The organism is Verrucomicrobiia bacterium, from assembly GCA_036268055.1.
GTDB lineage: Bacteria > Verrucomicrobiota > Verrucomicrobiia > Limisphaerales > Pedosphaeraceae > DATAUW01.
Map to the genome: position 1 here is coordinate 57,672 of DATAUW010000009.1, position 115,343 is coordinate 173,014.

At 54.2% G+C, this 115,343-nt stretch carries 76 protein-coding genes (2 of these 76 cut by a window edge); 24 read left to right on the forward strand and 52 right to left on the reverse strand.

All coding sequences use genetic code 11. The annotated features are described in order from the left end of the window. The 4 genes from VH413_03495 to VH413_03510 all read right to left on the reverse strand — a co-directional run. On the reverse strand, positions 1–10 hold the 5' end (the start) of the coding sequence (locus VH413_03495; GenBank protein HEX3797740.1) for an NHL repeat-containing protein. The gene continues 4,562 nt to the left of window position 1, outside the view; the window shows 10 of its 4,572 coding nt (coding positions 1–10); its start codon is at positions 8–10; the stop codon falls past the left edge of the window. Positions 11–224: 214 nt separating this feature from the next. Continuing rightward, entirely contained in the window at positions 225–2,039 is a 1,815-nt protein-coding gene (locus VH413_03500) for an alpha-L-fucosidase (GenBank protein ID HEX3797741.1), read from the reverse strand. Positions 2,040–2,203: 164 nt separating this feature from the next. Further along, entirely contained in the window at positions 2,204–4,789 is a 2,586-nt protein-coding gene (locus VH413_03505; GenBank protein ID HEX3797742.1) for a DUF5127 domain-containing protein, read from the reverse strand. Positions 4,790–5,022: 233 nt separating this feature from the next. After that, entirely contained in the window at positions 5,023–5,328 is a 306-nt protein-coding gene (locus tag VH413_03510) for a hypothetical protein (GenBank protein HEX3797743.1), read from the reverse strand. Here VH413_03510 and VH413_03515 point away from each other — a divergent pair. After that, a complete protein-coding gene (locus VH413_03515; protein ID HEX3797744.1) occupies positions 5,305–13,353 on the forward strand; it encodes a lamin tail domain-containing protein in 8,049 nt (2,682 codons plus the stop codon). The genes VH413_03510 and VH413_03515 overlap by 24 nt on opposite strands. Here VH413_03515 and VH413_03520 read toward each other — a convergent pair. Then, positions 13,350–14,462: a glycoside hydrolase family 43 protein gene (locus VH413_03520; GenBank protein HEX3797745.1), complete on the reverse strand. Its 1,113-nt coding sequence runs from the start codon at positions 14,460–14,462 to the stop codon at positions 13,350–13,352. The genes VH413_03515 and VH413_03520 overlap by 4 nt on opposite strands. A gap of 418 nt (positions 14,463–14,880) precedes the next feature. On the opposite strand from VH413_03520, the gene VH413_03525 reads away from it, so the two are divergent. Both VH413_03525 and VH413_03530 read left to right on the forward strand, forming a co-directional pair. Beyond that, a complete protein-coding gene (locus VH413_03525; GenBank protein ID HEX3797746.1) occupies positions 14,881–16,065 on the forward strand; it encodes a hypothetical protein in 1,185 nt (394 codons plus the stop codon). Between the two features lie 75 nt (positions 16,066–16,140). Further along, positions 16,141–18,441 (forward strand): glycoside hydrolase family 2 TIM barrel-domain containing protein, encoded by a 2,301-nt coding sequence (locus VH413_03530; protein HEX3797747.1) that lies wholly within the window; start codon positions 16,141–16,143, stop codon positions 18,439–18,441. 71 nt (positions 18,442–18,512) lie between these two features. Here the strand turns inward: VH413_03530 and VH413_03535 are convergent, their stop codons facing one another. After that, positions 18,513–19,658: an aldose epimerase family protein gene (locus VH413_03535; GenBank protein HEX3797748.1), complete on the reverse strand. Its 1,146-nt coding sequence runs from the start codon at positions 19,656–19,658 to the stop codon at positions 18,513–18,515. Between the two features lie 367 nt (positions 19,659–20,025). Here VH413_03535 and VH413_03540 point away from each other — a divergent pair, with 367 nt between their 5' ends. Then, positions 20,026–21,135: a 1,4-beta-xylanase gene (locus tag VH413_03540; GenBank protein ID HEX3797749.1), complete on the forward strand. Its 1,110-nt coding sequence runs from the start codon at positions 20,026–20,028 to the stop codon at positions 21,133–21,135. Positions 21,136–21,173: 38 nt separating this feature from the next. Here VH413_03540 and VH413_03545 read toward each other — a convergent pair whose 3' ends face one another. The 10 genes from VH413_03545 to VH413_03590 all read right to left on the reverse strand — a co-directional run bounded on the left by VH413_03545 (position 21,174) and on the right by VH413_03590 (position 34,943). Then, positions 21,174–21,818: a response regulator transcription factor gene (locus VH413_03545; protein HEX3797750.1), complete on the reverse strand. Its 645-nt coding sequence runs from the start codon at positions 21,816–21,818 to the stop codon at positions 21,174–21,176. Beyond that, positions 21,815–24,904 carry a two-component regulator propeller domain-containing protein gene (locus tag VH413_03550; protein HEX3797751.1) on the reverse strand — a complete coding sequence of 1,030 codons (3,090 nt, stop codon included), beginning with the start codon at positions 24,902–24,904 and terminating at the stop codon, positions 21,815–21,817. The genes VH413_03545 and VH413_03550 overlap by 4 nt, the downstream gene beginning before the upstream one ends. A 58-nt stretch (positions 24,905–24,962) precedes the next feature. Next, positions 24,963–26,345, reverse strand: coding sequence for a DNA-binding transcriptional regulator (locus VH413_03555; protein HEX3797752.1), 1,383 nt, complete (start codon positions 26,343–26,345; stop codon positions 24,963–24,965). Between the two features lie 184 nt (positions 26,346–26,529). After that, positions 26,530–28,809 carry a glycoside hydrolase family 3 C-terminal domain-containing protein gene (locus tag VH413_03560; GenBank protein ID HEX3797753.1) on the reverse strand — a complete coding sequence of 760 codons (2,280 nt, stop codon included), beginning with the start codon at positions 28,807–28,809 and terminating at the stop codon, positions 26,530–26,532. Positions 28,810–28,884: 75 nt separating this feature from the next. Continuing rightward, complete coding sequence (locus VH413_03565; protein ID HEX3797754.1) at positions 28,885–29,352, reverse strand: DUF1641 domain-containing protein; 468 nt, start codon at positions 29,350–29,352, stop codon at positions 28,885–28,887. Between the two features lie 2 nt (positions 29,353–29,354). Then, positions 29,355–32,309 carry a formate dehydrogenase subunit alpha gene (fdhF, locus tag VH413_03570; GenBank protein HEX3797755.1) on the reverse strand — a complete coding sequence of 985 codons (2,955 nt, stop codon included), beginning with the start codon at positions 32,307–32,309 and terminating at the stop codon, positions 29,355–29,357. 118 nt (positions 32,310–32,427) lie between these two features. Further along, positions 32,428–33,408 (reverse strand): right-handed parallel beta-helix repeat-containing protein, encoded by a 981-nt coding sequence (locus VH413_03575; protein HEX3797756.1) that lies wholly within the window; start codon positions 33,406–33,408, stop codon positions 32,428–32,430. Positions 33,409–33,729: 321 nt separating this feature from the next. Then, a complete protein-coding gene (locus tag VH413_03580) occupies positions 33,730–33,996 on the reverse strand; it encodes a hypothetical protein (protein ID HEX3797757.1) in 267 nt (88 codons plus the stop codon). Between the two features lie 244 nt (positions 33,997–34,240). Continuing rightward, entirely contained in the window at positions 34,241–34,759 is a 519-nt protein-coding gene (locus VH413_03585; protein ID HEX3797758.1) for a ferritin-like domain-containing protein, read from the reverse strand. A gap of 28 nt (positions 34,760–34,787) precedes the next feature. Beyond that, the gene (locus VH413_03590; GenBank protein HEX3797759.1) at positions 34,788–34,943 is read right to left on the reverse strand and encodes a DUF3309 family protein; all 156 of its coding nucleotides are present in this window, start codon (positions 34,941–34,943) and stop codon (positions 34,788–34,790) included. 466 nt (positions 34,944–35,409) lie between these two features. On the opposite strand from VH413_03590, the gene VH413_03595 reads away from it, so the two are divergent. Continuing rightward, positions 35,410–36,987 (forward strand): glycoside hydrolase family 16 protein, encoded by a 1,578-nt coding sequence (locus VH413_03595; GenBank protein ID HEX3797760.1) that lies wholly within the window; start codon positions 35,410–35,412, stop codon positions 36,985–36,987. 116 nt (positions 36,988–37,103) lie between these two features. Here the strand turns inward: VH413_03595 and VH413_03600 are convergent, their stop codons facing one another. The 4 genes from VH413_03600 to VH413_03615 form a co-directional block, all read right to left on the reverse strand. Next, the gene (locus tag VH413_03600) at positions 37,104–37,778 is read right to left on the reverse strand and encodes a response regulator transcription factor (GenBank protein HEX3797761.1); all 675 of its coding nucleotides are present in this window, start codon (positions 37,776–37,778) and stop codon (positions 37,104–37,106) included. A gap of 30 nt (positions 37,779–37,808) precedes the next feature. Further along, positions 37,809–40,274 carry a PAS domain-containing sensor histidine kinase gene (locus VH413_03605; protein ID HEX3797762.1) on the reverse strand — a complete coding sequence of 822 codons (2,466 nt, stop codon included), beginning with the start codon at positions 40,272–40,274 and terminating at the stop codon, positions 37,809–37,811. 247 nt (positions 40,275–40,521) lie between these two features. Continuing rightward, positions 40,522–41,367 carry a type II secretion system protein gene (locus tag VH413_03610; GenBank protein HEX3797763.1) on the reverse strand — a complete coding sequence of 282 codons (846 nt, stop codon included), beginning with the start codon at positions 41,365–41,367 and terminating at the stop codon, positions 40,522–40,524. Between the two features lie 243 nt (positions 41,368–41,610). After that, positions 41,611–43,230, reverse strand: coding sequence for an immunoglobulin domain-containing protein (locus VH413_03615; protein HEX3797764.1), 1,620 nt, complete (start codon positions 43,228–43,230; stop codon positions 41,611–41,613). Positions 43,231–43,548: 318 nt separating this feature from the next. On the opposite strand from VH413_03615, the gene VH413_03620 reads away from it, so the two are divergent. Then, positions 43,549–44,856: a glycoside hydrolase family 2 TIM barrel-domain containing protein gene (locus VH413_03620; GenBank protein ID HEX3797765.1), complete on the forward strand. Its 1,308-nt coding sequence runs from the start codon at positions 43,549–43,551 to the stop codon at positions 44,854–44,856. A gap of 24 nt (positions 44,857–44,880) precedes the next feature. Here VH413_03620 and VH413_03625 read toward each other — a convergent pair whose 3' ends face one another. Together VH413_03625 and VH413_03630 are read right to left on the reverse strand one after the other, a co-directional pair. After that, positions 44,881–46,392, reverse strand: a complete 1,512-nt coding sequence (locus VH413_03625; GenBank protein HEX3797766.1) for a TIGR03435 family protein — start codon at positions 46,390–46,392, stop codon at positions 44,881–44,883. A gap of 84 nt (positions 46,393–46,476) precedes the next feature. Then, positions 46,477–47,580, reverse strand: a complete 1,104-nt coding sequence (locus VH413_03630) for a glycoside hydrolase family 5 protein (GenBank protein ID HEX3797767.1) — start codon at positions 47,578–47,580, stop codon at positions 46,477–46,479. Between the two features lie 577 nt (positions 47,581–48,157). Here VH413_03630 and VH413_03635 point away from each other — a divergent pair. Then, positions 48,158–51,394: a cellulase family glycosylhydrolase gene (locus VH413_03635; GenBank protein ID HEX3797768.1), complete on the forward strand. Its 3,237-nt coding sequence runs from the start codon at positions 48,158–48,160 to the stop codon at positions 51,392–51,394. Here the strand turns inward: VH413_03635 and VH413_03640 are convergent, their stop codons facing one another. From VH413_03640 to VH413_03650, 3 genes are all read right to left on the reverse strand, one after another. After that, positions 51,395–53,731 carry a tetratricopeptide repeat protein gene (locus tag VH413_03640; GenBank protein HEX3797769.1) on the reverse strand — a complete coding sequence of 779 codons (2,337 nt, stop codon included), beginning with the start codon at positions 53,729–53,731 and terminating at the stop codon, positions 51,395–51,397. 94 nt (positions 53,732–53,825) lie between these two features. Beyond that, positions 53,826–54,458, reverse strand: a complete 633-nt coding sequence (locus tag VH413_03645; GenBank protein HEX3797770.1) for a response regulator transcription factor — start codon at positions 54,456–54,458, stop codon at positions 53,826–53,828. Between the two features lie 63 nt (positions 54,459–54,521). Further along, positions 54,522–56,813 (reverse strand): histidine kinase, encoded by a 2,292-nt coding sequence (locus tag VH413_03650; protein ID HEX3797771.1) that lies wholly within the window; start codon positions 56,811–56,813, stop codon positions 54,522–54,524. Between the two features lie 239 nt (positions 56,814–57,052). Between VH413_03650 and VH413_03655 the strand changes: the two genes are divergently transcribed. Together VH413_03655 and VH413_03660 are read left to right on the forward strand one after the other, a co-directional pair. After that, entirely contained in the window at positions 57,053–61,519 is a 4,467-nt protein-coding gene (locus tag VH413_03655) for a hypothetical protein (GenBank protein HEX3797772.1), read from the forward strand. 51 nt (positions 61,520–61,570) lie between these two features. After that, complete coding sequence (locus VH413_03660; protein ID HEX3797773.1) at positions 61,571–62,569, forward strand: prepilin-type N-terminal cleavage/methylation domain-containing protein; 999 nt, start codon at positions 61,571–61,573, stop codon at positions 62,567–62,569. Between the two features lie 127 nt (positions 62,570–62,696). Here VH413_03660 and VH413_03665 read toward each other — a convergent pair whose 3' ends face one another. Beyond that, positions 62,697–64,784, reverse strand: a complete 2,088-nt coding sequence (locus tag VH413_03665; GenBank protein ID HEX3797774.1) for a hypothetical protein — start codon at positions 64,782–64,784, stop codon at positions 62,697–62,699. 457 nt (positions 64,785–65,241) lie between these two features. Between VH413_03665 and VH413_03670 the strand changes: the two genes are divergently transcribed. From VH413_03670 to VH413_03685, 4 genes are all read left to right on the forward strand, one after another. Continuing rightward, positions 65,242–66,321 (forward strand): SPFH and helix-turn-helix domain-containing protein, encoded by a 1,080-nt coding sequence (locus VH413_03670; GenBank protein ID HEX3797775.1) that lies wholly within the window; start codon positions 65,242–65,244, stop codon positions 66,319–66,321. 55 nt (positions 66,322–66,376) lie between these two features. After that, positions 66,377–66,535 carry a hypothetical protein gene (locus tag VH413_03675; GenBank protein ID HEX3797776.1) on the forward strand — a complete coding sequence of 53 codons (159 nt, stop codon included), beginning with the start codon at positions 66,377–66,379 and terminating at the stop codon, positions 66,533–66,535. 285 nt (positions 66,536–66,820) lie between these two features. Next, positions 66,821–67,381 carry a DUF3592 domain-containing protein gene (locus VH413_03680; protein HEX3797777.1) on the forward strand — a complete coding sequence of 187 codons (561 nt, stop codon included), beginning with the start codon at positions 66,821–66,823 and terminating at the stop codon, positions 67,379–67,381. Further along, entirely contained in the window at positions 67,374–68,483 is a 1,110-nt protein-coding gene (locus tag VH413_03685) for a zinc ribbon domain-containing protein (GenBank protein ID HEX3797778.1), read from the forward strand. Before VH413_03680 ends, VH413_03685 begins: the two co-directional genes overlap by 8 nt. Before the next feature lie 3 nt (positions 68,484–68,486). Here the strand turns inward: VH413_03685 and VH413_03690 are convergent, their stop codons facing one another. Both VH413_03690 and VH413_03695 read right to left on the reverse strand, forming a co-directional pair. Then, positions 68,487–69,908, reverse strand: coding sequence for a hypothetical protein (locus VH413_03690; protein HEX3797779.1), 1,422 nt, complete (start codon positions 69,906–69,908; stop codon positions 68,487–68,489). Positions 69,909–69,918: 10 nt separating this feature from the next. Next, positions 69,919–71,178, reverse strand: a complete 1,260-nt coding sequence (locus tag VH413_03695; GenBank protein ID HEX3797780.1) for an alginate lyase family protein — start codon at positions 71,176–71,178, stop codon at positions 69,919–69,921. A 160-nt stretch (positions 71,179–71,338) separates the two neighbouring features. Here VH413_03695 and VH413_03700 point away from each other — a divergent pair, with 160 nt between their 5' ends. Continuing rightward, a complete protein-coding gene (locus VH413_03700) occupies positions 71,339–72,073 on the forward strand; it encodes a ThuA domain-containing protein (GenBank protein HEX3797781.1) in 735 nt (244 codons plus the stop codon). 10 nt (positions 72,074–72,083) lie between these two features. On the opposite strand, the gene VH413_03705 is transcribed toward VH413_03700, so the two are convergent. After that, a complete protein-coding gene (locus VH413_03705) occupies positions 72,084–72,998 on the reverse strand; it encodes a TIM barrel protein (protein HEX3797782.1) in 915 nt (304 codons plus the stop codon). Next, on the reverse strand, positions 72,982–73,995 hold the full coding sequence (locus tag VH413_03710) for a hydroxyacid dehydrogenase (GenBank protein HEX3797783.1): 1,014 nt from the start codon (positions 73,993–73,995) through the stop codon (positions 72,982–72,984). The genes VH413_03705 and VH413_03710 overlap by 17 nt, the downstream gene beginning before the upstream one ends. 220 nt (positions 73,996–74,215) lie before the next feature. On the opposite strand from VH413_03710, the gene VH413_03715 reads away from it, so the two are divergent. After that, positions 74,216–75,250 carry a LacI family DNA-binding transcriptional regulator gene (locus VH413_03715; protein HEX3797784.1) on the forward strand — a complete coding sequence of 345 codons (1,035 nt, stop codon included), beginning with the start codon at positions 74,216–74,218 and terminating at the stop codon, positions 75,248–75,250. Between the two features lie 43 nt (positions 75,251–75,293). Then, a complete protein-coding gene (locus tag VH413_03720) occupies positions 75,294–77,060 on the forward strand; it encodes a transporter (protein HEX3797785.1) in 1,767 nt (588 codons plus the stop codon). Positions 77,061–77,120: 60 nt separating this feature from the next. Here the strand turns inward: VH413_03720 and VH413_03725 are convergent, their stop codons facing one another. After that, on the reverse strand, positions 77,121–78,560 hold the full coding sequence (locus VH413_03725; GenBank protein HEX3797786.1) for an alpha-L-fucosidase: 1,440 nt from the start codon (positions 78,558–78,560) through the stop codon (positions 77,121–77,123). On the opposite strand from VH413_03725, the gene VH413_03730 reads away from it, so the two are divergent. From VH413_03730 to VH413_03740, 3 genes are read left to right on the forward strand one after another with little or no spacing between them, the layout of a single operon-like run. After that, positions 78,559–78,732 (forward strand): hypothetical protein, encoded by a 174-nt coding sequence (locus tag VH413_03730; GenBank protein ID HEX3797787.1) that lies wholly within the window; start codon positions 78,559–78,561, stop codon positions 78,730–78,732. The genes VH413_03725 and VH413_03730 overlap by 2 nt on opposite strands. Next, the gene (locus VH413_03735) at positions 78,729–80,177 is read left to right on the forward strand and encodes a deoxyribodipyrimidine photo-lyase (protein HEX3797788.1); all 1,449 of its coding nucleotides are present in this window, start codon (positions 78,729–78,731) and stop codon (positions 80,175–80,177) included. Before VH413_03730 ends, VH413_03735 begins: the two co-directional genes overlap by 4 nt. Positions 80,178–80,197: 20 nt before the next feature. After that, positions 80,198–81,466, forward strand: a complete 1,269-nt coding sequence (locus VH413_03740) for a hypothetical protein (GenBank protein HEX3797789.1) — start codon at positions 80,198–80,200, stop codon at positions 81,464–81,466. 6 nt (positions 81,467–81,472) lie between these two features. Here the strand turns inward: VH413_03740 and VH413_03745 are convergent, their stop codons facing one another. Together VH413_03745 and VH413_03750 are read right to left on the reverse strand one after the other, a co-directional pair. Continuing rightward, positions 81,473–82,333, reverse strand: a complete 861-nt coding sequence (locus tag VH413_03745; GenBank protein HEX3797790.1) for an RluA family pseudouridine synthase — start codon at positions 82,331–82,333, stop codon at positions 81,473–81,475. A gap of 3 nt (positions 82,334–82,336) precedes the next feature. Further along, positions 82,337–85,510 (reverse strand): SNF2-related protein, encoded by a 3,174-nt coding sequence (locus VH413_03750; GenBank protein ID HEX3797791.1) that lies wholly within the window; start codon positions 85,508–85,510, stop codon positions 82,337–82,339. A gap of 85 nt (positions 85,511–85,595) precedes the next feature. On the opposite strand from VH413_03750, the gene VH413_03755 reads away from it, so the two are divergent. From VH413_03755 to aroC, 4 genes are all read left to right on the forward strand, one after another. Continuing rightward, positions 85,596–88,160 (forward strand): bifunctional YncE family protein/alkaline phosphatase family protein, encoded by a 2,565-nt coding sequence (locus tag VH413_03755; protein HEX3797792.1) that lies wholly within the window; start codon positions 85,596–85,598, stop codon positions 88,158–88,160. Between the two features lie 277 nt (positions 88,161–88,437). Then, on the forward strand, positions 88,438–91,920 hold the full coding sequence (locus tag VH413_03760; GenBank protein ID HEX3797793.1) for a bifunctional YncE family protein/alkaline phosphatase family protein: 3,483 nt from the start codon (positions 88,438–88,440) through the stop codon (positions 91,918–91,920). A 329-nt stretch (positions 91,921–92,249) separates the two neighbouring features. After that, complete coding sequence (locus VH413_03765; GenBank protein ID HEX3797794.1) at positions 92,250–93,290, forward strand: alkaline phosphatase family protein; 1,041 nt, start codon at positions 92,250–92,252, stop codon at positions 93,288–93,290. Positions 93,291–93,321: 31 nt separating this feature from the next. Continuing rightward, a complete protein-coding gene (gene aroC, locus VH413_03770; GenBank protein ID HEX3797795.1) occupies positions 93,322–94,404 on the forward strand; it encodes a chorismate synthase in 1,083 nt (360 codons plus the stop codon). On the opposite strand, the gene VH413_03775 is transcribed toward aroC, so the two are convergent. From VH413_03775 to VH413_03865, 19 genes are all read right to left on the reverse strand, one after another. After that, positions 94,405–95,514 carry a prepilin peptidase gene (locus VH413_03775; protein HEX3797796.1) on the reverse strand — a complete coding sequence of 370 codons (1,110 nt, stop codon included), beginning with the start codon at positions 95,512–95,514 and terminating at the stop codon, positions 94,405–94,407. Then, a complete protein-coding gene (locus tag VH413_03780; GenBank protein ID HEX3797797.1) occupies positions 95,504–96,436 on the reverse strand; it encodes a shikimate dehydrogenase in 933 nt (310 codons plus the stop codon). The genes VH413_03775 and VH413_03780 overlap by 11 nt, the downstream gene beginning before the upstream one ends. 71 nt (positions 96,437–96,507) lie before the next feature. Then, the gene (locus tag VH413_03785; protein HEX3797798.1) at positions 96,508–98,019 is read right to left on the reverse strand and encodes an NADH-quinone oxidoreductase subunit N; all 1,512 of its coding nucleotides are present in this window, start codon (positions 98,017–98,019) and stop codon (positions 96,508–96,510) included. Next, positions 98,016–99,494 (reverse strand): NADH-quinone oxidoreductase subunit M, encoded by a 1,479-nt coding sequence (locus VH413_03790; protein ID HEX3797799.1) that lies wholly within the window; start codon positions 99,492–99,494, stop codon positions 98,016–98,018. The genes VH413_03785 and VH413_03790 overlap by 4 nt, the downstream gene beginning before the upstream one ends. A gap of 25 nt (positions 99,495–99,519) precedes the next feature. Then, on the reverse strand, positions 99,520–101,079 hold the full coding sequence (locus tag VH413_03795) for an NADH-quinone oxidoreductase subunit M (protein HEX3797800.1): 1,560 nt from the start codon (positions 101,077–101,079) through the stop codon (positions 99,520–99,522). Between the two features lie 7 nt (positions 101,080–101,086). Beyond that, positions 101,087–103,129, reverse strand: a complete 2,043-nt coding sequence (gene nuoL, locus VH413_03800; GenBank protein HEX3797801.1) for an NADH-quinone oxidoreductase subunit L — start codon at positions 103,127–103,129, stop codon at positions 101,087–101,089. 9 nt (positions 103,130–103,138) lie between these two features. Further along, a complete protein-coding gene (nuoK, locus tag VH413_03805; protein ID HEX3797802.1) occupies positions 103,139–103,450 on the reverse strand; it encodes an NADH-quinone oxidoreductase subunit NuoK in 312 nt (103 codons plus the stop codon). Between the two features lie 2 nt (positions 103,451–103,452). Further along, positions 103,453–103,986: an NADH-quinone oxidoreductase subunit J gene (locus VH413_03810; GenBank protein HEX3797803.1), complete on the reverse strand. Its 534-nt coding sequence runs from the start codon at positions 103,984–103,986 to the stop codon at positions 103,453–103,455. 3 nt (positions 103,987–103,989) lie between these two features. After that, complete coding sequence (nuoH, locus tag VH413_03815) at positions 103,990–105,219, reverse strand: NADH-quinone oxidoreductase subunit NuoH (GenBank protein HEX3797804.1); 1,230 nt, start codon at positions 105,217–105,219, stop codon at positions 103,990–103,992. Between the two features lie 28 nt (positions 105,220–105,247). Further along, positions 105,248–105,865 carry a 4Fe-4S dicluster domain-containing protein gene (locus VH413_03820; protein ID HEX3797805.1) on the reverse strand — a complete coding sequence of 206 codons (618 nt, stop codon included), beginning with the start codon at positions 105,863–105,865 and terminating at the stop codon, positions 105,248–105,250. A 2-nt stretch (positions 105,866–105,867) separates the two neighbouring features. Further along, positions 105,868–106,944, reverse strand: coding sequence for an NADH-quinone oxidoreductase subunit D (locus tag VH413_03825; GenBank protein ID HEX3797806.1), 1,077 nt, complete (start codon positions 106,942–106,944; stop codon positions 105,868–105,870). A gap of 100 nt (positions 106,945–107,044) precedes the next feature. After that, positions 107,045–107,368 (reverse strand): type II toxin-antitoxin system RelE/ParE family toxin, encoded by a 324-nt coding sequence (locus VH413_03830; GenBank protein ID HEX3797807.1) that lies wholly within the window; start codon positions 107,366–107,368, stop codon positions 107,045–107,047. Continuing rightward, entirely contained in the window at positions 107,347–107,538 is a 192-nt protein-coding gene (locus tag VH413_03835) for a hypothetical protein (GenBank protein HEX3797808.1), read from the reverse strand. The genes VH413_03830 and VH413_03835 overlap by 22 nt, the downstream gene beginning before the upstream one ends. A 54-nt stretch (positions 107,539–107,592) precedes the next feature. Further along, positions 107,593–108,228 carry an NADH-quinone oxidoreductase subunit C gene (locus VH413_03840; protein HEX3797809.1) on the reverse strand — a complete coding sequence of 212 codons (636 nt, stop codon included), beginning with the start codon at positions 108,226–108,228 and terminating at the stop codon, positions 107,593–107,595. 9 nt (positions 108,229–108,237) lie between these two features. Continuing rightward, a complete protein-coding gene (locus VH413_03845; protein HEX3797810.1) occupies positions 108,238–108,852 on the reverse strand; it encodes an NADH-quinone oxidoreductase subunit B in 615 nt (204 codons plus the stop codon). Positions 108,853–108,854: 2 nt separating this feature from the next. Then, complete coding sequence (locus tag VH413_03850; protein HEX3797811.1) at positions 108,855–109,232, reverse strand: NADH-quinone oxidoreductase subunit A; 378 nt, start codon at positions 109,230–109,232, stop codon at positions 108,855–108,857. A 124-nt stretch (positions 109,233–109,356) separates the two neighbouring features. Further along, the gene (locus tag VH413_03855; protein HEX3797812.1) at positions 109,357–109,620 is read right to left on the reverse strand and encodes a hypothetical protein; all 264 of its coding nucleotides are present in this window, start codon (positions 109,618–109,620) and stop codon (positions 109,357–109,359) included. Positions 109,621–109,743: 123 nt separating this feature from the next. Beyond that, positions 109,744–113,112 carry a DEAD/DEAH box helicase gene (locus VH413_03860; GenBank protein HEX3797813.1) on the reverse strand — a complete coding sequence of 1,123 codons (3,369 nt, stop codon included), beginning with the start codon at positions 113,110–113,112 and terminating at the stop codon, positions 109,744–109,746. A gap of 25 nt (positions 113,113–113,137) precedes the next feature. Beyond that, a complete protein-coding gene (locus VH413_03865; protein ID HEX3797814.1) occupies positions 113,138–114,187 on the reverse strand; it encodes a J domain-containing protein in 1,050 nt (349 codons plus the stop codon). A 417-nt stretch (positions 114,188–114,604) separates the two neighbouring features. Here VH413_03865 and VH413_03870 point away from each other — a divergent pair, with 417 nt between their 5' ends. Then, on the forward strand, positions 114,605–115,343 hold the 5' end (the start) of the coding sequence (locus VH413_03870; protein HEX3797815.1) for a DUF4038 domain-containing protein. Its footprint extends 911 nt past the window's final position; the window shows 739 of its 1,650 coding nt (coding positions 1–739); it begins with the start codon at positions 114,605–114,607; its stop codon lies beyond the right edge, outside the window.

The window sequence follows — 115,343 nt, forward strand, 5'->3', positions numbered from 1 at the left end:
GCGACTTCATAAAGTTACCAAACACTCTAGCTTAATTTCATTTTTTTCAAAACTTTTAAGGTCGCTAAAGTGAAGTTTAAATGCGTCTCACTATTAATGGGAAACGTATTGGCGCAGGTCATGGCCATAAACGGCCAAAGGCTTTCGGAACAGAAAACATTTACGCTTTCGCTCAGAATTTTTGCCCAAGTTATCGAGCGACTAACAGGCAAACGCCCGCGTTATTATTTGGCCGCGACTGGTGTGAGCGAGACGGATTTGAAATTGGTGGGCGACCAATTTTCCTTCACCGCTTTCACCGTTAGCTTGACGCTGCCCGGCGTGGGAATATCCAAAGTTCCATTCAATTTTGTGGTCTGGAATTTAGCATAATCCCCGGTATTGGGCGCAGTGCCGGAAATTTTTTGGCCGCCGGCCGAAATCTCAAAATTGCTTTCCGCCTGCCCTGCGGTTTGAACGGCTACCTGAAATTTCCCGGGCTGGTTCACTTTAAATGTCCAGCCGGCGAAATCATCCGCGTCCGTCCAGTAACCGATATTATCCTTGCCGTTGCCGCTTTCATATTGCAACCCGCCATGCATCTCCGCGTCCGCCGCGTGAAGCTCGATTGAACCGTCGGCATTTTGTTTCAAGGCCGAGGCTTCGACTTCCGGCGCGCCCTTGATTTTCAAAACGATGGTCGAAGAAATCGAATCCGGCGCGGCGGTGGGAACTGCGATCACGACCCCGTCTTCATCTGCCGAAGTTTTTAATTTCTTTCCGGTTGCGAGCAACCTCGCGGATTGGACGGAATTTTTGAGCCCCGGCACGAGCAGTTTTCCGTCGTTCGGCCACTTCCAAACGTGCAAATAAAGCGTCGTGCTTTTTCCATTAGCGATTTGTGTGCAGCGTCCCCACGGCAATTTTTTGAACGGACTCGCGCTCGTATCATAGATCGCGGCGCCATTCACTTTCATCCATTGGCCGATTTCACGCAGCCGGTCGAGTTCCGGCCCCGGTATGAGGCCCGCACTCGTCGGTCCGACGTTGAGCAGGTAATTTCCGCCTTTGCTCGCGCAATCAATCAGATTGTGCACGAGTGTTTCGGTGGATTTGAAATTCTGGTCGGCTTTGTTGTAACCCCAGTGATCATTCATCGTCATGCACGATTCCCAATAAACTCCCGGGCCAAAACCGGTCGGCGGAATCGTCTGCTCCGGCGTGCCGTAATCGCCGACTTCGCCCGTCTTCGCAAATCCGCCGCCCGGCGTGTTCTCCGGTTTGCCCACGCGGTTGTTGACGATGACTGACGGCTGCACGCTGCGGACGTAATCGTAAATTTCCTGCCCGCGTTTCGCCGTCCACGGCGATTCCCAATTACCGTCAAACCAAAGCAAACCCAGCGGCCCATAGCTGGTGAGTATTTCATGCAACTGGCCCTTCATGTAATCTTCAAACCGATCCATGTCCGGCGGATGCCCCGATTGCGCGGCCACATCGTTCCACGGACGGCGGACTCCCCAATCGGCGCTGTGCCAATCCATGATGGTGTAATAAAGGCAAAAATGAATGCCTTCCTTTTTGCAAGCGGCGGCGAGTTCAGCGAGCGGATCGCGTTTGAACGGCGTGCGGCTGATGCTCCAATCGCTTAATTTTGTCGGATACATCGCGAAGCCGTCATGGTGCTTGCTGGTAATGACAACGTATTTGACGCCCGCATTTTTGGCCGCCCGCGCCCAAGCCAGCGCGTCGAAATTAGTAGGATTAAATTGATCCGCAAATTTTTCATATTGGCTGACCGGCATGTGTGTCTCCTCCAAAAACCATTCGGCATAATTCGTCTTGCCCTTCCATTCGCCGGCGGGAACAGAATAAACACCCCAGTGAATGAACATGCCGAACCGGCCGTCGCTCCACCATTTCAGCCGGGCGGCTTTTTGTGCCGGCGTCTCATTAAGTGAAGCTGAGTCGCTTTCAGCCGCGAGCAGAAAATTTCCCGAAAATAAAATGACAAATAAGAACGCCACAGCGGCGCGAAGAAGGGCTGGCTTAAATTTCATGCCTTCATCCTAAGCAGAATTAAAAATAATAAAACTACAGAATTTTCAGCAGGAAAATTTACTTGAACATTCGAGTTTTCAAGCCGCGCATGCGGCTGCGATAACCTCGAATGTTAAATACCTGGGCCTGCGGCGACAACAAACCGATTGATTTGAGCCGGCGCCTATTCGGGTTCAACGCTCATGACGTTCGCCAAGCCGACGTCAATATCCTGGCCACCCTCGGTTTGATGGCAGTGAACGGCGAGCATCACTTTTGCGCCGGGCTTCAAGAGTTGTTTGGCTTCGTTGGAAATTTCCAGCGGCAGATAACTGCCGTTGAATCCTGATTCAGACGAAGCGAGGACACCGTTAACATAAATTTCCACGTCTTCATCGTGGTAGGTGAGAAATTGCAGATTGTTGAACTTTCCCGAAGGAATTTCCACTTCCCGGCGCAGCCAAATATTTCCCGTGTTCCAAGTCGTGCCAATGACGGCGCCGGGCGTGCCGCGCGTGCCGAAGCCGCCGGGGCCTTGCTTCCAGGATGAATCATCAAAGTCCGGCTTCGTCCAGCCTTCGCCGGGCTTTTCGGTGGTGTAATGCCAAATGGCGGGAGTCTCGCGCGAAGTGGCGATCACTTCCGTGACTTGCGGCGGCTTGGGCAGCGCCGCCCAGTTCGCGGGGTTTCCGTGATCGCGATGGGCCCACTTGTCCCACATCTCACGGTCGGTCAGCATTTTGATAAACAATCCGCCAACGACCGGACGGGCGTGCATGCCCCGGCTGCGGACGCGATCGGTTTGGTAAGAGTCAGCGATGGGATCGCGAGAGGTGGTCTGATTCAAGTAATCATAAATCGGAGAAATCATGGCTTCGAAATCCGCCTTGTCCGTGGCCATGGAAGCGCTCCACAACGACCAATCGGTCTTGGTCAAATGCGTGCGCGAATCCAGTGGCACGCCGAAGGGCTGCAGCTTGCTCTTATAAAAAGCGACTTCCTGCTGCGCGACCATTGGCGGAAAAATATCGAGGCCGAGAATCTTGTCCCAAACCAGATTATATTTTTGGCTCCAGGTATTTGGACGATCAAAGGCGAGCAGATAATGGTCGCCCGCTCCCGCCACTTTCACCCAATGTTCGGCATCCACTTTCGCGAGTTGTTTATACTTGTCGGCATTGGTCGCATCGCCACGCATCCGGCAAAGATCACCGTAAGCGGCCAACCCCAAAATCGCCTTTACGGAAAGATTGGCGTTGTGCGCGAGATGCCCCATGAAATCGTCCGTGCATAATTGGTTTTCGGGATCGAGGCCGTATTGCTCAAGGTAATGCGCCCACTGCGTCAACTGCGGCCACCACGGAGAAACAAAATTCGCATTGCCATCTTCCTGCGCAATCGCGTCGCACAGGATCAATAAATTCCCACTCTCTTCAACCGGCATGCCTTCGCCGCCGTCATCCGTGCCACGCGCGATAGGATAAGTGCCAAGGTCGTGCGGCGCATTCGGAAATTTCCAGTGCGACGATGCGGCGTAACTCAAGATGGGCACGATGGACGCCTTGGCGAGCGTCGGGCTCAACAGAATCAGTTGCGGAGCCATCGGAAAAATAACATCCACGGTCGCGATGTCGCCATTGCTGGTATTTTCCTTCGTGAAAAACAATGGCTGGCCGTTCGCATCAGCCGCAAGTCCGCAGGCGGCGATACACTCGCGGTAAGCCAGCGCGCAAATCTGCGCATATTTTTCGCCGCCAATCTTTCGCGCGTCCGCCATGAGTTGATCGTCAAATTCAATGCAGCGCTTCAAAAGTTTCGCGTAATCGTGCGACGCCTTCTGCAACATGTCCGTGGCCGAGGCGCCGTTGCGACGCCAGTACGGGCGAAGTTTTCTGCCGAAATATTTGATCGAATAGATTTCGTCGTACGCGACCATCACCTGCCGGGTCACTGGTTTCTTGGAAATTTTTCCGAGGTCGAAAACGAAGGCCATTGCCGGTTGATCATCGGTCACGGCGCGCGGCATGCGAGTGTCATCCTGAATGGGCACAGTTCCATTGGTGACGAACTGGCTGATGAGGACCGCGCTTGAGCCGATGGAAGATTTTGATTCTTTGGTGGATGCCGCGGCATAAGCGTAACCCCAGTTAATGCGGTGATCGTCACCGGAAGAACCAAGTATCGGCTGGCTGTGGGTTCCGACGCGCAAAGCCGTTAAATTGCCGGCCTTCTCACGCGCCCAATCCACCGTTTCGCTGGTCCGGTTCACCACGAGTTGCGAACTGGTGCTGTCGTAAATCTGTACCGAGTGAGACTGACCGTCCACGGCGTTGACTTCCCAGGTGAGATAACTCAGCGGCATGGACAAGGCGTTCAGATCATCCGGCAGCGCCGCGGTCATGAACGTGAGAGTCACGTGAACGTGGCTATCGTCAAATTGATAAATGCTGCGGGTGGGCTTTACCTCAACGCTGATTTGGGGCATCGCGGGAGCGTCCGAAGGCTCGCTGCCCATCAGGCGCAAAGTCTTTCCATCCACGCGAATCAAACTAATGAGCGAATGATCGCGATGCGTCCAATGTTTGGTCGCCTGGTCAGTCAGCTTGTCGGACTCGGACCAGATGCTGAGATACGGATCGCTCGTGACCAGCGGAACCGCCGGAGGGCGAAAAGCGCCTTCGGCAGCGGCGGCAGTTTTAACTATCGGGAATAAAAAAATTGAAGCACACGCGGCGGCTGACAAAAGACGTTTCGGAAAAATTCGTTTCATAAAAAGTGATGGCAGAAGTCTAGGGCGCAGTTGATTCGATACAAGGCGGTAACCGGTCAATATTTATAGAATTTACGTCGAGAAAATATTTTTGCGATTCATTTTCGATTTGTAACTGAGTTACTCGGTATCTCGCGTGCAGGGCGGACTTGAAATCGGACGGAACGGCGCCGACGGGTTGCCATTGGCTTTCCGTTGCTCCAAAACCATAAAATAATGACCGGTTATCCTATTCAAAATTCGCCAATTTGCGGGGATAATGTTATATATTGAACAATGTCCTTTTTATCGTCGCAGCCGCTCCTTTGAGTTGCCCGCTCCTTTTTTAAAAATTTCACAGGTTTTAACAAATTAAGTTGTGCCATACCAGTAAGGATAGAATCGTATCGGTAGCAGAAATTATGATGGTGTCTCATTTGAATCTCCGTGATTTGACGGCTCGTTTCCGCCAAATATTTTCGCGCAAGAAGTTGCCCCTCTTTTTCCGATTGCCAGCGCTCTGTCTCCTGTGTTTTTTGTTTGTTCCAATTCAAGGTCATGGGCAAAGTCTCACGAGCGGCCTGGTCAGTCAATGGGTGGGTGACGATTATGTATCAGGCAATAACTGGACGGACCGAATCAAGGGAACGGTCGCGGCGGCGGACGGATCACCGGCGCCCCTCGCGGTGGCGAATGCCTTCGGGACGCATCGCGGAGTTACGCGCAGTTCCGGCACGACTGGCAACGGCGGATTCAGCATTCCGGCGACCAATGCGCCCACTGGACTTTTTAATTATACCATCGCGGTGACCTTTGAAGCGTCGGCAGCGGGGCCAACCACCAGCAGCGCGTATTACAATTCGCAAATTATTTTCGGTTACGACATCAGTGGCACGGGACAACCGGATTGGGGAATTTCCTGGGGCGGCAGCGGCGTTCGCATCGGCGAGGGAATCTACGCGGGCATCGGTCGCTCTAGTGGCGATTCAGGGTTGCAATCCAGTTCTTCGCCACTGGCTTTGAACACGTGCCATACGGCGGTGATGCAGGTCAACGGCGTTGCCGGGACGATGACTTTATATGTGGATGGAATTCAAACCGGCCAATTTACCAGTCTCACCATCATCGCGCCTACGAACAGTAATGGAACAAAAATGATTCCCCTTATCAGCACTGTGAACGCTGCGATTGGTAATGCGTTTCCGGGCTCGCTGGCCGAAGTGCGGGTTTATAACAACGCGACCGTTGATGGAGTCGCCTTGTGCAATTATCTGCAAAATCTTTATCAAGGGATTGCGCCGATCAGTTTGGCGGCGAACCCGGCGATTGTTGCCGCCGGCGGCACGGTCAATGTGCAGGTGTCCATTCCCGCAGTGGCCAGCCAGAGCGGACCGTTCACTGTTACGTTGACCTCGGACGAAACTTCCGTGGTGGCGAGTACGAATGTTGTCTTCGCAACCGGAGTTACTAATACAACTATTGCACTGCCCGTTATTGGCGTGGGCACGGCGAATATTACGGGCACGGGCATGGGAGTTCCTACGTCTTCTTCACTGGCGATCAGCGGATTGCCGACGGCTACGCTGGTTCCGGTGGCGTGGTTCCGGGCGGATAGGATCACGGGCGTCTCAAGCGGGGCTGCGCTCGCTTCGTGGACCGACGTCAGCGGCAATGGTTACAACGCGACGCAGGCGACGACGGCGCAAGATCCGAGTTATGTGACCAATGCCATGAACGGCTCGCCTGTCGTACGCTTCAATTCCGCGAACAGCACGCATCTCGCCTTCACGCGTCCGGTGCAGGATGACTACACGATCATTTGCGCTTTTCAGAGCACGCAGGGGCTCAGTTCCGGCACGCTGTTTTACCAAGGCGCGGGCTTGGTGAACGGCGAGGTCGGCGGGGTGGTGGATGATTTTGGCACGTGTCTCTTTGCGGATGGTTCCATCTGCGCGGGCACGGGCAATCCCGATGTGGCTGTGACGTCGGGCGGCGGATACAACGACGGCAAGCCGCATGTCATGACTTTCACGAGGCAACGCTCATCGGGCATTGGATCGCTTTATGTGGATGGAGTTTTGATCGGCACTTCGGCGGGCAATTCTGATTCTTTGACGGCGCCGGCGCAACTCGTCCTGGGCGCGCAGCAGACGCTGGGTAATTTTTTGTCGGGTGACATCGGCGAAGTCCAAATTTATAACACCGTTTTGACGGCGACTAACCGCCAGTCCGCAGAGACCACGCTGTTTCAAAAATATAATATTCCGCCGCCGGTTCCGACGGGACTTTTTCTCCAGGTGCAGAATGGTGAACTGGTGTTGAATTGGACGGCTTCGAGCGGCACGACGGCTTATCATGTCAAACGCTCCACGACTCTCGGTAATTACGCTATCATTGCGACCAATACCACGACCTCTTTCACTGATACCACAGCTTCGCCGACGAATACTTATTATTACGTCGTGTCCGCAATTAGTGGTACGGGCGAAAGCGCGGATTCAACTCCGGTTAGCACCGATTCCATCCAGAGCACGAGCGAACCGCTTGGACCTTCGAGTCGCACGACGCCGATTGCGATTTCGGAAATCATGTACAAACCCGCGCCGCGCACGGACGGGAAAAATCTCGAATACATCGAAATCTATAATTCGAATCCGTGGTATCACGACATCGGCGGCTACACCCTCACCTGCGCGGATATGAGTTATCAATTTCCGGTGGGCACTACGATCGGTTCCAATAGTTTCATGGTCGTTGCCGCCGCGCCGGCGGACATCACGAGCGTGTATGGCATCACGAATGTGATGGGGCCGTACACGGGCAGTTTGAAGAAAACCGAAACGCTTCAACTGATTGACGAACACGGGGCGATTTTATTGACCGTGCCGTATTCAAATACCGCGCCGTGGCCCATCGGCACGGACGGAACGGGGCATTCGCTGGTGCTTTCAAGTCCCACTTATGGCGAAGGCGATCCACGCGCCTGGGGTGCAAGCGTGCTCGCGGGCGGTTCACCGGGAACGGTGGAAAGACTTTCGGCAAATCTGTTTGGGCGGGTCGTGATCAATGAAGTTCTGGCTCATTCGGAGAATCTCAGCATTCCCCGATATATCGAACTTTACAATCACAGCGGGCAAAGCAACGACATCTCCGGTTGCATTGTCACGGACGATACTCAATCGAACAAATGCGTTTTACCGGCAGGCACGGCATTGGCCGCCGGAGGTTTCATGACATTGAACGAAACTCAACTTGGCTTTCAGTTAAATGGCGCGAGCGGCACACTTTATTTTATGAGTTCGGATGGCAGCCGATTGCTGGATGCAGTTCAATATACGGCCACGTCCGATGGCGTCTCTTATGGCCGCTGGCCGGATGGCGCGAATGATTTTTATAATTTGTCGGCGCGCACTCCCGGCACGAATAATGGTAATATTTTGATCGGTGACATCGTCATTAACGAATTGATGTACGACCCGATCAGCGGCAACGACGATGATCAATACATCGAACTCTATAATAAAGGTGTCAGCGCGATTAATTTGACCGGCTGGCAATTCACTTCCGGCATCACGTTTACATTTCCGGCAGTCACAATCGCTCCGAATGGGTATCTCGTCGTGGCACGCAACTTGACGAACTTGTTTGCCAGATATACGAACCTTACATCAGACAACACTGTCGGCAATTACTCCGGCAAACTTTCTCACAGCGGTGAGTTACTCGTTCTTTCGATGCCGCAAACGCTCAATGGCAACACGGCCATTCTTGTGCCCGAAGATCAAGTCACCTACGGCACCGGCGGTCGCTGGGGCGAATGGGCACACGCGGGCGGCAGCAGTCTCGAGTTGATTGATCCGCATGCGAACCATCGGCTGGCGGCTAATTGGGCGGACAGTGATGAAACGCAAAAATCTTCGTGGACGAATATCGAAAACACCGCCGTGCTCGATAACGGATTTAATTACAGTTCATCCATCGGCTATGCGCAGGTTGCGACGCTGGATGTGGGCGAGTGCCTGATTGACAATGTGGAAGTGGACGATACGAACGGGGTTAATTATGTGTCCACGCCGGACTTTGAAAACGGCCTGGGAAATTGGAATCTGCAAGGCGATCACATCCGGTCGAGTTTGGAAAATTCTGGCTACCAGAGCAGTCACTCGCTGCACATCCGCAATAGTGACCGCTATTACAATGGCGACAATTCCTGCCAGGTTTCCCTGAATGCGAATTCGCTGGCGGGCGGGCAAAGAGCGACGCTGCGGTTCAAGGCGCGCTGGCTTCGCGGCTGGCCGGAAGCAATTTTGCGGCTCAACGGCGGCTGGCTCGAAGCAACCGGTCCCCTGCCCGTTCCGACCAATCTCGGCACGCCTGGCGTGGCCAACAGCCACGCAGTCACCAACGCCGGTCCGGCAATTTATAATGTGACTCATTTTCCGCCGGTGCCGGCGCCCAATCAGCCCGCGGTTGTGACCGCATACGTGCATGACCCCGACGGAATAAAAAATCTCGTGCTCAATTATCGAATTGATCCATCGCCAACTTACACTTCTGTGGCGATGAATGACGCCGGGACCAACGGCGATGCCGTGGCCGGTGATGGAGTTTTCAGCGCGACGATTCCCGGGCAAGCGGCCAATACGATGGTCGCATTTTATATTTCCGCCACGGACAGCAACACCACCGCGAGCCGCTTTCCCGCTTTGCTTGCGGATAATTCGCCCACGCGCGAATGTCTGGTGATGTTCGGCGACGGCAATCCCGGCGGGAGTTTCAGCGTTTATCATTTGTGGCTTACGCAAGCCAATCTCACCCGCTGGGCCAATCTCGGCAATTTGAGCAACGAAGGCATTGACGCCACGATGGTCAACGGAACGCGGGTCATCTACAACGCCCAGGCCCATTTCGCCGGCAGCCCGGTTCATCAATATTACGACACCGCCAATGGTACGTTGTGCAGTTACAAATGGATTTTCAACGACGACGATAAATTTCTCGGCGCGACGTCGTTCAACAAAATCCATTATCCCGGCAACACCGCCAACGATCCCACGATTCAGCGCGAGCAACTCGCCAATACATTTTTGCGCGCGCTCGGAGTGCCGTGGTTGAATCGCCGTTACGTCGCCGTCTATGTGAACGGCACGCGCCGCGGCGCTTTGATGGAGGATGCCCAAACTCCCGATGGCGATATGGTGGACGAATATTATCCGAATGATGCCGACGGGTATCTTTACAAGGTCGCGCGCTATTTTGAATTCGCGCCGTTCGCCTCGGGATATGCGCAGCCCGACGCATTGGAAGCGGAGGCGATGCTCGTGCCTTACACGACGACCGGCGGCGCTAAAAAACTGGCGCGCTACCGTTGGAACTTTGAAAACCGGCGCACGGCTGATTCGGTGAACGACGATACAAATTTATTTTCACTCGTTGACGCCGCCAACAACCCGAACTCGCCGAACTATGTGCACAATCTGGAAAACCTGGCGGACATGGAAAATTGGATGCGCGTTTTCGCCGCCAATCATGCCGCTGGCAACTGGGATTGTTTTGGATCGCAGAGCGGACAGAATCTGTACGCGTACGTCGGCGCGGCCACCCAGAAATGGTCGCTGATGATGTTTGATTTCAATATCGGTCTGGGCATTGATGGCAGTTTTCCGCCCGGCCAGGATCTGTTCGTGCATCTGGCGGACAGTGGACTTTCCGCCATGTATTCGGAGCCGACTTTTGTGCGCATGTATTGGCGGGCGTTGGGCGAACTCGTGACCAACGGGCCGCTGAATCTTGCCAATAGCATTCCGCTTCTCAACGCCAAGTATGCCGCGTTCACCGCGAACGGCCTGGATGTCGAAGACCCTAACCTAAACCTTATTCCGTTCATGGATCAGGCGGCTCCGAATGTTGCTGCGCAGGTCGCAGCGGCGAACGCCACGAACTTCTCAGCCAATCCCAATATCACGGTAACCAACAATGTGGCTTACATCACCGGCCAGGCGCCGTTCAATGTGGATTATATTTGGATCAATGGCGTTCCCTACCCATTGAAGTGGACGACGGTCAGCAACTTTCTCATCAGCGTGCCGCTGCAAAAAGGCATCAATCAATTTAATCTGACCGGCATTGGACGGAACGGCTTGCCGATCGCCGGAGACACGAACTCCGTCAGCATTGTTTATAACACGACTAACATTTCACCGGTTGGTCAAATCGTGATCAATGAAATCATGTACGACCCGACCATCACCGGCGCTCAATATATTGAGTTATATAATAACTCGACGAATACCGCGTTTGATTTATCCGGTTGGAATATTCCGGCGTTGTCTTACATATTTCCAAGCGGTTCGATCATCGGTCCCACCAATTATCTCGTCCTTGGAGCCACTTTCGCGGACTTCGCGGGCGCTTACGGCGCGACCGTGCCGGTGTTCGATACCTTTACCGGAACTTTGCCGAGCAGTGGAACGCTGGCTCTGACTACTTCAAACAATTTGACAGTGACTGAAGTTAAATATGAAAACCGACTGCCGTGGCCAACCAATGCCGAAGGCACTGGCGCGTCACTGCAACTGATTGATTCGCATCAGGACAACTGGCGCGCCGGTAATTGGGCGGCGATTTCCACCAACCCGAACACCCCGCCAACTCCGCAATGGACATTTTTCTCGGCCACGGGAACGTCATCCTCATCGCTCATTTATATTTATCTTCAATCCGCCGGTGACGTTTACATTGACGATATCAATCTGGTGGCAGGCAGCACGCCGGCTGTGGGGCCAAACTTGCTGCCGGATGGCAATTTTGAATCCGGCTTTCCGGGGCCGTTTACGGTTTCGCCAAACTTATCGGGCTCGGCGTTGAGCACATCCATCAAGCATTCCGGCAACGCGAGTTTGCATCTCGTTTCCACCGCGCCCGGCAGCACGCAGTCCTCAGCCATTTATCAAACTATCTCTCCGGCCCTGACCGCCAACGCAACTTATACGATCAGTTTTTGGTATTTGCAAAACACCAACGGTGGCCCGCTCACAGTGCGTCTTTCCGGTTCCGGAATCGTTGCGACCGTCAATCCCGCGCCGCCGACGGGTTCGCAGATTTCAGCCACGCCTGCCGCCGCGAACAGCGTGACCGTATCGCTCGTTCCCTTCCCCACCCTGTGGATCAACGAACTTGAAGCGGACAACTTAACGGGAATCACCAATCGCGCGGGCCAGCATGTTCCGTGGCTGGAAATTTATAATCCCGGCACAAATTCCGTTTCGCTGAATGGCCTCTATCTCGCGAACAATTACACGAATCTTTTGCAATGGGCTTTCCCGACGAACGCCGTTATCAGCGCCGGCCAATTTCAAATTATTTTTGCCGACGCACAGACAAACCTTGCGACCTCGAATGAATTGCACGCAAATTGTTCGCTCACGAGCGGCTCCGGTTCTCTGGCGCTGACCAGATTGTTGAATGGGCAATCGCAGGTGCTTGACTATGTGGATTATCAGAACATTAATCCGAATGACTCTTACGGTTCACTTCCCGATGGCCAGAGTTTCAATCGCCAGGAATTCTTCCAGCCCACGCCGGGCGCGGCGAACAACGGCACGGCCACGCCGCCGCCATCGTTCATCAATTACACGACCGCTGGTTCGACGTATCTGCAAAATTTCGATTCGTTGCCCGATCCGGGAACGGCTTCGGTGAACACCGCAAATCCTGTGACGATCAATGGCGTGACTTATTCGCTGGCGAATCCGTACGATTTCGCTTTCCCGGTGGTTGCCAGCAGCGGCACGGGCGGATTGGGCATCAGCGCGCTCGCGGGTTGGTATGGTTCGGGAATGCTCTCTTCAAAATTTGGCGCGACGGATGGTGATCAAACCACCGGCGGCCAGTTGAGTTTCGGCCCTAACAGCAGCGGCTCTGGAAGAGCTTTGGGCTTGCTGGCCACCAGCACCACGGGCGGGACGGCTTTTGGCGCGCGCTTCATTAACGACACGGGCCTGACTCTGAGCCGCGTGAATATTCAGACGACAAGCGAAGTATGGCGTCAATCCAACGTCGGCAAGACCCTTCAGTGTTATTATTACGTTGATCTCACCGGAACAAATAAATTTCCAGACACGATGACGGGATTGCTGACCAATCTAAATGTCGCCATTCCCACGGTCGCGAGCGATTCGGGCGGCGTGCCAGTTGATGGAACTTTGCCGGCCAATCAGACGCCACTGAGCGCGTTGAATCAGCCGATCACTGACTGGCCGCCCGGCGCGGCGCTTTGGCTCGTGTGGCAAATGACCGACACCACTTCAAGGGGGCAAGGACTGGCGATAGACAACTTTAGTTTCTCGGCAAATGTCCCACCTCCACCCGTGCCACTTGGTGTTGAGGTTTCAGGAACCAATCTAGTCCTCAATTTTCCTGCTGCGCTCGGCCAGAATTATCAACTGGAATACACCGACGACCTGACTTCAACGAATTGGCTGCCCGTGGGAACTCCAGTCACGGGCGCGGGACAAAATCTTTCATTGACCAACGGGATTGGAAACGGCACTCACCGTTTCTATCGCCTGCGATTCGTAAACTAATTCCGGCGTGTCTCAGTGTCACCCGAAGGCCGGCGAATTCTGGTTTCCAACGGAAGCGGTTCGCCGAAATCCGGCGTGCCATCGGCATTCCAATTTATTTTTTGCGCGCGAGGTTGGCGAAATGAACCGCAGCCTTTTCCGGGGCTCGGGTTGGCGTGAAAAATAATCCAGTCTTCCGTGCCATCGGGTGATTTAAAGAATCCGCAATGCCCCGTCGCATACGCTTGCGCTTCCGGCTTCTGCGAAAATACCGGCTGCGAAGATTTCTTCCACGACCCAGCGTCCAGCAAATTGGCGTCCGCGGAGGCGGTCAACATCCCAAGGCAATAATTTTCCGTCCAACACGCGCTGGCGGAATAGATGAGAAATAATTTATCGCCGTGCTGAAGCATTTCGGGGCCTTCATTGACATTGATGTGCGGAGGATCGTTGGGATTGTGGCCTTCCACGTCGCCGACGGTTTCCCAGGGATAAGTGGGCGTGGAAACTTTTGTGCGCGGCCCTTCGATCGTCCACGGATTCTTCATCGCGGCGATGTAAATATTTTGCGTGCCGTTCGTATCGTCCTCCCAGCCCGACCAAATGGCGTAGAGCTTGCCCTGGTTCTCAAACACGGAAGCATCAATTGCCCATTTGTCCGAGGCGTCGGCCAATTTGCCTTTCATCGTCCACGAGCCCTGCAAGGGATCGCGCGATGGATTTTCCAGTATCCAGACGCGATGGCTGTGGTTGTCGAGCGAGTCGGCGGCAAAATAAATATACCATTTGCCGTCGAGGAAATGGATCTCCGGCGCCCAAATATCTTTTGAATACGGGCCACTCGCGGGAGGCGTCCACACTACTTTTTTTCGTGCGTGCACAAGGTCGGGAATGCTGCGCGTTTTCCACACCGTCAAGTTATTGCCGGTGGTGTTCATGTAATAATAGAAGCCATCCTTTTGCGCCACCCACGGGTCGGGGCCGGTTGGCAGCACCGGATTGGTGAAGGTGCGCGGGGAGAGAGGTTGGGCATGGGAGTAAACTCCGCTGCCAAACAGAACTGCGCAGCAGACGAGCGCCACTGCCGATAATTGTTTTGCCTTCAGCGTGGGCTGGTTGGTTATGGTCATAAAAATAATTTGTCCTGGATCATCTCGGGCTTGCTCGCCGTTTGATTAGCATCAATTCCAAAAATCGTCATGTAGCATAAGGAGGCCACAACGCGAATGACACGCAATCCATAGGAAATGACCCGATTTCTTGTTCTCGCCACCCGGCCGATAATCTAATCTTGATTCAATGAATCGCGCGCGCCTAAAAATTTTCCGTATCGCTGCAACGTCGCCATATTTTATTTTGGCTTTTGCTGCGGGCCGATTGCAGGCAAAGGCTTCGGTTGTGGAGACTATTAAGGTGAGCGTTTTTCCAGACACGGTTGAAGCTCGAATTACAGACGACTTCATCGGGTTTGGCTATGAAACTTCTGCTGTGGCTCAGTCCAATTACTTCAGTGCGAAGGACAGAGACCTGGTCCGCCTTTATAAAAATTTGAGTTCACACGGATTGATTCGCATTGGTGGAATCATTTCGGATCATACCCAATATATTCCCGACGGAACGTCCGTCGCACGCACGCAAACGGACTTGACCATCATCAATCAAAAGAACCTCGCCGACCTTGGCGAATTCGCGCGCGCGACTGGCTGGAAAATCATGTGGGGCCTGAATCTTGGAACTGGTTCGCGAGAGGAAGCTGTGCAGGAAGCGATCGCGGTGCGAGACGCGCTGGGTTCCAGTCTTCAGTCTTTTCAGATAGGCAACGAAGTCGAAGCTTTGAAACGCTTCGCTAAAAGTTATGAGACTTATCATGCGGCTTTTCTGGATTATAAGTCGGGCGTGCGAATGGCGCTGCCGGACGCGCCCTTTTCCGGGCCCGATTCGATTGGCAATCTGGCGTGGATCACAAATTTTGCCGCGACTGAATCTTCGGACATCAAATTACTGACGCAGCATTACTATCGAGGCGGAGCCAAAGATTCGGCGACGACATTAGAAAAACTTCTTAAGCGTGATGACGCCTGGGACGCGCGATTGGCGCGATTGCGCGCCCTTTCGCGCGAATGTGGGATCGGTTTTCGCATCAATGAAGTTAATTCGTTCTCGGGCGGAGGAAAACCGGGCGTCAGCGATACTTTCGGTTCGGCGCTTTGGTGTCTGGATTATATGTTCATCCTCGCGTCGCACGGATGCGAAGGCATCAACCTGGAAACGGACATCAATCAACTCGGTTTCATTAGTCACTACTCGCCGATTGTGCATGATGAAACGGGACATTGCAGCGTGCGGCCGGAATATTACGGCATGCTGGCTTTCGCGATGGCGGGTAAGGGTGAACTGCTGAAACTTGCGCTTGAAAAAACGGACATCAACGTCTCTGCCTATGCCACGCGCGACCGCGATGGAATGCTGTGGATAACCGTGTTGAATAAAGATTTTACTCGCGACGTAAATGCGGAAATCGCGTTGCCAGAAAATTATTCCAAGGCCGCAGCCTATCGTCTCAACGCACCTTCAATGGAGAGTAAAGATCATGTGACTCTGGCTGGCGTGGAAATTTCGGCTGACGGCACATGGACATCGCCGACTCCTGAGCCACTTGCGACGGCCAACCAAGCAGTTTATTTGTCACTTCCTCACGCGAGCGCGGTTCTCGTGCGGCTTGTCCGGCATTAAGTGGCAATGTTTCGAGGCTCGACAGTAATAATAGCGACTGCTAAATTTAATATGTTCCCGTGCCGAAAAATCCTTATGCCCATTGCGCGATTTAAGACTTCTGGTTGCGTGATTTTGTGTGCCGCATTCTTCTGGATCCATCAAGCGCGCGCGGAATGGGCGGCGGCCAAAGCACCGTTGATGACGCGCTGGGCGGCAGAGGTCAGCCCCACAAATGTTTTGCCGGAATATCCACGCCCGCAACTCGTACGTCCCGAATGGTTGAATCTTAACGGCCTTTGGAATTACGCCATCACGCCCGATTCGATGAGTAGAATGCCGGAAACAAACGGCCAAATCCTGGTGCCCTTTCCCGTCGAGTCCGCGCTGTCGGGAGTCATGAAAAAATTCGATGAGCACAGCGTGTTGTGGTATCGGCGGACGTTCACCTTGCCAAAGGCGTGGGAAGAACAGCGAGTGCGTTTGCATTTCGGCGCGGTGGATTGGGAATGCCGCGTGATGGTGAACGACCAGGAAATCGGACGGCATCGCGGCGGCTACGATGCCTTCACTTTTGACATCACTGACGCGCTGAAATGGAATGACGCCGAGGAGATTTCCATTGCGGTGACGGACCCAACCGAAGGCGATCAGCCACACGGCAAACAATCCCGAAAGCCGGAAGGAATCTTTTACACGGCGTCATCGGGCATCTGGCAAACGGTTTGGCTCGAACCCGTGCCGGAGATTTGCATTGATCAATTACAACTCACGCCACTCATCAGCGCGGCAGCGCTGAAAGTGCGCGCCGCCGTCGCAAATAGTTCGGATCAATTAGTGATTGAAGCTGTGGCGAGCGCCAACGGAGTGGAAGTCGGGCGTGTCACCAGCGGACCGAATCAGACAGCATTGCTGACTATCGCCGCGCCGCATTTGTGGTCGCCGGACGACCCGTTTCTGTATGATTTGCGCGTGACACTCAAGGATGGCGACCGCGTGCTAGACACAGTCACGAGTTATTTCGGCATGCGCGAAATCGGATTGAAAAAGGATGCTCACGGGCGAACGGCGATCGCCTTGAACGGGCGTTTTATTTTTGAGATCGGGACGCTCGACCAGGGATTCTGGCCGGACGGAAATTACACCGCGCCCACAGACAGCGCCTTGCGATACGACATTGAGTTCTTGAAAAACGTCGGTTTCAACCTGATCCGCAAACACGTCAAAGTCGAGCCTCAACGCTGGTATTATTGGTGCGATAAATTAGGCCTGCTGGTTTGGCAGGACATGCCCAGCGGCGGCAACGGTACGCCCGAAGCGCGGCAGGACTTTGAACTGGAACTGACGCATCTCATCACTGGAATGTATAACCATCCGAGCATTGTCCAATGGGTTTTATTCAATGAGGGCTGGGGGCAATACGACACCGAGCGTCTCGTGCAAGTCATCAAAACAATTGATCCGAATCGCCTGGTGGATGACGCCAGCGGCTGGACGGACATGCACACTGGCGACATGATGGACGTGCATAGTTATCCCGAACCGGTCGGCGCGGAATTGGACCCAACGCGCGCATTCGTGCTCGGCGAGTACGGCGGCATCGGCATCCGCATCACTAACCATTGCTGGGTAAGCAAATCCTGGGGATACAAAATGGTGGGCCTGGAACAATTACCCGGCTGGTATGTGCGCTTGTTGCATGAAATTTGGAACCTGCATGACAAGGTCGGCTTGAGCGCGGCCGTGTACACACAGACCACGGACATCGAGAGCGAATGCAATGGATTGATGACTTACGATCGCGCGGTGATGAAACTCAAACCCGAATTGATCCGCTCGGCCAATCTCGGCATCTTCACCAATCTCATCGCCGAACTGGGCGACAAGCTTGGAGCGGCGGATTACATTCCGGTCCAGACGACCAACCAGCAACTCTACAGCAACACTGTTAATCGCGTTATCGTTTCAGATGCCATCGTGGATCAGCCCGCGTGGCGTTACACCGTGAAACAACCCACGAGTGATTGGTCACAACCGGATTTTGACGACTCAGCCTGGATTGAAGGCGTCGCCGGTTTCGGCACGACCGGAACGCCTGGCTCAATCGTCAATACACTCTGGAAAACGAGCAACATCTGGCTTCGGCGAAAAATCATCTTGCAGGATACCGACTTGAAAAACATTAAACTGCAACTCCACCACGACGACGATGTGGAAGTTTACCTGAATGGCGTGCTGGCATTTTCGCAAAAGAGCTATTTAAAGAATTACGGCGAATTCGACATTAATCCCGAGGCGCAACGAGCGCTAAAGTCCGGCATCAATACCCTGTCGGCACACTGTCACCAGACCCGTGGCGGCCAGTTCATTGATGTCGGAATCATCAGGGCGAAATAGCTCCAGCCAAACCGCAGTTAAACGGACAGAGCATCGCACCATTCAGAAATGCGCGGATAAAGCGGGGGCGATTACTGCGTCGAGAACTTATAGACAATCGTGTTCTCGTAATTTTGCCCGGGCTTGAGTTCAACGCTTGGAAACTCGGGATGATTTGGCGAGTCGGGATAATGCTGCGGTTCCATCACTAAGGCGTCGCGGAATTTATAGACCCAGCCGCCTTTGCCGGTGATGGTGGAATCCAGAAAATTACCCGAGTAGAATTGCAAGCCCGGTTGATCCGACCAGACTTCCATCACACGCCCGGTCGTGGGCTCAGTGACCCGCGCGCACAATCCGAATTGCCCCATCGGCTTGGCGAGGATCCAGTTATGGTCGTAACCATTCCCGAATTTCAACTGTTGATCGTCCTGCCCAATACGCGCGCCAATCGCCGTCGGTATGCGGAAATCGAACGGTGTTCCCTCGACCGGACGTAATTCGCCCGTCGGAATCAGTGTGCTGTCCACCGGCGTGAATTTGTCTGCGTTGATGTAAACGACGTGATCCAGAATTTCGCCCTTGCCAGCCAAATTGAAATACGAATGGTCGGTCAAATTGCAAATCGTATCTTTGTCCGTCGTCGCGTGGAAGACGACACGGATGGCATTGTCTTCCATCAGCGTATAATCCGCCGTGACCGACAGTGTGCCCGGATAACCTTCTTCTCCATCCTTGCTCACGTACGTCAGTTTGAGTCCAGGCCCTTCAGGACTCCAATTTTCCTTCGCCTTCCAGACAACTTTATCGAAACCTTTGAGGCCGCCGTGAAGTGAGTTTGGCCCATTGTTCACCGCCAAAGTATAGTTGACTCCATCCAGCGTGAATTTGCCCTTGGCGATACGGTTGCCATAACGCCCGATCAATGCGCCAAAATAAGGGCTGTTGGTCAGGTAACCGTCAATCGTATCGTAACCCAGCACAACGTCGCCGAAATTTCCGCTCTTATCTTTTACCTTGAGCGATTGCATGATCCCGCCGTAAGTCATGATTCGCGCTTCGGTGCCGCTTTCATTGCGCAAGGTGTAAATCTCAACCGGCGTCCCATCCAAAGTTTTGCCGAAGGACGCCTTATCAATGGAACCGCCGGGTTTGTCCATCGAGGAACAGCCGGTCAACAATGCGGCGCTGAGGCCGATGGCGAGGCAAAAACTTTTTGTGCTCATCAATTCTTTCATGGTTTGTTGGGATTGGAGGTCAGTGGTTTGATTATCGCGAATTGCGTATAACAAAAGCCGAAAAGGTTTGGCTTGTCCAGTTGCGGATGCGCCAAAACTTTGAAATATTTTTTAACAACACAGTATGCGACACGTTATGACTCACGCGGCGGACATTATTCCGATCATGCTGATGCCAGCCTGCTTTAAGGTGTTCGACAAGCTTGCCCGTCCTCAAACAATTTGTCATGTAGCCATATAAGGCCACATGACTGATGAACGGGTTCTCTGCGAGTATGGCCGGCTTAGCCCCGCGATGAAGCGTACAATGATTGGCCACGCCGTGACCAACTGCTTAAATTCGGGAGTTATTGAATGCTTTAAAATTATGAAAAACAAATTAACCGCGATTTTATTCGGAGCTTTCCTCCTTGCCGGCGCGAATGTCTTCGCGCAATCACCGTGGACTCCTGAACAGGCACATGAATGGTATGGCAAACGCCCGCCGCTGGTGGGTTGCAATTTCACCCCGAGCACGGCGATCAACCAGCTTGAAATGTGGCAGGCGGATACGTTCGACCCGGTGACGATTGACCGCGAACTCGGCTGGGCGGAACAAATCGGTTTCACAAGCGTGCGGGTGTTTCTGCACAACCTTTTGTGGCAACAGGACTCGAAAGGGTTTTTGAAGCGCATGGATCGTTTTTTGGAAATCGCGCACCAGCATCATATCGGAGCGGTGTTTGTATTATTTGATTCATGCTGGGACCCGAATCCGACGCTCGGCAAACAACGCGAACCGCGCCCGTTCGTCCATAATTCCGGCTGGGTGCAAAGCCCGGGAATAGAAATGTTGGCGCATCCTGAGCGATTTGAGGAATTGAAGCCATACGTCGAGGGTGTCGTCGGACATTTCCGCAATGATCCGCGCGTGGATTTTTGGGATGTGTTCAATGAGCCGGACAACGGCAACGACACAGCGTATGGAAAAATCGAACTCACCGGCAAGAATGAGATGACACTCATCCTGCTTCAGGAAGCTTTTGCCTGGGCGCGCGAAGCGAAACCCAGCCAGCCGCTGTCTTCCGGTGTGTGGCGCGGCGATTGGGCGCAGCCCGAAAAACTTTCCCCGACGGAACGCGTGCAATTACAGAATTCGGACGTGATCACGTTTCACAATTACGGTCCGCTGGCTGGATTGGAAAAGTGTGTGGAACATCTACGCCGTTATCAGCGCCCGATTATTTGCACGGAATATATGGCGCGGCCCGTGGGCAGTCGCTTTGATCCCAATCTAAAATATATGTGCGACCAGCATGTCGGCGCTTACAACTGGGGATTTGTCTCCGGCAAAACGCAGACCATCTATCCGTGGGATTCGTGGAGCAAGACCTACACAGCAGAGCCGCCGGTGTGGTTTCACGACATCTTTCGCGCCGACGGAACGCCTTACGACCCCAAAGAGGTCAGTTACATCAAGAGCGTGACGCTGAAATAACTTTGCGAAACTCGCTGTGCGAAAAATTGCAAAAAATATCATTTGAGATATTTCGCAACGGCCTCCGCGCGCGTGTGGACGTGGAGTTTTTCGTAGATGCGCCGCACGTAGCTGCGCACGGTGTGAATGCTCACGCCAAGGCTGTCCGCAGTCTGTTTGTAGCCCTGCCCCGCCGCGAGTTGATCCAAAACTTCGCGTTCGCGCGCGGAAAGTTCCACGCTGTTTTCTTCCGGGCTTTGCCGCCGGATGGTTCCCGCCTGTAATAATTGAACGACCTTGCGCGCGATGGGCGCTGACATCGGCGAACCGCCTTCAACAACTTCGCGAATGGCTTCCACCAACTTTTCCGGCGGCTGGCGTTTCAACAAATAACCGCTCGCGCCGGCTTTCAGTGCGTCGAAGATCAACTCCATGTCTTCAAAAACCGTGAGCATGATGACCTGCACTTGCGGCATCTGCGCTTTCAATCGGCGCACACATTCGATCCCATCCATGCCCTGCATTTTTATGTCCATCAATACAACCGATGGCTTATCGCTTGGCAGCTTCGCCAATGCTTCCTCAGCGGTCGCGTACTGGCTGACGAATTGAAATGCGCCGGCTTTTTTTAAGTAGCCGATGATGCTTTCGCGCAACCCGGATTCGTCGTCAACAATCGAAACCATGATGGGGTTCTGTTTCATATTTTTTGTTTTGTCGCGCCGTTCACCGGAACTCGAAATGTCACAACCGTCCCCTTCCCAATGTCGCTTTTCAATTCGTATTCGCCGCCGACTGATTGCAATCGCAAGCGCTGGTTCGCCAAGCCGTGATGCTCACGCTCGCCGTGCGATATGACGCTGCCGTTCTTTTTCACGGACTGAAAACCCGAGCCATTGTCGCTCACAGTGATTTCGAGCAGCCCATTTTTAAGTCTCATTTCCACGCGCACAAGCGTCGCGCCGGAATGCTTCATGGCATTCGCCAGCGCTTCCTTGAACGCGAGCAAAACATTATGACGCAGTTCGGCCGACACCGGCGGGTCGGGCAAATCCTTTGGCAGGGATAATTGGCATTCGATGGAAGTGTTTTGGAAATATTCTACCGCGCTGTGGCCGAGATAAGCCACCAGATGTTCGAGCGTGTCATTGCGCGGGTTCACTGCCCAAACCATTTGATCCAATGATTGCAACAGGTCGCGCGAAGTGTTGGCGATGGAATGCACTTTGCCCTCGTGCGCCTCGGTGTCTTTCAATTCGCTTTTGACATGTTCGCTGAGAAAGGAAATTTTGGCGAGCTTGCTGCCGATTTCGTCGTGCATGTCCTGGGCGATGCGCATCCGCTCGCGCGCCATTTCCTGGCTGTGCTCCAGCGCTTGCAATCGGCGCCGGAGGCGGCGATGCGAAACAATACGCGCCGTGACCGCCACGCCAATGATCAGCACGGCCGCATACAACGCCAGTGCCCAGCGCGCGCGCCACATCGGCGGCGAAATAATGAAGGAAAAACTTGCTCCATCAAGATTCCAGATCCCGTCGGGATTGCAGGCGATAACGCGAAAAGTATAGAGGCCGTACGGCAGCGAGCCGTAATGTGCCTGGCGCGTCATTGAATTTCCTTCAATCCAGTCGGCATCAAAACCCTCCACCTTGTAGCGGAATCGGACTTTCTCTGGAGCCGAAAGGCATGGCGCGGTGAACTCAAAATCCAACTCATGCAAGTCGGAAGGGAGTTTCGCCGGTTGATTTTTCGGAGCCACATCGCCGGAAACACCGAACTTGAATGACTTGACGATTTGATTGTTCGCCCGGACGGATTCCAAATAAACCAGTGGCGGAATCCGATCGGTGATCCAGCCGCGCGGATCGAAGCAAAGCAGGCCGCCGCCCGTGGCGAACCAGAGCAAACCGTCCCGCGATAATAGCGTCGCCGGCCAGCCCGCGCTGGTCATTTCGCCGCCGGCAAAATCCAGGACCAGGCGCGTCCAGGGAAAAACTCCGGTTTTGATGGCATCCTCTAATTCCGTTTGTCGCGCCCGAAAAATTCCTTTCGCGCAGGTAAGGTACATGCTGCCGGTCGCGTCGAATCCGATGCTAAAAATATTCGTGTCCGGCAAACCATCCTGGGCATTCCACGCGGTGAAAGTATCGCCTGCCAGGCAGGCCAATCCCGCGCCTTCGGTTGAGATCCACAATCGCCCTGCGGAATCCTGGCACAAACTGGAAATGGTTTTTCCCGCCAGCGCGCGCGTCACTCGCGTTTCAGTCATCGAATTGGTGCTATGCACAATTAATCTCCCTTTGGTCGTGCCCACCCAGACCTCGTTCGTTCCAAATGGCAGCAAGGCGCTGATGCCTCCATACATGACGCCATCGGAGTGCAGGCGCGCGCCGGCAAAGTGATACAGATGACCATCTCCCGCTCCCATCCACACAACTCCCCCCGCGCCAATGCCGGTTGCCGTCACCAAGTCCTCGGACAAACCGTTTGCAGTGGTATAATCCACGCGATTGGAATTGTGCAACCGGCTCAGACCGACTCCCATCGTCGCCGCCCAGAGTGTTCCGTCGGGAGTCGCGCTTATTGAACGCACGGTTTGATGAATGCCATCTCCATCAAGGTCCTTGTAAGGCTCGAAATGTTCAGTGTTGCCATAAAACAATCCACCATTGGCGAACGCCACCCAGATTTTTCCCGAGGCATCCTCGGTCACACACGTCGCGGGAGTGGTTGGCAGCCCCTGGACTGCTCCGAATTCCCGGATGCGCTCCGGGCGCAACTGAATAAGACCGCCGCCGTCCGTGCCGAGCCACAAACTGCCTTCGCGATCCTCGCAGATGGCGCGCACGTCATTGGGAAGCCGCCCGTCACGAATCGTCACCGGACGAAAGCGTCCGCCGATGAATTCAAACAGCCCCTGCCCGCTGGTGCCGATCCAAAGCCGCCCGTCGCGTCCCTCGTGGAAACTCCAGATGCGCACCGAAGGCGCCTGGCCATTGCGGAAATAATTAAAGCGTTTGCCGCCATTAAGATTGATCAGGTACGTGTCACCGTAAGCCCAAAGATTGTGCTGCTGATCCTCGTAAACGCCGAGAAATTCGGGACTGCGCCCCTGGCTGTCTACGTCGAAATTATAGGGATGAAAACGCCCGGCTTCAAAAACACTGACGCCCGAGCGAGTAGTCACCCAAATCGTGTGCGAGCGCGCAATGTAAACACTGGAAATGGCATCGTCCGGCAAACCATCCTTCGACGTGAACTGCTTGAAATTTTTTCCGTTCCACAGATCGAGGCCGGCGTGCGTGCCGATCCACAACCGGCCGTTGGGATCGGTTGCAAGGCTCGTTATCGAATCACTGGAAAGGCCCTGGGCCTTTTGATAATGCGAGATAGCACCGGCGGCGATGGAATACAATCCCTGTTGCTGCGTGCCGATCCACAAGCTTCCGTTTTCATCTTCACAAAGGTCGCTGACGCGCAATGGCTCTGTGCGTTTATCCGGAAAAGTAATGGTGGACAGATGAACACCGTCAAACCGCGCAAGGCCGTCCTGCGTGCCGATCCACAAATATCCATCGCGGGTTTGCAGAACTGCGGTGACGGAATTTTGTGGCAGGCCATCGGCCTTGGTCCAGGCGCGTGACTGAAAAGTTTCCTGGTTGAGCATCGGAGCCGGCAAGTCACCAATGCCCGCGCAAGTGGCGACCGAGGCAGAGAAGATCAGAAAAACGATGTACCTTAAAATGCTCACTTCGCGGCCAACCGTATCCGAAAAAACGAAGCTTAACAACTTCCTAACTTCGGACTGCCACGCAGGCGCGCATGTGCGCACTGCCGCTCAAAACATTTCAAGCGACGGCAGCGGCGGGCAGCAGCCGGCGCGCTCCGTCAAATTCGCCCGTCAAATCCAGTCCTTCCCGCTCACGCCGTGGCGTCATCGGGTGCATTTTTTCAAACCAGGGATTTTCTGGCGGCCTGCCATCGCGGCAATCCGGGAGACCGCCGGAGGCAGATGCGCCCATGGTGCGAAGTTCCTTGCGGAATTGCGCCGGCGTCTTGCCAAAGCGCGTTTTGAAAACCACGCCCATGTATTCGCCGCTCTTGAATCCGGAGGAATCCGCGACATCCAGCAATGGAAGGTTTGTTCCGAGCAAAAGTTCGCGGGCGCGCTTCAATCGCAACCGGATGATCGCCTCGTGAACGGTCTCGCGAAGAATGGAACGGAACCGTCTTTGCAGCACACTCCGCGAGAGTCCGGCAAAGGCGGCCACGCTGTTAATGGTGATGGTTTCGCAGCAATTTTTTTGGATGAAAAGCATCGCCTTCGCCAGATTCGGATCGGTGACGGAAATAATATCCGTGGATCGCCGGGTGGCGACACCGATGGGGTCAATCAGGATGGCTTCGCGCGGCGGACGTTCTCCATTCATCATGCGATCCAGCAACGCCGCGGCTTCGTAACCGATGCGCTGGGAATTGACGATCACACTCGAAAGCGGAACCTCGGCGAGCGCGGACATCACATCGTCTTTGTCTACGCCGATCACCGCGACATCGTCCGGCACCGCGAGACCCAATTCACTGCACGCTTGGATCACCGCCCGTCCACGAACATCATTGCAGGTCATGATTCCGACCGGTTTGGGAAGCGAATCGAGCCAATCTTTCAATCCGCGCACATCATCGTCACCAGATTTTGGCGAGACAATATTTTCGGCAACATCGTCCTTTCCTTCGGACGAAAACATTTGGAACGGAAAACCCGCTTCTGTGACGCATTGGCGAAATCCATTGGCGCGCGCATCCGACCAATTCAAACCGGTGCGCCCACAAAACGCAAAAAATCGAAAACCGCGTTCGAGAAGGTGCTGCGCGGCCACGCGTCCGACATTTTCTTCATTGGAACAGACCAGGGGAATTTTTACGTCGGGCGCGCCACCGAAAAGATCCACCGTGGGCACGCCCAATCGCGCAATGGTCTTGGCCACGGAACGGGATTTCACGCGCGCAATGACGCCGTCGCCTTGCCAGCCGTTGAACCAATCCGGCGCATCCGCGCGCAAGTCCATTTCATGAAACTCAATGGACCAATGCGTATGCGCCCGCAAATATTCAGAGATGCCCAGGAGAAAATCCCGGCCCAGCGCGGATGAACTTTCGATCAGCAAAGCAACTCTCGGCGAAGGACGCTTTACCAAGGTGAACGTGGGTTTTTTCTTTGCGGGATTCATCGTCCCATCTTACTCCGTGACGAGGCGGTGTCATGTAGCCTTAAGTGGCTACAGAAGCACGTGCTCCATCGAAGTTGCAGAAATTTAGAAAACGGCCAAATGCCTAAAGATAAAGCTTTATCGAGCATGGCCGCCGACGGCTTCGTTGTGCCGCTGATGGCCGCTGACGGGTGAGAGGAATGCTTTACTTCGCCGCGATATGCAATGGGAGTCTTGCGCGGATGTCGTCTGACGCCGCGCCGACGAGGATCTCATAATCGCCCGGCTCAATCACGTAGTGCTTGTGCTCGACATCCCAATAGCGAAATTCCTTGGATGGAATCGCGATGTCCACGTGCGCGGTATCCTGATGCGCAATGGTGATGCGCTGGAAACCACACAAGGCTTCGTTGGCTTGCGGCACGGCTGATTTGACATGGCGAAAATAGACTTGCACCACTTCATCGCCATCACGTGCCCCGGTGTTGGCGACATCAAGTTTGACGTGGACAGTTTGGTCTGAGGCGATCTCCGAGTGGTTGAGTTTCGCGTCGTCGTATTTGAATTGCGTGTAGCTCAGACCGTGGCCGAACGCAAACGTCGGCTGGCCTTTGAAGTACCGATAAGTGCGATTGGCCATCGCGTAATCCGTGAACGCGGGCAGGTCTTCGGTGGATTTGTAAAAAGTGACCGGCAATCGTCCGGCAGGATTGACATCGCCAAACAAAACTTCCGCGACCGCCTGGCCGCCTTCCTGTCCCGGATACCACGCTTGCACGATGGCCGAAAGATTTTCCGCTTCCCACGGCATGGCGATGGCGCTGCCACTGCAATTCACGAACACCAACGGCTTGCCCGTCGCTTTGAGGGCTTTGAGAAATTCGGTTTGCACCGGCGGCAATTCAATGCGGGTGCGATCGCCGTGAAAGAACCCCTCGTACGGCACTTCCATTTGTTCGCGTTCGAGGTCGGCGGAAATCCCCCCGACGTAAATGATTGCATCCACGTTGTCCGCGATCGTGAGCGCCTTGCCTTTGGCTTCGGCATAGAGGAGTTGATTCGTGTCGTTCAAGCGAATCGCCATCGGACAGCCGGCGCCGTAATAAACTTCCACCGAGGAGCCGAGCACGTTTTGAACGCCTTGCGCAAAGGTGACCGGATGGGAAGGATTGCCATTATAATTCCCCAGCAGCGTCGGAACATAAGTGGCATTGATTCCGAACACGGCGATCTTGTGGATTTTGCTCCGATCAAGCGGAAGCAGTCCGTCATTTTTTAAAAGCACCACGCATTCGCGAGCCATCTTCAACGCGAGCAAATCATTTTCAGGCGTGTCGTAATCGTTCGATGGAATTTTGGCGTAAGGAACCATGGACGGCGGATCGAACATGCCCAGGCGAAAACGCGCTTCGAGCAAACGGCCCACGGCGCGATCCAAATCTTCCTCTTTGAGCAACCCCGCTTGAACCGCGTTGGTCAGGCTCGTGTATTCCATGCCGCAACTGAGGTCGCAGCCCATTTTTATGGCAGTGGCTGAAGCCGCCGCGACCGATGGCGAGTATTCATGCCCGCCGACAAAATCATAGATCGCGCCGCAGTCGGAAACCACATGGCCTTTGAATCCCCATTCGCCGCGCAATAGATTACTCAGGAGCAACGGACTGCCGCACGCGGGAATGCCATAGAGCGCATTGTAAGCGCCCATCACCGAACCGACGTGGCCTTCACGAACGGCGGCTTCGAATTGCGGCAAATATGTTTCATAAAGATCCCGTTCGGGTGGTTGGGCATCGAAACTATGCCGCCCCGCTTCTGGCCCGCTATGCACCGCGAAATGTTTCGCGCACGCCATCGCCTTGATGTATTTCGGATCGTCGCCTTGCAAGCCGGTGATGAACGAAACGGCCATGCGTCCGGTGAGAAAGGGATCTTCACCGTAAGTCTCCTGCCCGCGGCCCCAGCGTGGATCGCGAAAAATATTTATATTCGGCGTCCAGAAAGTGAGGCCGGTATAATTCGCGCTGTCGCCGTTATTCGCTTCGGTGTATTCACGGTTTTTCGCGCGCGCCTCGGTGGCAATGGCATCGGCAACACGATGCATGAGGTTGGTGTCAAAGCTGGCGGCCATCGCAATCGCTTGCGGGAAAACCGTGGCCGTGCCATTGCGACCGATACCGTGCAGGCACTCGTTCCAATAATTATATGCGGGCAGACCGATGCGTGGAATCGCGGGCGCGTCATTACAAACCTGGCGGGCTTTTTCCTCCAGCGTCATGCGACCGACAAGATCGCGGACGCGGACATCAAACGGCTGGCTGGCATCGCGCCAGAGCGGCGGCTTTTCCGCGGCGGCAGAGTTGGTGGCAGTATTCGTGTTTTGCGCGGACGACCTGAATGCGATTGCGAGAAAAATAAAAAGGCAAAGCGGAAGGCGAAGCGCCAGGGTCGTTCGGTTAGATCGGGTTTTTTCTTTGGCCAAACTCACGGCCTTAGCTTGTGCGGTTCCCCGCGCGGCGTCAATCTTCTGTAGCGGGAATAATAAACCTCGCGGCGTGAAAATTTATTCTTTCGGCGGTTGATCCAGCCCTTTGCCGACCGATTCCAAAACACTCGTCATTGCGGTCAAGGCACGGCGGCTGTCCCTGCTGCGCAATTTTTTGAACAGTTGCCAAAGACTTAACGGCTCGGATGATTTGGCGTGAGCGAGGTCCGAGGACAAAGATTTGGCCACGGTTCCAAGAAACTCGGGTTCCACTGCGCCCGCAATTTTTGCGAGCACGACCAGATTGCGAAGCGCGCGAATGCCCTCGGATGTTTTCGTGGCATCCACGATGACTTGCAAAATTTTATCGCTCGACCCAAGCGCGCCGCGCAGCGAATCCAGCACGCCGTGGTCGTGAAGCGCTTGCAATAATTGATACGTGTCGAGCAACGCCTCCACATGCTGCATCGGTGCGCGCTCCAATTCGTGAAGTAATTCCGCGCGGCGGTCGCGCGTGGGCAATTCCAAAGGAATCGGCTTGGCCATAGTTAGTCGGATTTAATGTTCAACCGCTTTTGTCCGTGACCGGGCTTGATGTAATCCGGACGCTGCCATTTGCGCTCCACTTCAACTCCGCGTTGCGGCGTGGGATGGCCGAAGCGATGGTTGTTTCGCGGCAGCGGACTTTCGCCGACTTCCCCGAGAACCTCCATGCGCACGGAAGTGTCTTTGTAGGCCGGCGTGTGGGTCTGCGGGTCGGTGTGGCTGCCGGTTAATTTATTAACCGGGTGCTCGGTCGAATTCATCGGCATGTAAAGTTCCTTGCCTTTCACGCGATCAGTCACGAGGGCGCGGACGCGCAATTTCCCGTAACGCGAAATCAGCCGCACCCACGCGCCGCTTTCGATCTGGCGTTCCTTGGCCAGCGCTGGCGAAATTTCGACGAACGTATCGGGAGTTTTTTCGTGAATGCCATTGACGCGATTGGTGAGGTTGCCTTCGTGAAAATGTTCGAGCAGTCGTCCGTTATTTAAATGCAGATCGAATTCGGAATCGGCGGGATCCGCGGGTTTGCTGTAACCGACCGGAAATAATTTTGCCTTGCCATCGGGAAACTTAAACTTTTTGGTGTAGAGCAAAGGTTCGTCCGTGCCGTCAGCCGCGACAGGCCAACTCAACGACCGGTAACCTTCGAGCCGTTCGTAAGTCACCCCGGCGAAGATTGGCGTGAGCGCGGCAATCTCCTCATAAATTTTTGACGGATGATCATATTTCCAATTCGCGCCGAGACGATTAGCGATGTCTTGAATGATAACCCAATCGGGACGGCTGCCTTCGAGCGGCTCGAAAACCTGGTAGAGCCGTTGCATGCGCCGTTCGGTGTTGGTAAAAGTTCCTTCCTTCTCCAAACTCGGGCTCGCGGGCAAAACCACATCGGCGAACTGGCAGGTCTCGCTGAAAAAAATGTCCTGCACGACAAAAAAATCCAGCTTGGAAAGCGAGTCCTGAACGTAGTTCGCATTGGAATCCACCAGGGCAATCTCTTCACCAAAAAGATACATCGCCTTGAGCTTGCCTTCGAGGATGGCATCAATCATCTGGTGATTGTCGAGCCCCTTGCTGGTCGGCAATTTTACGCCCCAGCCGATCTCAAATTTTTTGCGCACCTCCTCGTCCTCCACTTTTTGGTAACCGGGAAAAAAATTCGGCATCGCGCCGTGGTCGCTCGCGCCCTGGACATTGTTATGGCCGCGCAACGGATACGCTCCGGTCCCGGTGCGCATGTAATTTCCCGTCACCAGCAGCAAATTGGAAATGGCGGTTGAAGTGTCCGACCCCATGCTGTGCTGGGTCACACCCATCGCCCACAAAATGCAAACACCGCTCGCCTCGGTGATCATATCCGCAACCAGCTTAAGCGTCTCAATGGAAAGCCCCGTGACCTCCGACGCGAATTCCAAAGTAAACAGGTCGAGACTCTTGCGATATTCGTCCAGACCATTCACCCATTGCGCGAGGAATTTTAGGTTCGCGCGATCCGTGTCGAACAGATGCCGTGTGACCGCACAAAGCCAGACCAAATCCGTGCCCGGGCGCGGATGCAAAAACAAATCGGCCCGCGATGCCATTTCGTGTTTGCGCAAATCGGAGACGATTAATTTCTGCCCGCGCAATTTGTGGGCCTGTTTGACGCGAGTGGCGAGCAGCGGATGACTCTCAGCGGTGTTGCTGCCGATGATGATGACGAGGCCCGCGTGCTCGATGTCTCTGATGGAACCGGAGTCACCGCCGTAACCAACCGTGCGGAACAAACCCGTGGTCGCCGGCGCCTGGCAATAGCGCGAACAATTATCCATGTTGTTCGTGCCGATCACCGCGCGTGCCAGCTTTTGCATCAAATAACTTTCCTCGTTGGTGCATTTGGACGACGAAATAAACGCGAGCGCATCCGGGCCGGATTGCGATTTAATTTGTTCGAAACGTCGGGCCACCAAATCAAGCGCTTCGCCCCAGCTAGCGGCGCGAAATTTTTCGCCTTCGCGAATCAAGGGCGTCGTCAGGCGGTCCCCGCTGTTGACGAAATCCCAGCCGAATTTGCCTTTGACACACGTCGAGATGCCATTGGCCGGGCCATCGTTGGGCGACACTTTCAATATCTCGCGGTCCTTCGTCCAAATGTCGAAACTGCAACCGACGCCGCAATAAGTACACACGGTTTTGGTGCGCCGGATGCGGGATTCGCGCATGTCCGCCTCGACCTCGGACACCTTGAGGATCGGCATGTAACCTGTGTCCGGCTCGACACCTTTGACAATATCAATCATGCCGTCGAGCAGCGTCTTGGGCATTGACGTCATGAAACCCGCCTTGCCAAGCATGGATTTTTCCATGAGCGCGTTGCAGGGGCAGACGCTGATGCAATGGCCGCAGGAAACGCAACTGGATTCGCCGATATTCGCGCCGCCATCCCACAAAACGCGCGGCTGTTTGTCCTCCCAGCGGATGGAGAGAGTTTCATTGACCTGCACATTCTGGCAGGCCTCGACGCAACGGCCACAAAGAATACATTGATCGGCATCGTAACGATAAAACGGATTCGAGTTGTCCACGGGAAAACCCTTGGGCCGAAAAGGAATTTTTTGGTGCTCAATGGCGAGAAGCTTGGTCGCGTTGTGAACGGTGCAATTTCCGTTGTTGTTATCGCAAACGGTACAATAGAGCAGATGATTTTGCAGCAGGCGATCGAAGGCTTCGCGCTGGGCGGCATCCGCCCGCGGCGAATTGGTGGAGATAACCATGCCAGAAGCTGCGGCGGTTTCGCACGCGCGAACCAACTCGCCATTCACCTCGACCATGCAAGTATCGCACGTGCGGATGGGACCGAGTTGGGGATGGTAACAGACGTGGGGAATCTCAATGCCCGCGCGGGAAAAGAAATCAATCAACCGTTCGCCGGATTTCGATTCCATCGCTGCGCCATCAACTGTAAGCGTGAGCACCATGCTGGTTGGAAGTGGCTTCCAACGAAAGCGTAGCGCAGATTTGGTGAACGCACAACAGCTTGGTTAACTGCGGAGACGCGGAGGCGTCGAGTTTAAGGAAAATATCTGCTGAAGCTGCTCAACGATAAACGATCTGTTCGACCTTGACTAAATTCTCGGAGGGTTCGGCGAGGCTGCCGTGGGTGTTGTCCACGAAGCGGGCGTCCTTGATCACATTGTCCTTACAGGTGGCGTCATTGACGATAAACGCATCGCCGCCGCAATCGGTAATGGTCAATCCCTCGAAATTATTGCCGGTGCATTCGGTTCCCGGTTGCAGCTTCCAGCCGTCAGCCTGAGCCTCGGCAGTTTGCGCCATGAAGATGCCGTGGTTGTGGCTATTGGAGATGGTCACATCGTGAAAGGAATTTCCACATGAGTGGCGCATAAAGACGCCCAAGTCGTTCCCGCTGAGAGTGGCATTGGTGATGATATTGTTATTGAAAGCGAGATCGAGGGAAATGCCGGCGGCAAGATTGTCGTGCAAGTGCAGGCCGCTAAATTGCGATTGCTCGGTGAAATAACAGGCAAGGCCGTCGAATTGATTATCGTAAGCAGTAAAGTCGTGGACGTTCAACCGGCGCGTGCTCGCCGTGACCAATCCACCCGAACGGCAACTGCGGCAGACCACGCCTTCGACGGAGGAATCGTTCACCTGCCAGATATCAATGCCATTATTATTAAGCTGCGAACCGTCAGTCGCAGAATGCCAGAATTCCACCGTTTGATTTTGACGATTGCCGTTGATGGAAAGGTCGGCCAGGCGCAAGTGCGAGGTGGCACGCAACGGCGCGGAAAGCGGCGAGCCTAAAATAACTACCGGACAATTTGCCTTGTCGGCCAAATGCAGAACCGTATCCAAACCACTGCCGCGCAATGTTTGTGAATCACGGCGAAGCATCAATGGCTCGTGAATTTCGTAGGTTCCGCTCGCCAGCAGGACTTCACCGCCGCTGGGGAGACTATCAAGCGCAGCCTGAATTTGCTGTTGAGTTGAATCGGCGGCGAGTTTGACGATAACTGGTTCTGCGACCGATGATCCCGAAAGGGAAAAGCTCATCAACGAGAGAACCAGCGATATGGAAAGAATGGACAGATAGAATGACCGGGAAGTCTTTTGTGTATTCGTGTGCTGCATACTACTAATACGTCTGGAATTGAAGTTCTGACGCATACATCGTCAAAAAAATTCAAAGCCTTGAATTTTCTTGCGAAAATAGTAGAAGAATTGGGCAGAGGATTTCTATCACCCAAACGCCTTCAGACACTTACGAAACCTCCAACTGGACTACCCCTTTGAAGCCAAACGATTTCTATCGTTTTATAATAACAGAACCGAACGGCGCTGGCGCATCCATATCACCTTGCGCCGCCGAGAAAATTATTTGGCGGGCGCATGAACCGGCTGCCAGCTCGGACGCAAGCGCCCGAACGTCGGTGCTGGTTTACCGGTTTGGCGGGACCAGCCCATCGGCACCTTGCGTTGGCGGTAAACATACTCATGTTTCTCGTGCCGTTTCTCGTACCAATTCTCTAAAAGGATGGAGAAAAAGATCGCAACCGCCATCAGCACAAACACGCCAACCGCCGCTGATGCCAGCATGAGATGAGGAACGAGTTTTTCAAACAAGATTGTGATTGCTTTCATACAAATTTTTCTTTTGCACAATGGATGCCAGCCGTTTGAAAAATGGAATTCCCTGCTTTTAAAGGGATTTTTTAACTTTCATCTGCTCGAAAAGTTCTGGACGCATTGCAAGTTGCGAATGATGTGGCAGTTAAAATGGCGCGAGATGCAATATTGAAACATCTACGCTTTCAGAACGGCCTTCGCATAAAAAAATAAACCCACGAATGAGTTTCGTGGGTTCGATGCTTAATTGCGAATGTGTTTAATGGCGGCTGATTTCCGTACGACCATGGCCATTCTTTTTTGCGGTACCAGTTTTTACGGGCGAAACCTCGATCCCCAAAGCGGTGCATAAGTCAATTTCATGCTCCTGCTCCTGCACGATGATTGAGCGCAGCGTTTCGCTCAGCGCAAATTCGCCCATCGCTTCGGCTTGGCGGATGCGCAGACGATAGTTCTTGATGGTCACGCGTTCGTTTTCCAAGTCGGCGCGCAACATGGTGACCGGGTCGTTTGAAGTGACAACGGGTTTCGCCACAACCGAGGGCATGCCACCAAAATAATCCACTTGTTTGGAGATTTTGATCGCATGCGCCAGTTCTTCGCCGGCGTGTTTTTCCAATTCGCGGGCGATGTCCGTGTAAGCCGCACCTTTGAGGACCTGGCTGTAAACCGTGTAGGCGATGATCGCCTGATATTCGCGTGACAAATCCTCGTTCAACAATTCGATCATTTGTTCGCGCGTAATTTCCACGTTCTGAGTCACATTTTCTTTAGTCATAAATGAATGGTAAGAGTTTGAGTTGAATTTAGATGCGTCCCAACAAGAGCAGTACGACGAGAATAACCAGCACCAGACCGAGCCCGCTGCTGGGGTAATAACCCCAACCACGGCTGTACGGCCAGGTTGGCAAGGCCCCCAGCAACATCAGGAGCAACAAAATGACTAATATGGTTCCTAGCATAATTCTTTTTTATGGTTCCGTGATCCAACAATGAAGCTTTTAAAAGCGCGACTTGTGCCAAACTGTGCCGATGCTGAATCCACCAATCCCCGAACAGCCACAACTCCCTTTTACCCGCATGAAATCAGGATTTTCTTGTGTGTATAAAAAATAAATCAGCAGACGGCTTCTCGAAGTCACAGCAAATTGATCCAAGCAATTTGCGACGGCGGTCTGCATACCTTTGCAAATTGCAAAGTATCCCCATTTTTTGGCCGTCGCTTTTAAAGCGCTTCACAGCAAAAGATTTGCATCTCTAACTCGTAGTCAAAAAAGTTGACAATCGTCAGCGTGTAATATAAAGTGCTACGCATAAATTTTAGTCCGACCCGAACAACCTCTGATGAAATCATCCCCATTTTTTTTCGCCAGCGGCAGGGATAATTGTTTCGCTCAATATTGTGGATGTTTTCTCATTTTGTTTGGGATGATGTTTGCGAACAGCACTCAGGCCCAAATCAGCAACGTCCTGAGCGACCCCGGTTTTGAAAATGGCCTGACTGGCTGGTCTGCCTTCGGAGGAAATACCTATAGCCAAACCGACGCGACGCAAGCGCACTCCGGCAACAATTACTTCAAAATTTATCAAGCCTTCAATGGCCAGGTGAACTACAATGGCATCTACCAGGATTACCCCGCAACAGTTGGTGCCACATTTACCGCCGATGGCTGGGCAAAGACCACTTCAGGCGATAAACTTGCCGGCGCCAATTTGGCGTGGATAGACGTCACGTTTCGCGATTCGTCCTCCAATACTCTGGCCTTATACCGATCATTCATCATCAGCACAAACTCGCTCCAAGCGGGAACTTTTCCCGTGGATACGTGGACCTATCTCGCGGCAACAAATCAATATAACCCTTCTACGTTTCAAATCATCGGCGGCGTCAGCAACCTCGTTGCACCCACCGGCACGGCCTTCATCCGCTACGAACTTTTTCTGCAAGGCGATGCGAGCACGGCGGGCAATGGCTCCGTTTATTTTGACGACGCCGAACTCAATCAAGTCCAACCCGGCGGCAGCACGCCCACGCCTCTCGCCACTCAGATGAATATTGTCTGGAACGACGAATTCAACGGCACCGCGGTCAACTCGCATCATTGGACTTTTGAAATGGGCAATGGCGACGGCGGTTGGGGCAACGGTGAACTCGAATATTACACCAACCGCCCGCAAAATGTTTACGTCACCAACGGAATTTTACATATCGTCGCGATTAAGGGAGCGTTCCAAGGATTCAATTACACCTCGGCGCGCATGAAGACCGAGGGCTTGTATAGCAAGAAATACGGACGTTTCGAATTTCGCGCCAAGCTTCCGACCGGCACTGGTTACTGGCCTGCTCTATGGCTCTTTCCTGAAGATTCCGTTTATGGTGGCTGGGCTGCCTCGGGAGAAATTGACGTTATGGAAAATAGGGGCAGCATACCTTCCACCGTTTTAGGCACGCTTCACTATGGCGGTCCCTACCCAAATCAACAGCAATCACAAAATAACGGCTACGTATTCGCCAATAATTCCGTCACTAACTGGCACACTTACGATCTCGATTGGACCAATAACGCCATCAAGTGGTCCGTTGATGGCGTTGCTTATGAAACACAAACGAGTTGGTACAGCGCGAGCAATCCGGCAAACCAAAGTGTCCACAACGCCTACCCTGCTCCGTTCGACCAGCCATTTTACATCATTATGAACTTGGCAATCGCTGGCGGCAGCTTTGAAAGTCCCCCGACCGCCGCCACCGTCTTTCCTCAGGACATGCAAGTGGATTACGTGCGCGTCTATGACCTGACGCCGCCGCTCCAATTCACAATGACCCACACAAATTCAAACCTCGCATTGAACTGGCCGTCACAAATCGTTTGCCATCTCCAATCGCAAACCAATCAATCGGGTTCGCCTTCCGGCGCATGGATAGATTTGGCGATCACCAACGGCCCCTATGTATTGCCAAAACCCCCAACCAACGCCGCCGTGTTTTATCGGCTGGTTTCCCCTTAAACGGCCAATTCGCTTCGCATTGTAGCAGTCGGTCTATGACCGCCAAATTCCCGCCCCTTCTCCGCGCCTCCATGTCTTCGTGTCTCCGCGGTTCAAATCAAAATCTCAAACAAACCCTATTGTTTCCCCCCATTCTCCCGAAACCACTGGATCGCGTGCAGTAACAACTCCGTCGAAGTCTTCAACTGCAACTTCTCCTTGATGCGCGCGCGAAACGTATTAATCGTCGCGATGTTTAAATTCAATTCCTCGGCGATCTTGCGCGTGCCTTTTGCCTGCCCGAGCATTCGGAAAACTTCCAGTTCGCGCCCGCTCAACATTTCCAGCGGCGATACCGGCGCTTCGCCTTTCCCACGCGTCAATTTCGACAGCATAGAAATGGACATTTTTTCGCTGAGATAAACATCGCCGCCGAGCACGCGCGCGATTGCTTCGAGCACTTTTTTTCCGCGCTCATGTTTCATCACGTAACCCATCGCTCCCGAACGCAACGCGCGTTCCGCGTAAAGCGATTCGTCGTGCATCGAGACCACCAGCACCGGCAAATCTTCGTGGTTCGCCTTGATCGCCTTCACCAGGTCAATCCCGCTGCCAACGCCCAGCGAAATATCCACCATCACCAGGTCCGGTTTCAGGTCAACGATGGCCTGCATCGCCGAGGGCGCGTCCTCCGCCTCGCCGCAAACGCACAGTTCCGGCGTGCGATCAATCAGTTGCTGCAACCCTTCGCGAAACAAAGGATGGTCGTCCACAATCAGGATGCTGTTTTTGCGCGTCGCTACTCGTGACATAATTAATTCGCTGGGTTGCCCTCGTTTTAATCAAACGGTTGACTTTTTCTCGCTGCGCGCCAGGTCCGGCATCGCGGTTGAGAATAGACAAGTCAAATGAGTGCCATGACCGGGCCGATTTTCCAAGTTTAAAGTCGCACCGATAACCCGTGCGCGATATTGCATGATGCGGATGCCCATGCCGCCATGCGGCACTGGCGGTGTTACGAAACCGCTGCCATCCTCGCGCACTTCCAGCAGATAACGATCACCCACCGGTTCCAATTTGATGACGATGTGCCGCGCTTTGCCGTGCTTCACGGCATTCGCTACAGCTTCGAGTACAATATAATATAAGTGTAGCGCGATTTCATTGTCCACGCCTGAGGGCGGTTTTTCGGATACAAATATGCAGTTGATTTTGAAAAGTTCGCTGACGTTCGAGGCTAGTTCTTCCAGCGCGGACGGCAATCCATTTTCCTCCAATCGCACAGGAAACAATCCGCGCGCCACTCCACGCGTTTGCATAATCGCTGAATTGATCAATGCACTGATGCGCTCCGCTTCGGAAAATTCCGCAACGCCCTTTTCATCAAGCACATTCGCCAGTGATTCCGACATCAGCGCGATTCCTGCCAGCAGTTGGCAGATGCCGTCGTGCAAATCATGGCCGATGCGCCGCTGCTCGCGATTGCTTATTTCCAGAATCTCGCGTTCCAGTCGTTTGCGCTCCGTGATGTCGCGCGCGATGCCCTCGACCTCCACGCCTGCGCCCTGCTGCTTGATTAAGCGCGTGCTCACTTCGAGCTTTACGCGATGCCCCGACGCTGCAACGAAATCCCATTCCGCCGCCGGCGTCTCCGCGCCCTTCAAAACTTCATCCAGCCACTTGCGCGCTGAGGCGCGTTGTTCCTCGACGACCAAGTCCACAATATTCCTGTTGAGCACTTCAGCCCGCGACCGTTGCAAAAGTTGTTCGCCCGTCTGGTTGATCGAAGTGATGCCGCCCTGCAAATCGTGGGTATAAACAAAGTCGTTGGCGTTTTCGAACAATTCCTCGTAGCGCGCCTTGAGCGCGGCTTCCGTCTGCAATTTCTGACTGATGATGTCCGTCTGCGAAGCGACGCGGTTGCGCAACAGGACCACCCAGATCATCGCGAACAACACCACGAAGCAAAGCACTGCGACCATCCACAACATTTTTTGGAGCGTCCACCACGGCGGATATTTCAATACGAATACATCCCCCGCCGTGCGCATCAAAACGTGAAACGATTTCGCGCGCCAGTCTTCGCCCGCGTGCCAGTCATTGCCCGGCTCGATCAGGCATACGCCCGTCACCGCGACCTTGCTGCCCTTCTGCAAGTAACTAAAACCCGTGCCGGTTTCCTTGCCTTCAATCGCCGCATTGAAAATAATCCCGTCGGCTTGCAGCACGAGAAATTGCTCACGCGTCTGCCGCACGCGTTCGAGCACCGTCGCCTCGATGCGCACCAATCGGCAATCGTACGTGCCCTTGAGCGCTTCATCCACGGTAATGTTTTCCGGTTTTGGCACATGGCCGGTGCTGACCTTGCGAAAAATCGCGTCCTCCATCATCGGCGTATAAATTCCCTTCGCGGGAAAACCCACGACTTCCACGCGGTCGCCTATGAGCAGCGGCCCCGCCTGCTGCGTCTGGACATGCAAACCCTGTTTTTCGTCCTCGATATAAAGCGTGCTGTCGTCCTGCCGGTAAATCACCGTGCCTACGACCTTCACGCGGCTTCCGTAAGAACCTTCCGGCGTGAATTGTTGCAACGTGCCAATGCTCTTGAGCGGAAGCGAAAACGGATCACCCGCCGACGGCCCTTCGACGACGAGGTCCTGTGGGCGCGGCAGGAGCAACCGCAACCGAAAGAGTTGCCGCTGGCGATTGAACAGGCTGATGCACACTCCACGCGCGCGAACCATGCTGCCCACAATGTCTGTCAATTTATCCGGCGCCAAACCTTGCGCGTACGCCGTGAGACGCCCGCCTCCGGTGGCGATGTCAATGAGTTCGTGATTAGTTTGCTCATCGAAATAAGCCGCGCGCACCACGCCATGCACTTCCACAAACTGACTGTCCTCTTGGCCGCTGGTGAGTTGCTCGTAGGTGACCGGTTTTGCGGCCGGAAGTTCATTCGTGCCCACAACCTCGATTTGTGACGGCATGAGAATGGGCGCATACTCGCCCGGATAGGTGACGCCTTCGATCTGGATTTCCTGCCCTGGTTTCAATGGCGGCAGATTGGTGTTGTCACCGATGTAGATCCCGGCGGTATCGTCCTGAAGAAAACGCGTGTAGAGACTTTGGTCGAAAACGGTGATCACGCCGCGCATTTTTACCGGATAATGCAACGCGGCTTGCTCCGGCGTCAGTCGGCGGATCTGCTCAGCGGTATGAAGTTCCTCAAGTGGCGGCGCGTCCCCTGCCCTCGCGAATCCAGTGGTAATAGTCGCGAACAAAACAATTCCCCCCAGTATCGCGAGCACAAAATTTCTTGCGTCCGCAGATCTGAATACTATGCGCCCATGACGAAGTCGAAATGGCATTCGGCGTTGCGGCAGAACGATTCACCATCAGCACGAAAGGTTCAGCAGTAGGCCGACGATAACGGAATTACTAAAAAAAACGAGTTTTTATTTTTCGTCCCGGGGTAACCAGACTTGTGTCTCGGCAATGGGACGAGGCGCCGCGACGATTCCTTCTGTTTTCGCCGAATCGCCGGGGAAAGAAATATCACTGGCTCGCCAAAAAAGTGCTTCGGGCTTGCAACCACGACAAGTCATCGGAATTAGGAGCTTTCGGTATCGGAGCAGAAGGAACGTCATGCAGATGCAGGATATTTTGATCAGTCCATTTACGGGTTTCGCAGTGGCCATCAGCGAAGCACAAACTTCCCGCTCCATTGTGATAGGCCGCAGGGATGTCCACCCAGCTACCGGCAGCATTCGGATCACACACGAACATCCCGTCATTGATGCTGTAAGGATTTTCGTCCATGAACACCCACGTTTGCGCGGGAGATTTAACATCGGTTTGCTTTGTGAAAACTTGCAGCGTCTTGAGGCCTTCGTACTGGCTGGTGCTGTCCCAATTATCCGCCGGCTGCGGGTTGAGCCAGCAATTCGCCGACATGCTGCGGACGGTCGGCAGGCCGTTGACCAGCTTGCGGTCCGCGGGACATTTGTAGATCGAGACGCCGTCAATGTAGGGATAGACCAATCCATTCTCGATCAACTCGACGTTGGTGCAAACCCACGGCTGATCCACGCGCCCCAGCACCCACTGGCTTTTTGAACCCCCAGGCTGCGCATTCGCGTCCGGCAATTCCGTGACCAGCGAATTCTCTCCGCCCACGAAAACGATCTTGCCATCGTTGTCGCCGGAATAAAGCCGCCAGCCGACTTGGAGTTGTCGCAAATTGTCCAGGCACTCGGCGCCCTGTGCCCGCGTCCTCACCCTCGCCAAAATAGGCAGGAGCAATCCTGCCAGCATGACCAGGACAGCGATGACAAAAACCAGTTCAATCAACGTAAAACCGGCGGCCGATTTGCTTCGCCGGTGAGCACAAATTTTTTTCATACTCGTCAGGATTCGAAACACAAAAACCGCGGACAAAACTCCTGCATCGTCCTCTCCAACGCGGAGAGAGATTCCACGAGCGCCAAAAGCTCGCGACCCATTACTCTGATTATACTCTAAACCTTGCGCCCAGAACTCTTCCCCCTCTCCGCCGCTAGCGACGGAGAGGCCGAGGAGCGATCGCCTCGTATCCAATTCATTATCAGGACGAGCGACCCGCTCTCATAACTATCTTCTGCAATTCTATTGTGTATTGACCGTGTAAAACCGTTTGCCTGTGCCGATGGGATCCTTCACGGTTTTCGTGGTGCCATCGCCGGTGACGTTCGTCAATGTCTGCCACGAGCTATCCGTCAGGTTGTTTTTGTATAGCACCTGATAGATTGGCCCGAACAAAGTGGGGAACGTGACATCCAGCGTCGCATTGGTTGTTGCCACCACCGGCACTGGAGCGCGCAACTTGAGGTCCATCAAGTCGAGAAAGACCGACCCACCGGTATCCGCATGATGCGTGATTTGGAAACGCACCTTGGCTGTGCCCGGCGGCGCCACCATGAATTTCGGCGTATCAATCAACGTGGTTTCATCCGCCTCATAATGATTGGTCGGCTGCACCTGTATCCACACGTCCGTCGGACTGCTGCTGCTGATGCTCCCCGATTTATAGAACCCCACTATCCCTCCGTTGGCGTCTTGAAATTGAATTTCCAGCCAGCACAATCCTGCGCCACCAATCTTGTCCGCCGAAGGCGTGTAAAGCCAGCCACTGGCGGTATAAACCTGCCCGGGAACTGCGGGACGATCCTGATAAACACCGTTGTAAGTGCCCGTACCCGTGCTGTAAGTCTGCACGGCATCCGCGCCATCGAGCACATTGATCGGCGTGCTGGTATTAAAATAAAATCCGTTGGTGTTCACTTCTGCCGCGCCGTTAAAATTGACCCAGCCGGCGTCCGATGTCGTCGCGAACATACCGCTCTCAAAACTTGGATCAATCAGCAAATTCGTCTTCGCCTGCGCCAACGGAACGACGGATAAATTCGCGCTTGCGACCGCAGTATTTCCGATGGCATTCATGACGAATGCGGAGTATTGCCCCGCGTCGGCCACAACCACATTCGAGATGACGAGGGTATTGGTCGAAGTACCAGAAATGCGGTCGGTATCGCTCAACAGCACAGCGTTATTCGCCGGGCCGTAAAACCATTCATAAGTGAACGGCGCGGTGCCTTGCGCCGTGACACTGAAATGTGCGGTTTGGCCTTCTACCAGCGATTGTGCCGCGAGCGAACCGATCGTTGGATCGGCATTGTTCACCGCTATCACGACTTGTCCCAAACTCGCGAGCGTGGCGGGATTTGCATCCGGCCCGATCAACTCAAACCCATATTGAATATGATGACCGGGCGTCGTGCCAAGCGTGATGGAAAACGACTGGCCGGGAGTCAGTGTGGCCGTCGTCGGAGTATTGAAAGAATAGTCGGGCGCAAAATCCTTGATGAACGCCGTGCAGATGTACGGCGCAATGAGGGTATTCGTCAAACAAGTGCCGTTGAAGGTCAGCGCCTGCCCCGCGAGCGTATCGTCCTGCACATAAAAACTCGCGTCAATATAGCGATTGCCGCTGCCGTCGGCATTCACGTAATTCGTATCCGTGGGATTGTAGAAAAGCGTGTTTGGCTGGAGCGTCAACGTATTCGTGCCATTAAAAAATCCGCGAACATCGTTGGTGGCGACCGCCTGCCCGAACTGATAGACATCACCATTGGCCGGCAATGTGAACACATTCACGAAACCGATCCAGGGCTTCGACGAATCCACAGCGAGAGAGGTCTGCGCCTGGCTTTGACTTGCGGCCATCATAGATGCCGACACCGCCAAACCGGCGGCCAAATATTTAGCTGTGAAGAATGATTTCGATGTGATTTTACCGCTCGTTTGTGGCTGAGCGTGAATACGTGTGGTCATGGATAATTCCTTTAATGGTTTACGAATGAGACTTTGAGTTGCGTCAAATCAGTTACTTGTTCTACGTGACTATGTAATAGTTTGTATTACAATTTTACTTGCTCGTCAATACCTATCTACATTATTTTGTTTTGGCAACGGTTTGTTCTGGTTCTGACATCACCATCCAGTTAGTCTCCGCCGCAACATCATTGACCGCAATTTTTTGCCAATATGCCAAAGCCTCGTAAATCCGCCCTCCTCTTTGCCGCCCTTTGCGTGCTCTGTTTTGGCGCTGCCGCCGACTCGCAAACCGCCGCCACCAACGGCCCAACCAAAGTGGAAATGCGCCATTCCGGCGATGCCTATCAACTTTATGTCGGCGGCAAACCTTTTTACATCAAGGGCGCCGGACTCGAGCGCGCCGACATCGAAAAAATTGCCGAGCATGGCGGCAATTCATTTCGCACCTGGTCGCCACGCGGCGGCGAACAACTGCTCAACACCGCGCAGAAAAATGGCCTCTACGTCACACTCGGTCTTGACATCGGGCGCGAACGCCAGGGTTTTAATTACAACGATCCGCAAGCCGTCGCGCGTCAACTCGAGGCCACGCGGCGTCAAGTTTTGCGTTACAAAGATCATCCCGCGTTGATCATCTGGGCGATTGGCAATGAACTGAATTTGAACTACGAAAACCCCAAAGTGTGGGACGCCGTGAATGGCATTTCAAAAATGATTCACCAGATTGATCCTAATCATCTCACCACCACGCCACTCGCGGGCGTCAATCCAGAGGTCATCGCCGAACTCAAGAAACGCGCGCCCGATCTGGATCTGCTCGCGTTCCAAACTTACGGCGATATCGTCAATCTCCCGCACCATCTCAAGGACGCCGATTGGAACGGTCCGTACATCGTGACCGAATGGGGAGCGACCGGTCATTGGGAAAGTCCCAAGACGGATTGGGGTGCGCCGCTGGAAAACAACAGCACTGTCAAAGGAGATTTATACAAGATGCGTTACGAGACAGCCATCGCCGCTGACCCAAAACATTGCCTGGGCTCGTACGTTTTTTTGTGGGGCCAGAAACAGGAACGCACACCGACCTGGTACGGCGTCTTTCTCAAATCAGGCGAGGAAACCGCGTCGGTTGATTCCCTGCAATACGACTGGACCGGCCAATGGCCGCAGGAACGCGCGCCGCACATTGACGACACGTGGCTCGCCGGCAAAACCGCATCGCAAAATATTCATCTAAAGCCGGGGCAAACTTATCCCGCGCGCATTGCTGCCGAGACAAAAAGTTCCGCCGCATTGAATTATTCCTGGGAAGTGCTTCGGGAGAGTTCTGAAAAAACCGTCGGTGGCGACCATGAAGCCACGCCGGTTCCCCTGCCGAATTTGATCGCCGACTCTTCGAAGAGCGAAATCCAACTTCAAACCCCCGCGCAACCCGGCGCGTATCGTCTCTTCGTCTATGTGTCCGACGGCCACGGCCGCGCCGGGCATGCGAATATTCCGTTCTATGTTGCCCCCTAGCAATGATCCTATCGCAACGATTATCTATTTTGCTTTCTGAACGATAAGCATTTTAACGGGCTCACGATCAGGAACAAGATCAAGCCCTAGCTGGCTGGGCAGCCATTGTTTGAGACTCTCAAGTCTCTCATCCGACGCGCTCCCCAAATTCTCGGGAAGATCGAAATCATAATTTCCTTTCAGCTCGGTTTGATCAATTACCGGAATTTGCAAGATCCATCCAAGGTCGGCGGCCAATCTGGACATTGGCGTGTTTTTATTATGAATCAGACCATTATTTACATGCGTTTTGAGCGAGGCCGCGGTCACCGAGACAGTCGGCTTTAGTCCAAGAGCGTTGGGATAATTTACCTTGAGCACCAGGACATCCGTATCTCTCATTTCATATGCGCCGACCAGGCCAAATTTAGTCTTGATTAAGCCTTGGAGGGCCATTTGTGAATTGTCAGGCAAATTGGCGATGTAATCATAAAAGCCATTGGGCATATTTGAAGGCCAAACGATTTGGCCGGACAGCAAAGGAAAGCCATCTTGAAACGCTCGAATGATAATTTCCTTTGGCGTGGCATGTATGCCGATGAACCGGTATTGCTCCTTGTTTTTTGTGTCATCAATCAGACTCGAAGTCGCGCTATTGACCGTCGTGAATTTTGAACGAACGATCGCCACCTGGGGAAAGGTATTATTAAGTGCCTTTAATCCTTCCTCGCCATTAGGACGGGCTATTTGCCACGCATAAGTTCTGTGTTCGTGAATCTCTTTGGCGGTAAAAGTGATTGCTCCGCCGGCAAGCAAAACTCCCACACCAGTGACGATGGCGGTTTTTACCTTTGTCCATATCATAAGTTTCAGTGCCTTTTCGACGCAGGCTAAGGTTGTAATACTGGTCGTCGCTCCTTTTGCAATCGCGGCTGCGGTGACGGTTTTAGCTGATAACGCAGACGCGGCCTGAATAGAGTTGGTCGAAATTACTCCTCCAATAATTGTAGCCGTGGAAATCACCCCGCGTTTGGCGAATGTCGTCCGCAGCTTTTCGAGAGCCCGACCGATGCGCTTTTTGGCAGCACTCTCACTCGCTCCCAGCGCGACCGCAACTTCATGCACGCTTCTGTTCTGAAAAAATCGAAGCACGATTGTGCGCCGATCTTTTTCATTCAAGCTCGCGATTGCCTCGTCTAGCAACGGAGCAATTTGATGCCATGCTTCATTCTCCGGTTCATTTAATAACGAATGCATGTAGGCCTCTTGCTGGCGTTTCGCGTAGCGCCATCGGGTTTTTATGGCATCGGCAGCCGCAAAGACGGTGGCGCGATGCAGCCAGCTTGGAAGGATGGTTTTGGAACCGAGTGAGGCCGCCTTGCGAGCCAGAATAATGAAAACGGCTTGCGTGATCTCCTCGGCCAGGTGCGGATCGTTTATTTGACGAATCGCCGTTGAATACACGAGATTCAGATAACGGGATACGAGTGTCTCAAATGCCTCATCGGAATGATGGGCAACATACTCTCGCACCAGTTCAATATCGTTATCGGCCATTCATCATTTCATGGCCGCAATAGCGAAAAGGTGACAGTTTATTTTAATCTAATTTTCTGTGGCGAAAACAACGGAAATTGCTTTTCAAACATTATATTTCTCCGGCATCCACCCACGCTCCACGCAATTTCTGAAGTTCCATCCCCCACTCGCTTCAGTACGATACGTCCAGAAATACCAACCGTCGGTCGTATCGTAACTTAGCAGTTGGGCCGCGGCGTAGGCACGCATGCCAGCATCCTGCGTCAGGCCTTTCATCGCGCGCGTTGTGTGCGGCGGCAAACCGCAGGACCATTCACCGACGATGCACCTATGTTTTTCGCGCATCGCATCCAACTGCGTTTTACGATGCACTACCGCGAAATCCACCTGCTCCTCGATGTCCCGTTTTTTGTCCTCGTCGCCGAAGCATTGATACATGTGCGTGTCGAGAATCACATTCTTATAATCCGGTTCAACCAGCGTGTCGCCCCAGACCGTCTGCCGGAATCCATCATGGATAACGACTGAACCTTGCCCCTCCGGGATATGTTTGCGCACGATGGCATACGCCGCGCGATAATATTTTTGTAAAAAATCCAGCGGCACTTCCTTCTTAGGTTCGTTGACCAATTCGATGCCCAACAAATTATCGTGCCCCATACAAAACTCCGCCAACCCTTCGATAATCCGCAACGAGTGATCGTAATTTTCCTGGCTCTTCGGCCAGCCGATTTCGCCGGACCTGCCGCTGTGGTCCCAGCCATTCTGGCTGCCCGGAACGCCGTGCAGATCGAGTAACACACTCAAGCCATTTTCTTTCGCCGTCTTGAATGCCCATTCCAGCGTGTCACGCGCGCTGATATAAGGCGCGTTTTCTTCAAGCACAGCGTAACCGACAGGCAGCCGCACCGAATTGATGCCGCGGGCGGCCAGCCATTTGAAATCGTCAGCGGTGATCCACGTCTCGCGATGTTTTTGCAAACGCGCCGTGGCTTTTTCTTTGCCGAGCTTTTGGCAAAAGGTGTATTCATCCTCGGCATCCACGCCGTCATAAAGTGTCGGCGTGATCCAGCGCTCCAGCACCAGCCAGCCACCGAGATTAACACCGTAGTATTTTTTCGGCACGGGCTTTGTGTCCTGCGCGAGTGCGGGCGCAAGCGAAGCCTGGGCCAATAATGCCATGCCTGCCATACTTGCCGTTTTCAAAAAATCCCGCCGATCCATATAATTCATAATAATAAAAATCTCACCGCGGCGAAGCGAAAATAAAATAGTTAAACTTACTGCGTCCTTTTATGGTGATCTAACTTTTGAAATTATAGCAACGCACCCAAAAGGCAGTAAAAGAGGGCATTGTCCATTTATCACGACGGCTAAAGCACCGGTATCCTCACAATCGCAACCCTTGGCTTCTTCACTTCCCTTCAAATAAACACCGGTAATTATTCCTGGGTGGCAATCTATCATCACAAAGTCTCCTACCATTATGGGCTCTTGAGAATCACCGTAAACAAAACTTACCATATAGGGGACATACTGGAAATTCTGTCCATTCGCAACGGCGCGCACGCGCTGGCGTATCCGGGTTGCGCTCTGTTAAAAAATTCATTATAGCAGTCAGGCGGAGGAATACTAGCTTCCTTCCAGTGATCGCAAAAATGTTACGACCTTGCGCTCGTGGCAACACCACCCTTTCGAGGGGTGGCGAATGTGCCGGTTAAGGATTACCGTGTCCGCAAACATGGCGCGACTGTTTTTTATTGTCTGGCTGTGCGCTTTGATAATGGAAGGACACGCAGCGGGCTTTCTCCATACGCAAGGCGTCACCAATCTCGATAACCAAAATAATCCCATCGAACTGCGCGGCGTGAACCTCGGGAGCTGGCTTTGGCCTGAGTACTACATGATGGGCAATCTCAACCTCGCCGCCTACGGAAATGCCGGCACCGGCACGGGCAACATCAATAATTACTACGACGGCTTTGCCGCCGCGATCCTGGATTTGATGAATGGCAACACGAACCTCACCCGGCAAATCCTCGATGCTTATTGGACAAATTACATCAGCGTGGATGACATTGTTTATCTGCACAGCCAGGGTTTCAACAGCGTGCGAGTGCCGTTTGACTTCGAGGAATTCTTCCAAGTGACCAACTGGGCGAATAATTATCCGTCGAACGGTTTCGACATTAATACTGGCTTCAAATATCTCGACAACCTCGTGGGCTGGTGCGCGACCAATAATATTTATGTGATTCCGGATTTTCATTGTCCGCCGGGCGGTCCGAATAATTATGCCGTGGTGAATTATGGTGGCACTGCAAATACGAATATCGCGAGCGTGTTTGCCAGCGCACCGAATCTCGCGCTTGCGGGCCATATCTGGCAGCGCATTGCCGCGCATTTTGCGACGAACTCCTGGATCGGCGGCTACGATCTGCTCAATGAGCCGGTGAATACCAGCGCCAGTGGCAACCAAGTCGGCTCGCCGATTCTCAGCAACACGTATTCCAATCTTGTGAAAGTCATTCGCGCCGTGGACACGAATCACCTGCTGCTTTGTGAGGGCGACGCTTACGCGAGCACTTTGTTTGACGTGGATAACACGGGTTGGACGGATCCTTACCACAACATTTCTTTCTCCGATCACGATTACGGAAGTCCGCTGCCACTGGGCACAGGGAATCGTTCGACCGCGGTTGGTGCGAATTATCCTGATTGGGCTGGAGAATTCGGCATCAACTCGACGCGCTGGTACAACCGCATCATTTCGACAACGTACGAAAATCCGACGCAGCTTACCTCGAACGGAAAAACTTCGACCATCATCGAAGGCCATTGTTTCTGGGCCTACAAATCCAGCCAATACTATACCGTCGTCCAAAATCCGCAGACGCCGGGGTGGAATATTCTAAAGGCGTATTGGGCATCGCGAAACACTTCGGCGAAACCTTCGATGACGAACGCATACAACTGGCTCATCGCGTATGCGCAAGCCGCGCAATTCACAAATTGCATCGCGCACCCGGAAATCGTGGACAGCCTCATGCGATCGAGTGTCATTCCTTTTGTCGGCACTGGTTTTACTCAGGCAGCATTGCCGTATAAAAACGGCGTGACAATTCCAGGGAAAATTTTTGCGGTGGATTATGACATGGGCGACTCGAATGTGGCTTATGTGGATACCGTTTCCGAAGACACCGCGAATCAAGGCCCGGGCGGCACGGCCTGGAACAATGGATTTTTCGGCCGTGACGACGGCGTGGACACCACGAGTTGCACTGACCCTGGCACGTTGCTGAAAATCGGCTGGAATGACGCAGGCGAATGGCAACGTCACACCGTCACTTGCACGCCCGGCACGTACGATCTTTATATTCGTTATGCTGGCGGCGCAGCAGGCGGACAAATAGATGTGAGTTTGCTCAAGCTCAACGCAGCGAATCACCTGCTCGTATTCGGCAGCAATGATGTATCCGGCACAGTGACGCTGCCGTCCACGGGAAGTTACTCGGCTTATGCGACCTACGTCATGAGCAATTTGGTCGTGACGAATTCGGGAACGGTCGCATTGCAGGTAAATGTCGTTAATCCCGGTTACGATTTGGCGTGGCTGGAATTTTCTCCGGTCAACGGACCGCCGGTTCCCCCAACGGGCGAAAAAATCATCGGCGCGCAATCAGGATTTCCTGCGAACCTGGCCGATGGCGTGATTGCCAATGCTGGCAACGGCGAAGTTTCTCTGAACTGGGTCGCCTCCGAAAACGCATCGGCTTACAAAGTGAAACGCGCCAGCGCCAGCGACGGCCCGTTCGCGACGATTGCGTCAACCGCTTCGCTTGGCTATCTCGACACGGGTTTGACGAATGGACAAAAATATTTCTATACGATCTCCGCCGTAAATAATTTCGGCGAAGGTTCCAACTCGATTGTCGTCAATGCCACGCCGCATTCCACTTCCCTGCCCTCGCCGTTCATGGATGGGGATGTTGGCCAGGCGATTCTTTGGACCGGGGATGCTTCTGATTTGGGTTTTACGGGCGCGGCGAATTTTTCAGGTTCGACGTATAGCGTCACCGGTTCCGGTTTGGATATTTGGACGCAAGCAGACACGTTTCATTTTGCGTATCGCGCGGTATCGGGTGATTGCACAAACATCGTGCGCGTCGCGACTTTGCAAAACACCGATCCGTATGGGAAAGCGGGAATTATGCTGCGCGAAAGCCTCAATCCCGATTCCGTCAATGCCTACATGTGCGTGACCGCGCAAAACGGCGCGCTGTTTACGTGGCGTCCAACTACCGGCGCGGCGAGCACTTCCACCGGACAGGCGAGCGTGGCGGCGCCATATTGGGTGAAGCTGGTTCGCAATGGAAATAATTTTATAGGTTCCACTTCTTCCAACGGCGTCACGTGGACACAGGTGGGCTCGGCGGCGATTTCGATGGCGCAAACTCTTTTCGTAGGCATGGCGGTGACGGCGCATAATAATACGCTCACGAATACCTCGACGTTTAATTCCTTGAGCGTGATCAGCCAATTACCTGCAGCGCCGTTTCATTTAACCGCGACGTTGCAAAACCTATCGGCAAATTTGGCGTGGTCACCCTCGCTTGCGGCGGTCAATTACAATATCAAGCGTGCCGCTTCGCAAAATGACGTTTATGCTACGATTGCCTCCGATATTGTCGTAACCAATTATACGGATACTCCAACGCCTATTGGTGTGACCTATTATTATATGGTGAGCGCGGTTAACGCGAATGGCGAGAGCGCGAATTCCAGCTCGGCGTCGGTGCTCATCACTGCGCCCGCGTTATCGGCGAATCTCGCGAATGGCCAACTCAATCTGTCGTGGCCATCGTCAGCGCCCGGGTTCTCGCTTTATGGAGCAACTAATTTATCGCCGTCAGCCATGTGGTCGCCGATTAAGATTACGCCCACGCTGCAAGGCTCGAATTACGTGATTGATTTACTGATGGGTGAAGGCACGCAGTTTTTCCGACTCAAGTCGCCTTGATCATCCGCCTTTGTTTTGCGCCTTTGCTGCATTGACCTGCCCGATGTATTGCTTCACCAATTCATTGCCAGGATCAAGCCGCAATACCGTCTGAAATTCCTTCATGGCATCGTCTAGTTTGCCTTGCCGCGCAAACGCTACGCCCAGATACAAATGCCCGCGCGCAAAATCGGGACGGCTGCGCACCACGGCCATAAACTCGCCCGCCGCGTCGTCTATCTTGTTCTGCGCCGCAAATTCCACGCCAAGTAAATAATGCGCCTGCCAGAAAATTGGAAACATCGTGACGGCCGCATGAAAATAATTGATGGCGTTGTCGCGATGATGCTGCGCGTCCTCGATTACCGCCTGGCTAAAATAAACAGCGGGACCGTCAGGCTGGATCTTCGCGGCGGTTTGATACTGCGCAATGGCATCGTCCAACCGCCCTTCCATCTGCTCGACAAATCCGAAGTTAAAATAGGTGTCCACGTATCCGGGATTTAATTTTAACGCGCGCGCGAAAAGTATTTCCGCCTCGTTCGTCCTGCCGGAATTCGCCTTGATCAAAGCTAGTTCATTCAGCGCGGGCACATAATCGTCCCGCAAGGCAAGCGCGTTGGAAAAGCAGGTTGCCGCCGCCGAATCATTTCCCGCGCGCATCTGCAACAGACCGGTTTTATAAAATGGCGCGGGAAAACACGGCAGCAATTCGCAGGCGAGTTTCTGCTCGTCAATCGCGTGCGGCAAATCACCGATGCCATCGAGGAATTGCGAAAAATTTTCGTGGAGAAGAGTGTCTTCGGGCGTCGCTTTAACGGCTGCGGCATACATGGCGCGTGAATTATCCGCCGCCGCTCCGGTCAAACTACCGCGCAATTCATTCAGCTTGGCCATGTACATCCGCGCCCGCGCCGCATCGTTCAACTGCTCGGTGAAAGGCGGCTCGGAGACGCGACTATAATTCATCTCCCACAATCGGCAGCGGTCCCACGGCGAGACCGCTAAACTGCGTTCGCACATTTCCTCGGATGCCCAGCTGCCTTTTTTCTTGGCTGCGATTGCGGGCGGAAGAGATTTTTCCACCGCATCCGCAAACGCGCGCGCGAGCAAATAATTTCCTTCAAAATCGAGATGCACATGCTCGTAGAAAAGTTCCTGACCGGAAATTCCGTTCGGCGACGCGTGATCAAGGATTGTTGCGGCATCCACCAACGTGACATTTTTGTCCGCGTTCGCGGCGTCCTTGATGATTTGATTGATGCGGGTGTCCGCACGAAAGGCGAGCGCATCGTAATCGCGGGCCATTTCAAAACCGTGAAGCGCTTGTGTGGCGTTCGTCAACGCGAGTTGGCAGCGGCCCATGCGAAATTGTAGCTCGGCAAATTCAGGATCGAGCGCCGCCGCCTTTGCGTACACCGACAGCGCGGATGGGTAATCCTGGTTGGTTTCAAACGCCGTGCCTTCGCCAAAATAATTATCCCATTCGGTTTTTTGCGCATTGGTCAGTTTAAGCGCATGCAGCGATGCGAACGGCGCGCAGTCTTTCAAATTGCTTCCAACGGTGCTGAGCACCACCGGTACGCCCGCACTGCGTCCCGCGCGAAGGATATCCACGAGATTGCCGCGAAAATTTTCGTAGGTGCGTAAACGGTTCGCGTCGTCGTAACGCAATTGGTGGTCGCGAAACATGTTCATCCCGCTCCATGCTTGCGGCGTCGCGGCGGCTTTCCTGGATTTGCGCGCGGACTCCTCGATCATCTGGCCAATCTTGGTTTTTTTCAGCGCCAGCACCGTGCGCACTGCGGCCAGCGAGGGCGCGCGCTGGCCGAAGACGGTCCCCGCACCGAATGGGCCGACCATTTCATTGTTGCCCATGTAAACGATCCACAGGTCGCCCTGATGACCGGCGCATTCGCGGGCGATGGGCAGGATGGCATGGGAATTGATCGCGGTCATCGCCGCGCAAACAACTTGAAAATCCATGCCCGGATAACGCTCGCGCAAGAGCACTTCGAGATAGCGCCCCGCACCGAAGGACGGATCGGGATCGCCTTGCGCCGCGGACTCACCAAATAAAAAAATACGATATTCATTCGCAGGTTTATCGGCAGCCATTCGCAACGGCAATGGCGTACGCGCAAGCGCTGGCGGAAAAAAGCGATAGCCAAATTTTTCGTTTGTAACGTAGAAGAGCCGCCTGGCAATTTCGACAGGAAGGAAAAATCGCGTGGGATATCCGACCTTCGCAATGCGCAACCCGACCTCGAGCGCACCGAGCAAAAGCAACGGAATAAAAATCGCGATGAACAATCGCCCCAGCCAAAGCTGGCGTTTGGACAGTTTGAGCGGAGGCAAACCGGGCGCTGGTCTTTCCGATAGCACATCGTCAGGCGATGCGCCTTTTTTCCGTGAATGCTTTTTTTGCTTCAAGCGGATTCCAGATGCGTGGTCACAGGTGGATGATGCCGCGCTGGATGGCAGCGGTCACGGCCTCGGTGCGATCGGCGACGCGCAATTTGCCGATGATATTTTTCAGATGCCCTTTGGTCGTGTTTTCGCTGATGTTGAGCACATCGGCGATTTCCTTGTTCGCGAGACCTTTCGCCAGTTCCTGCAGAACCTCCACTTCGCGCGGCGTAAGCTCTTCGAATGAGCGGCGCGACGCGAGACGGGTCGCAACTTCTTTGGGAATCCATCGCTGTCCCGCAAAGACCGCCCGCAATGCGGGAATCAAATTTTCTCCGGTCGAACCTTTGAGCACATAACCCTGCGCACCGGCTTGGAGTGCCCGGTGAATGTCTTCATCACCGTCGAAAGTTGAGAGCATCAGCACTCGCGCTGTTGCGGATTTTTTGCGGATCTCGATGGTGGCTTCGATGCCATTTTTGTTCGGCATGCGCAGGTCCATCAGTACCAGGTCGGGACTGAATTTTACAAATTGATCAACGGCTTCACGTCCATCCGCCGCCTCGGCGACGACCGTGATGTCGGGCTCCGTGTTGACGAGCGACACCAAGCCCATGCGGATCAATGCGTGATCGTCCGCGACTAAAATTCGAATCTTTCCGTCGTTCTTCATCATCAAAAAATTCGCGTCTAAATTATCTGGCGGGTGAAATAATTTTGCCGCTGTTTTCGCAGGAAATCAGCTTCGCAGTTCGGCAGTTTCCGACCATTGCAATTCCTGGGCGACGGTGATGGGAATTTCCACGCGGATATTGGTGCCGGAACCGGGCGCGCTATTAATCATCACCTTTCCCCGAAGACGCTGGGCGCGCTCGGACATGCCGAGTAATCCGAAATGCCCCTCGCGCGGCCCGACGCAATCATCCACGGAAAATCCGCGCCCGTTATCCTCGATTTCCAGGGCGACGGTTTGCGGGCCATAATCGAGGCTGATTTCTATTTCGCTGGCGCCGGAATGTTTGATCACATTCGTCAATGCTTCCTGCGCGATGCGCAATAAATTATCCTCGATGATTTCCGGCAGCGGACGCACCCGCCCGACCGCTTTTACCTCAGCGTGGATTTGCGTGCCATCAGTGATTTGTTTGCAGCTGGCGATCAACGCGCCGCGCAAATCGAATTGTTCCAGCGCGCGCGAACGCAAATCCCAGACGGAACGGCGAACGTCCACCTGGCTTTGCGCGAGAATGTTCCGGGCCAATTCAAAATGATAACTCGCGGCGTCAAGGTCTTTGTGAAAAAGCTTGGCCGTCGTGTCCAGTTGCAGCGCGATGCTCGCCAGAGTCTGCTCGAGCGTGTCGTGAAGTTCCTGCGCGAGACGCGTGCGTTCTGCGAGTCCGCCCTTGAATTGCAACTCTGATTCTTTGCGGGCGGCGATCTGGATTTTTAATTGTTCACTGCGTTCCTTCACACGCACTTCCAGCTGATCGTGGGCATTCTGCAATTCAATTTTTGCCTTTTCCTTCTCATGCACCAATTCGCTCAGCTCGGCGTTTTTGCGCGAGATGACAATCGTCCAAATGATCGCGGCGACCGCGACCATGGAAAAAATGCTGAGTGCGATGCCCAGATTGCGCGGCGTGAGCAAACTTGGCTTGCTGAGAACGCGAAAGCTTGTGTCGGTCGGCAGTAATACCTGCAAGGATTTGAAACGTCCGTCGTCACCACTCTCGGTCAAACAAATGCCGGAAACCTCGATGCGGCCGCCGATGGGGATCGTGGAGAGTTGGGATTCTTCGGTCGAGGTTTCCGCTTCCGCGGTGAAAGAAAGATTTTCGCTTTGCAGCAGGAGAATGGTTTTGTAGCGAGAGGGACCGCCCCTGGGTTGAGGGATCAGGCGAACATTGCGATCCAGCACATTTCCACGTATGGCCATGAATTCGGCGTGATGCAAGCCCGCCTGAACTTGCGCGACCGAAACTGCCCGGGGTTCGGGAATTTGCCGCGGCTCGTCGGTTTTTTGAAACACGGCATCCTCGAGCACAGGTAGAAAATTTTCCAGGTCAGGAAAACCAACCGCCTCAATCACGTCACCGACCGCGAAGACATTGGTATCATGGCTTTTGACATGCAAACCGCCGTTGCCATCATTCAGGAAAACGTCCTGGCCGAGACGCTGGAAAGTCACGACGCCTTTGACATGGACCCGCGTGCCCGGTGTGCCGTCCTTGCGGTATTGCGCGATGTTGTTCAGCGGAAGAATCGGGTCGTTGAAAGGGTTCGTGAGTTCGGATTTTTCAACGATGAAATCGGAGACTTGCGGCACGTATAATATGACGCGGATCAAATGGCGAAGTTTGGCGTTGTAAGAAGCGGCGGCGGTTCCGCGCGCATGCACGGTATCGCCAATGAGGCTGTTCGCATTGATGCCGGGCGGAACCGGCAAATAAGCACGCATGCGGTAACCACCGGAAGCGAGCGTGATCTCAAGCCGGTCGGTTCCGATTTCGACATCGCGCACGACGCCGGTGACTTCCACCCGCTGGCCATCCTCGACGCCGGCCATGACTTGTTCGATGCGCACGTCCTTGGCCGGAGGCAGCGGCGCGACACCGATTTTTTCCCAGCGCGGTTTCGTGATGATGGGCGCAAAGGCACCGGGATGGCTGACACCGGAAACCTGGACGACATCGCCCGGTTGTGGTTGATGTTCGCTGATGTTCTCCACGAATACACCGCCAGTGGAATCCTGCACAAAAAACCGCCCGCCCCAACTTGGCTCGGCGGACGTGACGACTCCGGTGACGTAAACACTGACACCTTTTTGGGCATCGTCCGCCGAGAGTGAGAGCACCTGAGAGCCGTTAGTCAGGACAGTGTCAGTTGAAATATTGGCGGGCGTGGCAAAGGTGGTTGCCTGAGAAAACAGGACGGCGAAAACAGGGAGAGAGCAAATAGTTTTGACCAGCCGCAAAGCCGGGTTTGGGCGGGCTTTGCCAACTCGGATCATGACAAAAGCTAATAAAATCATGGGCAAAAAGTCCAGCAAATTATCCTTCGCGCAATCACCCCCCGAAAGAGGGGTGACGCAATCTTTACAAATGATACCTTAATGTCATGTTCCACGCGAGCCCGCCACGAGTCACTTCGCGACACGGCGTGTCTTCGCACGCAAAAACGCATGACGCCGTAAACCAGCAACGGTCCGTTTAATCAACACGCAACAACATGAAATCAGTCAATGCCCCAAACCCACCCTCAGCCAACTCTATGATAAATTCTCGAACTCCCCGGGAAGAAGGACTCCGCTTTGCCGGCGTCCGCAGCAGCAGACATTTTTCAAAATTTTTCGCAGCGCTGGGCATTGCCGCGCTTCTTGGCGCCGCGAAAACCGCGAGTGCCGATTCCTACACTTGGAATGCCGCCAGCGGAAATTGGAGCACGCCTGGTAATTGGACCCCCATGACCACCGGCCCAAACGGTCCGCTTGCAACCGATACGGTTGTCTTCGGCCCGAACGACACGTCCTCGTCAACCAATTCCGCCGACAATACTGTAGACGCGAGCTTCGCCGGCACTATTGCATCGCTCACTTACAATAACGCCACGGCTGGCGCTCCTCACGTCACCGAAATTGATGCCGGCAAAACTTTGACCGTTACCGGTTCTTTGGTCGTCGGTGGCCTCAATGCCAATCCGGCCGTCACTCAGGTCAACTTTATCGGCGGCGGCTCACTCGTTGCGTCGGTAACCAATGCCACAATTGAAAACTACAACGGCAGTGCCACGACTTCCTCGGCCACGCTGAACCTCTCCGGTCTCTCGTCGTTCGTGTTCAGCAATCCCACTGGAAACCTGAGCATCGCGGACACCACTGGCAGCTTTCTCCGTGCCGGCGGCGCTCTGATCCTCGCCAGCGGCAGCAATAGTATTACTGCGTCGAACATCAATTTGTCCACCAGCGCCACCGCTAATGGCGGTCCTCTGGGTTCGATCACCCTTGGAACCGGCACGAACATCATCAACGTCGCCAATTTCAACGTCTCGAACAACAAGAACAGCGCGTCCGTTTCCAATCAGGCGGGCGGTCTAAGAATTCGCGGCCTCACGGGAACCGATGCATCGCGCGCGAACATTACTCTCGGCAACCGCAACGTCGCCAACAGCACGGGTCAAACCACCGGCAGCTTGCTCTTGAACGGCGCTCCAGTGGACATCAAGGCCGCTACTTTGATCGTCGGCGAAGCCCCGAACGCGGGCGCCGCTTCCAGTGGCGCGGCGGGTCTCGCGGGCAATGGCGTTCTTCAGTTTGACACCGGTGTCATTGATGCAACCTCGTTGATCATGGCGAGCAACACATCCGCGAATTCTTCCGGCGGATTTATAGGCGCCTCCACATCCGCGATAACGGTCGGTGCCAACGCGAAATTGACGGTCGGTTCGGGCATCTCGTTGGCCAGCCAATCCTCCACCGGCCCGGCTACCGGTACGCTAACCATCTCGAACGGAACGGTGGTTTGCAATGGCAACATTACCCAAACCGAATCCGCCACTGGCACAGCGGTTGGTTCCATCGTATTCGTTGGCGGCGGCACGCTGACGGTTGCTGGCTCGATCGGCGGCACAACGAACCCCATCAGTAACTTCACACTCGATAACAATGTGACGTTGCAATTTGCTCTTACTTCGGCAACGCAACCCGCCGTTTCTGCCAGTACGATCACCTGGCCTTCTTCCGACAGCACTCTGAACATCAAGATCTCTTCGGTGCCTGCCGGTCTTAGTGTCGGCTCCTCCGTTCCGCTTTTCACCGCGGTCAACCCCTTGGCTGGCGGCACGGTTTCGTCACCGGTGCTTACTCTTCCGGGCGGAGCCACGGGTAACCTTTCAGTTAGCAACACGACGGTGTATTTGACCTTTACCGGCGGCGTCGGTATCGGCATCGGTGGTGTGAATCAACTGGTCAATCCTGGATTGGAAACAGCCCCGAACAGTACTGGATGGGCTACGGCTGGCAACGCCAATACTATCAACACTGGCAGTGCAACTTATTATAATGCCGGTCTCTGCCCTCCCGACAGTCCCGCGCAGTTGGTTGTCAGCCATACCGGCGTGAACGTCGGCAACATCTACGGCCAGTTCCCCGGGCCTAGTTCCTGGACCCAAACTGCTTCGACGGTCGCAGGTTCCGTTTACACTGCTGGCGCTTATACCCTGGCTTCTCACGAAGACCTGTTGAACGGCACAGCCAGCTTCCATTATGAAGTTGACTTTCTTGATGCCGACGGCGTCCTGCTTTCGGCTTACCAGTCCTATACCATCTCCAATCTGCAATGCGGAGTTGAGGGACCCTTCCCCAAAGATACCTGGGTGTATCTGGCGGTGACGAATCAAATGATCGTCAATAATGGCGTCAATACTGGGGCGCTTTTGGCCACCGTGCCGACTGGTGTGCTCACCGCACCCCCGAATGCCTCGCGAGTTCAATATCGAATCCTCGTCGCCAATCCGAACAGCAACGGTGGTTCGATTTATTGGGATGACGCAAACCTCGGCTTCATCAGTGGACCGTCGGCCCCGGTCGTCTCAGCGATCACTCCAAACCTCGTAACCCTCTGCACGAATACGACTGTCACTGCCACGGTAACGTCGCCGCTCAGCATTATTACCAACATTCAAGTCGTCGTGCGTTCGACAACGCTCGGGGGAATTACAACCAACAGTATTACGAACGGGTTGACCTCCACCAATATCTCGGTTACCGGCATTGGCACGGCCAGCGTAAGTGTCACCTATAATCTCACACCGAACACGATCTATCGCTCCATCTCCGTTGTGGCGACAGACGCGAACGGCGTGGCGGTTTCTTCGCCTTCGGCAGTTTTGGATACGTTGCAACCGTCGCTCGTTATTGAGGCTTCGGACTTTAATTACTCCAACGGCACATTTCAAAATACCCCCCAGAACGGCGGGTTGGCGCTCTATCAAGGCCAAGTCGGCGTTGAAGGTGTGGACGAACACAAGGCTCCCCGCTCTTCAACCCAGAGCTATTATCGTCCGAGCGACGCGGTGATCATCGAAGGCGCTGCCCCGAACACGGGCGTGCCTCCAACTGGCACGGAACAGAAGTTCGTTACTGCCGCAGCCAATGGCGATACCAATGACATCGAAGTTGAAGTCGGCTTCAACAGCGGTGGCGACTGGTTGAACTACACCCGCACTTTCGGCAGTGGCGGCTCGGCTCCTGCCGGTGCTTACAACGTCTGGGCTTATCTCGCCACCAGCGGTAGCGGCGCGGAAATGACCTTGTCGCAAGTCACCAGCGATCCGACTCAACCCAACCAGACTTCAAACGTGTTGGGCAACTTCGGCAATGCATCTTTCACGGATGCCAGCTACAACAGCTTCGTGTATGTGCCATTGGTGGACCAATTCGGCAATCGCGTTTCTGTGACCTTGGGCACGGGCAATCAGACCCTTAAATCCACGGTCGTGGGCAATCCTAACATCGGATTTTACATGCTGGTTCCGGTCGCGCCGATCATCACACCGGCGTTGCAGAATGTTTATCCGGATGGCTCAACTCTGTTCCAGGCCACCAACAAGCTGTCTTATACGGTTAGTCCTGCAAATGGCGCGGCTTTGACGGCTGGCGGAGTTGACCTCGTGGTGAACGGCGCGGACGTGACTTCCCAAACGACCATTACCCCGCTTAATGGAAGCCTTACGGTCACTTATCCGCTTATCGCCAATAGTCTTTACACGGCGACGCTCACGGTAACGAATTCTGGCGGGCTGGTCTCGGTCTTTCCTGTTACTTTCGATACCTTCAATGCGACCAACTATCAGTTGGAGTGTGTGGATTACGACTTCAGTATAGATGGGACGACTGGGGGCATGTTTATTGATAATCCCGTTCCAACTTGCGATGCCAACCAGACCGCGATGGGCACGCTCGCAACGAACAGTTACTTTGGTTTCCCAACGGGAAATCCAAGTGCCATTGCCTTGCAAGGTATTGACATCCACTTCCCGAACGATGGCCAATCAGCCACATCGGAAATCTACCGCAATGACGGTGTCGGCCAGGAAATGACGACCGATACAGGAGTCCGCCCGAAATTCACCGCCGCTCGCACCCTGCTCGGTGATCCGAATATCGGCCCGGTTGACATCGGTTACTACGGTGGCGGCTACTGGATGAATTACACCCGCCATTATCCGGCTGGCACCTATAATGTATGGGGTCGTTTGGCTGGCGGTGCAGGACCATTCAGCGGAACTACGCTCAGCATGGTAACCAGTGGCGTAGGCACTTCAGTCCAATCGAGCAACGTGCTTGGAACCTTTTCGGATCCGAACGCGGCTGGCTGGCAAACGTGGCATTGGATTCCGATGCGTGACGCCAATGGCAACAAGTCCACCGTCACCTTCCTCGGCGGCACTAACACGGCGACGCTTAACCTGACAAGCGGTAACAACCTCAACGCCCAGTTTCTGATGCTCACCGTCGCTCCGATCCAGGTAACCATCACGGGAGCGCCCTCGACCAGCACGCCGGGGGCTATAGGCTTGACGGTCAATACTTTGACCGGGCACACCTACCTCCTGCTCAAGTCGCCCACGCTCAATGGAGCCTATACCCAGGTGGACAGCTTCCCGGGTAATGGCAGCCCGCACACGTTCACTCAGGCGGAAAGCGGGACCGCCGGTTACTTCCGAATACAGGTACAGTAGCCACACTTGCAACAGTGGTGCCTGTAGGCTACTGTCAAATACGTAACATAAATGACTACAAATACGAAAATTAGTAATTGCACCGGCTCCCCCGTTCGCGGGGGGGTCGGTTCCCCTGCTGGTCACGCATTATGCCAATTAAAAGACGGCGCGCGGGCTGGTTTTACCCTGATTGAATTGCTGGTGGTGATCGCCATCATCGCAATTCTCGCAGGGTTGCTATTGCCGGCATTAGCCAAGGCCAAGCAGAAGGCCCAAGGCATTCAATGTATGAGCAACGAAAAACAGTTGTCCCTCGGATGGATCATGTATCAGGGGGATAATAATGGGAAGCTTGCGCTCAATGGGGATGAAGCGGATCAGCCAGCCAGTCTCACGGATCCTTTGATAAAAATTGCCGGTCCGGCGACTCAAAATAATGGCTTGGCCCAATGGTGTCCAGGCCGTCAGGATGCATCATCCGAACTAAGTGCGGCCAATGCCACAGTAAATCTTGGATATCAATGGATTCAGGCGGGCTTGATTTATCCCTATGTCAACAATACTTCGGTATACAAATGTCCGGCGGATAAATACAACTACTCTGCGTTTACCATCCAATATCCGCATGTGCGCAGTATGTCCATGAATACTTGGCTGGCCCCAATTAAGCCGTTTGAAGGCAACACAGCCGTGCAGTTGTTCTATAAAGATTCTGACTTCAATGTTCCGGGGGCTTCGCAAACCTGGCTGTTTATTGACGAGAATCCTTATAGCCTGAATGACGGTTCATTCATTTGCTGGCCGGAGAATTCCGGCACGACCGACGAAAACCAATGGGTGGATTGTCCAGCCTCATATCATAACAACGCCGGGGGCATTTCTTTTTGTGATGGACATGCGCAAATCAAAAAATGGACTGATTCTGGGATCATTACCAGATGGAATGCCGCGCTCAACCCGCCCGGAGGACCTCCCCAATTCGGAAATCCGATGAATACTCGTGTTTCCATGGATGTTCCTAGTATGGATGGAGTATTTTTGAAGACCGCTAGCGGCACCATGAAATAATTCTCCAGGTTCCCTCCATTTTAAAATGGCAAAACAGCGCTCCTTAAAGCGCTGTTTTTTCCGGCTAGTTGATAACCAAGCAAGAGCACAAATAATAGCGTGCAATTTAAGGATCAACAATTACCTATCATACTTTGGCCGCTAGTTGCGCAGACGGTTGTATTATTTTCCCCGCTGAACCAACCGGCAGGATGAAACTCAAAGGCTGTTCACACAACCTGGCCCAAAGTGAATGATAAATCGCATGCCGCTCCGGCGATTGAATTCCCCGCGCGCGAATGGCCACGGACATCGCCAACCAAAAACTTACCGCCAGGTTCATGCAACCAATTCCCAGGATGCCTATCACTCCAAGCCAAAACGCCGCCGTCGTCAATACCGATATTCCGATCGTTGCCGAAGCCGTAACCAGCATGCTTGACGAAAGCGTCACGTGGCGGATGTCCAGCGGCAGCCCGGCGAACTTCGCCACTTCCGGTATCAACCCCAGCATGAATCCGAAGGAAATATTTCCCGCGAGCCCGGCGACATTGCGCGTCCAGAAACGTCCGAACCGCAAGGCGCGACTCGTGCCAAGCACACGAACCAACCGCTGATCCGTCTCCAGTGCTTCGCCGATGCGATGGCACACGAACCAGTTATCCGCCCACGCGGCGGCGAGGCTGGAAGCCCACAACAGCACGCCCGTGAAAGCCGCGTATAAAATGCTCGGCCCGAAAAAAGATACGGCGTGAATCGCCTTCACCGCCCGTTCAGGCGTCATCATCGTCGCTCCGGTGAGCCACAATACCAAAAAATGCAATGCCAGCATCGTAGGCGCAACCAGCGCCAGATTTCCCACGATTGAGGCGAACTGCGACCGGATCAGGCATACGATCTCGTTCACCAGCGCTTCGAGCGCGGCTGGTTCGCGAACTTGATGCATGCGATCCGCCAGCGCGGGTGCAGTATTGGCCGGTTGCTTGGTGGCCAGCGTTGAGCCGGTTAATTGAATCGCGACAAACCCGGTGGAATAATTCACCGACGCCGCAAAGCCTTCCAGCAACCCGGGCAATTCCCAACCAAGAATGATGATCTTGAACCAGGTCGTGAACGCCATGATGACTCCGCCGCCCGCCGCCCGCCGCAGCATTTCGCCATACTCCTTCGGCGTCCGCGCGATATAATGTTCACCCGTCTCACCGCTGCGCTCGACGATTTTTCGCGTCAGCAGATGAAAATTTTGCTGCAACAAAACCATCACACTCTCCCGCGCGCGATTTTCGCGGACCAGCCGCGCGACAAATTCCGCGATCCGATTCAACGGCAGCGCCTGGTCAAAATTAAGTTCCAGCAATATCGCAAACCGATCCAATCCCGCCTCAATGAACGCCAGTTGGTAAACCACATCCGTGCTCACGCCGCGCTTTTCGAGATGCGTCAGCACTTCTTCCGCCGCGTGATGGCACGCATCCGTCAAGGCACGCAGGTGATTGAGTTCCGCGAGTAACGTCGCCGGGTCGCCAGAGTCGCGGGCATTGACAACCGCTTGCAAGGCGCCGGTCAGTTTAAAAAACGGCAGATCCCGCACGCGTTGATGCTTGATGCGCGCGCGAATGGCGGCGGAACAACCGCTGATGCGCAGTTGTGCGGCGAGTTGAAATAGCGCGTCCTCCAATTCCTCGGCCAGCGTGTTCCAGTCGCCCTCCTCATCACTCACGTTGAACTCCAGTAGATCGCGAAAACGCTGCAACGTCGCCTCATCCAATTTTTCGATCCAGGCATCGTCATTGCGATGTGGAAAAAACCGGTCGAACAACACGCCCAGTTCCGTTGCGCCGGGCGGCGGCAGAATTTTTCGCGACAACCTTTCGCCTATTTCCCGCAGCATGCCAAATTGCCGCGGCAAACCCGTCTCACAAAATAATTCCAGCGCGCTCGTCTCGCGAATGATGGACCGTAACGTGCGCGCCACCGAAATTTTCCATTCGGGATTTTTGTCGAGCACGTCCAAGAGCCGCCGCAAACGTCCGGTCTGGATTTGCAATTCGGAAAGCGCCTGCACTTCGTCCTCGTGGCCCGGTCGGCGAATCCATTGAACGACATTCACCAGCCAGTTCAACCGATGTTCCAGCGTGTCCGTGGGCGAAGCCGATGACGCAAGCACATCCAGCGGCGTCAACGCCGAATGTTGCCCCGCAAAACGGTCGAGCCAAAGTTTTAGACGCGGTGCCATGATCCTTTAAGTCCCTTAAACAACAACATGTAAGCGAACATCAGCATCCATCATGCCTCCAAATATTTCTTTCGAGCTTTCTCAAACGAGATAGATTTGCTGATAATTTAAAGAATCCCAGTCCGTCCTTTAATTTCATCACCCGCATTTTGCAAACCTGCGCGAGTGGGCAACGCAAATTGCGAATCACCTAAAAAAAATATCCGCACTTATCCGCACTTTTGCGCTCGGACGCGCTCGACGATTCACAAACATCGCAGAGTTCGTTCAAAACCATCTCCAAATCACTCAATTTACAAAGAGCGGCATCCATCCTAGCACAGTTCCCGGGAAAAATCTAATCTGCCACTTCATCACCTGCGGCAGCGTGCAGCGCCCATCCATTACATTCTTCGCAACTTTTTATACTTCACAGATTTCAACATTTGAACCATCGTGCTACCAACAAAGGCTGATTATGGGTTTAATTGATTATCTCAAAACACAATTCCTCGAAATCATCGAGTGGCAGGACGATTCCCGCGACACCATCTCCTTCCGCTATCCCGACCTGGACAAGGAAATCAAGAACGGCGCGCAACTCATCGTCCGCGAGTCGCAAGTCGCACAATTCGTGTATCTCGGCCAGTTCGGCGATTCCTTTGGCCCGGGCAAGCACACGCTGACCACCGATAACATCCCCATTCTCTCCACGCTCAAAGGCTGGAAGTATGGCCTCCACTCGCCGTTCAAAGCCGACGTCTATTTCGTCAATACGCGCCTCTTCACCGGCAACAAATGGGGAACCGCCAATCCCATCATGATGCGCGATCCCGATTTCGGCATCGTTCGCGCGCGCGCCTACGGCACATTTGATTTTCATGTCACCGATGTGAAGCTGTTCCTCAAGGAAGTCGCCGGCACGGATGACCATTTCCGTCTCGATGAATTTGCCGACACCATGCGCTCGCGCATCGTCAGCGTCTTCACCGACGCAATGGCTTCCGCCAAGGTTCCCGTACTCGACCTCGCTTCCCGCTACACTGAACTCGGCGCCGCCCTGCTCCCGCTCATTAATCCCGCCGTGATGAGCAAATACGGGATCGAGATTCCCAGCTTCATTGTTGAGAACGTCTCCGTGCCGCCCGAAGTCGAACAAGCGATTGACAAACGCAGCAGCATGGCCGCCATCGGCAACCTCAACGACTACGTCAAATATCAAATGGCCGAAGGCATGGGCAAAGGTGGCGAAGGTGGTAACCTCGCCGGAACCGCCGCCAGCCTCGGTGCCGGTCTCGCGATGGGCAATCAAATGGTCTCCGCCCTGAACACCCCACAAACCACACCGCCCGCTGGCGGCGCAGGCGCTGTTCCACCGGTTATTTCAGCAGGCGGTGGCACACCGGAATTGCTTGGCACCTCCGATGTCGCACGCATCCTCGGCGTGAGCGAAGGCGATGTGATCGCCACCCTCGAAAAAGGCGACATCAAAGGCAAAAAAATCGGCGCAACCTGGCGCGTGACAAAGTCCGCATTGGACGAGTTTTTGAAGTCGTAATTTCAATTTTCTGACGCTGAGGAATTTGAAGGCGACGATAAAATTCTGCGTTGCATTGATCGCATTGACAATTATTAATACTGCGATTTGGCAGGAACTGGTGGATGGCAGACTTTATGACTGCACCGATGCCTTTGGCTTCGATTATTGGCAACCGGGAGATTGGATCCATAATCCTGTTTCTGTCGTCGGATTGTCAGTCATCGCTCCATGAGTGAGCCTGATATTATCAAAGAGGGATGGGCGATGAATGATTTGTGGATTCTATGGGAATCGTTTATCGCAATCTCGGTGGTCATTAGTGGAGGATTAGTGTTAGTGCGTTGGCCAATTCCGAAGGCTTGGACCACCGCGAGAGTTCATCGGGCTGTTAGTGGCTAAAAAATATAGTTCGACCAGACCGCGAATTTCCTTCCTTAATAAATCGAACCCGATGTTCGACTGGCGTTATGTTAATTTAGAAAATCGGATGAGACTATCTATCCTTTAAATTATTGTTGTGACAATAGCTGTTTTCATAATCTTGGCCTTCACTTTCGCAATGGCGATCGGTTTTGGCTGGGGTGTAATATTTGCCTCGCGCAGAAATTTCAAGCAGTTCGGCTTAAAGCCCACATCACTTTTTTCTGGGGTTGGAGGTCTGTGTTTGATCGCGACATTTGTATGGGGATTGTATGTTCTACACTTCGTAAGCGTCGCTAAACATGCTGAAGGCACCGTAGTCGCGCTTGAGCGGCATGATTCCCAAGATGGATCGCCCACTTACGCCCCTACGTTTCGATTTCGCGATCTGAACGCGGTTGAATATACGATCTCATCTTCAGCAGGCCAGTCGCCACCCGAATTCTCTGTTGGGCAGAAGGTGGATGTTCTTTATCTTTCATCCAATCCGCGACACGCCACCATCAACAATTATATGCAACTATGGGGCGGTCCGACGATTTTCTTCGTCTTAGGTTTCATATTCTCATTGGCGGGAATCGGCGCATTTTATTGGCCGAGGATTCATGACCGGTTCACTAAACAAAAAGTTGTTTCACCCATTCAATCGAATGTCTGAAGCCATAGCCCAAAAAAAATTCTCCTGCCCCGCTTGCGGTGGCGAGGCGCAATGGAATCCCGCCAAAAAAGCGCTTGTCTGCCCGTTCTGCGGCACGCTTTCGCCCGCGCAAGCGGAACTCACATCTGCCGGCACGGAGCAAATCGTCGAGCATGATCTCGTCGCGGCCTTGCGCGGCATTCCCGATGAACAACGCGGCTGGCAAGCGAAGAAAATTTCCGTCAAGTGTCAGAGTTGCCAGGCTATTTCTGTGTTCGATCCCGAACGTGTCAGCCAGCGTTGCGATTTTTGCGGATCAACCGCCTTGGTGCCGTACGAAGAAATCAAGGAGGCGTTTCGTCCCGAGAGTTTGCTTCCAATGAAGCTTAGCGAGAATCAGGTGCGCGATGCCATCCGCAGATGGTATGGCAACCGTTGGTTCGTGCCGAACAAACTCAAGCACGCCGCGCTCACCGATACCGTCAAGGGCCTTTACATCCCCTACTGGACTTTCGACGCCCAAGTTCACGCCGAGTGGACCGCCGAGAGCGGCTATTATTATTACACCACGGAAACTTACACCGACAACAATGGCAACACGCAAACCCGCCAGGTGCAGCACATCCGTTGGGAAGCCAGCGCCGGCGCCGTGGACCATTTTTTTGATGACGAACTTGTGCCCGCTTCCCGCGGCGTGCAGCCGGCCATGCTTCGCCGCGTCGAACCTTTTCCCACCACTCAGGAACTTGTCGCCTACAATTCCGGTTATCTTTCCGGTTGGGTGGTCGAGCGCTACCAGATTGACCTCATCGCCGCCGCCCAGCAGGCACGCCAGGAAATGGACGCTGAGATGACCCGCCTTTGCGCCGCCGAAGTTCCCGGCGACACGCATCGTGACCTGCAAGTTGAAACCGATTATTCGGGCCAAACTTTTAAGCACGTTCTCGTGCCTATTTGGCTGCTCGCCTACAATTATGGCGCGACAAATTACCAGGTCGTCATCAATGGCTACACCGGTGCGATGTGCGGAAAATATCCGAAGAGCTGGGTGAAAATCATGTTCGCAGTTTTAGGAGGCATGGCATTGGTTGGACTCGCGCTCCTCATCGCAACCCATCACTGAGAATCAGCGCGGAACCAATTTCACCACGACCGCACTTGCCGGCGGCAACATCACCGAAAACTCACCGTCGCTCGAAGGCTTTAAATATTTCCAATCGCCGCTCCATGATCCATCGTCCTTGATCATCGCGCCGCCAATCGTCACGCCCGTAGTCGCTCCCACATCTCCATTCGACGATTTCAAATAGATAACCTGCGCGCTTCCAAAAACGCCGCTCTTGCCGATGGACACCTCCGCCGCCAATGCTCCCCTGCCGTGTTCTTTGTTGAGGATTGTCAAACAGACAACGCCATCATTCGCCATGCTCGCATAAGCAGTGAGATTTATTTCACCCGCATTGGTGTGAACCTCAACCGGCAGCATCTTTCCATGCCCGCCGAAATCGAACATCTTGATTCCGTAACCAATCGGATGAACCAAATATCCGCCCGCCGAGGTAGTGAAACTTGCGTAACCGGGACTGCCCATTCCCTTCCCTATCGCCACCCGGTCGCCCGTGTGAAAATTGATTCCCTCGGCGCCATGTTGCGCCCACCAATACATATAATCCAAACTCCACAATGCCGAAGCCAGCGTATCACTCACTCCTCGCGCGCCGCCGTTATAAAAACTATTCGCCTCCTCAATCCGAATCGCCAGCCCATTCGAGATGACCGTCGGTGCATACGATAGGTAAGCTTTTTCATAATTTTTAAGGAGTTGTGGCGATAAAAGCCGGTCTTGCGCCGCGATCAAGTTCGTTGCCTTGCCTGCCGCGCCGCCGGGATATTCATGCTGTGTGGCAGCTACTACCTTGTCGGTATGTCCAAAATCTTCAGCGAAATTAACTGCCCACGACCTCCGCGCTGCTGTCGCACTCGGCCCGCAAAATTTCGCATCCGGCGCGGCGTCCGGAGCCGTGATCGCTGCCATGTAATTCTTCCACTCCTCGCGATAAACCGGATACTCCTTCGCATAAACATTCGGTTCGTTGCCGATTTCAAAACAGGCGAGATTCGCCTTATATCGGCCCATGATATACTTCGCTAGCTGCCCCTCGCGTTTGGGATCACCGTTATTAAGTCGGAATGTATAAATAACCTTCACCCCGGCCGCTTCGGCAAAAGCAAATAAGCTATCAATATCAGCCTCGCCTGGAACCCCTATTGTCGCCCGGTCTGCCGTGTTCCCACCCACGCGCAAATTTTTAATCCCCAGCGTCTGAAAAAGTTTTACCAGCGGCTTGTTCGACGCCCGGAAATAATATTCCCCGTTTGTCATCGGCAGTTCCATCTGCGTTTCAAAACTCAACCCACTGAACCACGGCGAAATCGCCGCGCCTGTCCGATTGGTATCAAACGTAATCGTCACCGGTGTTTGACCCGAACAGCGCCACGCTGTGACGCACAACAACCAAGTCACAAGTATAAATAGTTTTTGTTTCAAAATAATTTCCTCATTCTGGCGTCAAGTTAGGATCGGCAGCCCGGGGAATCAAAAGATTCGCGCGGCTGTTCGGTTCGACCGGCGGCATCTTCGCGAGCAACTCCGCATAATGTGAATGCGGAAACTTATGCGCCGCCAGCCGCACAAGCGAATATAAGCTCTGCCGCGAAACGCCTCCGAGTTGTTCATCCGGCCACTTCTTATCTTCAAAAGAAAAGCCGATAAGATAATCCAGCGCCTTGCGAATGCTGCGCCCGTCCACCGTCTGGTAATTCCATAGATCCACCTTCACATTTTCCCCGAGCGCCGCCAGCGACATCAAACCGCTGAGATTCATGACGCTGTAAGTCCAACTTCGCGTGCGGGCAAGTTCCAGCGGCTGCCGGCCATCCGGCTCGATCTGCGAAGGAATGCATTTGTCCCGATCATTCCGCAAAATGTTCCGCGCCAAATCTTTTTCACCGATGAACAAGGCAAAAGACGAAGTCTGCACGTCGTAATAAGTTCCATGATTGTTCTTCGCCTTTCCTTCAGTGCGCCCAATTTTGCTCTCGCGCATCCATTTCAAAAATTGCGTGAACCATTTCTTGATCTCCGCCCGGTCGCGTTCCGTCAGCGCCGGTGAATCCTCCAGCAGTCCGATGCCATCCACCACGCGCGTCAGCCCCCGCGTTTCAATCAAGCCGCTGCCCCTCCCGCTGTTCACGCCGGGCACCGACTGGCCGTATTCAAGATTCGGATTCATGCGCGTGGCTGGATTAATAAACCATACGCGCAACAATTCCACCGCCTTCGCCGCGTAATCTTCCTTGCCGGTAAAATAATAGGCCAGCGACAGCGTCTCCACGCTCGATTCCAATTCGTCGAGTGTTTGATGATCGGAAGAATTTCGCGCCGGGTTGCGTTCCCCATCGCGACGAATGTAGGGAAAACCGTTGGTCGTATCAGGATTCGGCCAAAAATACGGCGCCTCGCTCATGTAGTCGTGCTTGTCGCCGCTGGGCGGCACATCCTTTTTATTCACCACGCTAAACGGCCCGGCGGACATCGCCTTTTTCGCATCACGCTCGAGTTCTTTAAGCGCCGGCTGAAGATTCGTGTCGCCATCGCGCAACCGCTGGCGGGTCGCCTGGATTTGTTGCGCATCCATGATAAAAACGCGCGGGAGCGATGTCGCATTTCCAATCGTCTTCGAGTTCGCCGCAGTCGAGATAAATGGAATCAACGAGAACCAGACGCACCAGACTGCAAATGAAAAAAATTGCTTCATCAAATCAATATTCCACGGCAATTCGTTTCTGATACACGACTCAAATTCGATTGTCAGTTATATTCATTACAAATCAGCGTTCGTTCCGCTGCTCTTTTCGCTTATTCAAGCTCGCTAATATTTTCGCAATCGGCTAAACCGCTCGCATCGCTCAATCAACATGAAAATTAAACTGATCTGGCTCTGCGTCTTCATCGCGCTCAGTGCGAACTCAATTTTCGCGGCCGACGCCACAAATAAAATCAAAGTGCTCCTCATCACGGGCGGCCATCCTTTCGAGCAGGAGCAATTTTTTAAAGTCTTCAAAGACAATCCCGAGATCACCGTCACCATCGCGGAAAACTCGCGCACCAACGCGCCCGCTTACGAGCGCCGGGATATTTTGACTTACAATACGGTTGTCCTCTACGACATGCCGAACGAGATCACGGACAAGCAGAAAGCTGGTTTTCTTTCGCTGTTCAAACGCGGCGTCGGGTTGGTCGTATTGCATCACGCCCTGGTCAGCTATCAGCATTGGCCTGATTACGAACGAATCATCGGCGGGCACTATCCTGAAAGCGATGGCAAAAGTGGTGTTGTAACCACCGACGTCGGTTTTAAACATGGCGTCGAAGTGCCCATCGTCATCGTGGCGAAAGACCATCCGATCACCGAGGGCATGTCCGATTTCACCATCCTTGACGAAATTTATTGGGGCTTCCACGTCGGCGCAGATGTCACACCGTTGATCACCACGACCTTGCCCAAAAGTGGAAAGCCGCTGGGCTGGTATCGCACTGAAGGCAAATCGCGCATCGTCTATCTCCAACTCGGCCACGATCACACGGCCTATGACAACCCCAACTATCGCCAGCTTGTCGCTCGCAGCATCCGTTGGGTGTCGCGAAAATGACATAACGCGGTTACACGGTGGGGCTGTTCAATCCTGGGAACGCGCTCGCCTGCGAGACCACGGCATTTGAAACGGCAACTCTGTCCTGATTCCCAAACCAGGTTTGCGTCCGCATATAAGTCAACGCCTCGCGCAAATCCGGCAAATACGCGTGCCACATTTTTTCCCACTCCAGCGAAACCGCTCCTTGGAAATTTTCGCGCCGAAGCAAAGCCATGATCTCCGCGATGGGAACCTGCCCCGCGCCCGGAAGCACGTAAGTAAACGCGTGCCGCTCGGATGGCTGGTCTATGCTGTCTTTGAAATGCACATGCTTCACCAGAGCGCACAGCATCAGCCACGATTGCGCCGGTGATTCATTCGCCAGCCGCCAGGTATGATGCGAATCCCAGATGACGCCCAGCGGCTCATCCAACCCGGCGGACAATCGCACGCAGGGCGGCGAACTCGAAAACGCATCGTGAGTTTCTAGTAGGATTTCGGTGCGCCAATTTTGCTTCCGCTTTTCTTCCCGCCACCAATTTACATTGCCCGCCGCCTCGGCATAATCCGCTTCGATCAATGGCTTCCCAAACGTGCCTCCGCCAAAAACTCGCACGTAAGGTATGTTCCATTTTTCCGCCCAATCGCAGAACGACAAGAACATCGCCCGATCCAATTTCGACGCGCCAATCAATTTGAAATCCGAACCCGCAACGACAATACGCCCGCGAAATGTCTTGAGCAACCGGTTCGCCGCTTCCGGCGATAACTTTTCCTCCTCGGCATAGCGCGGAAAATCCGTCCGCCTTTCGAGCGCGCGCACTTCAATTTCACTGACGCCGAACTCCGCCGCCAGCCTCGCCACTTGAGGCAATGAAAGTTCAGGGCAACCCAGCGTCGAGAATCCCCAACGCAGGTCACCGCCTTCACGTGGAACGATCATACACCTCCAAATTGACGACTGCCTCCATCGGCTTGCCTCGCAAATATGCCTCCAGATTTTTGAGCGCGAGTTTTCCGGAATCGCAACGACGTTCTTTGGTGGGACCGCCCAAATGCGGCATGAGCGTCACATTCGCAAGACCGCGCAAGGCCGAATCCTGCGCCAACGGCTCCGATTCAAAAACATCCAGGGCGATCTGCAATTTGCCTTCGCGCGCGACCTTGAGCAGCGCGCCTTCATCCACCAATTCTCCGCGCCCCATGTTCACGAACACTCCCCCAGCCGGAATCTTGCGCAGCAACGCTTCGGTTACGATGTGATGATTCTCCGGGATCGCCGCAGCCAATTCGATGACAACATCTGACGTCGCAAAAAGTTCTTCCAGGCAATGAACGCGTTCAACCCCGCAATCCGAAAATAGATGATCCGGCACATGTGGAGAAAATGATCGAATAGTTTGCGTAAACGGGCGCAGCATTGACGCCAGCACCTGACTAATGGCACCGAATCCGTGAATGCCCACCCGCCGTCCGAGCAAACTATGAGTAACGGTTTCATTGTTTTTCCATGCGCCCTCGCGGTGCATCGCAACGCTCCAAGAAGAAGCTCGCCGCAACGCCATCAGGATCAGCATCAACGTGCCTTCGGCGACCGTCGCGCTGATGGAACTTCCCCAATTTGTCACTAGCAATCCGCGCGTGATCAATTCCCGGGGCACGAGTTTTCGGACCGTCCCGGCAGTATGGCAAACATAGCGCAATCCGCCCGGCTGCCCCACGCGCAAATCGCCGAGTAACGGCGGCGTCTTCCAGCCTGAAATCAAAATATCCGGCGGTGATTCGCGCCACAGCCGGTTCCAATCCTCCGGCTGCGACGGTGGCATGACGAGACGCGTTGGACGGGAAAGTAATCCCTGCAAATCCTCCCAGAGATGTCCGGGAAAGAAATCTTCGACCTCCATTTCAGTCAAGGCAATGATGGATCGTGGGCTCGACACGCTACACTTATAATTATTAATAACGCATTCGTTGACAAGCTAAAAACACTATTATTAATGATTTCTTCCGGCAATTAGCCAGAACTTGCCTTTTAGACCGGCATTCCAAGCACCTCCGATCGCATAATGAGTGAGTATGTTATACCATGGCGGGCGGCTGCCCTTCGCTCGGCAATTCTTTGCTTCCAGATGCGTGGCTGATTGGTTATTAGTAGGAACAATGAAAAACCGCAGCATCTCGCAACAGCGCATTGCCAGTGATTTGGGCGTTTCCCAGGCGCTCGTTTCACTCGTGCTGAACGGCAAACGCGAAAACATCAGCGAAGAATCCTACAAGCGCATCTGGGATTACGCGATCAAGATGGGTTACCGCCCCAAAGGCATGCAGATGGGTGAGAATTCCACCGGCGTGGCGAGCGTGGGATTTATCTTGCGCGCCGGACTGCGGCTTTATACTCAATCCAATTTTTTCAGCCACGTGCAACACGGCTTGCACACCGCTTTGCAGGAACGCGGACTCAATACCGTCTATCTCGGCGCGGAGGACGATCTCGATGAGGCCGCGCTCAAACGAAAACTTCGTCGCGGCGATCTCTATGGCGTCGTCGTCCTCGGCCAGGTTGATTTGCGGTTCTTGAACACGATCAAAAAAACCCACCAGCGCGTTGTGAGTGTTTCGGCGAGCTATCCCGGCCTTTGCCAATCAGTTTTGCCGAACGAGGCGCAATCAGCGGAATTGATCGTCTCGCACCTCGCGGATTTGGGCCATAAACATTTCGCGTGGCTGGGCGGCAATAAATTATTGAAGCAAAATCTGGCGCGCCGCACCGCCCTCGAAGATGCGCTTCGCTTGCGCGGCTTGACGCTTGCGCCCGAGAATACTTTCGATGTCACCGGCGGCGATCGCGTGGATGGGCGCAAAGCCGCCGCCGCCATTTTAGAACGCAAGCAGCGCAAAAATTTCCCGACCGCCTGGGTTTCACTCAATGCTCTGATGGCCCGCGGCGCGATTAATTTTCTCACGCGCGAAGGCTGGCGCATCCCGGAGCAACTGAGCATCGTTGCCGTGGATGCCACCCGCGTGTGCGTTGAAGAACATCCCGAAATCACCGGCGCGAATGCCGACTCCGAAAAAATGGGCATGAAAGCGGCGGAACTTTTGTTGCAGATGACCGGCACGCAGGACGAAAGCCTGGCCGATGTCATCATGCCCTCGCGCCTTACCGTTCGCGAGTCATCCGGCAAAGCGCCTTGACCGGTTCGCAGTCGCGACGCCGCCGCAAATTAAAACTGCGATTATGCTTTCGCGCTACGATTACGCCGTCATCGCATTTTACTTTCTATTCATGCTGGTGATCGGATGGGTCTGCCGGCGGTTCATCTCCAACACCAGCGATTATTTTCGCGGCGGCGGCAAGGTCCTGTGGTGGATGGTTGGCAGTTCGGCCTTCATGCTTTCGTTCAGCGCCTGGACCTTCACCGGCGCGGCGAGCAAGGCTTACCAGGATGGCTTCATCATCGTGACGATCTATGTCGGCAACGCCATCGGTTTTCTTTTTAACTATCTCGTTTTTGCCGCGAGATTTCGGCAAATGCGCGTGATCACGGCGATGCAAGCCGTCCGCAAGCGATTCGGCCCCGCTAACGAACAGTTTTTTACCTGGCTGCAAATTCCACTGGGCATTCTTTACGCCGGGATTTGGTTGATGGGCTTATCGGTTTTTATTTCCGCCGTATTTAATCAAAGTCTTGCGGCGACGATTGCTGTCACCGGTGTCGTCGTATTAATTATCGCAGTGCTTGGCGGCTCGTGGGCAGTGGTCGCGGGAGATTTCATCCAAATGTTAATCCTGATGCCCGTCACAATCATCGCGGCCGTTTTTGCCATCGCACAAGTTGGTGGTGTCGGCGCCTTCTTTCAAAAATTGCCACGTCATCATCTGATGATCACCGAGGGCGCGCGCAGTGAGATTCTTTATCTTTGGATCATCGCGATTCTTATCAAGCAATTCATTGTGACAAATACCCTCCTGGAATCTTCCCGCTATCTCAGCGTGAAAGATACCCGCAACGCCCGCATGGCGGCGCTGCTTGGGACGGCGCTGTTTCTGATCGGCCCGCTCGTGTGGTTCATTCCGCCGATGGTCGCCGCCATCACGCATCCCGATTTGCACGCCATGTTTCCGCGTCTGCCCAATCCCTCGGAGGGTTCCTACATCGCCGCCTGTTTCGACTTTATGCCCGCCGGCATGATCGGTTTGCTTATCAGCGGAATTTTCGCGGCCACAATGTCGGCGATGGATGGCGGCCTGAATCGCAATGCCGGTTTTTTTGTTAAAAACTTTTATCAGATCGTCCTGCGCCCGGACGCGAAAGAAACCGAATTGCTTTTCGCCGCAAAAATCACGACCGCGGTTTTTGGTGTTCTAGTTATCTTTGCAGCGTCGGCATTCAGCAATTTGCAAGGCACAAATCTTTTTAGTTTGATGCAAAATTTTGGCGGCTGGGTGGCGATCCCTTATTCGATGCCGCTGGTCTGGGGAATATTAATCAAACGCGCGCCTTCGTGGGCGGGTTGGAGCACAGTCCTGATTGGGTTTTCCACATCGCTGGCCGGCCAATATTTTTTCAATGCGGATTGGGTGCAGCATACGTTTCATTGGAGCGCACTTACTAAGCGCGAAACCAGTGACTGGTCTTACTTGATTGGCGCGCTGCTAAATGTGCTCGTCTGTTCGATTTGGTTTTTGGGCAGTTGCGCCTTCGCAAAGTCCCGTCCGGTTGAAGAACAAAAACGCGTCGAAGAATTTTTTATCACGATGAAGACGCCCGTTCACTTTGAGCAGGAAGGCGGCGTGGCCAGTGACCGGCAGCAATGTCGCACGCTGGGCATGCTCTGTTTGATTTATGGAAGCTTTCTTGCGTTGATGCTCGCAATTCCGAATTCGCTGGCTGGACGCCTGGGCATCGCCTTCTGCGTCGCGTGCATGCTGGTTCCGGGAGGAATCCTCTATTTTAATTCCGCGAAGCAAACAGCTTTGAATGCCGCAGAGGCATCCAAATAAAAAAGCGCAGGGAACTCGATTGCTTCGTGAAATTCCCCGCGCCTTATAATCTTTGTTGGACTATTTTTTATCCGATGCAGCAGCCAGTTCACCCTTCACATTCACGCAAACGACCGAGGCGATGGCATCCGGCGCATGATCGGGTAGATCAATGCTCACACCATTTTCAGTTTGCTGAAAATGCAGGCGATGAGATGGATCGGCAAGCAGATACGCTTTGCTGACCTTGCCTTTGATCGCGGGCAGATCGAAGTGACCCGCGGGCCATTTGAAGATTTCCACGTAGAGTTTGCCGGGATGGTTGAAAAGAATGCCATGCTTGCCCGGCTTCGTAGTGCAACGCCAATCCCAAGCTGATTCAAATTTCGGATTGCCCTTGGCATCTTTGTCCGTTGCGCTAAACGTGCCCGCTTCCGCTCCAAAGATTGTCGGGCTGGTCCCGTAAATGGCGGAGCCATTGACCCGCATCCATGCGCCGATTTCTTTTAGGCGCTCTACCGACGGCGCGGGAATTTCGCCTTCGCTGGTCGGGCCGACGTTCAACAAATAATTCCCGCCCTTGCTGGCGATGTCGCACAAATTACGCAGCAGCGTCTCCGTGGATTTCCATTTGTCATCGTCGCGCTTGAAGCCCCACGTGTCATTCATTGTCATGCAGGTTTCCCAATCGCGGCCGGGGTAACCCTGTGGCGGAATGCGTTGCTCGGGAGTTTCGGTGTCGCCCTTGAAACCACCGCCCAGGCGATTATTCATGATGATATTCGGACGCAGTTGCTCGACGGTATCGTAAAGCTTTTGCGCGCGCTCTTTGTTCATGTCAATCGGCGTGTCCCACCAAAGCACCGCAGGAAACTTGCCGTAATTCGATAAAATCTCGCGCACCTGCGGCACGGCCACCTTGTCAATGTAATCGTCCATATCATGCTTCTGCGCGGGATCCCATTTACCGCCCGAAGCCGAACCGCCGTTATTCCAGTCCTGTGCCTGCGAATAATAAAACCCGAGTTTGATGCCTTCCCGGCGGCACGCCGCCGCAAGCTCTTTCAACGGATCGCGCTTGAACGGCGTCGCCTTCACGATGTTCCAATCGCTCGCCTTGGAATCGAACATGGCGAACCCGTCGTGATGTTTGCTGGTGATGACTATATACTTCTGACCGGCATCCTTTGCGATCTTCACCCATTTTTCAGCGTCGAATTTTTCAGGATCAAATTGTTTGGCGTATTCCTGGTATTCCGCCATTGGAATTTTCCCATGATTCATGATCCACTCGCCGATACCCTTGACCGGTTGATCGTGATAAAATCCGGCGGGCACAGAATAAACGCCCCAGTGAATGAACATGCCGAATTTCGCCTCGCGCCACCACTCCATGCGCGCGTCGCGTTGCGCCTTGGTTTCGACTTTATCAGTTTGCTGCGCGTGGGCGGGCAGGATCGCCATCGCCATCGAAAGCAGCAATGCCCCTGCAAATGGTTTGCCGAATTTGGATCGTTTCATGATTTTAAAGCTGGTCGCTACGATGTTGTTATTGGTGATTCGAGGCGATGCTACCTCTGCATGCACGCCGGGTTCAAGCCGCAGCTTCAAAGGAAAGGAAAATTCTAAAAATGATTTCAACACGATTCCCCTTCCCCCAATCAAACTGATTGCCGATAAAATTCGCCCATGAGCCCGGCGCCCATAATACTTTGGTTCCGCATTGATCTGCGCCTTGCGGATAATCCTGCATTATGCGCCGCGCTTTCGACCGGTGCTCCGGTCATTCCCGTTTTCATTTTTTCACCCGAGGAGGAAGCGCCATGGCAGCCGGGCGCGGCCTCACGCTGGTGGCTGCATCAATTACTTCTTGAACTGCAAACAAATTTGGAACGTGCCGGAGCAAAGCTAATCATTCGGCGCGGCCCAACGCTTGCGGCTTTACGAGAACTTATTGAACAAACCGGAGTCCGAACGATTTTCTGGAATCGCCGCTACGAACCCGCCATTATTTCTAGAGATAAAAAAATTCATGACGCCCTCGCGAGCACCGGAATAAAAGTAGAAAGTTTTAGTGCAGCTCTATTGCATGAGCCGGGCACGGTCTTGAATCAAAGCGGCAAACCTTTTCAAGTTTTCACCCCGTTCTGGCGTCATTGTTTGAAACTTTCCGATCCCGCCACACCATTGCCCGCGCCCAAAACTATCCACGCACCAAAAAAATGGCCCGCCACGCTCACCCTAAATGCTCTCGAACTTGAACCTAAAATTCCATGGGCCAAAGGCTTTCGCAACGAATGGACTCCCGGCGAAACCGGTGCACAATCTCAATTACAGAAATTCCTTCACGACGCTTTCCCCGATTATTCAACCGCGCGCAATCGCCCGGATCGCCGTGGCACGTCGCGCCTTTCGCCCCATCTTCATTTCGGCGAGATCAGCCCGCGTCAAGTCTGGCACGCAATCCGTCGTGATGCCGAAAAGAAATCATTGGCCGTCTCTGCATGGCGTGAGAGCCAATTTCTCACGGAACTCGGCTGGCGTGAGTTCGCGCATCAGCTTCTGATTCATTTTCCACAAGCTCCCACCAAACCTTTGCGTCCGAACTTTGCGAAATTCCCTTGGCGTGTGGATGCGGAATTTCTGCAAGCGTGGCAGCGCGGCAAAACCGGTTACCCCATCGTGGATGCCGGCATGCGCGAACTCTGGGCGACTGGCTGGATGCATAATCGAGTTCGCATGATTGCCGGCTCTTTTCTCGTGAAAGATTTATTACTCTCGTGGCAAGAGGGCGCGAACTGGTTTTGGGACACACTGGTGGATGCGGATCTCGCGCAAAACACTTTAGGCTGGCAATGGATTGCCGGTTGTGGAGCGGATGCCGCACCCTATTTTCGGATCTTCAACCCGATCACGCAGGGCGAGAAGTTTGACCCGCAAGGCGACTATGTTCGACGCTGGTGCCCGGAATTGACGCGATTGCCCGGCAAGTGGCTTCATCAACCGTGGCGCGCACCGGCAAAAATACTCTCGCAAGCAGGCGTCGAACTTGGCCGCGATTATCCTGAACCCATCGTCAGCCACGCAATCGCTCGCGAAGTCGCGCTTGCCGCTTTCGCCAAAATCAAAAACGGTTAATTGCTTCGCCCAGGAATATCGTGGTAAAAAACAGCATGGTCCGTTCGCTCGATCAAAAACTTGCCGCCATCCGCGCTGCGCCACAGACGACGCGCGAATTTATTCTCGCCGATGCCAAGGATGCCGACATGGCGTTTGGCGTTCGCGCGCCCGGCCGGCGTGAACATCTTTCCCGCGCAGGCGCGCACGCGGCGCAATTTTCTCCTGAAGTCTGGACGCGTGAAGAATTCGGTTATCGCAACCTGCCTGAATTTCTTGATCTCACGCGCGAAGTGGTTCAGCAAGGTCTGGTGGACATCGTGCTCATGTCCGCTTCGGTCAATGAACAACTCACCATCAAGGAAGGTTTGTTCAAGAATTCGCACGTGACGCCCGCCGCTCGCGCGAATGATACGACCGATGTTTGGGCCGTGCGCCACGGCAGTTATCTGAAAGAACCCGCGCAACCGTTTCGCACCGCGACGATTGATCACATTCAATGCGGCCAGGTCGAGTGCGAGCGCGATGGCGCCACCGATTTCCCCGGGGCAAATCTCGGCCTGTATTCCGTCACGTTTCTCAACGACCTTGAGCGCGATCGCCAGACCTTGCTCGCGTTCAAACAGTTTCGTGAAGAAGCGGAACGAAAAAAGTTTCGCTATTTTCTTGAAGTGTTTGATCCAAATGTGCCCAGCGGCATTCCAACGGAAAAGCTCGGCGAATTCATCAATGACAAAATTCTGCGCACGCTGGCAGGCGTGACCGAAGCGGGTCGCCCGTTGTTTCTGAAAATTGTTTATCACGGCCCGCGCGCGATGGAAGAACTCGCGCAATACGATCCCAATCTGATCGTTGGAATTCTTGGCGGCAGCGCGGGCACAACTTACGACGCCTTCAAACTTCTCCACGATGCGCAAAAATACGGTGCGCGCGTTGCACTTTACGGGCGCAAAATAAATAACGCCGAGCACCAGCTTGCATTTATCGAAATGCTTCGAGCGATCACGAGCGGACGCGTCACTCCCGAAGAAGCCGTCCATGCCTACCACGGAATTCTTCAGGCGAAAAAAATCAAGCCGCATCGCCCACTTGCCGAGGACATGGTGCTTACGGATCAGTCCATGAGTTACGACGGTACGTCAAAGCGCTCCACCGTCGCAATCCGTGAAAATCCGCTTGCACAACCTTCGATTGAAACTGCGACGACCGATTGGCCGAAGCTCCCCAATGGTTTTCCTGATTTCGGTAAAATGTCTTCCGCTCAGCGCCGCGCTTACGATGCCGACCGGCTTGCGAAAAAATTCGGTTAAAGAACGCTAGAGCAGCCGCGAGAATTCTTTCGGAGTCGGACTTTCAAATCGCATAGCCTTGCCACTGATGGGATGCCGAAACGCGAGAATTTTCGCATGCAAGGCTAATCGCCTTAGCGGATTCTCCTTCGCGTCATATTTGTTGTCGCCGACGATGCTGTGGCCGAGCGTTTGTGCATGCACCCGGATTTGGTTTTTACGGCCCGTTTCGAGTTGAAATTCAACGAGGGAATAACGCGCGCTCATCCGCTGCACATGATAATGAGTAATCGCTTTCTGTCCGTCATTCGGCGTTGGGCTTGAGCGCATGATGAGCGATTTACTTTCCGTCAGCCACGAAGTGATCGTGCCCTCCGCTTGCTCCACGCGCCCTTCCAAAACAGCGGCATAAGTACGCTCCAACACTGCCTCCTGCCAATCGTCCTGCAACGCTTTTTGCACCGGCTGATTTTTTGCGAACATCATCAATCCGGACGTTTCACGGTCAAGGCGGTGCACGACAAAGATTTTATTTCGGGGATCGGCCCGCTTCACATGGTCGCTCAGCAAGCTATACGCGGTTTTTTCCTTTTCCAACTCGGTTGCGATGGAAAGCAAACCCGCCCGTTTTTCAATTACGATCAAATCAGCGTCTTCAAAAACGATTTTGCAGTCGCGAGACGAACTTGTTCTGATGTCACCCATGCGCCCAATCTCGACTCGCTGCCCTCGCGCGAGCGGTTGATTGAACTGCGTGATCACCTCGCCGTCCACCAAAACCTGCCTCCGGCCCAGAAGTTCCTTAACGGATGTGCGGCTTCTCTCCGGCATTTTAGCCAGCAGGAATTTGAGCAATTCACTGTCCTCAGTTACGTCAAAAATATTCATGCTCTAATCCGCCAGCAAATCCTGAATCTCCTCCCAACTCAGAGCGCCAGCCAGATCGCCCTCGCCCAATACGCCCTCGATAAGCGCGCGTTTTCGCGCCTGAAGATTCAAAATCTTTTCCTCCACCGTGCCGCGCGTGATGAGCTTGTAACTTGTCACCACGCGCGTCTGGCCGATGCGATGCGCGCGGTCCGTCGCCTGCGCCTCCACCGCCGGGTTCCACCACGGGTCAAAATGAACGACGGTATCCGCGCCCGTCAGATTGAGGCCAACGCCACCAGCCTTCAAACTGATGAGAAAAACTGGGATACCGGCATCTCGTTGAAATTTCTCGACGACTTGCGCCCGATCTTTGGTCGCGCCGTCGAGATAACAAAATTGAATCCCCTGCTCCGTCAATTCTTCACGCAACAAACCCAACATGCTCGTGAATTGGCTAAATACCAGGACGCGATGCGAACCATCAATGACTTCTTCCAGCAATTCACCGAACAATTCAACTTTGCCCGACGACCCGGAAATTTTGGGCGCAGGCTGCGACGGCGGCTCAGGATCTTCACCGGCATTGGCCGGAAGTTTTAGCAATCGCAAGTCGCAACAAATCTGCCGCAGCCGCAGTAATGCCGTGAGCACAACCATGCGACTCTTTGGCAGGCCGTTGGCATTCACGGCGGTGAAGATTTCGCGACGACTGGCATCAAGAACTTGCTGGTAAATCGCGCGTTGTTCTTCATTCAACTCGCAGTAACTGACTTGCTCAATTTTTTCCGGCAAATCGCGGGCGACCTCGCGTTTGAGCCGCCGCAAAATAAACGGGCGCAATCGGCGCGCGAGACGTTCCTGCGCGGCGGTATTTTTATCACGAACAATCGCGATCTCATAGCGCTCGCGAAAATCCTTGGCGGCGCCAAGATAGCCGGGCATCAGAAAATCAAAGATAGACCACAGGTCTAACACGGAATTTTCCAGCGGCGTGCCGGTGAGCACCAGCCGATGCCGGGCGCGAATGGATTTCACCGCCTGCGCGTTTTGGGTTTGCCGATTTTTAATGTGCTGGGCCTCGTCGAGGACGACGGTATCGAATTCCAAATCACGATACCGGTCGGCATCGCGACGGAGCAAAGCATAACTCGTTACGATCAGATCGGCCTGTGAAATTTTTTGGAAGCTTTCATGCCGTTGCGTTCCGTGAAGCGCAAGCACACGCAACTGCGGCGTGAATTTCGCCGCTTCCGCCGCCCAATTAAAAACCAGCGAAGTCGGACATATCACCAGCGTTGGCGTGGTTTTGTCAGATGACTGATTTTTTCGCGCGCTGATCAATGCCAGCACCTGCAAGGTTTTCCCCAGGCCCATTTCGTCTGCCAAAATGCCACCGAAACCATTGACCCGCAGAAACGCCATCCACGCGATGCCTTCTTTCTGATACGGACGCAAGACGGATTCCAACGCGCCGAAATTGGGAGTCTCGGGTTTTACTTCGCCACGTTGCTGCGCGGCACGTTGCGACCAAGCCGCGGGCGCGCGCACCTGCCAGCTGGCCTGCTGGCGAAGCGTGGCGTCGAGAAAGCCCGCCTGCCAATTATCCAATCGGTAGCCGCCGGAATTTTGTTCCGGTGCGCAATCCAGCAAAACCTCCTGCAATTCCTCGACCGCTCCGGTGTCGAGCAAAGCGAATTTGCCGTTCTTCAATTTCGTGTGTCCCTGGCCCGACAGAAGCAACCGCTGAATGTCGGCCGGACCCAGCCGTTCGCCGCCACGAGTGTCGTAAGTGACATTAAGATTGAACCACTCTTCCCCGGAAGGCGTGATGTCAAAGCGCGGTTCGATGCGTTCCAGATTTTTTTCCGTGCTGCGCTCCAGCCGTTCTTCAAGCGTCACTTTCCACTCCTTTTCAAGCTTCGGAAATTCACGCGCAAAAAAATTCAACACCTGATTTTGTCCTTTGAGATGAAATAATCCCGCGGCATCGGGACCGGTAAAACCGGATTTGACAAGCCGTCTGACAGCGGCCTGTTCGGCTTCGAGATCACGGGTGCGATAATGAGCAGGCTTCGCGAGGTCGGGAAGCCAAAGTTCTTCGCCGGGCGCAAAAACCCCAGGCGTAACTTTTTTAACGCCGCAAGTGCATTCAAGTTTTCCTTCAAGCACCGCCAAACCACCGGCAAGGTGTAGCGAAAAAAATGGCTTGGCTGCTTCAAATGAAAAATCATTGAGCGTAAAATTGGCTTCTACTTCGCAAGCTGCCATGAGTTTTGGCCAATCCACATTGAGAAATTGCGGCAGGCGTGACCGCGAGATGCGCCATGGCCCGTCAAGCAATTCTTCAGCACCACTTGGAAGATTCATTGGGCGCAACGTGTCGCCATCTGTTACCCACGGTGGATTACCGCGAATCAATCCGACCGGTAATCCACCTTTGAGGCGCAGAACAATCTCTCCGTTGCTCTCCAAGTTGGCCGTGATCGCCAGCCGAAGTGGTTCCTGAAGTATTTCGATTTTTTTGGCGCGGCCCAGCGTCAATCGCTCGTGAGCGGCCAATTTTGGCAGGAGCGCGGCGAATTGAGATGCGTTTAGCATCAACATCGCTGGCGTGTCGCCTTCGTTCAGCGCTTCAAGAGCGTCGAGAATTATTTGATCATTAGAATCGAGCGCATAAGTGAGGTCCGTCGGCAATGCGTTTAACGGGACGCGTCCACGCGACCATTCGCCTTCGACGTATAACATCACTTTTCCACGGCCAAGGGCTTCGTTCAGATTGGGCGGTAGAATAAAATGCAGCTTTAACCATTCATCCACATCGTCCGGCGTAGCACGACGAATTGCTTTCGGTATTCGCTTTGAAGTAGAATGCTCGGGACTTTTTTTCTCCGCCGGCGCGGAAGTGATTATTTTTGCTTTGAGAAAGTGTAGACCGATGGCGATGGAGTGAGCACAAATCAACCCGCGTTGGCGCGAATCGCGGCAGGGGCAAAGATTCTCGGCGTCGGTCGAGCTTTTAATGATCAAGCCCGAGCGTAAAGTGCCAGTGCCCTCCTGCAACACGCCGCGCAACGTGGGCGGCTGCCATTCGGAACTGTGGACGCGGCCGGCGGACACGATGCCGCGAGCGGTTTTGACCGCCTCCCAGCCGCCGAGCTTTGCCAGCAAAGCATCCGATAATTCCACGTCACTCATGGTTTTTCATCATGCCCCAGAATTTAGCGAAGCCAAACAGAATTGCTTCAGCGTTTTTGATCGTGTAGGTTCACACATTATTTGAATGAAAGATTCGTTACCGGTCAGTCTAATTATTTCGCTGCTCATTTTCCGATCCGCCTTTGCAGCGCCAGAACTTCAAGTCGGTCACTTACCGGACGGCGACGAAGTCGTGCCAATCGGACAAATCGTTCACGCGCCGGGACAGTCCGTTTATTTCAAAGGAAGGCCGGTTGATCTGGCGATGTCACACAGCGGACGAAATTTTTACATAAAAAATTTCAACAATCTTGTCGTCGTGGACAGCGTGAGTTGGACGATTGAGCAAATGACGAATTATCCCGGCACGCCCGCCTCGATGCATGGCATCGCTGTCAACCACGCGGGGACGCACGTTTATATCACAAGCGTGGGAAATGAGCTTTACGATTATGCGACGGGTGATCTGGGATTGGCATCGCTCAACCGGACGATTCGGTTGGGCACGAATTCTGATCCCTGCGGTGTCGCCATTTCAACCGATGACACGCTCGCTTATGTTTGCCTGGATCGGAGCAACACGCTTGCTGTGGTGGATCTGGCCTCGGGCAAAATCACACACGAAATTAATGTGGGTATTGCGCCCTATGCGGTGGCGATTTCACGTGATGGAAACATGGCTTACGTTTCTGATTGGGGCGGGCGCATTCCCAGCGCGGGTGATTTGAAGGGTTATTCCATCGGCAGTCCCATTGTCGTGGATGATCGTGGAATTGCGGCCAGCGGCGCGGTGTCCATCGTGGACTTAAAAGCCCATTCCGAGGTCGCACAGATTCCCACTGGGCTGCATCCTTCTGATTTGAAATTAAGCCGCGATGATAAAATGTTGTTTGTCGCCAATGCAAATTCCGACACGGTGACGGTTCTCAACACCGAAACGCGCGCGCTGGTTGAAACCATTCCGATGCGGCTTGACGCCCATGAACCGTTTGGAAGCGCCACCGACGGACTCGCGTTGAGCCGCGATGGTAAAATACTTTACGTCGCCAACGCGGGAAATAATGCGGTGGGCGTGGTGGAATTGCCGAACGAGGAACACACTAACAGCATCGTCCAGGGTTTCATTCCCACCGACTGGTATCCGGGTGCGGTGTTTGCCGACCTGTATGATCTTTACGTGGTGAACACGAAGGGACTCGGTTCCACCAATCGCGATGTTTATCAAATCACCGGCACGGTAAATAAAATTCCGTTGCCCACGGCGGCGGAACTTCCCGCTTACACGGCGACAGTGAAAACCGATTCCCGTTTGCCGCAGATATTAAACAGCCAGACAGCGGCAACGAGCGCGGCCACGCCCATGCCCGTTCCTGCGCACGCGGGCGAACCATCAGTTTTTAAACACGTGCTCTATATCATCCGCGAAAACAAAACCTACGACGAACTTTTGAGCGATCTTCCGCGAGGCAATCGCGATCCAAAATTATGTATTTTTGGCAAAGCCGTAACGCCGAACCTGCACGCACTTGCAATGCAATTTGTGTTGCTCGACAATTATTATTGCAACGGAGTTTATTCAACGGACGGACACGCCTGGTGCACCGAGGCAAACTCCTCCGACTATTGGGAAAAATCCATCGGCGCGGCAAATCGTTCGGGACAAATCGGCGTGGACCCGCTTTCGTATTCCTCGAGTGGATTTATCTGGAACAATGTGTTGCAACACGGATTGACCTTTTATAATTATGGCGTGTTTGGCCAGTCATTCCCAACTCCCGACAGCACTTGGTTGCAGATTTACACCGATTATACGAATCACATCGGGCGAATTGGGTTTCATACTTATATCGGCAATACACCGGTGCTGCCCGCATACAGTTCAACGAACGTCTCGGGATTTAATCTGAAAATTCCCGACCAAATTCGCGCCGATGGTTTTCTTGCGGAATTCAGCGCCGCAGAGAAGAAAGGCCGGTGGCCGGCGTTCAATATGTTTTATCTGCCGGACGATCACACGGCGGGAGGCAGCCCGGGTTTTCCCACGCCACGGGCGCAAGTTGCGGACAATGACCTGGCCACGGGACGCGTCATCGAGGCGGTGACCAAAAGCAGCTTCTGGAGCAACACCGTTATTTTTCTCATCGAGGACGATCCGCAGGGCGGTTACGACCACGTGGATGGACATCGTTCCATCTGCATCGTCGTCAGCCCTTACACCAAGCGTGGCGAAACAGTCAGCGCGTTTTATAATCAGACCGGGCTCATTCACACGATGGAACAGATCATGGGATTGCCGCCGATGAACCAGATGGACGCATCGGGGCCATTGATGACGGACTGTTTTGGCGCGCGAGCCGATTACACACCTTACACTGCCGTGCCGAATGAAATTCCGCTGAATGAAATGAATCCCGGCACCATCAGCGCACTGGGCAAGCATGACCGGCACTGGGCAGAATTGAGTTTGCAAATGGACTTCAGCAAACCCGACCTTATCAATGACGATACGCTCAATCGCATCATCTGGCATTCGATCAAGGGCAATCAGCATTACCCGGCCGAATTTGCCGGCCCGCATGGCAAGGGATTGAAACAACTCGGACTTATTTCCGCCAAAGGAAAAAGTTCCGGTGAGGATGATGACGATTGAAATTCGCCGTAATTAACGCGCGCGTATCACAAAGTCCGCGCCATTGATTTCCGCATTGTCCCTTTTACGTATTTTTTACTAATCGTGTAGGACGATTGGAGGCCATGCGCTTCTCATCTCGCCGACTATTCGCGGATGCTTTTCTCCACGAGTCTCTGTTCATCAATCCGCGGTTTAAACGATGAACATAGGGTATTTCATTTGTCGCGCAGGGGAATGCGTTCCAAGCGGCACTGGGCGTAAATCGCGGTGGAAGCTTTTTCTCCTGTTTTTTTCTTTGGCGATTTCGGTTCATGCCGCGCCGATAGCCGTCACCGGCCAGTGGGATTTTAAATATGGCGACCTGCGCGCGACGGTTGGGGCGGACTTGCAATACGTCGGCGACACTTCGAACGTCACAAGTTTCACCATTGCAAAAATAAACGGCCAGCCCGCGCAAGTGATGAGCTTCGGCGGGAATTCGGTCGGACGCGGATTTTATATGCGGCATGGCGCTGCTCCCAATGGTGGAGGCCAATTCGTCAATCAATACACGATTGTCATGGATGTGATGTATTCGACGATTAACAGTTCGCAGTTGCATCCCCTGCTCCAGTCGGACCCATTCAACCCGCCAGGCATAGATGCGCAATTTTATGTCGGCAGCAACCAGTCGGCAGGACCCGATGGCATTGGAGCTAATGATCAATTTAGCGGCACACTAAGCGCAAATGTTTGGTATCGGATCGCATTTGCAGTGGATCTGACAGCGCCATCCGGGCAGCAACTAACGAAATACGTGAATGGGACGATGGTTGGCTCGCAATCGCTGGCAGGCGGCGTGGATGGGCATTACGCACTTGGCCCGACCGCGCAACTTTTTACGACCGGAACGGCGACTGGCGGAGCGACTACTCAACCGGGTTACGTCAACAGCATTCAATTTCTCAACGGCTGTCTTTCGCCCCAAGCCATCTTGGTGCTGGGCGGTCCCACGGCAAATGGAATTCAATCGGGGGCTCCGCGATTACAAATCACCACGGCAAATACTCTCATGCCGGCAACAAAATTTATCTGGCCTGGACGCTATAGCCCGAATCTGCAAATTCAGCAAACAACCAACCTTGCCGATCCAGCGTCGTGGCAAAGTGTCGGACTCGTCAGTTCAACGCAAACGCTGGAAGTTCCGACGGCCCAATTAAATATCGGCTCGGCTGGCACAGTCAGTTTTTTCCGAGTGGGCGGCCCATTCGTTACGAATGTTGATCCGGGAGCCACCGTTGAAGGCGATATTTCGGTGAATTGGAACGGCGTCGAGACCCAAGTGGTGCCGACGAAACAGATTTTGCATACGCCGGGAAAATCAGTTTTGTTCGGCGGGCTGGGATTGGACATTGCGTTGTCACCGGATGGCACAACCGCGTATGTGAAAAACAACAACAGCCTGATCGTAGTGGACGTGGCTACATGGAAGCGGCTTCAGTCCGTGCGTTATCCTGGCAGCCTGGGATCGTTCCACGGAATCGCGGTCAGCACGGACGGCATGCACGTTTATGTCACGGCGTCGGCGTACGAACTCTATGATTTCGCCATTGCGACCAATCGCGTCGCGACTTTTTCAAGGACGATTGCGCTTCCGGCTTATTGCGATCCCTGTGGCATCGCATTGTCCGCGGATGGAACCAATGCTTATGTCTGTCTCAATAAAAGCAACTCGATCGCCATTGTGAATTTGGCGATTGGCATGATCACGGGTCAAATTAAAGTCGGCATGGCGCCTTGGGGCATCGCGCTTTCGCCGAATGGGAACACGGCGTATGTCTCCGATTGGGGTGGCCGCGTGCCCGTTAAGGGCGATTTGACCTTAAATTCCGCCGGTTCTCAAATCGTGGTGGACGCACGCGGAATAGCGGCAAGCGGCACGTTGTCCGTGGTGGATTTGACGCAGAATCTGGAGGTGGCAGAGATTCCAACCGGCTTGCATCCGTCCGATGTCACGCTGAGCCAGGATGGGAGCACATTGTATGTCGCGAATGCAAATTCAGACACGGTTACGGTCATCAATACCCAAACCCTAGCGGTGCAGGAAACCATTTTGATGCGGCCCGACCCGTCATTGCCGTTTGGGAGCGCGAGCGATGCGGTCACACTGAGCCCCGACGGTACGATACTCTATGTTGCCAACGGCGGCAACAATGCCGTGGCCGTGGTGGAATTGCCGAACGGCCAGCACACGAACAGCATCATCCTCGGCTTTATCCCAACGGACTGGTATCCCGGGGCACTGGCGACGGACGGCACGAATCTTTTCATCGCGAATACCAAGGGCCAAGGCTCCGCGAACGGCACTGCGATCACGACGACGGGCACGGTTGACAAAATCCCTTTGCCAACACCCGAGGTGCTCGACAAATATACCGCCCAGGTCCAGGAGAATTCGCGCGTGCCTCAAATGCTGCAAACCCAGCTTGCGCCCGTGGCAGGCCAGGCACCGGTTCCAGTGCCAGTGCATACGGGCGAACCTTCGGTCTTTCAGCATGTCCTCTATGTCATCAAGGAAAATAAAACTTACGACCAGATGTTCGGCGATATTCCGCAGGGCAACGGCGCTTCTAATTTGTGCATCTACCCGCAAGTGACGACGCCCAATCACCACGCGCTGGCCACTCAATTCGTGTTGCTCGATAATTATTATTGCAACGGAGTTTATTCAACCGACGGTCATGCCTGGTGCACGGAGGCGAACGCGACGGATTATTTTGAAAAAGGCATCGGCGCGCTCAATCGCGCGGGGCAGATCGGCGCTGATCCGTTGATGTATTCTTCGAGTGGATTCATCTGGAACAATGTTTTGCAACATGGCTTGACCTTTCACAACCACGGCGTATTTGGCCAGGCCGGCATGTCACCGGCGAGTACGTGGCTGCAAGTATATTCGGATTATGCGAACCAGACGGGCTTGATAGGCTTTTATAACAGCATTGGAAACGCACCGGTGTTGCCGAAATACAGTTCGACCAATGTATCGGGATTTAATTTAAGCATCCCCGACCAGATTCGCGCGGACGGTTTTCTCCGGGAATTTAACACCGCGCAATCCAGCGGTGTCTGGCCCACGTTCAACATGCTTTATCTGCCGGATGATCACACCGCCGGGAGCACCGTTGGTTATCCCACGCCGCGCGCGCAACTTGCCGACAACGATCTCGCACTTGGCCGCGTGATCGAGGCGGTGACAAAAAGTATTTTTTGGACCAATACGGTGATCTTCGTTATCGAGGATGATGCGCAGGGCGGTTACGACCATGTGGATGGACATCGCTCGATCTGTCTCGTCATCAGCCCTTATACGAAGCGCGCGCAAACCGTGAGCACATTTTTTAATCAGACGGGGCTGATTCATACGATGGAACAGATCATGGGGCTGCCGCCAATGAATCAAATGGATGCGATGGGCCCATTGATGGGCGATTGTTTTATGGCCCAGCCGGATTACACGCCTTATACCGCATTGCCGAATCAAGTGGCGTTAAATGAAATGAATCCAGGAACACTGAGTTCGATGAGCCGGCAGGACTTGCATTGGGCGCGGTTGAGCGCCAAACAGGATTTCAGCAAAGCCGACGTGGCGAATGACGATGAACTCAATCGGATCATCTGGCATTCGGTCAAAGGGAACGCACGTTATCCGTCGGAATATGTCGGTCCGCACGGCAAAGGATTGAAAACCCTGGGTCTCATCGTGTCAAAAAATCATCACGACGATGATGACGACGATTGAGAAGCTGTAGGACTTTTGGAAGTGGTTGAATCGGCAACTGACCGACTTTCCGCGCCGCAATTTTTTGGCAAACTTTGACATAGCAAAGTCGCACTTGTACTCAGAATACCTGTCCGGCTTTTGTTCGTAACATCAGGGGCTTCCAGCCCGATTATTGGAATGATCGGTCATCAATGACTGAAACCATGCGGCGCAATCCGCATAGAAAAGACATTTCAATGATGACAAAACGAATCTACTTTTGGCTGGCCCTGGGCACGCTGCTATTTTCAGGGATTGGTGCTCACACGGGAGTCATGCCTCCCATTCGCACGGTCTTCATTATCATAATGGAGAACAACGACTGGGCGCAAATCATCAACCACCCATCCGATCCGTATATCAATTCGCTGCTGCCAGGCGCTTCTTATTGCTCGCAATATTATAACCCGCCAACCATGCATCCGAGCGAACCGAATTATCTTTGGCTGGAGTCGGGAACCAACTTCGGCATCACCACAACCGGCAATCCATTTCGCGACCATCAAAGCACGACGGATCATCTCACCACCTATTTAAATAACGCAGGCATTACCTGGAGAGCGTATCAAGAGGACATCTCGGGCACCGAGGTTCCCCTTTTTGATGAGAACAATTATGCGGCCCGGCACGATCCCTTCACTTTTTTCGACGATGTGACCGGAACAAATAATCCCAACAACGCCTACGGCATCGCGCACATCCGGCCCTACACGGAATTCATGGGCGATCTCGCCAGCAATACCGTCGCGCAATATAATTTCATCACGCCAAACTTGTGTGACGACATGCACAATAATTGCGCGCCCCTTTATAACGGCCAGTTGCAAGGCGATAGCTGGCTCTCGACGGAAATCCCAAAAATCACGAATTCCTTTGCCTACAAAAATAACGGCGCGATCTTCATCACCTGGGACGAGGCCGGAAGCGCCGACGGTCCCATCGGCATGATCGTGCTTTCGCCACTGGCCAAAGGCGGCGGCTACGTCAGCACAAACCATTACACTCATAGCTCGACCTTGCGCACGATGCAGGAAATCTTCGGCGTGGGACCTTTGCTTCGCGACGCCGCCAATGCGCAAGACCTCAGTGATCTTTTTGTTCAGCCGCAAGCGATCACGCATTACAGCAGCCTCGGCGTGAGAAATTTTTTCCACGCACCGGATGGCTCCGTGCAATTCGACGTGGAGGGCGCGATCCCGGGGAAAACCCACGTCGTCCAGATGTCCACCGATCTTGTTAATTGGAGTAACGTCTGCACGAATACGCCTTCGACAAATAGTTTTTATATCAGTGACCCCAGCGCCATCGGCGCCAGCCAGCGATTCTATCGCGTGATGCAAATGCCTTGAGACGGTGCGGCTTTTCCCGCATTCTTTCTTGATGGCAAACTCGTTTGGTCAGCTTTTTCGCATCACGACCTGGGGCGAATCCCACGGCGGTGGAGTGGGCGTGGTGGTGGATGGCTGTCCTCCGCGGCTCAAGCTCACCGAGGCGGACATCCAGCCGGATCTGGATCGCCGCCGCCCCGGGCAATCGAAGATCGTCACGCCGCGCAAGGAAGCGGACACCGTGCAAATTTTATCCGGCACATTTGAGGGACGAACCCTCGGCACGCCCATCAGCATGTGGGTGAAAAATGAAGATGCGCGTCCCGAGGCTTACTCGGAGATGGCGTCAAAATTTCGGCCATCGCACGCGGATTATACTTACTTTGCGAAATATGGCGTTCGCAACTGGCAGGGTGGCGGCCGTTCCAGCGCGCGCGAAACGATTGGGCGGGTCGCCGCCGGCGCGATCGCCAAAAAAATTCTCCGCGAGCGTTTTGGCGTTGAAGTCCTCGCCTATGTGAAACAGGTCCAGCGATTGGTAGCCGAAGTGCATCCCGACACCGTCAAGATGCGAGACATCGAGGCGAATATCGTGCGCTGCCCGGATGCGGCGATGGCGGAAAAGATGATCCGCCTGATCGAAAAAATGCGGTGCGCGGGCGACAGCGTCGGGGGCATTGTGGAGGGCGTGGCGCGCGGCGTTCCCCCCGGCTGGGGCGAACCGGTTTTTGACCGGCTCGAAGCGGATTTGGGCAAGGCGATGTTGAGCTTGCCGGCGTCCAAGGGTTTTGATGTGGGCTCGGGTTTCGGCGGAATACTTTTGACCGGCACGCAGCATAACGATCTTTTCCGCATGAAGGGTGGCAGAGTTCATACGCTCACAAATCGTTCCGGCGGCGTGCAAGGCGGCATCTCGAATGGTGAGCCGATTTATTTTCGCGTCGCTTTCAAACCGGTCGCGACGGTCATGCATGAGCAGGACACCGTGGACGAAAAATTTCAGAATACAAAGTTGAAGGGGCGTGGACGCCATGATCCCTGCGTGCTGCCGCGCGCGGTGCCGATGGTCGAGGCGATGACTGCTCTCGTGTTGGTGGACCATGCCCTGCGTCACAAAGCGCAGTGCGTGGACTGATCAGCGCATTGACCAGAACGAGTTCCACCAACCGTGGCCGCCGAAGATCCACAACACCGCGGCGACCGCGATGTAGGGTCCGTAAGGCAGCCGCGCCGAAAGGGAATGGCGTTTTAACGCGACGAGTGTGAGCATGATGACCGAGCCGATGATCGAACTGGCCATCAAGGTAAATATCACCGCCTGCCAGCCGAGGAACGCGCCGATCGCCGCCATGAATTTCACATCGCCGAGGCCCATCGCTTCGCGCGGCAATACGACATTGTCGGTGACGACCTCAAGGTAAGGCACTTCCTCGGGAATCAATTCATCCTCACCGATAAAAAGTTTCCCCGGCGTCAGTCGCACCGAGACATCGCGATAACAACGGTCGCTCAACTCCGCCGTGCCGGCCTGCAAACGCACACTGTCGGATTTGCGGTAAAATAATTCTTCGTAAAGAATTTCCTGCTCGGGCAGCACGATCGCAGTTTCCGTAAAAATAATTTTTGAACCGGAAGGCAAACTCATTTTTTGTTTGCCAAAAAAAAGTTTTCCCAATCGCAGCACAGCGTAAAACAATCCCGCTCCCACGGCGATTCCTTGAAAGCTGCGCCACAACCCCATGCCGGGTGAATGCGTGCCGTGAAGCGGCGGCACGAGTAATGAGCATAAAAATCCAACCACCGCGCCGCCGATGGTGATTTCGTCAGGAATAATGTAATGCTCGAAATCAATGAAGGTGGCGGCGATTAAACCCGCGAGGAAAATGCAATAGACGATGGCGATGGATGCCATGTAAGGGCCGAAGCCGATCCAGCAAGCCAGAAACGTGATGCCCGTCAGCAGTTCAACAAGAAAATATCGGATGGAAATCGGCGCCCCGCAATTCGCGCATTTACCGCCAAGGTAGAGCCAGGTGACCAGCGGGATATTCAAATACCAGGGAATGGAATATTTGCAGTGCGGACAATGCGAAGGCGGCGAGACGATGCTTTCCTCCAGCGGCAGCCGATGAATGACGACGTTAAGGAAACTTCCCACCACGCAACCAAAGATAAAAAATACCGCGGACCAAAAATGGAACGGCATGCCCCAGTTGGCGGAATTAAAAATGACGTCAAGCCGCATAGATATTTTTTTCCAAAGCTTTGCGCATGATCTCCACGGGCGCTTTTTTTCCGGTCCACAATTCCAGGGCCTTCGCGCCCTGGTACAATAACATGCCCAGGCCGTTCGCGGTTTTGCAACCGGCCTTTTTTGCCGCCCGCAACAATTCCGTTTGTGCTGGACGATAAATCATATCGTAAACTGCTCTCACTCGCGTCAGCGGAAAAATCTGCTCATCAAATGGCGAACCATCACCTGGTTTCAGCCCGCGAGACGTCGCGTTTAACAGCAGGTCAAGTGCCATTTCATCGGGATTGGGATAGCCGAGTATGACTTTTACCTCGGGAAATTGTTGTTGGACCAACTCCGCCATAAGACTGCCCTTTGCCCAAGTACGATTGAAAATATACAATTCCTTCACGCCTTCGGAAGCCAGTTTAAGCGCGGCGGTGCGACCGGCTCCGCCTGCGCCCAAAAGCATCACGCGTTTGCCTTTTAATTTTACGCCGAGGTCTTCGCGCAAAGAACGGCCGATGGCATCGGCGTCGGTATTAAAACCGTGGGAACGAATCTTACTCGGAACGCTGTCTTTGAAAAAGCGCAACGGCAGCCATTTTCCCTGGAGATCCAACCCTTCAAAAACAATCGTATTAACGGCGCCCCATTTTTCGGCGGATTCGTCGCGGACATCCACCAGTTTCATCGCGAGTAATTTGTGCGGGACGGTGAGGTTGAGGCCGATGTAATGCGAAGCCTTGAGCCCGGCGATGACGACCGGCAATTCTTCGGGAAAAACTTCGTGCGCAAGATAACGCCAATTTAAACCAAGCGCGTTTATCCCGGCGTTTTGCATCGCGGGCGAGGCGGAGTGTCGAATCGGATGGCCCAACACCGCGCAATAGCGCGTCGCGGCGTTCAGAGGCTGTTCAGTGGCTTTCGGCACGCGTTGGTTATAAGCGGCACGGGAAAAAGTTCAAAGTCGAATCTCCGTCGGCGATTGAAGATCTCCACAACTCACATGCCGGAAGCTTGCATAGCCACGAGCAGACGGCCCAATAAAAGATTGGGCGCGCAGCCGAGCGCAACGACTCCGATGGCGAGCAGCACTAAAATTACCTGGGTGGAAATGGGCACGAGTATTTTGGGGGCATCGTTCGGAGCGGGCACAACGTAAATCTGTTTGAGAATTTGCAGATAGTAATATAGCGAGACGGCACTCATGGCGATGGCCAGAATCACCAGCCACAATAAACCGAGCCCGGACGTTCCCCCGATGGCCGCAGCGAACAGATAAAATTTCCCAAAGAACCCGGCGAGCGGTGGAATGCCAGCCAGCGAGAGCATGAAGATCATCATGCAAAAGGAAACGAGCGGCGCACGGCGTCCCAAGCCGGCAAAGCTGGTGATTTGCGCTTCGCTCCCCTGCTCCGCGACGGAGACAACCGCGAAGGCACCGACGACGGTCAGGCCGTAAGTGATCATGTAAAAAATCAACGAACTCATCCCTTGCGAATCATTCGCGAGCAATCCGGTTAGCGCATAACCGGCCTGGGCGATGGCGGAATATGCGAGCAGGCGTTTGACATTTTTTTGCACGATGGCGGCGAGGTTGCCGAGAATCATCGAGAGCGCGGCGAGGATGGCGAGCGCAGGCAGCCAGCCGGAGGCGTATTGATGCCATGCACCGCTGCCGCCCGCGTGCGCGAAGGCGAGCATCATCACTTTGGCAAAGATAAAAAAGCTGGCAAGCTTGGAACCAGAGGCGATCAGCGCCGCGCTGGGCGTGGGCGCTCCTTCATAGGCATCGGGCGCCCAAAGGTGGAATGGCACGGCGGCGATTTTGAAACCGAAACCGATCACAGTCATCACAATGGCGATGATGAGCAAAGGGTCAAGAGGATGGCCGTTGGCGGGTGCGAGCGCCGCGGCGATTTGCGCAAGGTTGGTCGAACCGGAGAGTCCGTAAACGAGGCTTAGCCCGAACAGCGTGAACGCAGCGGACATTCCGCCGAACAGGAAATATTTTAACGCGGCTTCGGATGATTTGACATTTTGTTTGTTGAAGGCGGTGAGGATGTAAAGCGAAAGACTGGTCAATTCGAGCGAGATGAAAATCATCAGCAGGTCGGTTGAGCTTACGAGGAGCATCATGCCGACGGTGGCGAACAGAATGAGGCCGAGATATTCGCCGACGTGCTCGGTGAATTTTGCGCCGAGCGAAAGGATGATGGAGCAGATGGTTAAAGTGAGCAGCGCAGTCTTGACCAGCCGCGTGATGAGGTCGTCCATGAACATCAGTCCGACGAGGCTTTGCGGCGTAGAGGCGGAAACTCGCGGGGCTTCGAGGACGGACAGCCACAAGGCGGCGATCACGCAACCGATGATGGCGAAACCGGCGCAGACCCAGAAGCGGTTTCGCATCGGTTCTTCACGCATGACGATGAGATCCACCGCGATCACGACGAGTGCCGTAATGGCGACGATGGTTTCCGGTGCGACCCGGCCAAGCAGTTCGAGATAGCTCACCAGCCACCCACCTTTCTCAGGCCGTCGAAAAGCGGTGTGTTGAAGCCATCAGCGATGAGCTTCAGCAGCAGATTCGGGAAGAGGCCGATGATGACGGTGGTTGCGAGAAGAATCACCGCCCCAACGCGTTCAGGCATGGTGATGGGAGGTAATTCCTGCGCCATGATTTCAAATTCTTCAACCGGCTCGCCGAAAAATGCATTGTGCATCGCGCGCAAAGTGTAGGCGACGCCGATCAGGATGCCCAAACCGGCGAGCGCGGCGAACGTGGGAAAGGCGTCCCACGCGCCAATGAGCACTTGCAGTTCGGCGGCGAAACCGCTGAAGCCCGGTAAGCCCATGGAGGCAAATCCGGCAATGGCAAAAACACCCGCCGCGAAGGGCAGTGATTTACCGAGGTTCATGCCCTCAAGCATCGTAAGGTCGCGCGTGTGGGTGCGATCGTAAACCATTCGCCCGACGACGGCGAAGAGCAACCCGGCGATGATGCCGTGCGAAAACATTTGCAGCACCGCGCCGTTCAATCCGATGGCGTTGATCGTCATCAAGCCGAGCAGCACGAAACCCATGTGGCTGACGCTGGAATAGCCGATGACGAATTTGAAATCCTTTTGCACCAGCGCAACCATCGCACCGTAAACGATTCCGATCACGGCAAGCAATCCGATGGTATCGTGCCAGTAAAGCAGTCCGGCGGGAAACAAAGTCATGGCCACGCGCAACGCGCCGTACGCGCCGAGTTTCATCACCACACCGGCGAGCAGCATTGAAGCGGCAGTCGGCGCCGCCACATGGCCGGTCGGCGCCCAGGTATGGAACGGCCACAAGCCGGCGAGAATGGCGAAGCCGATGAACACAAGCGGAAATGCCCAGTGCTGGAAAGTTTCAGGAAATGGGAACGCCGCGAGTTCCATGAGGTTCATGGTTTTCGCGCCGGCAACCACGTAAGCGGCGATGATGCCGATCAAGACCATCGCACTGCCGACGAACGAATAGAGAGCGAGTTTCATCGCACCGTATTCGCGTTTGGTGGAACCCCAAATGGCGACAAGAAAATATTTTGGAATGATGGCGAGTTCGTAAAACACGAAGAGCAAAAATAAATCGAAGCTGAGGAACACACCGTACACCCCGCCGATCAAGGCGAGATAGAAGGCGAAGAATTCCTTGGCGCGCGTCTCGATATTCCAGGAAAACAAAACGCCCACGACCGCCGCGATGCCGGTAAGCAAAACAAGCGTGAGACTGATGCCGTCCGCGCCGAGATAGTAAGTGATGCCGAGACTGGGAATCCACGGGACTTGCGCGACGGTTTGCATTCCCCCGCCGTGCGCCTTGATTCCAAGAACTCCGAGCAGGAGGCCAAGCAACGCTGCCAACAGCGCCACACCGCAGGCGAGTTGCGGACGGTTCGGCGGCAGCAGCATCAACGCCACGACTCCGATGAACGAGATATAGACAGTCCAGGCCAGCATCGTTAATTATTTTTTTGCGCGCGTTTCAAAACCGGAGTTGCTCAACAATTCGCAAGACGGCCGCATTGATTTTACCGATCAAAAATTGCGGGTAGAGACCGATCAAAAACATCAGGGCGGTCGCGGGCAGAACGATGAAGCGCTCGCGCCAGTTTAAGTCGGGCAGCGCGCTCCACTTGGGGTTGAGCGGGCCGTTGAAGACACGCTGAATAACGGTCAATAGAAAAATGGCGGTAACCAGCAGGCCGATGACTGAGAGCGCGGTCGCCCAGGTGACGAGCGCAAAGGCGCCTTTGAAGATGAGAAATTCGCCGATGAAGCCATTGAGGCCGGGCAAACCAAGCGATGCAAAAATCGAGATGCCCATCAATCCGCAGAAGATGGGCGCGACTTTTCGGAGGCCGCCAAAATCATTCAGACCGCGCAAGCCACCGCTGCGTTTTTCCAGAAAGCCGATGAAGCAAAAAAGCACGGACGCGGTGAGACCGTGGTTGAACATTTGCAGGATCACGCCGTTGAGAGCGGCGGATTGTTCGGTGCGCCAGGGTTCATCGCCGCCGGTGAATTTGGCGGCGGCGAAAATTCCGAGCAGGCAATAGCCAAGATGGTTTATGGAGGAATAAGCAAAAATGCGCTTGAGATCGCGTTGCGCAAAAGCGGCACAGGCGGAAAGAATGATGGTTGCGACGGCGAGCCACAAAAGCGGCGTCAGCATGTGGCGCATCTGGTCGGGAAAGATGGGGAGCAGAATTCGCAGAAAACCATAAACGCCCATCTTGGACATGACGCCGGTGAGCAGCATGGTCGTGCCGGTCGACGCTTCGGTGTAGGTCAACGGCAACCAGGTATGAAATGGAATCAGCGGGACCTTCACCGCGAATCCCAGGAATACTCCGGCGAAAATGACAAGCGGAAGCTGGTAGCGATTGAATATTTGCCAGCCTTGCAATTTTACGTTTAGCAAGGCGGCAAGTTGGCCGGACTGGCCGAGGTCGGTGAGTTCGGGAAAGTCAAAAGAGTGCGTTGCCCAAAAAATGGCGAGGAAGGACAGGAGCATCGTGACGCTGCCGACCATCGTATAAATGAAAAATCGAGTCGCGGCGGCAGCGCGATTTGGGCCGCCCCAAAATTTGATGAGGAAAAACGCGGGGATAAGGCTCAGCTCCCAAAAAATAAACCAATGGAGAAAATTGAGCGCGGTAAAAGTGCCGATGAGTCCAGTTTGGAGCAGCAGCATCAATGAATAATATCGGGGAACATTTTCGTCGGTGTGCCAGGTGGCAAAAATTGCGATGGGTGTGATCAGCGCAGCGAGGGCAACCATCAGCAAACTGATGCCATCCAGGCCGAGATAATATTGCGCGCCGAGCGATTCGATCCACGCATGTTTTTCGACGAAGTGATATTGGCCATCAGAGGCATCAAAATTTAACCACAACAAAATCACCCAAAGCAGCGTCAGAATATTGAATCCCAGGGCCACCTTGCGGGCGAAGCGCTGGTTTTCCGGAGGCAGCAACCAAAGCATCAGCGCGCCGGCGAGCGGCGTGAAGGTGAGGATGCTGAGGATGGGAAGTTGGTTCATGATGCGATCAGCCCCAGAGCAGCAAAATTCCGAGCACGGCGAGCGCGATGCCGATCACGCGCAGATACGATTGCATCTGGCCATTTTCCAGGCGGGACAGCCATTTGCCGCCGCCGGTCACGCCGGAGCAGCCTTGGTCGAAGCCAAGGTTGACGACGTATTCATCGAAAAAGCGCGAGACCCACGAAAGGCCAATGACGACATAACTCACGGCATAAACCGCGCCCTGCCAAACCCAATAATCGAGCCAGTCGCAGAAGTCACACCACCACGCGTTGAAACGGATGATGGTGAACTCGTAAAATTCGTCCACATAGAATTTATTTTGCAGCAGGCAAAAAATATCGGGGTGGAACTTTTGGAGAATGTCGGATGCATCGGGATTTTCGATTCGCTTTTCGCCGTAAAGCCACCAACCGAGACCGATGCCGATGGCCACGATGCAGGTCGAAAGAACAAGTGTGCCGATGCTGAAAGCGGCGGATTCACCGCCAATATATTTCTGGAACCATGGCCACGCAGGAGTGCCAATGAAACCGAGCAGGACGGCAAAGACCGCGAGAATGGCGAGTGGCGCGGTCATCACCGCGGGACTCTCATGGGGATCGTGATGCTCGTGGGCGTGATCTGAAGTGGTGGTTTGGTTGCCGCGATAATTTCCGAAGAAGACGTAGCACATCTGGCGCGTCATATAGAACGCGGTGAGAACGGCAGCGATAGCGGCGAAATAAAATGGGATGGGTGAGTGCGGCCATTTCTGCGCGGCGTGGAGGATTTCATCTTTGCTCCAGAAACCGGAAAAGAAAATCGGAACGCCGGACAAGGCCATCATTCCGATGGCGTAAGTGGCGAAAGTAACCGGCATGAATTTTTTTATGCCGCCCATTTTGCGGATGTCCTGTTCGCCGTCGCAACCGTGGATAACCGAGCCCGCGCCGAGGAACAGGAGCGCCTTGAAAAACGCGTGGGTGATGAGATGAAACATCCCGACGGCGACGCCACCGACGCCAAGGCCGAGCATCATAAAACCGAGTTGGGAAACGGTTGAATAGGCAAGGATGCGTTTGATGTCGGTTTGCGCGACAGCGATGCACGCGGCGAAAATCGCAGTGAAGGCACCAATCCACGCGACTACCGAGAGCGCGGCATTGGAGCCCGCAACTCCGACGCTGTTGGGATCAAGGATCGGATAGACACGCGCAATCAGAAACACGCCCGCGGCGACCATCGTGGCGGCGTGGATCAAAGCGCTGACCGGCGTGGGGCCTTCCATAGCGTCGGGCAGCCAAACATGCAGCGGGAATTGGCCGGATTTGCCGACCGCGCCGGCAAAGATGAGCAACCCGATTGCGGTGGTGACCGCGATGCCGCCGACGGTGGTGCGACCGACAAGGTCGGAAAGCATTCCTTTTTCGAGGCAGCCGTGGCCATTGTCGTAGAACAAAAGCGTTTGCGCCTGTGCGTATAGAAAAAGAATGCCGAGAAAGAAAATAACATCGCCGATGCGGGTGGTGATGAAGGCTTTTTTGGCGGCGTCCGCGGCGCTGGGTTTGTGATACCAAAAACCGATGAGCAAATAGGACGCGAGGCCGACCAGTTCCCAACACATGAAGAGCATGAGCAAATTATTTGCGATGATGAGGCCGAGCATCGCGGCGGCGAAGAGCGAGAGGAAACAAAAGAAGCGGGTGTAATTTTCGTCGTTGGCCATGTAGCCGCTGCTATAAATAAAAATGAGCAAGGAGATGAACGTGACCATCACCAGCATGATGGCGGTCAGTGGATCGAAGACCCACCCCAACTGAAGAGTGGAATCGCCGATTTGAAACCAGTTGAAATTATGGACTTCAACATAAGGGCCACCGACTCTTGCTTTTGGCAATGAAATCAACCATGCAGGAAAAATCGAAAGCACAAATGAAATAGCCATCGCACCGATCGTGAGCGTCGAGGCGAATTTTTTATGCGCGCGCGGGGTGACGGATAGCACGGCGGCGGCAAAAAGCGGCAGCGCGGGAATCAGCCAGAGATGTTGGGTAGTCCAGTTCATCTTGGCGCGTCAGCCTTTGAGCGAGTCCATTTTGTCGAGGTTGATGTTTTTATAATGGCGATAAATGGTGATGATGAGAGCGAGACCGACGGCGGCTTCAGCGGCGGCAACCGCGATGGAAAAAATCACGAACATGAGTCCCATGAGGGCGTCGGGATTTTGGTTGTAACGCCAGAAAGCGATGAAGTTAAGGTTCGCGGCGTTAAGCATGAGTTCGATGCCGACGAGAACGAGGATGCCGTTGCGCCGCGTAAGCGCGCCCGCGAGACCGATGCTGAAGAGCAGCGCGGACAGCAACAGATAATAATAGAGCGGTATCATGTTCAGTGCGCGGCGGGTTTGGCTGGTGAAACGGGCGTGGCGGTTTTGGCCGGTTCTTTCAAGGCGATGATCACGGCTCCGATGGCGGCGGCGGTGAGCAATAGGCCGATGACTTCAAGCGGGAGAACGTAGCGGGTCATTAGTTGATTACCGATTTCGCGAACGGTGGGGTCGGTTTTTGCGGGCGGCAACTTATCGGCGATGGAACTGTGCAACACGGACCAGGTAAGGATGCCGAAAACCATTACCGCGATGGCCACACCGATTCCCCATTTGCGCGAAACGATTGGCTCGGGATTATGTTCACTGCTGCGCGTCAAGAGAATGGCGAAGACGATGAGAATGGCGACGGCACCGATGTAAACGAGGATTTGCGCCCAGCCGACAAACGGTGCGCCGAGTTGAAGATAGAGCGCGGCGAGGCCGGCAAAGGTCACCGCGAGCGAGAGCGCGCAGTGGACGAGATTGCGCAACGACATGGCGGCGACGGCGCTCACGAGCGTCAGTGCGGCGATGATGGCGAAAGCAATTTGCATCGGTCAATCGGCGAAACGATAAATGCGTTTGGTGGATTTTTGTTCGCCGGTGAGCGCACGGCCAAGAATCGCGTACGGCGCGGCGATCATTGCGCCGCAAATAAGCCAGCGCAAGGGGAGTGCGGTGGTGAAACTCCATTCGGCGGTGTAATGCCAGACAGCGGCGGCGATGAGATTCAACAGCGCCATTGGCAGCATGAATTTCCAGGCGAAGTTGAGGAGTTGATCCACGCGCAATCGCGGAAGCGTGCCGCGAATCCAGATGAACAGCAGCACGAGCCCAACGAGTTTGCCGAGGAACCAAAAATATCCGGGAACCCAATCGAGGAGCGGTGTGGGTGATTGCCAACCACCGAGAAACAACGTGGCGGCGAGACCACACATGGCGAACATGCCAAGATATTCAGCGAGAAAGAAGAGCGCGTATTTGAAGCCGGAGTATTCGGTGAGATGACCGGCGATGAGTTCGGATTCGGCTTCGGGAATATCAAAGGGCGAGCGGTTGGATTCGGCGAGCGCGGCGATGAGAAAAATAATCAACCCCGCCAAGCCCCACGGCCGGAACACATGCCAGCGCGGAATGAAACCGTACGCATAACCACCCTGCCCTTCCACGATGGCAACTAGCGAGAGCGAGCCGGTGATCATGATCACGGACACGGTCGAAATGATGAGCGGAATTTCGTAGCTGATCATTTGGGCGATGGCGCGCATTGCGCCAAGGAGGGAATATTTATTGCGGCTCGACCAGCCGGCCATGAAAATCGAAAGTTCGGTGGACGCGCCGACGGCGAAGAAAAAAAGCATTCCTGAATCGAGGTCGAGCGGGACGAGGTGGCGTCCGTAGGGAAGAACGGCATAAGCGAGCAGCGTGGGAATGAGCAACACGACCGGCGCAAGAAAGTGGACGACTTTGTCGGCGCTGCGGGGAACGATGTCTTCTTTCGTGAGCATCTTGAAGCCGTCGGCGATAGGCTGAAACCAGCCCCATGGACCGACGCGGTTTGGGCCGTAACGGTTTTGAATTCGACCGAGGCCTTTGCGCTCGATCCAAGTCGTCGCGGCGAACAGTCCGGGGAAAATCATGAGGATAGGACTGATGCTCAGGATGGCGTTCGCGAACGGGCGCGCGCACTCGGGCAACGCGGCGAGAAAATCCGCCTTGGGATCCGGCTGATCGGCGACCGCCTTCAAAATCATGACGATAAATCCGAAGAGGAGGTTGCCGATCATGATTGATGAATTTTATGCGAGCGTGAAATCATTTTGCGGGCGGCGCGGTTGAGGCTGGCGTAGCTTTCGCGGCAACGGCGGCTTTGGCTTTTGCTTCGGCGTCGGCCTTTGCCTTGGCTTCGGCTTTAGCTTTTTCGGCGGCGAGACGCTCGTCCACTTCGGTGGCTTCGCTGGGATGAATCTGCCGGTAATATTCGTTGGACTTGGCGAGATGATGTTTGTCGAGGAGCAAGGCATCGAAGCGGTCGGTGTTGCTCAGTTCCACGTTGATATCCATTTTGATGGCTTCAAACGGGCAAACCTCGACACAAATCTGACAGCTCATGCAAACGGAAATATCTATGTCAAACGTCTTCGGCTGAACTTGCAGCTTGCCGATGTAGTCGGGCTTCTTGACGGTGTCTTTAATTATGTAGATGCACTTGGGCGGACATTCCTTTTCACAAATCTGGCAGGCGACGCAGCGCAGGCCTTTCATCGGATCAAGGCCATCGAAAACGAGGAAGGGAAAATTCCGCGCGTTTTCTTTCGGCGGAATTTTCTGCTCGGGATATTCAACAGTGGTGAGACGCTCGGGATCGTGGTAGCTGCCCACGAAATTCCGCGCGGTCTCCGCCATGCCTTTGATGATGCCTTCACCTAGCATATTTATCTATCCACTTCTCCCAACACGATGTCCACGCTGCCGAGAATGATGACGACATCGCCGACGGTCAATCCCAGGCACATGTCTTCGAGAATGGTGAGGTTGATGAGGCTCGGCGGGCGCACGCGATAACGGTAAGGATTTGGCGAGCCGTCGCTGACGAGATAAAATCCGAGTTCGCCTTTCGGACCTTCGATGCGTCCATAGGCTTCGCCCGTCTTTGGGCGAAAGCCGCGAAGCTTCGCCTTGGGATCAACGATGGGGCCGGCAGGAATTTCGCGCAGGGCTTTTTGCAAAATTTTCAGCGACTCGCGCATTTCCAAAACGCGGATCATGTAACGGTCATAGACATCGCCGTGATCGCCGAGGGGAATGCGAAAATCGAAACGCTCGTAGATGCCATACTTGTCCACTTTGCGGATGTCGTAATTGACGCCGCTGGCGCGGAGCATCGGGCCGGTGATGCCGGCGTTGATGGCGAGATCGGGAGGAAGAATTCCAACACCTTGCGAGCGCGCGATGATGATTTCGTTGCCGGTGAGGAGCGCTTCAAATTCGTCGAGGAAGCGGGGGAAATTATCCACGATGCGCTGGGCTTGTTCGAGCCAGCCGGGCGGCAAGTCCACGCGGCAGCCGCCGAAGCGCATATAATTACACATCATGCGCGAGCCGCTGAGCGACTCGAAGAGGTCGAGAATATTTTCGCGCTCGCGAAACGCATACATAAGCGGCGTGCCGAGCGCGCCCATGTCCTGCATAAGAAAACCAATGAGGCAGGTGTGATTGACGAGACGCGTGAGTTCAGCGGTGAGGATGCGGATATACTCGGCGCGTTCGGGGACTTGCAAGCCAGCGAGTTTTTCGACGCTTAAGGCGTAGGCCCAGTTGTTCGTCATCGAACAAAAATAATCGAGCCGGTCGGTGTAAGGCATCGAGGCGAGATAGGTGGTGTTCTCGGCGATTTTTTCGTGGTTGCGATGGAGGTAACCGAAGACGGGCTTGAGCTTGACGATTTTTTCGCCGTCGAGCACGACGTCCATGCGAAAGACGCCGTGGGTCGAGGGATGATGCGGGCCCATTGCGACCTCGAGCAATTCGCCGTCGGATTCCCCTGCCCCGCTGGGTTTGGGAAGGATTTCGAATTTGGTTTCTGGAGAATTGGCGGCGATCACAGTATCGTCAATTTGTTTTTCCGAAGTCATCCGAATCAATCTGCGGAATTCCGCGAGACGCATGCCAAAAGCAAATGATTTCCACCAGTCCTGTGGTCACGCGATAAACGATACGATAACTTCGAAAAATAATTTCACGAAACGGCTCGCCTACTTCAGGGACGACCCTGCCACGTTCGGGAAATGATGATAAACTTAGAGCCTTATTAACCAAAGCAGTCCCAAAGCGAATGGCTATCTCCGCATCCGATTGGACAGATATGTGGCGAACCAACATCTCCAAATCGCGCATCGCTCTTGGCGCAAAAACTACTTTGTAAGTTTCGTCCATGTCGGCATGCGTTTAAGAATCTCTTCGGCGGTCAAATGTTCCCCGCGATCAAGTTCTGAAACCCCCTCACGAATACCCGCGACAAATTCGAGTTCCTGCGCGATATCAATCAACGACGCCTCATCCGGCAATTTTCGTATGACTTCAATGGCAATTTCCTTACTGCTCATAGTGTGATGATAGTTGAAGGTTCTGATAGTGACAATCCAATGAAAAATCGGTGGTCATGATTTAATTCCAGCCGAGTTGTGGTTTTTTGCCCGCTCCAAAACTTCGTCGTGCGGCGTGGGTTCGTATTCGTAATCGTCCGGCTCGACATAATCTTTGCGCATCGGGAAATCCTTATAACCGTCCCACATCAAAATACGGCGAAGGTCGGGATGGCCGTCGAAGACGATGCCGTACAGGTCAAAAATTTCGCGTTCCTGAAATTCGGCGGCGCGCCAAATGGGCGTGAGCGAGGGAAGATTTATTTTATCAATGCGATTGCCAGTGCGCAAACGGATGATGACGGGGCCGTGCTTGAGCGTCATCGAGTAAAGATGATAAACGGCTTCGAGATAGGCGGGACGAGTTTTCTCCATGGTCTCCTCGACTTCTTTTTCCACGCCGTCCACGATTTTTTTGACTTTGATTTTTTCTTTGATGATGAGTTCGGGCCAGTCTATGCCGGTGACGTTGGAGGCGTAGTCGAGGCGAAGTTCGGGATCGTCGCGGAGAAAGGTGGCGATGGCGAAGGCGTGATCATTATCCACGAGCAAGGAAAGCTGCGCGCTGGGGCTGTCGTTGGGAATCATTTCCAAACGGCAACCGGGAACGGCGGCTTCGATGCGGGATTTGATTTGGTCGAGTGGGAGCATCGGGAAAAATTATTTATCGCGCGCCAGTTTGGGCGGCTGCCAGACCGAGGGGTTGCTGGTGGGCACGAGGTCGTGTTCGCCGAATTGCGGGACGGGAAATTCACTGGGGGCGTTGGGATCAGTAAAGCGCGGGCTGCCCGGGCCTTCGAGCGTTTGTTCGTCAATTTTTTTCTGCAAAGTCATGAACGCGTGGATGAGCGCCTCGGGGCGCGGCGGGCATCCAGGGATGTGGACATCCACGGGAATATAACGGTCAATGCCCTTGAGGACGTTGTAGCCTTGCTTGAATGGGCCGCCGGAAATCGCGCACGCGCCCATCGCTATGACGTATTTGGGCTCGGGCATTTGGTTGTAGAGGCGGACGACTTGCGGAGTCATTTTTTTAGTCACGGTGCCCGCAACGATCATGAGGTCGGCCTGACGTGGCGATGGGCGGAAGACTTCCGCGCCGAATCGGGCGAGGTCATATCGCGCCATGGTGGTGGCGATCATTTCGATGGCGCAACAGGCGAGGCCGAATTGCATCGGCCAAACGGAATTTTTGCGGCCCCAGTTGTAAAGCTCGGAAAGCTTCGTGGTGAAGATGCCTTGTTTGCTGAGTTCGCTGCGCAAGCCTTCGTCCATGATCATGCCCACGTTAGCACTCCTTTGCGCCAGGCCCACACAAGGCCTTCGACCAGAAGCAGCAGAAAAACAATCATGGCGAGAAATGCGCCGACGGGCAGGCCAGTGAAGGCGACGGCAAATGGCAGCAGAAAAATAGTTTCGACGTCGAAGATGAGGAAGATAATGGCGTAAAGATAATATTCAGAACGGAATTGTAGCCAGGCATCGCCGCGCGATTCGAGGCCGCATTCGTAAACGGCGTTTTTATCGGGGCCGGGTTTTTTGGGGGAAAAGCGCTTTGCCCACAGATATGCAAGGAGCAGCGGCATCAAAGAGAAAATCGCCGCCGCAACGATGAACACCGTGAGTAAAAGGTACGGATTATTTTCGGTGGCCATAAAGTCCGAACACTGTCTTTCTTACATTTGTCACAATCTACGTTAGCGATAGCGAAAGGCGGAGTCAAGGGACGGCGAGATTTGCGACCCGGGTTCGGCGCTAATCGAGTGCGGCCACAAGCATCTATTTGGCGCGACGGAGGCCGATGGATTCGGCGATGTCGCTAAATTCTTCGGGGCTGACTTCGCCGAGTTTTTTGCCTTTGGCGCCAAGCTTTTCGTTAATCTTGATAACTTTTTCGGTCATCACTTCGTGCGTTTCTTCGCTGCCGCCGACGAGCGCGAAGTTGGGGCCGGTGGTGACGCGTTTGTGGCCGTCGGAATCGAGACCGATGCCGAGGAGGATGTTTTTTGATTTTTGCGGGCGTTTGCGCGGCGCTTTAGCCATGCCGCAAACTAATGGCAATGTCGCTGAAGTGCAATCTCTCAGTGTAGATGATCAAGCGCGCTGGCAAATGTCTCCTTGACGCAGAGTCGCAAAAGCGCAGAGGCACAGAGGAGGACAAAATATTTAGGCCAACGGGGCGAAGAGGAGGTCGAGGTCGGCGGGGGTGAGTTTGACGGGGTCGCGGGATTGGTCGTCGAGGAGGCTGGCGACGAGTTCGCGCTTGCGGGATTGCAGTTGCAGGATTTTCTCTTCAACGGTTCCGACGGTCATCAGTTTATACACAAACACTTTTTTGTCCTGGCCGATGCGGTGCGCGCGGTCGGTGGCTTGATTTTCGACGGCGGGATTCCACCACGGATCGTAGTGGATGACGGTGTCGGCAGCGGTAAGGTTGAGACCAGTGCCACCGGCTTTCAGGCTGATGAGGAACAACGGAACTTCGCCGTTTTGGAATTTCGCGATGGGCGTGGCGCGATCGGTGGTCTGGCCGGTGAGCAGGACGTAGGGAATCTTGGCTTTCGTGATTTCCGTTTCGATCAAGGCCAGCATGGAAGTGAATTGCGAGAAAAGCAAAACGCGGCGGCCTTCGGAAATCATTTCGGGCAACAGGTCCATGAGCAGTTGCAGCTTGGCTGACTCGGTGATTTTTTGGGCGGCGTCTATTTTGAGCAGGCGAGGGTCACAGCAGACCTGACGGAGTTTGAGCAACGCGTCGAGGATGATGATGTGCGAGCGCGACAAGCCTTTGCTGGAAACTTCTTCACGCACGCGCGAGTGCATGGCGAGGCGAATGGTCTCGTAGAGGTCGCGTTGCGGGCCACTGAGTTCGACGTTTTGGACGATCTCGGTTTTGGGCGGAAGTTCTTTGACGACATCGTCCTTGCGGCGGCGCAAAATAAAGGGGGCGACGCGTTTGGCAAGGAGTTGGCGTCGCTCGGGGCTGCCGCCTTTTTCAATGGGGCCGCGAAAGTTTTTGCGGAAGCGCGCTTCATCGCCGAGAAAACCGGGAAGCAAAAAATTGAAAAGCGACCACAATTCGCCGAGATGATTTTCCATCGGCGTGCCGGTGAGGCAAACGCGATGGGCAGCCTGCAACTGGCAAACGATTTGCGCGAATTGCGTTTTGGGATTCTTGATGAACTGCGCTTCGTCGAGAATGACGTAGTGAAATTTTTGTTCGAGGAGCACGGCCTGGTCGCGCGGCAACAGCGGATAAGATGTGACGATCAAATCATACGCCGGAAGGTTCTCGAAATGCTGCTTGCGATCAGAACCGTGGAGGATAAGCAATTTGAGATCAGGCGCAAATCGCTCGACTTCCTGCCGCCAATTCGTCATCAGGCTCGTGGGTGCGACAACAAGACTTGGATGATGAACATGCCCGGCTTCGCGCTCGTGAAGAATGTGCGCAATGGCCTGCACGGTTTTGCCGAGGCCCATATCGTCCGCGAGAATTCCGGCGAGGCCATACTCGCGAAGGAATTGAAGCCAATTTAAGCCGTCTTGTTGATACGGCCGCAATGTCGCATGCAGGCGCGGTGAAGGCTTGATGGGTTTGATGCCGGTGAAATCGCGCAGACGGACACTGAGTTCGCGGAGTTCGTTGCTGCCGAGCCAGCGCCAGCCGTTGGCGTGGGAAAGTTCAGCGGCGCGAAGTTTGGAGAGACGTAGGCGGCCACGGCTATCGAGCGATTTGGCATCGAACAATTCGAGGAGCACGCCGAGCATTTCCTTTAAGCGGCGAACTGGAAATGGCAGAAGGCGTCCGTCAGCAAGGCGGATGGGGATGAACGCATCTTCTTTTTGCGTGGCAAGCGTTTCTTCAGAAATCAGGCGCGGGTTTATCTGAATCTGCGACAGAAGAATGGGCAGCAGATTTACTTTCTGGCCGTCGAGTTGCACGCCCATCTCGACGCCGAACCAATCAATGCCGCTGCCGCCTTCGGCGTCGGTGTACCATTCCTCCGGCTCGGCGATGCGGAAACGGAAATTGGGATCGAGATCAATCTGCCAGCCTTGGGCGCGGAGTTTCGGAAGCTCGGTTTGGCAAAAGTTGAACCAGCTGTTCGAGTCGGGGAACGTGAGAGCATCAATATTTTTGTTGAGTTGATAATTGCCAAAGTGCTGGTAGGCCTCGACGAATCCGAGCTTGCGAATTTGCACGGATGCCAGCGATTCGATTTTTGGCTGGCGCTGGATGCGGCGCAATTTTCCTTCGCTGAGTTGCTCAATGAGCGTGATCGGAGAATTGAATGCGACGCGGTGGCCCGCATAATCGAATTCAAGCCGGGCGAGATTCAGGTCGAGTGTGTCGGGCTCGCGCGCGTTGCGATAAGCAAAACGATTTTGGACGATGGTTTGCGAATAGAGCCGCAGGCAAGGCGTGGGCTTGAGATTCGCGACGGTTTCGACTTCGATACGTCGCGGCGCGGGAACCTGGAGTTCGGGATAACGCCGGGCGAGTTCTTCGCCGATGATTTCAGCGTCGTCGGGCTTGAGCGTGGGTGCGTTGATCCAGGCGTGAGCAACGGCGGAAGGCAAGCCGGTATCGAGCGGGCCGCAAGTGGCGGTGGATTCGTCGAGGTACCACGGCGGAACCAGCGGCAAAATCTGGCCGGCTGGCGGCGTGACGGCGAAGCCCGGCGATTGCATGCCGCGATTGTCGGCGTGCCATTCCAGTTTGGCGTGGCGCGGGGGCCCCAGCGAAAGCGCGGGATGTTTTTTGCCAGTGCCGCGCCAGTGAGCACGCCCGGTGCGGATAATTTCCTGAAGCAGTTTTACCCCTTCGTCACCCGTAAGAAAATTGGGGCCGTAAAAAGTTTCACGCGGCTGGCTTAACTTCAACCGGCGCAAAATGGAAATGTCCACCGGCCGCGCGCAAGGCTCGTTTTGTGGATTACCAATGATATATTCAATGACACAGGAACGGCCTGAACCGTAATTACCATTCGGCAAGCGTTGGAGAACTTGCAGATTTACACCAAGTTGAGCCCGCGGAGGAATTGTCCCTGCTCCGGTCCCACCCTCAAAATTCAAAATGTAAACAAGCCGCTCGGGCGGATCCTGAGATTCAACTTCGGCAACAGCAGGCACCACGGGTGCGGCGGCCTGATGCAACTGCGCCAGCCAATTTTCCAGTTGATGGGGAATCGTGGGTTTTTGCGGGAGTTTTTTAGCGGCGGGCGGCTTGGAAGGCTTAATGTTGTTTAATGCCTGAAAAATGGCGGCAGCGACGTGTTTGCAATTAAATTCCATCGGGCAAGTGCATGAGCCTCCCGAAAATGACAAGTCGTCATAGTGCTGCTCCCAAAATATTTCGACCAGGTATGGATCTTCGCGCGAGCCTTGCACAACAGCGGTGACGCCGTCCATGCTGATTTCGCAGGTGAGCACCAGACCCTCGCGTTGCAAAGACTGGCCGCGCTCCAGAGTCACGTCGGTAAAATGGTCTTTCCACCCCGCGAGGATGGTTTTGATGGCACTATATTCCATACTACGCGCGCGCGCGGAGCCGAATTTATTTTTCGCGAGGATCGAAATGCGAGACACTGGCCAGTTGGGTCCAAAGTTTGCGCTCTTCGTCGGTGAGTTGCGAAGGGACTTCGATGCGGGCGACGACGATCAAGTCGCCAGCGGGACCGGAGCGTTCGGGCAAACCGCGTCCGCGCACGCGAAGTTTTTGACCGGCTTGGGTTCCAGCGGGAATCTTTATATTTACATCGCCGTTCATGGTGGGCACGGAAAGATTCGTTCCAAGGACGGCTTCCCACGGCGCGAGTTCGGCTTCGTAAATCAAATTGTGGCCGGAAACTTCAAAGTCAGGATGCTTAGCCAGGCGCACGCGAAGATAAAGATCGCCCGCAGCGCCGCCGTTGGCGCCGGCTTCGCCGCGGCCGGAAACGCGCAGGCGCTGGCCATCGGTGACACCGGCGGGAATTTTGACTTGATAAGTTTCTTCTTTGGAAACTTCGCCGCTGCCGCCGCACGTTGGGCACGGGCGGCGATTTTTTTCGCCAGTGCCGTTGCAGGTGGGGCAAACCGTCTTGCGCCGGAGCGAAACGGCGCGGACGGAACCGGTCATGGATTCCTCAAGCGTGACCATGATGTCGCCCTCGACATCGCGACCGCGCTCGGACATTTCTTCCTGGGCAAAACCGCCCGCGCGTGCGCCCCCGCCGCGGGCGCGTCCGCCGAAAATCTGCTCGAAGAAATCGCTGAAGCCGGTGGTTCCGCCGAATTCAAAATCCATGTCCGGCATGCCGGGCTGGCCACGCGAACCGGGCCGGCCCTGGCGGTATTCCTGCTGCCATTGCGGCGGCGGACGGAATTCAGCGCCTTGTTTCCAGTTGGGGCCAAGTTCGTCGTATTTTTTGCGTTTGGCCGGGTCGCTGAGGACTTCGTAGGCTTCGTTGATCTCCTTGAACTTGGCTTCGGCTTCTTTTTTGTTTTTGGCGACGTCGGGGTGGTAAACGCGGGCGAGCTTGCGGAAAGCTTTTTTGATTTCGTCATCGCTCGCTGCGCGGGCGACGCCGAGGACTTGATAATAATCTTTAAATTGCACGGCCATAAAACTATGCGAGAATTACACACAGGTTGGGCGTTTGCGCCAGTAAAATAACGAGGAGTGGAGAATTTACGATTTTGGATTTACGCTTTACGAGTTAGGTGGCGAGGCGGGAGCTTTGGGGTAAGGTGAATAGTGCTTAGCCTATATTATATGAGACGTGAGGAAATGGTCCGCCGGAATTACGATTAGTGTGAAAGCTTTATGAATTTGAATCGTCCAATTCGCGAGTGTTCGAATGGGCTGATGCGCTTCGCGAGTGGTTCCGAGGCGAAAAGTGCACGTAAGTGCGGATAAGAGCGGATAAAATTTTTGCAGGAAGCGACATTTATGAAAAATGAAAATCGGTTCAAATGGTTGTCCATGGCGGGTTTGACACGGACTGGGCTTTGGTGTCTGATGCGGGAAGGAACTCTGATTATGAAACGTGACTCTATCTCGATGTGCTCGCGAACCTGGCTCGGTGTTCTCCTGCTCTCGACTTCATGGCTGCTGGTGCCACTCGCGGCTTCGGCGGGTTTGTTCGACAAGCCGGTGCTGGTCGCTTCCAAGTGGGGCGTCTTCGAGCAGGCTTTCAAATCTTCCAACACCTATACCAATCCACTGGCGGAAGCGAATTTGGCGGTGACATTTACATCGCCGCTGGGAGACAAACATGTGGTGTGGGCGTTCTGGGATGGTGGCCGGACGTGGCGGGTGCGTTTCTCGCCGGACTTTCCCGGTGTATGGAAATTCACCACGCGTTGTTCCGATCCGTCGAACGATGGCCTCGACAACGTGACCGGTGATTTCGTCTGCTCGGCGAGCACGGACGAATCGGTTTTTGACAAGCACGGCCCGGTGCAAGTGGCGCGTGATCATTATCATTTGGAACATGCGGATCATACGCCGTTCTTCTGGCTGTCGGATAATGCGGGCCGCGGCGCTTTGGAGTCCACGACGAAGCAATGGGAATTTTATGCGCTGGTGCGCGCGAAAGAAAATTTTACGGCGGCAAGATGGATTGCAGCGACGGGGACTGACCGCGAGCAGCGCACGGCCTGGAATGGAGACCAGATCAACGTGGAATTCTTCAAGGCTCTCGATGCGAAAGTTTCGGCTTTGAATCGTGACGGCCTTTTGGATGTCATCGTTCCTTTCAGTTTGATTGGAATGACGA

What these genes read in the sequence shown, in the direction of transcription:
- VH413_03500 (HEX3797741.1), bottom strand. Translation starts at nt 2,039, where the DNA reads ATGAAATTTAAGCCAGCCCTTCTTCGCGCCGCTGTGGCGTTCTTATTT.
- VH413_03505 (HEX3797742.1), bottom strand. Translation starts at nt 4,789, where the DNA reads ATGAAACGAATTTTTCCGAAACGTCTTTTGTCAGCCGCCGCGTGTGCT.
- VH413_03510 (HEX3797743.1), bottom strand. Translation starts at nt 5,328, where the DNA reads ATGACCTTGAATTGGAACAAACAAAAAACACAGGAGACAGAGCGCTGG.
- VH413_03520 (HEX3797745.1), bottom strand. Translation starts at nt 14,462, where the DNA reads ATGACCATAACCAACCAGCCCACGCTGAAGGCAAAACAATTATCGGCA.
- VH413_03530 (HEX3797747.1), top strand. Translation starts at nt 16,141, where the DNA reads ATGCCCATTGCGCGATTTAAGACTTCTGGTTGCGTGATTTTGTGTGCC.
- VH413_03535 (HEX3797748.1), bottom strand. Translation starts at nt 19,658, where the DNA reads ATGAAAGAATTGATGAGCACAAAAAGTTTTTGCCTCGCCATCGGCCTC.
- VH413_03540 (HEX3797749.1), top strand. Translation starts at nt 20,026, where the DNA reads ATGAAAAACAAATTAACCGCGATTTTATTCGGAGCTTTCCTCCTTGCC.
- VH413_03545 (HEX3797750.1), bottom strand. Translation starts at nt 21,818, where the DNA reads ATGAAACAGAACCCCATCATGGTTTCGATTGTTGACGACGAATCCGGG.
- VH413_03555 (HEX3797752.1), bottom strand. Translation starts at nt 26,345, where the DNA reads ATGAATCCCGCAAAGAAAAAACCCACGTTCACCTTGGTAAAGCGTCCT.
- VH413_03565 (HEX3797754.1), bottom strand. Translation starts at nt 29,352, where the DNA reads ATGGCCAAGCCGATTCCTTTGGAATTGCCCACGCGCGACCGCCGCGCG.
- fdhF (HEX3797755.1), bottom strand. Translation starts at nt 32,309, where the DNA reads ATGGTGCTCACGCTTACAGTTGATGGCGCAGCGATGGAATCGAAATCC.
- VH413_03575 (HEX3797756.1), bottom strand. Translation starts at nt 33,408, where the DNA reads ATGAGCTTTTCCCTTTCGGGATCATCGGTCGCAGAACCAGTTATCGTC.
- VH413_03580 (HEX3797757.1), bottom strand. Translation starts at nt 33,996, where the DNA reads ATGAAAGCAATCACAATCTTGTTTGAAAAACTCGTTCCTCATCTCATG.
- VH413_03585 (HEX3797758.1), bottom strand. Translation starts at nt 34,759, where the DNA reads ATGACTAAAGAAAATGTGACTCAGAACGTGGAAATTACGCGCGAACAA.
- VH413_03590 (HEX3797759.1), bottom strand. Translation starts at nt 34,943, where the DNA reads ATGCTAGGAACCATATTAGTCATTTTGTTGCTCCTGATGTTGCTGGGG.
- VH413_03595 (HEX3797760.1), top strand. Translation starts at nt 35,410, where the DNA reads ATGATGTTTGCGAACAGCACTCAGGCCCAAATCAGCAACGTCCTGAGC.
- VH413_03600 (HEX3797761.1), bottom strand. Translation starts at nt 37,778, where the DNA reads ATGTCACGAGTAGCGACGCGCAAAAACAGCATCCTGATTGTGGACGAC.
- VH413_03610 (HEX3797763.1), bottom strand. Translation starts at nt 41,367, where the DNA reads ATGAAAAAAATTTGTGCTCACCGGCGAAGCAAATCGGCCGCCGGTTTT.
- VH413_03615 (HEX3797764.1), bottom strand. Translation starts at nt 43,230, where the DNA reads ATGATGGCCGCAAGTCAAAGCCAGGCGCAGACCTCTCTCGCTGTGGAT.
- VH413_03620 (HEX3797765.1), top strand. Translation starts at nt 43,549, where the DNA reads ATGCCAAAGCCTCGTAAATCCGCCCTCCTCTTTGCCGCCCTTTGCGTG.
- VH413_03625 (HEX3797766.1), bottom strand. Translation starts at nt 46,392, where the DNA reads ATGGCCGATAACGATATTGAACTGGTGCGAGAGTATGTTGCCCATCAT.
- VH413_03635 (HEX3797768.1), top strand. Translation starts at nt 48,158, where the DNA reads ATGGAAGGACACGCAGCGGGCTTTCTCCATACGCAAGGCGTCACCAAT.
- VH413_03645 (HEX3797770.1), bottom strand. Translation starts at nt 54,458, where the DNA reads ATGATGAAGAACGACGGAAAGATTCGAATTTTAGTCGCGGACGATCAC.
- VH413_03650 (HEX3797771.1), bottom strand. Translation starts at nt 56,813, where the DNA reads ATGATTTTATTAGCTTTTGTCATGATCCGAGTTGGCAAAGCCCGCCCA.
- VH413_03655 (HEX3797772.1), top strand. Translation starts at nt 57,053, where the DNA reads ATGATAAATTCTCGAACTCCCCGGGAAGAAGGACTCCGCTTTGCCGGC.
- VH413_03660 (HEX3797773.1), top strand. Translation starts at nt 61,571, where the DNA reads ATGACTACAAATACGAAAATTAGTAATTGCACCGGCTCCCCCGTTCGC.
- VH413_03665 (HEX3797774.1), bottom strand. Translation starts at nt 64,784, where the DNA reads ATGGCACCGCGTCTAAAACTTTGGCTCGACCGTTTTGCGGGGCAACAT.
- VH413_03670 (HEX3797775.1), top strand. Translation starts at nt 65,242, where the DNA reads ATGGGTTTAATTGATTATCTCAAAACACAATTCCTCGAAATCATCGAG.
- VH413_03685 (HEX3797778.1), top strand. Translation starts at nt 67,374, where the DNA reads ATGTCTGAAGCCATAGCCCAAAAAAAATTCTCCTGCCCCGCTTGCGGT.
- VH413_03695 (HEX3797780.1), bottom strand. Translation starts at nt 71,178, where the DNA reads ATGAAGCAATTTTTTTCATTTGCAGTCTGGTGCGTCTGGTTCTCGTTG.
- VH413_03700 (HEX3797781.1), top strand. Translation starts at nt 71,339, where the DNA reads ATGAAAATTAAACTGATCTGGCTCTGCGTCTTCATCGCGCTCAGTGCG.
- VH413_03705 (HEX3797782.1), bottom strand. Translation starts at nt 72,998, where the DNA reads ATGATCGTTCCACGTGAAGGCGGTGACCTGCGTTGGGGATTCTCGACG.
- VH413_03715 (HEX3797784.1), top strand. Translation starts at nt 74,216, where the DNA reads ATGAAAAACCGCAGCATCTCGCAACAGCGCATTGCCAGTGATTTGGGC.
- VH413_03720 (HEX3797785.1), top strand. Translation starts at nt 75,294, where the DNA reads ATGCTTTCGCGCTACGATTACGCCGTCATCGCATTTTACTTTCTATTC.
- VH413_03730 (HEX3797787.1), top strand. Translation starts at nt 78,559, where the DNA reads ATGATTTTAAAGCTGGTCGCTACGATGTTGTTATTGGTGATTCGAGGC.
- VH413_03725 (HEX3797786.1), bottom strand. Translation starts at nt 78,560, where the DNA reads ATGAAACGATCCAAATTCGGCAAACCATTTGCAGGGGCATTGCTGCTT.
- VH413_03735 (HEX3797788.1), top strand. Translation starts at nt 78,729, where the DNA reads ATGAGCCCGGCGCCCATAATACTTTGGTTCCGCATTGATCTGCGCCTT.
- VH413_03745 (HEX3797790.1), bottom strand. Translation starts at nt 82,333, where the DNA reads ATGAATATTTTTGACGTAACTGAGGACAGTGAATTGCTCAAATTCCTG.
- VH413_03750 (HEX3797791.1), bottom strand. Translation starts at nt 85,510, where the DNA reads ATGAGTGACGTGGAATTATCGGATGCTTTGCTGGCAAAGCTCGGCGGC.
- VH413_03755 (HEX3797792.1), top strand. Translation starts at nt 85,596, where the DNA reads ATGAAAGATTCGTTACCGGTCAGTCTAATTATTTCGCTGCTCATTTTC.
- VH413_03765 (HEX3797794.1), top strand. Translation starts at nt 92,250, where the DNA reads ATGGAGAACAACGACTGGGCGCAAATCATCAACCACCCATCCGATCCG.
- aroC (HEX3797795.1), top strand. Translation starts at nt 93,322, where the DNA reads ATGGCAAACTCGTTTGGTCAGCTTTTTCGCATCACGACCTGGGGCGAA.
- VH413_03775 (HEX3797796.1), bottom strand. Translation starts at nt 95,514, where the DNA reads ATGCGGCTTGACGTCATTTTTAATTCCGCCAACTGGGGCATGCCGTTC.
- VH413_03790 (HEX3797799.1), bottom strand. Translation starts at nt 99,494, where the DNA reads ATGCTGGCCTGGACTGTCTATATCTCGTTCATCGGAGTCGTGGCGTTG.
- VH413_03795 (HEX3797800.1), bottom strand. Translation starts at nt 101,079, where the DNA reads ATGAACCAACTTCCCATCCTCAGCATCCTCACCTTCACGCCGCTCGCC.
- nuoL (HEX3797801.1), bottom strand. Translation starts at nt 103,129, where the DNA reads ATGAACTGGACTACCCAACATCTCTGGCTGATTCCCGCGCTGCCGCTT.
- nuoK (HEX3797802.1), bottom strand. Translation starts at nt 103,450, where the DNA reads ATGATACCGCTCTATTATTATCTGTTGCTGTCCGCGCTGCTCTTCAGC.
- VH413_03810 (HEX3797803.1), bottom strand. Translation starts at nt 103,986, where the DNA reads ATGCAAATTGCTTTCGCCATCATCGCCGCACTGACGCTCGTGAGCGCC.
- nuoH (HEX3797804.1), bottom strand. Translation starts at nt 105,219, where the DNA reads ATGATCGGCAACCTCCTCTTCGGATTTATCGTCATGATTTTGAAGGCG.
- VH413_03820 (HEX3797805.1), bottom strand. Translation starts at nt 105,865, where the DNA reads ATGCTAGGTGAAGGCATCATCAAAGGCATGGCGGAGACCGCGCGGAAT.
- VH413_03825 (HEX3797806.1), bottom strand. Translation starts at nt 106,944, where the DNA reads ATGGGCCCGCATCATCCCTCGACCCACGGCGTCTTTCGCATGGACGTC.
- VH413_03830 (HEX3797807.1), bottom strand. Translation starts at nt 107,368, where the DNA reads ATGGACGAAACTTACAAAGTAGTTTTTGCGCCAAGAGCGATGCGCGAT.
- VH413_03835 (HEX3797808.1), bottom strand. Translation starts at nt 107,538, where the DNA reads ATGAGCAGTAAGGAAATTGCCATTGAAGTCATACGAAAATTGCCGGAT.
- VH413_03840 (HEX3797809.1), bottom strand. Translation starts at nt 108,228, where the DNA reads ATGCTCCCACTCGACCAAATCAAATCCCGCATCGAAGCCGCCGTTCCC.
- VH413_03845 (HEX3797810.1), bottom strand. Translation starts at nt 108,852, where the DNA reads ATGGACGAAGGCTTGCGCAGCGAACTCAGCAAACAAGGCATCTTCACC.
- VH413_03850 (HEX3797811.1), bottom strand. Translation starts at nt 109,232, where the DNA reads ATGGCCACCGAAAATAATCCGTACCTTTTACTCACGGTGTTCATCGTT.
- VH413_03855 (HEX3797812.1), bottom strand. Translation starts at nt 109,620, where the DNA reads ATGGCTAAAGCGCCGCGCAAACGCCCGCAAAAATCAAAAAACATCCTC.
- VH413_03860 (HEX3797813.1), bottom strand. Translation starts at nt 113,112, where the DNA reads ATGGAATATAGTGCCATCAAAACCATCCTCGCGGGGTGGAAAGACCAT.
- VH413_03865 (HEX3797814.1), bottom strand. Translation starts at nt 114,187, where the DNA reads ATGGCCGTGCAATTTAAAGATTATTATCAAGTCCTCGGCGTCGCCCGC.